The organism is Rhizobium sp. Leaf262, assembly GCF_001422245.1.
In the GTDB taxonomy this organism is placed as follows: domain Bacteria; phylum Pseudomonadota; class Alphaproteobacteria; order Rhizobiales; family Rhizobiaceae; genus Agrobacterium.
In genome coordinates, this window is the sequence record NZ_LMMM01000001.1 from 170133 (window position 1) to 285475 (window position 115343).

Annotated in this window: 100 protein-coding genes and 1 pseudogene (2 of these 101 cut by a window edge); 35 read left to right on the forward strand and 66 right to left on the reverse strand. The window is 58.0% G+C overall.

Features of this window, described 5'->3' with window-relative positions; translation table 11 throughout:
• Positions 1-105: the final stretch of an SGNH/GDSL hydrolase family protein gene (locus tag ASF29_RS00835; protein ID WP_062447570.1), read on the forward strand. It extends 525 nt beyond the left edge of the window; the window shows 105 of its 630 coding nt (coding positions 526-630); its start codon lies beyond the left edge, outside the window; it ends in the stop codon at positions 103-105.
• A gap of 75 nt (positions 106-180) precedes the next feature.
• Positions 181-1779 (forward strand): ABC transporter substrate-binding protein, encoded by a 1599-nt coding sequence (locus ASF29_RS00840; protein ID WP_062447572.1) that lies wholly within the window; start codon positions 181-183, stop codon positions 1777-1779.
• Between the two features lie 86 nt (positions 1780-1865).
• Here the strand turns inward: ASF29_RS00840 and ASF29_RS00845 are convergent, their stop codons facing one another.
• From ASF29_RS00845 to ASF29_RS00865, 5 genes are all read right to left on the reverse strand, one after another.
• Positions 1866-2693: a sugar phosphate isomerase/epimerase family protein gene (locus ASF29_RS00845; protein ID WP_062447575.1), complete on the reverse strand. Its 828-nt coding sequence runs from the start codon at positions 2691-2693 to the stop codon at positions 1866-1868.
• Positions 2683-4119, reverse strand: coding sequence for a hypothetical protein (locus tag ASF29_RS00850; RefSeq protein WP_062447578.1), 1437 nt, complete (start codon positions 4117-4119; stop codon positions 2683-2685). Before ASF29_RS00850 ends, ASF29_RS00845 begins: the two co-directional genes overlap by 11 nt.
• A 1-nt stretch (position 4120) precedes the next feature.
• On the reverse strand, positions 4121-5284 hold the full coding sequence (locus tag ASF29_RS00855) for a dihydrodipicolinate synthase family protein (RefSeq protein ID WP_062447580.1): 1164 nt from the start codon (positions 5282-5284) through the stop codon (positions 4121-4123).
• Positions 5285-5296: 12 nt separating this feature from the next.
• Positions 5297-6439 (reverse strand): Gfo/Idh/MocA family oxidoreductase, encoded by a 1143-nt coding sequence (locus tag ASF29_RS00860; protein ID WP_062447583.1) that lies wholly within the window; start codon positions 6437-6439, stop codon positions 5297-5299.
• Positions 6440-6682: 243 nt separating this feature from the next.
• Complete coding sequence (locus tag ASF29_RS00865) at positions 6683-7387, reverse strand: TetR/AcrR family transcriptional regulator (RefSeq protein WP_062447586.1); 705 nt, start codon at positions 7385-7387, stop codon at positions 6683-6685.
• A gap of 121 nt (positions 7388-7508) precedes the next feature.
• On the opposite strand from ASF29_RS00865, the gene ASF29_RS00870 reads away from it, so the two are divergent.
• From ASF29_RS00870 to ugpC, 6 genes are read left to right on the forward strand one after another with little or no spacing between them, the layout of a single operon-like run.
• Positions 7509-8798, forward strand: a complete 1290-nt coding sequence (locus ASF29_RS00870; RefSeq protein ID WP_062447588.1) for an ABC transporter substrate-binding protein — start codon at positions 7509-7511, stop codon at positions 8796-8798.
• Positions 8799-8804: 6 nt separating this feature from the next.
• Positions 8805-9758: a sugar ABC transporter permease gene (locus ASF29_RS00875; RefSeq protein WP_062447591.1), complete on the forward strand. Its 954-nt coding sequence runs from the start codon at positions 8805-8807 to the stop codon at positions 9756-9758.
• Positions 9751-10626, forward strand: a complete 876-nt coding sequence (locus ASF29_RS00880; RefSeq protein WP_062447594.1) for a carbohydrate ABC transporter permease — start codon at positions 9751-9753, stop codon at positions 10624-10626. The genes ASF29_RS00875 and ASF29_RS00880 overlap by 8 nt, the downstream gene beginning before the upstream one ends.
• A 17-nt stretch (positions 10627-10643) precedes the next feature.
• A complete protein-coding gene (locus ASF29_RS00885; protein ID WP_062448562.1) occupies positions 10644-11657 on the forward strand; it encodes a Gfo/Idh/MocA family oxidoreductase in 1014 nt (337 codons plus the stop codon).
• Positions 11650-12717, forward strand: a complete 1068-nt coding sequence (locus ASF29_RS00890; protein ID WP_062447597.1) for a Gfo/Idh/MocA family oxidoreductase — start codon at positions 11650-11652, stop codon at positions 12715-12717. Before ASF29_RS00885 ends, ASF29_RS00890 begins: the two co-directional genes overlap by 8 nt.
• 19 nt (positions 12718-12736) lie before the next feature.
• Complete coding sequence (gene ugpC, locus ASF29_RS00895) at positions 12737-13813, forward strand: sn-glycerol-3-phosphate ABC transporter ATP-binding protein UgpC (RefSeq protein ID WP_062447598.1); 1077 nt, start codon at positions 12737-12739, stop codon at positions 13811-13813.
• Between the two features lie 93 nt (positions 13814-13906).
• Here ugpC and ASF29_RS00900 read toward each other — a convergent pair whose 3' ends face one another.
• Entirely contained in the window at positions 13907-15037 is a 1131-nt protein-coding gene (locus ASF29_RS00900) for a PLP-dependent cysteine synthase family protein (protein WP_062448564.1), read from the reverse strand.
• 162 nt (positions 15038-15199) lie between these two features.
• Positions 15200-15460 (reverse strand): hypothetical protein, encoded by a 261-nt coding sequence (locus ASF29_RS00905; RefSeq protein WP_062447601.1) that lies wholly within the window; start codon positions 15458-15460, stop codon positions 15200-15202.
• 255 nt (positions 15461-15715) lie between these two features.
• Between ASF29_RS00905 and ASF29_RS00915 the strand changes: the two genes are divergently transcribed.
• Positions 15716-16333, forward strand: a complete 618-nt coding sequence (locus tag ASF29_RS00915) for a pyridoxamine 5'-phosphate oxidase family protein (protein ID WP_062447606.1) — start codon at positions 15716-15718, stop codon at positions 16331-16333.
• Positions 16334-16367: 34 nt separating this feature from the next.
• On the opposite strand, the gene denD is transcribed toward ASF29_RS00915, so the two are convergent.
• Positions 16368-17351: a D-erythronate dehydrogenase gene (denD, locus tag ASF29_RS00920; RefSeq protein WP_062447610.1), complete on the reverse strand. Its 984-nt coding sequence runs from the start codon at positions 17349-17351 to the stop codon at positions 16368-16370.
• A 204-nt stretch (positions 17352-17555) separates the two neighbouring features.
• Between denD and ASF29_RS00925 the strand changes: the two genes are divergently transcribed.
• A complete protein-coding gene (locus ASF29_RS00925; protein ID WP_244473453.1) occupies positions 17556-18989 on the forward strand; it encodes an FAD-binding oxidoreductase in 1434 nt (477 codons plus the stop codon).
• A gap of 33 nt (positions 18990-19022) precedes the next feature.
• On the forward strand, positions 19023-19739 hold the full coding sequence (locus ASF29_RS00930) for a FadR/GntR family transcriptional regulator (protein WP_062447616.1): 717 nt from the start codon (positions 19023-19025) through the stop codon (positions 19737-19739).
• Between the two features lie 101 nt (positions 19740-19840).
• On the opposite strand, the gene ASF29_RS00935 is transcribed toward ASF29_RS00930, so the two are convergent.
• The 6 genes from ASF29_RS00935 to ASF29_RS00960 all read right to left on the reverse strand — a co-directional run bounded on the left by ASF29_RS00935 (position 19841) and on the right by ASF29_RS00960 (position 31676).
• The gene (locus tag ASF29_RS00935; RefSeq protein WP_062447618.1) at positions 19841-21751 is read right to left on the reverse strand and encodes an SWIM zinc finger family protein; all 1911 of its coding nucleotides are present in this window, start codon (positions 21749-21751) and stop codon (positions 19841-19843) included.
• A 2-nt stretch (positions 21752-21753) separates the two neighbouring features.
• The gene (locus ASF29_RS00940) at positions 21754-22893 is read right to left on the reverse strand and encodes a VWA domain-containing protein (protein ID WP_062447621.1); all 1140 of its coding nucleotides are present in this window, start codon (positions 22891-22893) and stop codon (positions 21754-21756) included.
• Positions 22890-26783 (reverse strand): DUF4132 domain-containing protein, encoded by a 3894-nt coding sequence (locus tag ASF29_RS00945; RefSeq protein ID WP_062447623.1) that lies wholly within the window; start codon positions 26781-26783, stop codon positions 22890-22892. Before ASF29_RS00945 ends, ASF29_RS00940 begins: the two co-directional genes overlap by 4 nt.
• 16 nt (positions 26784-26799) lie before the next feature.
• A complete protein-coding gene (locus ASF29_RS00950; protein ID WP_244473454.1) occupies positions 26800-29082 on the reverse strand; it encodes a DUF5682 family protein in 2283 nt (760 codons plus the stop codon).
• Positions 29083-29101: 19 nt separating this feature from the next.
• Positions 29102-30193, reverse strand: a complete 1092-nt coding sequence (locus ASF29_RS00955; RefSeq protein WP_062447628.1) for an AAA family ATPase — start codon at positions 30191-30193, stop codon at positions 29102-29104.
• Positions 30194-30629: 436 nt separating this feature from the next.
• The gene (locus ASF29_RS00960; RefSeq protein WP_062447631.1) at positions 30630-31676 is read right to left on the reverse strand and encodes a substrate-binding domain-containing protein; all 1047 of its coding nucleotides are present in this window, start codon (positions 31674-31676) and stop codon (positions 30630-30632) included.
• A gap of 329 nt (positions 31677-32005) precedes the next feature.
• Here ASF29_RS00960 and ASF29_RS00965 point away from each other — a divergent pair, with 329 nt between their 5' ends.
• The 5 genes from ASF29_RS00965 (at position 32006) to ASF29_RS00985 (ending at position 38294) form a co-directional block, all read left to right on the forward strand.
• Entirely contained in the window at positions 32006-33487 is a 1482-nt protein-coding gene (locus ASF29_RS00965; RefSeq protein ID WP_062447634.1) for a sugar ABC transporter ATP-binding protein, read from the forward strand.
• A complete protein-coding gene (locus ASF29_RS00970; RefSeq protein WP_062447638.1) occupies positions 33487-34521 on the forward strand; it encodes an ABC transporter permease in 1035 nt (344 codons plus the stop codon). Before ASF29_RS00965 ends, ASF29_RS00970 begins: the two co-directional genes overlap by 1 nt.
• Before the next feature lie 33 nt (positions 34522-34554).
• Positions 34555-35598 carry a substrate-binding domain-containing protein gene (locus ASF29_RS00975; RefSeq protein ID WP_062448565.1) on the forward strand — a complete coding sequence of 348 codons (1044 nt, stop codon included), beginning with the start codon at positions 34555-34557 and terminating at the stop codon, positions 35596-35598.
• Between the two features lie 67 nt (positions 35599-35665).
• Positions 35666-36919, forward strand: coding sequence for a hypothetical protein (locus ASF29_RS00980; protein WP_062447641.1), 1254 nt, complete (start codon positions 35666-35668; stop codon positions 36917-36919).
• 4 nt (positions 36920-36923) lie between these two features.
• The gene (locus ASF29_RS00985; protein ID WP_062448567.1) at positions 36924-38294 is read left to right on the forward strand and encodes an LLM class flavin-dependent oxidoreductase; all 1371 of its coding nucleotides are present in this window, start codon (positions 36924-36926) and stop codon (positions 38292-38294) included.
• Between the two features lie 41 nt (positions 38295-38335).
• Here ASF29_RS00985 and mgrA read toward each other — a convergent pair whose 3' ends face one another.
• Genes mgrA through ASF29_RS01000 form a run of 3 tightly spaced genes read right to left on the reverse strand, consistent with a single transcriptional unit; the run spans position 38336 to position 41946 of the window.
• Positions 38336-39379 (reverse strand): L-glyceraldehyde 3-phosphate reductase, encoded by a 1044-nt coding sequence (mgrA, locus tag ASF29_RS00990; protein ID WP_062447643.1) that lies wholly within the window; start codon positions 39377-39379, stop codon positions 38336-38338.
• Positions 39380-39403: 24 nt separating this feature from the next.
• Entirely contained in the window at positions 39404-40666 is a 1263-nt protein-coding gene (locus tag ASF29_RS00995; RefSeq protein ID WP_062447646.1) for an SfnB family sulfur acquisition oxidoreductase, read from the reverse strand.
• A gap of 11 nt (positions 40667-40677) precedes the next feature.
• On the reverse strand, positions 40678-41946 hold the full coding sequence (locus ASF29_RS01000) for an SfnB family sulfur acquisition oxidoreductase (RefSeq protein ID WP_062447648.1): 1269 nt from the start codon (positions 41944-41946) through the stop codon (positions 40678-40680).
• A gap of 196 nt (positions 41947-42142) precedes the next feature.
• On the opposite strand from ASF29_RS01000, the gene ASF29_RS01005 reads away from it, so the two are divergent.
• Entirely contained in the window at positions 42143-43561 is a 1419-nt protein-coding gene (locus ASF29_RS01005; RefSeq protein ID WP_062447651.1) for an LLM class flavin-dependent oxidoreductase, read from the forward strand.
• A gap of 76 nt (positions 43562-43637) precedes the next feature.
• Here the strand turns inward: ASF29_RS01005 and ssuD are convergent, their stop codons facing one another.
• From ssuD to ASF29_RS25010, 12 genes are all read right to left on the reverse strand, one after another.
• Positions 43638-44807, reverse strand: a complete 1170-nt coding sequence (ssuD, locus tag ASF29_RS01010; RefSeq protein ID WP_062447654.1) for an FMNH2-dependent alkanesulfonate monooxygenase — start codon at positions 44805-44807, stop codon at positions 43638-43640.
• 28 nt (positions 44808-44835) lie between these two features.
• Entirely contained in the window at positions 44836-46299 is a 1464-nt protein-coding gene (locus ASF29_RS01015) for an FAD/NAD(P)-binding protein (RefSeq protein WP_062448569.1), read from the reverse strand.
• Between the two features lie 51 nt (positions 46300-46350).
• Positions 46351-47106 (reverse strand): ABC transporter ATP-binding protein, encoded by a 756-nt coding sequence (locus ASF29_RS01020; protein WP_062447656.1) that lies wholly within the window; start codon positions 47104-47106, stop codon positions 46351-46353.
• Positions 47106-47948 (reverse strand): ABC transporter permease, encoded by an 843-nt coding sequence (locus tag ASF29_RS01025; RefSeq protein WP_062447659.1) that lies wholly within the window; start codon positions 47946-47948, stop codon positions 47106-47108. The genes ASF29_RS01020 and ASF29_RS01025 overlap by 1 nt, the downstream gene beginning before the upstream one ends.
• 6 nt (positions 47949-47954) lie before the next feature.
• Positions 47955-48920, reverse strand: a complete 966-nt coding sequence (locus ASF29_RS01030) for an aliphatic sulfonate ABC transporter substrate-binding protein (RefSeq protein WP_082453323.1) — start codon at positions 48918-48920, stop codon at positions 47955-47957.
• Between the two features lie 310 nt (positions 48921-49230).
• Positions 49231-52620 (reverse strand): molybdopterin-dependent oxidoreductase, encoded by a 3390-nt coding sequence (locus tag ASF29_RS01035; RefSeq protein WP_062447661.1) that lies wholly within the window; start codon positions 52618-52620, stop codon positions 49231-49233.
• Between the two features lie 85 nt (positions 52621-52705).
• On the reverse strand, positions 52706-53632 hold the full coding sequence (locus tag ASF29_RS01040; RefSeq protein WP_062447663.1) for a dihydrodipicolinate synthase family protein: 927 nt from the start codon (positions 53630-53632) through the stop codon (positions 52706-52708).
• Positions 53633-53740: 108 nt separating this feature from the next.
• Positions 53741-54910 (reverse strand): M14-type cytosolic carboxypeptidase, encoded by a 1170-nt coding sequence (locus ASF29_RS01045; RefSeq protein ID WP_062447667.1) that lies wholly within the window; start codon positions 54908-54910, stop codon positions 53741-53743.
• Positions 54911-55065: 155 nt separating this feature from the next.
• Complete coding sequence (locus ASF29_RS01050; protein ID WP_062447672.1) at positions 55066-56562, reverse strand: ABC transporter substrate-binding protein; 1497 nt, start codon at positions 56560-56562, stop codon at positions 55066-55068.
• 52 nt (positions 56563-56614) lie between these two features.
• Complete coding sequence (locus ASF29_RS01055) at positions 56615-57091, reverse strand: VOC family protein (RefSeq protein ID WP_062447674.1); 477 nt, start codon at positions 57089-57091, stop codon at positions 56615-56617.
• A 12-nt stretch (positions 57092-57103) separates the two neighbouring features.
• Positions 57104-57499: a RidA family protein gene (locus tag ASF29_RS01060; protein ID WP_062447677.1), complete on the reverse strand. Its 396-nt coding sequence runs from the start codon at positions 57497-57499 to the stop codon at positions 57104-57106.
• Positions 57500-57529: 30 nt separating this feature from the next.
• Positions 57530-57655, reverse strand: a complete 126-nt coding sequence (locus tag ASF29_RS25010; RefSeq protein WP_280136413.1) for a hypothetical protein — start codon at positions 57653-57655, stop codon at positions 57530-57532.
• A gap of 380 nt (positions 57656-58035) precedes the next feature.
• Between ASF29_RS25010 and ASF29_RS01065 the strand changes: the two genes are divergently transcribed.
• The 4 genes from ASF29_RS01065 to ASF29_RS01080 are packed head-to-tail and all read left to right on the forward strand — an operon-like array spanning position 58036 to position 61447.
• Positions 58036-58557, forward strand: coding sequence for an XRE family transcriptional regulator (locus tag ASF29_RS01065; RefSeq protein WP_200925497.1), 522 nt, complete (start codon positions 58036-58038; stop codon positions 58555-58557).
• A complete protein-coding gene (locus ASF29_RS01070) occupies positions 58557-59723 on the forward strand; it encodes an FAD-binding oxidoreductase (RefSeq protein WP_062447683.1) in 1167 nt (388 codons plus the stop codon). The genes ASF29_RS01065 and ASF29_RS01070 overlap by 1 nt, the downstream gene beginning before the upstream one ends.
• Positions 59716-60009: a (2Fe-2S)-binding protein gene (locus tag ASF29_RS01075; protein ID WP_062447685.1), complete on the forward strand. Its 294-nt coding sequence runs from the start codon at positions 59716-59718 to the stop codon at positions 60007-60009. The genes ASF29_RS01070 and ASF29_RS01075 overlap by 8 nt, the downstream gene beginning before the upstream one ends.
• Complete coding sequence (locus ASF29_RS01080; protein WP_062447687.1) at positions 60002-61447, forward strand: NAD(P)/FAD-dependent oxidoreductase; 1446 nt, start codon at positions 60002-60004, stop codon at positions 61445-61447. The genes ASF29_RS01075 and ASF29_RS01080 overlap by 8 nt, the downstream gene beginning before the upstream one ends.
• A 4-nt stretch (positions 61448-61451) precedes the next feature.
• Here ASF29_RS01080 and ASF29_RS01085 read toward each other — a convergent pair whose 3' ends face one another.
• Positions 61452-61958 (reverse strand): MarR family transcriptional regulator, encoded by a 507-nt coding sequence (locus ASF29_RS01085; protein ID WP_244473455.1) that lies wholly within the window; start codon positions 61956-61958, stop codon positions 61452-61454.
• A 345-nt stretch (positions 61959-62303) separates the two neighbouring features.
• Here ASF29_RS01085 and ASF29_RS01090 point away from each other — a divergent pair, with 345 nt between their 5' ends.
• Both ASF29_RS01090 and ASF29_RS01095 read left to right on the forward strand, forming a co-directional pair.
• The gene (locus ASF29_RS01090; protein WP_062447689.1) at positions 62304-63089 is read left to right on the forward strand and encodes a cyclase family protein; all 786 of its coding nucleotides are present in this window, start codon (positions 62304-62306) and stop codon (positions 63087-63089) included.
• 138 nt (positions 63090-63227) lie between these two features.
• Positions 63228-63734, forward strand: a complete 507-nt coding sequence (locus ASF29_RS01095; protein WP_062447692.1) for a MarR family transcriptional regulator — start codon at positions 63228-63230, stop codon at positions 63732-63734.
• A 37-nt stretch (positions 63735-63771) separates the two neighbouring features.
• On the opposite strand, the gene ASF29_RS01100 is transcribed toward ASF29_RS01095, so the two are convergent.
• The 15 genes from ASF29_RS01100 to ASF29_RS01170 all read right to left on the reverse strand — a co-directional run bounded on the left by ASF29_RS01100 (position 63772) and on the right by ASF29_RS01170 (position 79669).
• The gene (locus tag ASF29_RS01100; protein ID WP_062447695.1) at positions 63772-64554 is read right to left on the reverse strand and encodes a glucose 1-dehydrogenase; all 783 of its coding nucleotides are present in this window, start codon (positions 64552-64554) and stop codon (positions 63772-63774) included.
• Positions 64555-64556: 2 nt separating this feature from the next.
• Positions 64557-65405: a fumarylacetoacetate hydrolase family protein gene (locus ASF29_RS01105; protein WP_062447698.1), complete on the reverse strand. Its 849-nt coding sequence runs from the start codon at positions 65403-65405 to the stop codon at positions 64557-64559.
• On the reverse strand, positions 65402-65830 hold the full coding sequence (locus ASF29_RS01110; RefSeq protein WP_062447700.1) for a cupin domain-containing protein: 429 nt from the start codon (positions 65828-65830) through the stop codon (positions 65402-65404). The genes ASF29_RS01105 and ASF29_RS01110 overlap by 4 nt, the downstream gene beginning before the upstream one ends.
• Before the next feature lie 27 nt (positions 65831-65857).
• On the reverse strand, positions 65858-66253 hold the full coding sequence (locus tag ASF29_RS01115; RefSeq protein ID WP_062448574.1) for a RidA family protein: 396 nt from the start codon (positions 66251-66253) through the stop codon (positions 65858-65860).
• Positions 66246-66665 (reverse strand): thioesterase family protein, encoded by a 420-nt coding sequence (locus tag ASF29_RS01120; RefSeq protein WP_062447703.1) that lies wholly within the window; start codon positions 66663-66665, stop codon positions 66246-66248. The genes ASF29_RS01115 and ASF29_RS01120 overlap by 8 nt, the downstream gene beginning before the upstream one ends.
• A gap of 24 nt (positions 66666-66689) precedes the next feature.
• Positions 66690-67475 carry an SDR family NAD(P)-dependent oxidoreductase gene (locus tag ASF29_RS01125; RefSeq protein ID WP_062447705.1) on the reverse strand — a complete coding sequence of 262 codons (786 nt, stop codon included), beginning with the start codon at positions 67473-67475 and terminating at the stop codon, positions 66690-66692.
• A 7-nt stretch (positions 67476-67482) separates the two neighbouring features.
• Positions 67483-69795: a bifunctional salicylyl-CoA 5-hydroxylase/oxidoreductase gene (locus tag ASF29_RS01130; RefSeq protein ID WP_062447707.1), complete on the reverse strand. Its 2313-nt coding sequence runs from the start codon at positions 69793-69795 to the stop codon at positions 67483-67485.
• A gap of 172 nt (positions 69796-69967) precedes the next feature.
• Positions 69968-71173: a pyridoxal phosphate-dependent aminotransferase gene (locus tag ASF29_RS01135; RefSeq protein WP_062447709.1), complete on the reverse strand. Its 1206-nt coding sequence runs from the start codon at positions 71171-71173 to the stop codon at positions 69968-69970.
• Positions 71174-71220: 47 nt separating this feature from the next.
• Positions 71221-72615: a M20 family metallopeptidase gene (locus ASF29_RS01140; RefSeq protein WP_062447720.1), complete on the reverse strand. Its 1395-nt coding sequence runs from the start codon at positions 72613-72615 to the stop codon at positions 71221-71223.
• Between the two features lie 21 nt (positions 72616-72636).
• Entirely contained in the window at positions 72637-73794 is a 1158-nt protein-coding gene (argE, locus tag ASF29_RS01145) for an acetylornithine deacetylase (RefSeq protein ID WP_062447723.1), read from the reverse strand.
• 257 nt (positions 73795-74051) lie between these two features.
• Positions 74052-75074 carry an ABC transporter ATP-binding protein gene (locus ASF29_RS01150; protein WP_082453327.1) on the reverse strand — a complete coding sequence of 341 codons (1023 nt, stop codon included), beginning with the start codon at positions 75072-75074 and terminating at the stop codon, positions 74052-74054.
• Positions 75075-75076: 2 nt separating this feature from the next.
• Entirely contained in the window at positions 75077-76051 is a 975-nt protein-coding gene (locus ASF29_RS01155; RefSeq protein ID WP_062448576.1) for an ABC transporter ATP-binding protein, read from the reverse strand.
• A gap of 17 nt (positions 76052-76068) precedes the next feature.
• Positions 76069-76992 (reverse strand): ABC transporter permease, encoded by a 924-nt coding sequence (locus ASF29_RS01160; RefSeq protein WP_082453328.1) that lies wholly within the window; start codon positions 76990-76992, stop codon positions 76069-76071.
• A gap of 3 nt (positions 76993-76995) precedes the next feature.
• Positions 76996-77973 carry an ABC transporter permease gene (locus ASF29_RS01165; RefSeq protein ID WP_062447728.1) on the reverse strand — a complete coding sequence of 326 codons (978 nt, stop codon included), beginning with the start codon at positions 77971-77973 and terminating at the stop codon, positions 76996-76998.
• A gap of 100 nt (positions 77974-78073) precedes the next feature.
• Entirely contained in the window at positions 78074-79669 is a 1596-nt protein-coding gene (locus ASF29_RS01170; protein WP_082453329.1) for an ABC transporter substrate-binding protein, read from the reverse strand.
• A 116-nt stretch (positions 79670-79785) separates the two neighbouring features.
• Between ASF29_RS01170 and ASF29_RS01175 the strand changes: the two genes are divergently transcribed.
• Positions 79786-80553 carry an IclR family transcriptional regulator gene (locus ASF29_RS01175; RefSeq protein ID WP_062447731.1) on the forward strand — a complete coding sequence of 256 codons (768 nt, stop codon included), beginning with the start codon at positions 79786-79788 and terminating at the stop codon, positions 80551-80553.
• 9 nt (positions 80554-80562) lie between these two features.
• Here ASF29_RS01175 and ASF29_RS01180 read toward each other — a convergent pair whose 3' ends face one another.
• On the reverse strand, positions 80563-81237 hold the full coding sequence (locus tag ASF29_RS01180; protein ID WP_062448582.1) for an amino acid ABC transporter permease: 675 nt from the start codon (positions 81235-81237) through the stop codon (positions 80563-80565).
• Positions 81238-81403: 166 nt separating this feature from the next.
• Entirely contained in the window at positions 81404-82207 is an 804-nt protein-coding gene (locus ASF29_RS01185; RefSeq protein ID WP_062447735.1) for an ABC transporter substrate-binding protein, read from the reverse strand.
• A gap of 308 nt (positions 82208-82515) precedes the next feature.
• Between ASF29_RS01185 and ASF29_RS01190 the strand changes: the two genes are divergently transcribed.
• Positions 82516-83229, forward strand: coding sequence for a hypothetical protein (locus ASF29_RS01190; RefSeq protein ID WP_062447737.1), 714 nt, complete (start codon positions 82516-82518; stop codon positions 83227-83229).
• Here the strand turns inward: ASF29_RS01190 and ASF29_RS01195 are convergent.
• Complete coding sequence (locus ASF29_RS01195) at positions 83226-83981, reverse strand: aldolase/citrate lyase family protein (protein WP_062447739.1); 756 nt, start codon at positions 83979-83981, stop codon at positions 83226-83228. The genes ASF29_RS01190 and ASF29_RS01195 overlap by 4 nt on opposite strands.
• Before the next feature lie 180 nt (positions 83982-84161).
• Here ASF29_RS01195 and ASF29_RS01200 point away from each other — a divergent pair, with 180 nt between their 5' ends.
• The 9 genes from ASF29_RS01200 to ASF29_RS01240 all read left to right on the forward strand — a co-directional run bounded on the left by ASF29_RS01200 (position 84162) and on the right by ASF29_RS01240 (position 95630).
• Positions 84162-84869, forward strand: a complete 708-nt coding sequence (locus ASF29_RS01200; RefSeq protein ID WP_062447742.1) for a GntR family transcriptional regulator — start codon at positions 84162-84164, stop codon at positions 84867-84869.
• A complete protein-coding gene (locus ASF29_RS01205) occupies positions 84866-85960 on the forward strand; it encodes an LLM class flavin-dependent oxidoreductase (RefSeq protein WP_062447745.1) in 1095 nt (364 codons plus the stop codon). The genes ASF29_RS01200 and ASF29_RS01205 overlap by 4 nt, the downstream gene beginning before the upstream one ends.
• The gene (locus ASF29_RS01210) at positions 85957-86463 is read left to right on the forward strand and encodes a flavin reductase (protein ID WP_062447746.1); all 507 of its coding nucleotides are present in this window, start codon (positions 85957-85959) and stop codon (positions 86461-86463) included. The genes ASF29_RS01205 and ASF29_RS01210 overlap by 4 nt, the downstream gene beginning before the upstream one ends.
• A 186-nt stretch (positions 86464-86649) precedes the next feature.
• Positions 86650-88803 (forward strand): indolepyruvate ferredoxin oxidoreductase subunit alpha, encoded by a 2154-nt coding sequence (locus ASF29_RS01215; protein WP_062447749.1) that lies wholly within the window; start codon positions 86650-86652, stop codon positions 88801-88803.
• Between the two features lie 10 nt (positions 88804-88813).
• Complete coding sequence (locus ASF29_RS01220; RefSeq protein WP_062447752.1) at positions 88814-90361, forward strand: indolepyruvate oxidoreductase subunit beta family protein; 1548 nt, start codon at positions 88814-88816, stop codon at positions 90359-90361.
• Positions 90362-90484: 123 nt separating this feature from the next.
• The gene (locus ASF29_RS01225) at positions 90485-91804 is read left to right on the forward strand and encodes an MFS transporter (RefSeq protein WP_062448585.1); all 1320 of its coding nucleotides are present in this window, start codon (positions 90485-90487) and stop codon (positions 91802-91804) included.
• Between the two features lie 108 nt (positions 91805-91912).
• The gene (locus tag ASF29_RS01230) at positions 91913-92863 is read left to right on the forward strand and encodes an ABC transporter permease (protein WP_062447754.1); all 951 of its coding nucleotides are present in this window, start codon (positions 91913-91915) and stop codon (positions 92861-92863) included.
• On the forward strand, positions 92860-93729 hold the full coding sequence (locus ASF29_RS01235) for an ABC transporter permease (RefSeq protein ID WP_062447757.1): 870 nt from the start codon (positions 92860-92862) through the stop codon (positions 93727-93729). The genes ASF29_RS01230 and ASF29_RS01235 overlap by 4 nt, the downstream gene beginning before the upstream one ends.
• A 5-nt stretch (positions 93730-93734) precedes the next feature.
• A complete protein-coding gene (locus ASF29_RS01240) occupies positions 93735-95630 on the forward strand; it encodes an ABC transporter ATP-binding protein (RefSeq protein ID WP_244473456.1) in 1896 nt (631 codons plus the stop codon).
• Between the two features lie 59 nt (positions 95631-95689).
• On the opposite strand, the gene ASF29_RS01245 is transcribed toward ASF29_RS01240, so the two are convergent.
• The gene (locus ASF29_RS01245) at positions 95690-96520 is read right to left on the reverse strand and encodes an alpha/beta hydrolase (RefSeq protein WP_062447759.1); all 831 of its coding nucleotides are present in this window, start codon (positions 96518-96520) and stop codon (positions 95690-95692) included.
• Positions 96521-96626: 106 nt separating this feature from the next.
• Here ASF29_RS01245 and ASF29_RS01250 point away from each other — a divergent pair, with 106 nt between their 5' ends.
• Positions 96627-97472, forward strand: coding sequence for a DMT family transporter (locus tag ASF29_RS01250; RefSeq protein ID WP_062447761.1), 846 nt, complete (start codon positions 96627-96629; stop codon positions 97470-97472).
• Positions 97473-97474: 2 nt separating this feature from the next.
• Here the strand turns inward: ASF29_RS01250 and ASF29_RS01255 are convergent, their stop codons facing one another.
• The 17 genes and pseudogenes from ASF29_RS01255 to ASF29_RS01330 all read right to left on the reverse strand — a co-directional run.
• Positions 97475-98311, reverse strand: a complete 837-nt coding sequence (locus ASF29_RS01255; protein WP_162237873.1) for an alpha/beta hydrolase — start codon at positions 98309-98311, stop codon at positions 97475-97477.
• Positions 98312-98373: 62 nt separating this feature from the next.
• Positions 98374-99297, reverse strand: a complete 924-nt coding sequence (locus ASF29_RS01260; protein WP_200925499.1) for a LysR family transcriptional regulator — start codon at positions 99295-99297, stop codon at positions 98374-98376.
• Between the two features lie 148 nt (positions 99298-99445).
• Positions 99446-100222: an ATP-binding cassette domain-containing protein gene (locus ASF29_RS01265; RefSeq protein ID WP_062447764.1), complete on the reverse strand. Its 777-nt coding sequence runs from the start codon at positions 100220-100222 to the stop codon at positions 99446-99448.
• Positions 100219-101160: an iron chelate uptake ABC transporter family permease subunit gene (locus ASF29_RS01270; RefSeq protein ID WP_062447767.1), complete on the reverse strand. Its 942-nt coding sequence runs from the start codon at positions 101158-101160 to the stop codon at positions 100219-100221. The genes ASF29_RS01265 and ASF29_RS01270 overlap by 4 nt, the downstream gene beginning before the upstream one ends.
• Entirely contained in the window at positions 101153-102127 is a 975-nt protein-coding gene (locus ASF29_RS01275; RefSeq protein WP_062448590.1) for an iron chelate uptake ABC transporter family permease subunit, read from the reverse strand. The genes ASF29_RS01270 and ASF29_RS01275 overlap by 8 nt, the downstream gene beginning before the upstream one ends.
• The gene (locus ASF29_RS01280) at positions 102127-103020 is read right to left on the reverse strand and encodes a siderophore ABC transporter substrate-binding protein (protein ID WP_062447774.1); all 894 of its coding nucleotides are present in this window, start codon (positions 103018-103020) and stop codon (positions 102127-102129) included. The genes ASF29_RS01275 and ASF29_RS01280 overlap by 1 nt, the downstream gene beginning before the upstream one ends.
• Before the next feature lie 5 nt (positions 103021-103025).
• Complete coding sequence (locus tag ASF29_RS01285) at positions 103026-103349, reverse strand: DUF2218 domain-containing protein (protein ID WP_062447777.1); 324 nt, start codon at positions 103347-103349, stop codon at positions 103026-103028.
• Between the two features lie 62 nt (positions 103350-103411).
• Entirely contained in the window at positions 103412-105691 is a 2280-nt protein-coding gene (locus ASF29_RS01290; protein WP_244473457.1) for a TonB-dependent receptor, read from the reverse strand.
• 118 nt (positions 105692-105809) lie between these two features.
• Entirely contained in the window at positions 105810-106790 is a 981-nt protein-coding gene (locus ASF29_RS01295) for a FecR family protein (RefSeq protein ID WP_062447779.1), read from the reverse strand.
• Between the two features lie 98 nt (positions 106791-106888).
• Positions 106889-107428 (reverse strand): RNA polymerase sigma factor, encoded by a 540-nt coding sequence (locus ASF29_RS01300; protein WP_244473458.1) that lies wholly within the window; start codon positions 107426-107428, stop codon positions 106889-106891.
• Positions 107429-107526: 98 nt separating this feature from the next.
• A complete protein-coding gene (locus ASF29_RS01305) occupies positions 107527-108408 on the reverse strand; it encodes a sugar phosphate isomerase/epimerase (RefSeq protein ID WP_156462488.1) in 882 nt (293 codons plus the stop codon).
• Positions 108405-109715 carry a DUF6005 family protein gene (locus tag ASF29_RS01310; protein WP_062447780.1) on the reverse strand — a complete coding sequence of 437 codons (1311 nt, stop codon included), beginning with the start codon at positions 109713-109715 and terminating at the stop codon, positions 108405-108407. Before ASF29_RS01310 ends, ASF29_RS01305 begins: the two co-directional genes overlap by 4 nt.
• A complete protein-coding gene (locus ASF29_RS01315; RefSeq protein WP_062447782.1) occupies positions 109712-110986 on the reverse strand; it encodes an AMP-binding protein in 1275 nt (424 codons plus the stop codon). Before ASF29_RS01315 ends, ASF29_RS01310 begins: the two co-directional genes overlap by 4 nt.
• Entirely contained in the window at positions 110983-112707 is a 1725-nt protein-coding gene (locus ASF29_RS01320; RefSeq protein ID WP_062447785.1) for an IucA/IucC family protein, read from the reverse strand. Before ASF29_RS01320 ends, ASF29_RS01315 begins: the two co-directional genes overlap by 4 nt.
• Positions 112691-114472, reverse strand: a complete 1782-nt coding sequence (locus tag ASF29_RS01325) for an IucA/IucC family protein (protein ID WP_062447787.1) — start codon at positions 114470-114472, stop codon at positions 112691-112693. The genes ASF29_RS01320 and ASF29_RS01325 overlap by 17 nt, the downstream gene beginning before the upstream one ends.
• A gap of 259 nt (positions 114473-114731) precedes the next feature.
• Positions 114732-114938, reverse strand: a pseudogene (locus ASF29_RS23740) (chloride channel protein); the annotation flags it as partial.
• A 12-nt stretch (positions 114939-114950) separates the two neighbouring features.
• A protein-coding gene (locus tag ASF29_RS01330; RefSeq protein ID WP_062447790.1) for an isocitrate lyase/PEP mutase family protein crosses the window boundary here: on the reverse strand, positions 114951-115343 show its 3' portion. It continues 576 nt past the right edge of the window; only the last 393 of its 969 coding nucleotides appear in the window; its start codon lies off the right edge, out of view; its stop codon occupies positions 114951-114953.

A 115343-nucleotide genomic window follows, 5' to 3' on the forward strand; every position in this document is an offset into this window, starting at 1 on the left:
ACGGTTGCCAGCGCTTCGCCCGTCGATGGCGTTCACCTGGAGGCGGAGGCAACCGCAAAGATTGGCCGGGCATTGGTTATGCCCGTCCGCAACATTCTTTTCTGACCTCCGGCGCGCAGAGGAGCGCGCTCTGGTCATGCTTTGAACGCCGTCATGGATGAGCGGCTAATGGGAGGAAACATGAAACAGTTCTTTACGACAGTCGCGCTCGGCGCAGTGCTGATCGGTGTCATACCGCTTCATGCATTTGCAGAAACACCGAAAGACCAGCTCGTTGTCGCTACGACCATGAGCAATATCCTGACACTTGATCCCGCCGCGATCACCGGTCGTGAAACGGTTCAGGTTCTTAACAATGTCTACGACACGCTGGTTGTTCTGTCCGACAAGGACCGCAGCATCCAGCCGCGTCTGGCAGAGCGTTGGGAGATATCCGACGACCGCAACTCCATTACGTTCCATTTGCGCAAGGATGCGAAATTCGCCTCCGGCAACCCTGTCACGGCAAATGACGTTGCCTGGAGCCTGAAACGTGTTCTGTCACGCAATCTGGCGCAATCGTCGTTCCTGAAGACGCGTGGATACAAGGCAGAGGAAGCCGATAAGCTGTTCGTTGCGCAGGACGAGTACACATTCGTTCTGAACCTGCCTAAGCCGGACGATCCGAACCTTGTCCTCATGATCCTTGGCCAAAATGGTCCTGGCTCCATCATCGACAGCAAGGCCGTGCTTGAGAATGAGAAGGACGGCGATCTCGGTGCCGCCTGGCTGACGCTCAACTCGGCCGGATCGGGTCCGTTCAAGCTTGGTCAGTGGAAGTCCAACGAATTCATCATTCTCACGCGCAATGACGATTACTGGGGTGAAAAGCCCGCAATGAAGCGTGTTCTCATGCGTCATCTGCCGGAATCGCAGTCGCAGCGCCTGATGCTGGAAAAGGGCGATATCGACGTTGCCTATTCCCTGCAGGCACCTGATCTGAAGTCGCTGGAGGCCGACAAGGACATCACCATCGAATCCACGCCGGGTTCGGGTTTTTACTATCTCGGCGTCTCGATGAAGGATGAGCGCTACGCCAACAAAAAAGTCCGTGAGGCTCTGCGGTATCTGATCGATTACGAGGGTCTGGACAAGGCGGTCATGCCCTACTACGGCAAGCTGCATCAACGCCCCATCAGCAGCGGCGTTCTCGGCTCTCTGCCGGACCAGGGTTTCAAGCTCGATATACCCAAGGCAAAGGCACTGCTGGCGGAGGCTGGTTATCCGAACGGCTTCAAGACGACCTTGCGGGTTCTCTCCGAAGACCCGTTCATGAAGGCGGCGACAGCTATCCAGAACACATTGGGGCAGGCTGGCATTCAGGCGGAGCTGATCAGCGGTTCTGGTGACCAGATTTATGGCGCGATGCGTGAGCGCAAGTTCGAGCTTCTCGTGGGTCGCGGCGGCGGTGGTCAGCAGCCCCATCCGGATAACAATCTCCGGTCGATGGCCTATAATCCCAACAATGCCGATGAGGCTAAACTCACCAATTACCAGGGATGGCGCACAAGCTTTTTTGACGAGAAGCTGAACAAGATGATCGAAGACGCATTGGTGGAGCGCGACAGCGCAAAGCAGGCGAAAGCCTATGAGGACATCCAGGCCTATATGGATGACGTGGTTCTATCGATCCAGCCGTTTTCCGAAGTGGTCGATACCGCAGCCTATCGCAGCGATGTCAAGGGCATGATCGTCAGCCCATGGTACTCCCGTTTCGAGGTCGTCACCAAGGAGCGGTAACCGATCAAAACAATACCGGCATATCAAAAAGGGCGCGTTCAGCGCCCTTTTTATGTCCGTAGCGTTGTAGACGTCGTCAGATCAGGTCAGGTCTGGCAGACGGTTTGGAAGCGATCAACCACGGTCGCTAGCACCTCGTCTATCGGGCGTCCGTTCCAGTCATGTGAAAATATCTCCACTTCCTGTGGGCCGAAAAAGCCTGCGGCTTCGATCATCCGGCGAAAGCCTTTCAGATCGATGACGCCGTCTCCCATCATGCCCCGATCGTTGAGCGGGTCCTTTGTCGGCACCAGCCAGTCGCAAATGTGGTGTGCCAGGATCTGGCCGTTGCGACCCGCACGCGCCACCTGTTCCTCAAGCTCCGGGTCCCACCAGACGTGGTAGACGTCTATCGCGACGCCGGTTCCGTCCCCGAGCTTGTCGCAAAGATCGAGTGACTGTTTCAACGTGTTGATGCAGGCACGATCGGCGGCGTAGAATGGATGAAGCGGTTCTATGGCGAGGGGTATGCTGGCGGCTCTGGCATAGGGCAAAAGTTTCACCATACCATCTTCCACCATCTGACGCGCGCCACGCATATCTTTCGAGCCAACCGGTAATCCACCGACGACCAACACAAGGCAATCGGCGTTCATTGCTGCGGCCTCATCCACAGCGCGTCGGTTGTCTTCGATGGCCTTTCTGCGGCCTTCCGCATCGGGTGCGGGAAAGAAGCCGCCGCGGCAGTGGCCGCTCAACCTGATGCCGTTTTGAGAGACGATCCGTGCGGCTTCGACAAGCCCGACACCGTGGACCTGATCTCTCCAGGGAGAAATCGTGGTAATGTCGTGGGCAAGGCAGGCATCAACAAGGGTGCCGAATGAGCCGCCCTGCTTGATCGTGGCGAAATTGATTGAAAGACCTTCAAGGCTCATGTCGCCTCTCCCCTTGTCCAAGTGTTTGGAATGTCGCCTTCGCAGCCTCTTCGGCAACGCCGAGGCCTCTGGCGGCGAGAACCGTTTTCAAAGAAAGTTGGCCATTTTTGATTTTGAGGCGAGCGCGTCCTTGATGATCCTCGTAAAGGTCATCATGGCTTGCAAGCCAAGCGGTGTTTTCCTGTTGTGACGCGCCGTGCATGCCATCGACATAATGGTGGCCGTTACGCTCCACATGACCCAGACCAAGGATCGCGGCGAGCGCGAGATCCTGCTGCACGGCGATACCTGCCTGCGTCGTCAGGTCTTCAGCCGACATGAAGTAACCGGCGTCGGCGTTTTCATTCCATTTTTCGACACGCATTCTGTTTAGCAGAGACCGGTAGAAGCCCTTGCATGACTTGGACGAAATACCGAGATAACCCTGCTTCCTGGCTGCCAGGAATGCATCCTGTGTGGCGTCGGACTCATCGATCTCAAGCGCTACACGCTTTGCAAGCCGGTTGACCGTTTGCGAGAGCGCAGCCGTGCGAATGATCGGCTGTTCCACGAACAGTAGCTTCTGGCGCAGTCTCGCGAGGGACGGTTCGGTGTCTATCCTGTCCATCAGCTCGATCACGGCGGCCTCGTCGGTGAACTGCTCGTTGCCGTCCAATGTCACCCTGTAGTCTGCCAGAGGCGCGAGAACGCTCGCAATCGCCATCAGACGCTGTGCATCGTCCTGAGGCTTTCCGGATACTTTCAGTTTGAAGTACCGAATACCGTAGGTCTGTATTTCTTCACTCAGGCATTCCGGCAACCCGTCATTGAGACGGGAGCCCTTGATCTCCCCGGGTGTCAAGGGATCGATATAGCCGACAGTGTGGCGCAGGTGGATCGTCGGCTGCGGCGCGAGGTTTTGCAAAAAAGCCGACACATCGAAGCCGGTGAGATCCGGTGTGGTGGAAACGTCCACGCCGGGCAGGTTCACCCGCATGGCGTCGGTCATTGTCAGCGTGTGCATCCTGCACAGGGCGTCGAGGATGGCGCGGTCGACAAGCGCGAGCCCGAAAGAGGCAATCAATCCGTTCAATCCTGCCGCGGCAGCCTGTTCATGTTGCCGGGGTTCCAGCGCAGCGTGGAGTCCAAAGGCTGTGGCAGGTCGCGCCTGCTGGGCGAGCGACACCGCAAGATGGACCGAACGCCGTAACTGCTGCTCGTTATCCGAATTGCTGAGTTCCGGGTTCTTGTCGAACCATTTCGGTACCATCAGTTCCGCCGCGTATCCTTCCGCTATCTTACCCTGACCATCCTCTATAACAAGGCGGACAAAGATTTGTGCGGCCTCGGTGACGGTCGCGGCACCGAAGCGGAACGGCATGCGCATGGACAGGCGGCGTTCGAAAATCGAGGCGTCCTTAATGTCCAGAAGCGGTGCGTCAGCCATCTCAGTTCACACCACGGACGCTGAGAAACGCCTTCATCCGCCGTGTCGCATCATCAGGGTCTGCAAGTACGTTCGCCTTGTCCGCCAGACGGAAGAGCTCCGACAGATGCAGAGTGGAGCGGGCGCTTTCCTGACCGCCAACCATGGTAAAATGGTCCTGAAGTCCGTTGAGATAAGCGAGAAACACCACGCCGGTCTTGTAGAACCGCGTTGGTGCCTTGAAGATGTGGCGCGACAATGCGACCGTTGGCTCCAACACATCGAAGAATTCCGCAGTCTTGCCGGACTTCAGGCTCGCCAACGCCTTGGACGCCGCTGGTGCGATGGCGTCGAAGATACCCAACAGCGCATCCGAATGTCCCTGCTCGTCGCCTGCGATGAGTTCTGCGTAGTTGAAATCGTCGCCAGTATACATACGAACGCCCGCAGGCAGGCGTCGTCGCATGATGATTTCTTTCTCCTTGGACAAAAGAGAAATCTTGATGCCGTCGATCTTGTCGACATTCGCTGCGATCATGTCCAGGCACGTTTCCATTGCGACCATATGGTCGCGCGCGCCCCAAAATCCCTCCAGCGCGGGGTCGAACATTTCGCCCAGCCAATGAATGATGACCTTCTGGTCAGCGTGCGCCAGAACGCGCGCGTAAGTGTCGAGATAATCGTCCGGTGACGCGGCGGCAGCCGCCAGAGCGCGACTGGCCATCAGGATCACACGCCCTCCTTCACCCTGAACGAAATCCAGCTGCTGGCGATAGGCATCAACAATCCGGTCAAGGCTGTGGTCGGTACCGGAGAGATGGTCGGTTCCGACACCACAGGCGATAAGGGCATCTTTGCGGGTGGCAGCGTCCTTCAGGGCTCGGGAGATCAGCTCTTGCGCCTGTGGCCATCCCAGGCCCATGCCGCGCTGGGCCGTATCCATCGCTTCCGCTACGCCGAGACCCAAATCCCACAGCCGGTGGCGAAACCGCAATGTAGCGTCCCAATCGATAGCCGGTGCAAGCCAGGGATCGTGTTCAACGAAAGGATCGGCCACCACATGGGCGGCAGCGAAGGCGACGCGGTTGAAATCGCCGGCTGCCCGTCTCTCCAGTGGAATCGGCGTTCCAACTAGCGTGTAGCGTTCCAGCGAGCGGTCATCTCTGGGAAGGTTGAGGTCCGTCATTTTTAATCCCCTTCAGGAAATGGCGGGAACGTCGAGCCAGCGACGCTCTTTCCATGATTGCAGTCCGAGCTCTGCCAACTGGACGCCCTTGACGCCTTCCATGAGGCCGTAAGGCCATGGCTGATCTTCGGCCAGATGCCGGATAAACATTTCCCACTGTGCCTTGAAGCCATTGTCGTAAACGACATTGTCCGGGACTTCCTGCCACGTCTTGTAAAAGTCGATTGTCTGCGGCTGGTCTGGGTTCCAGACGGGTTTGGGTGTATTCGTGCGGTGTTGCGTGAAGCATTTTGTGAGGCCTGCAACGGCGGATCCATGGGTGCCATCGACCTGAAACGTGACGAGATCATCGCGACGTACACGGACTGCCCAGGACGAGTTGATGTGAGCGATGACGCCATCGGCCAGTTCGAATGTAGCATAGGCGGCGTCGTCTGCATCGGCGACATATGGCTGGCCATTCTCGTCGAAACGCTTCGGGATGTGGGTCGTGCCTAGGCAACTGACGGCTTTCACCTCTCCGAACAGATTGTCCAGCACGTAGCGCCAGTGGCAAAGCATATCTAGAATGATACCGCCGCCGTCTTTCTGGCGGTAATTCCACGAAGGGCGCTGTGCGGCTTGCCAGTCTCCCTCGAAGACCCAGTAACCGAACTCTCCGCGCACAGACAGAATCTTTCCGAAGAAGCCGCTGTCGCGCAGCATCGCCAGCTTGCGGAGACCCGGCAGGAACAACTTGTCCTGCACCACGCCGTGTTTAACCCCGGCGCTTTCCGCCAGTCTTGCAACGGTCAAGGCCTCTTCCATGTTGTCGGAAATAGGCTTTTCACAATAGACATTCTTGCCAGCCTTGATGGCCTTGGTCAGCAGGCTGCCACGCATCTGCGTGGTTCCTGCATCAAAAAACAGCGTATCGTCAGGGTCGGCCAAGGCGCCATCTATATCGGTCGTCCAGCGAGCGACATTATGTTTCCTGGCGATTTCCTCGATCTTGGCACCGTTGCGCCCCACCAGAATGGGATCGAGCATGACCTTCTCACCATTCTTGAGCGTCACGCCGCCCTGATCGCGAATGGCGAGGACAGAGCGCACAAGGTGTTGATTATATCCCATCCGGCCAGTGATGCCGTGCATGATGACGCCGATGCGTTGCATGAAATTCCTCCCGTGAACGCCCCACTCCCGTCAGGGCGCGCTTCTTCGGTTCAAAATAGTAACCATTTGGTTATTTGTGAGTTGGAAACCGCGTTTCTGTCAAGAGATTTTTGAAATGAGAAATTACGAGGAAATTTGCCAGTCGCTCGCCCACCGTGGAGAAAAGCTCACGGGATATTCTTACGTCTTCGCACGTGCGAAGGTTCGGTCGATTGTTCTTGCTCGCGAATTTTCTGTGGCGGGTCAAAATGGCCGCAGTGCAGCAATGACCGTATTGACGATGTGCTGTCCCCATCGTTCCAACTCGGCCGGTGCCGCCAGATCCCGTTGGAAGATCGTTGAAAGCGTAAACCGGTTGGACAGATAAAAGAAACCCAATGAGGCGATCGTCAGATAAACATCCACCGGATCGAGGCCGGGTCGAAAATCGCCCGTCGACTCGCCACGCTTGAGTACGTCTTCCAACTCCGAAATGAAGTTGGAGTGCATTTCGGGAATGCTGATGGACTGCCGTAAGTATCTAGCTTGATTGATGTTTTCTGTCGCAAGAATGCTAAGGAACTCGGGATGGTCCAGGAAATAGTGCCAGGTAAACAGCGCCAGTTCACGTAGGCCATCGACAGGGGGTTTGCGGGTCAGGTCAAGCCGGTGCTCCGCCTGCCGGATGTGTCGATACGCATCTTCGAGGACCGCCAGATAGAGCGCGTCCTTATCCCCGAAATAGTGATAGATCATTCTTTTGTTCGTACCGGCCCGCCTTGCCACAACGTCGATCCGTGCACCGGCCAGACCTTTGGCAGCAACTTCGCGCCGGGCAGCTTCCAGAATCGCAGCCCGTGTCCGTTCTGGATTGCGTGATTGAACCGGTGCTTTTCGTGGGCTCGATTTGGCAGCCTTCTTCGACTCTCCATCGATTTTTTCCGTAACGGATTTGCTGCTCTTATCCATGCTGAATGGCCGCTTGACAATAATGTTGATCAGTGTTCCCATGTAACCAGATAGTTATAAAACGGCAAGCGCTGTTTACCACCATCATCCAATTTGGCAGTCAATTAGGGAGGAGTTGCCAATGTCCATGATGCTTCAGAGACGTGCTGTACTTTCAGCGGGTCTGGCCGCCTTATCTCTGGCAACAGTGGGTGGAGGACCCGCTTTTGCACAGGCCGCACGTATCCGTCTGCTGTGGTGGGGCTCGCAGGAAAGAGCGGATCGTACCAACAAGGCAATCGCCGCTTTCAAGCAGGTAAAACCTGATGTCAACATCGCTGGCGAGTTTGCGGGCTGGTCGGATTACTGGCCAAGGCTTGCCACACAGGTGGCAGGTCGCAACGCCCCTGACCTGATCCAGATGGATTATCGATACATCTTCGAATACGCCCGTCGCGGCGCTCTGGCGCCACTGGACGACTACCTTGGGAAAGCTCTCAAAATCGACGATTTCGGAAAGCCGAATATCGATTCCGGCCGTGTCGATGGCAAGCTTTACGGGATCAACCTGGGTGTCAATTCCAGTTCAGTCTTCTTCGATGCAGCCGCTTGGGAGAAAGCCGGTGTCAAGGCACCGGCTGCCGGGCATACGTGGGAAGAATTTGCCAAGAACGCCACCGAGTTCGGCAAGAACAAGCCGAAGCCCGGTTATTATGCAACCGCCGATGCCAGCGGTGTGGAGCCAAGTTTCGAGAATTGGCTGCGCCAGCAGAACAAGTCTCTCTTCAGCGATCAAGGTGGGCTTGGCTATGATGCCAAGGATGCAGGCGACTGGTTTACGATGTGGGCGGAGATGCGTAAGGCAGGTGCCTGCGTTCCCGCCGACATACAGGCGCTCGACCAGCTGAATATCGAAAGCAACGCGCTGACCACGGGCAAGGCGGCAACGGCATTCGCGCATTCCAACCAGTTCGTCGGCTATCAGGCCCTCAACAAGGCAAAGCTGGCTCTGACCTCCTATCCCAAGGTCACGAAGGACGCGCCGTCCGGTCACTATCTGAAGCCCTCGATGCTGATGAGCGTGGCGAATGGAAGCGCTGGCATAGACGCGGCGGTGGACTTCATCAATTTCCTCGTGGCGGTGCCGGAAGGCGTCGATATCCTGGGTGTGGAGCGGGGTGTTCCAGCCTCCGAAGCGATGCGTAATCAGTTGAGCCCCAAGCTCAACGACGTGAGCAAGGCGATGGTAGAGTACATCGCCCAGATCACACCTGATGTCGGCGCGCTACCACCCGCGCCACCGCCCGGTGCTGGCGAGTTTGCCTTTGTACTCAAGCGGACCTCCGAAGAGGTTGCTTTCGGTCGCTTGACGCCGGAGCAGGGCGGCAAGCAGCTCGTGACGGAAGCGGAAACCGTCATCAAGCGGAAGTAACCATCCATGGCGCCTCCATCCGACACGATTGCAAGGGAGAGCCGCGCTGCGGCTCTCCCTCAGCCGGGCAGATTGCGCAGGATGTTCGACCGCAATGTCCATGCCTACGTCTTCCTGCTGCCATGGCTGATCGGCTTTTTCGGCCTGACGCTCGGCCCGGCATTGGCATCGCTTTATCTGTCCTTCACCAACTACGATCTGCTGCAATCGCCGGATTGGGTTGGGGCGTCCAATTACGTTCGCATCGCTACGGCTGACCCGAAATTCGCCGCTGCGATGAAAGTGACCTTCACCTACGTCATTTTGTCTGTGCCGTTGAAGCTCATTTTTGCGCTCCTGGTCGCGATGGCGTTCAACCGAGGCATCAAGGGGCTAACCCTCTACCGCGCTGTTTTCTATCTACCGTCGCTGCTCGGATCGAGCGTCGCGATTGCAGTTTTGTGGCGTCAGTTGTTCGCGTCGGACGGTCTCGTCAACATGCTGTTGTGGCAGGTCTTCGGTTATGAAGGGCCCAGCTGGATCTCAAATCCGGATTATTCCATCTACACGCTGGTCATCCTGTCCGTCTGGCAATTCGGCTCACCGATGATCATCTTTCTTGCCGGATTGAGACAGATCCCGCAGGACATGTACGAGGCGGCGGAAATGGATGGTGCCAACAAGATGCGCCAGTTCTTCCGCATCACGCTGCCGTTGCTGACGCCGGTGATCTTCTTCAATGCGGTGATCCAGACCATAGATGCTTTCAAGGCGTTTACGCCTGCCTTCATCATCTCGGAAGGCTCCGGCGGCCCCATCAATTCCACGCTGTTCTATACGCTCTATCTTTACCAGGAGGCGTTCGGCTTCTTCCGAATGGGATATGCTTCAGCGCTGGCGTGGATTCTGGTCGTCATCATCTCGCTCTTTACGGCCTTTTCGTTCCTCAGCGCGCGTTACTGGGTGCACTACGATGACTGATGTTGCCTCCTCGCTTCGTCCGGACCAAACCGTTCAGCGGCCATTGTGGCGGTCTCTATTGCTGCACGCACTGTTGATCTTGGCTTCCATCGCGATGATGTATCCGATCCTGTGGATGATCTCAGGTTCCTTCCGTCCGCAGGAAGAGCTGTTCGGTTCGTCGTCACTCATTCCGTCAGCGCTCGATCTGGGTGGTTACATCCGGGGTTGGACGGGGCTTCAGGTCTCGTTCGGAAAATTCTTCTGGAACTCGTTCTTCATTGCGGTTCTGGCGACCATCGGCAATGTCATCGGGTGTTCACTGGCAGCGTTTGCCTTTGCGCGCCTTCGCTTCGGTGGTCGTAACTTCTGGTTCGCGCTGATGCTGGGTACGTTGATGCTGCCGTACCATGTCGTGCTTATTCCGCAATATATCCTGTTTCTGGAAATGGGATGGGTCAATACCTCGCTTCCGCTGATCGTCCCGAAATATCTTGCTACCGACGCATTCTTCATTTTTCTGATGGTTCAGTTCTTCCGTGGCATTCCCAGAGAACTTGATGAGGCGGCGGTGATGGACGGGTGCAGTCCATTTCGCATCTACTGGAAGATCATGCTGCCGCTCTCTTCCCCGGTCCTGGCGACTGCGGCGATCTTTTCCTTCATCTGGACCTGGGACGATTTCTTCGGGCCGCTGATCTATCTGAACGATATCAATACCTACACCGTGCAGCTCGGACTGCGATCCTTCGTCGATTCCACCGGGGCTTCGGACTGGACGGCACTGTTTGCCATGTCCAACCTGTCCCTCATTCCCGTCTTCCTCTTCTTCCTCTTCTTCCAGCGCCTTCTCATCGAAGGCATCGCCACCACCGGCATGAAACGCTGAAACATCAAGGCATGACCATGAAACCCGTGCGATTTGCGACAATCGGTATCAACCACAATCACATCTTCGGGCAGACGAACTGCCTGCTAAATGCCGGCGCAGAACTGGTCGGTTTCCACGCGGTGGAAGACGATCTTGCCAAGGAATATGCTGACACGTTTTCGGGTGTCCCCCGCGTCGATGACAAACGCAAATTATTGGATGACCCTTCCATCGACCTCATCGTCAGCGCCGCTATCCCCGACGAACGCGCACCGCTTGCCATCGACGCCATGCGTGCTGGCAAGGATGTCATGGTCGACAAGCCGGGTATGGTGACACTCGACCAACTGGCTGCCGTTAAGAAGGTGCAGGAGGAAACCGGGCGCATTTTCTCCGTGCTCTACTCCGAACACTTCGAAAACCGCGCGACGGTCAAGGCGGGCGAACTGGTTGCCGCCGGTGCCATCGGCAAGGTTGTTTCGATGGCAGGCTTCGGGCCGCACCGGCTGCGTGCCTCGACGCGGCCACAATGGTTCTTCGAGCGTGAACGTTATGGCGGGATCCTGGTCGATATCGCATCTCATCAATGCGAGCAGTTCCTGTTTTTCGGCAATGTGGACACTGCCGACATTCTGTTTGCAAGGGTCTCGAACAAGGCAAACCCGCAGTCGCCCGGTCTGCAGGACAGCGGCGATATTCATCTTGCAACGCATGATGTGGACGGATTCATTCGTGTGGACTGGTTCACTCCCGACGGTCTGCCAAGTTGGGGCGACGGTCGACTGTTCATTACCGGCAAGCAGGGTGCCATAGAAATTCGCAAGAATGTGGATGTCGCTGGTCGCGATGGTGGCAATCACCTGTTCCTCACCGACAGAAACGGGGTGAAACATATCGATTGTGCCGACGTGCCGCTTCCTTACGGTCCGCAGCTTCTGGACGACATCCGCAATAGAACGGAAACGGCGATGCCGCAGGCCCGCTGTTTTGCCGCCATGGAAATCGCGCTGAAGGCACAGCAGATCGCGGAGGAACGGCATAATGGCTAAACGTTACCGTGTCGGCGTCATCGGCTGCGGCATAGGCAGTTCGCACATCTCGGAAGGCTACGCTGCGCATCCTGACAAATATGAGGTCGTAGCCTTGTGCGATCTTGATGAGGCGCGGCTGACCAAGGTCGCGGATGAATTCAATGTCGAACGTCGCGTTCAGTCTACGGATGACCTCATGGCGATGCAGGACATCGATATCATCGATATCTGCACGCCACCTGCGATCCACACGAAACTCATTCTGGAGGCCCTCGCTGCGGGCAAGCATGTCGTCTGCGAAAAGCCACTGACCGGGTCGCTGGCCGAACTGGACGAGGTCGTGGCGGCGGAAAAGACGGCGCGGGGCCGCTTGATGCCGATCTATCAATATCGGTACGGCGATGGTGTCCAGCAGGCACGCCGCATTATCGAAAGCGGGCTTGCGGGAAAACCCTATGTGGCCAGCGCGGAAACCCTGTGGACGCGGGGCGCGGCCTATTACGACAATCCGTGGCGCGGGCGATGGGCGACGGAACTGGGCGGCGTTCTGATGACGCACGCCATCCATCTCCATGACATGCTGACCTATCTTATGGGGCCGATCGACCGGGTATTTGCGCGCACGGCAACCCGTGTGAACCCCATTGAGGTCGAGGATTGCGTCTCGGCCAGCCTTTTGATGAAAAACGGCGCGCTGGTTTCGGTTTCGACCACGCTGGGGTCGCAGGAAGAAATCAGCCGTCTGCGTTTATCCTTCGAAAACGTCACGCTGGAGAGCAATCATTCCGCCTATTCTCCCGGTGACGGACCGTGGCGCATCATCCCCGCCAATGAGGAAATCGCGGCCAGGATCGACGCGCTATTGAAAGACATGCCAACAGTCGGACGCCGGTTCAACGGCCAGATGGAAGCCTTCTATCATACGCTGGAAATGGGTGAGAAGCCTCCTGTAACGACCGATGATGCGCGCGGCTCATTGGAATTACTGGCGGCGATCTATCACTCAAACGAGATCAATGCGGATGTCGCCCTGCCGATTACCAAGGGCCATCCGAAATATGTGAGCTGGCGGCCTTGAACCTGCCGGGAGGAACGACATGGCAAGCAGCATAAATCTTGAAAAGATCGTCAAACGTTTCGGTGCCTTTCCCGTCATCCACGGCATTGACCTGCAGATCGAGCCGGGTGAATTCACCGTTTTCGTCGGACCATCGGGCTGCGGAAAATCCACCCTTTTGCGAATGATCGCCGGGTTGGAAGAGATATCTGACGGAAACCTGCTGATCGACGGCGCGCGCGTCAATGAAATGGCGGCTTCGAAGCGCGGCATTGCCATGGTGTTTCAGTCGTATGCGCTCTATCCGCATATGAGCGTTTATAAGAATCTCGCATTTGGCCTGGAGACGGCAGGTTACAAGAAGCCCGAGATAGAGGCACGGGTCGCCAAAGCCGCGGATGTGCTTCAAATCGGTCCGCTGTTGCAGCGGAAACCGAAAGCGTTGTCCGGCGGCCAGCGACAGCGCGTTGCCATTGGTCGTGCCATTGTACGTGAACCGAAGATTTTTCTGTTCGATGAACCTTTGTCCAACCTCGATGCGGAACTGCGCGTGCAGATGCGCGTAGAGATCGCCAAGTTGCACCAAACTCTGGGCAGCACGATGATCTATGTGACCCACGATCAGGTGGAAGCCATGACCATGGCCGACAAGATCGTCGTCCTGCGGGAGGGTCGCATCATGCAGGTCGGTCGTCCTCTCGACCTTTATAATCATCCCGCCAACCAGTTCGTTGCCGGGTTCATCGGTTCGCCGAAAATGAATTTCCTGGCAGCGAGGCTGTCTTCAGCCGACACGTCTCGACGGACAATCGAGATCGCAGATCAGCAGATCGTTCTAGACAGGCCGCTGGAGGCAAATGACGGTGAGGCGCTGACCTTGGGCATCCGCCCTGAGCATATTCAACCCCAGGCAACGTCTGCAAGCCTCGGGCAGGGCAGCATTCAGCTGGTCGAACATCTGGGTGGGTCGACCGTTATCTATACCAACACGGCAGATGGTCAGCCCGTGACGGTCATGCTGGAGGGTCAGAAGCAGTTGCGAATGGGCGACAGCTTGCCGCTATCGTTCGATCTTGCCAATGCACATGTCTTCGGTGCGGATGGCCGCAGGGTCTGATATTCCAGACGATCAGAAAAATGCGCCGCAGCCGCGCAAAAGCACGGCGGCGGTCTGTGCTGGGAGCCGCTTACCCGAGGTTTCAGATGCGAATTAAACTGGCACAGCGAGATCTGTAAACTCGCCTCTGTCGATAAAATCTTCCAGCATGCCACGGTAAGGCGCGATATCGATGCCGTTCTTTGCCAGCCAGTCGGGGTTGTAATAGGTGGCGGCGTAACGGTCGCCGCTGTCGCATATCAACGACACCAGAGAACCCTGCTTGCCTTCTTTCATCATGGCCGCGGCGATCCAGCACAGACCGAAGAAGTTGGTGCCGGTGGAACCGCCGACGCGCCTGAACAACCTCTCGGACAGAACGTGCATTGCGGCGATGGATGCGGCGTCCGGTATCTTGATCATATGATCGATGACGCCGGGAACGAAAGAGGGCTCGACCCGCGGTCGTCCGACACCTTCGATGCGAGACGGCGTTGCGCAGGTGACGTCGCGATCCCCTGACATATAGGACGCGTAGAAGGCTGAATGTTCCACATCCACCACGCACAGGCGTGTGGACAGGTTGCGATACCGGATGAAACGACCGATCGTGGCTGATGTGCCGCCCGTGCCCGCACTCATGACTACCCATTCGGGCTCCGGGTGCTCCTCACTTTTCATCTGGTCGAAAATGGACTCGGCGATATTATTGTTGCCTCGCCAGTCGGTGGCGCGCTCGGCGTAAGTGAACTGATCGAGATAGTGCCCGCCAGTTTCCAAGGCCAATCGTTCTGCCACGGTATAGACTTCTGAGGGCTTGTCGACAAAATGGCATTTGCCGCCGAAGCGTTCGATGGCCTCGACCTTTTGCGCACTGGTCGAGTGCGGCATGACCGCAATGAAAGGAAGATCGAGGAGATGTGCGAAGTATGCCTCGCTGACGGCGGTGGAGCCGGACGAGGCTTCGACCAGCGTCGTACCCTGGGAAATTTTGCCGTTGCAGATGCCATATAGAAAAAGCGAGCGTGCTAGTCTGTGCTTCAGGCTGCCGGTTGGGTGCGTCGACTCGTCTTTCAAGTAGATCGAGATTCCGCGCAGGCCTTTGAAAACCGGTTTGACCAGATGCGTGTCGGCAGACCGCCGCCCGTCACCCTGCAGAATGCCAATGGCCCGCCTGGCCCATTCGCGATCTTTGCACTCTGGTAAAGGCGTCAGCGGCGGGGTGGAGAGACAATCGAAGGTCACGCGCGGCTCCTTACGGATACAAGCGAAATCCAAAGAAGGCCGCTACAGCTTTGTTCATTCCCCGCCACGATTTTTTATCTCTCTCTGAGTTGATAAGTGGAATATCCTTCTATCAATCAGCAATATATTAGAAAGTATCTGTCGCCAAGATCAAATTTGGCTCTACAAGTGTTGTTGGTCGTCATGGGTCGACGCGCCGTAACGCCATTGATCATAGTAGCGCACGACAGCATCTTGAGCGGTCTGCAAAACGGCGGGATTATGCCAGACCATCAGTCCGCCGATAATCAGGATTGCTACCATTGCAATGCCAATTAGCTTGCGCAGGACAAACATCACAAGCCAGATAACGATGAACGCAACTACGCCCATCACCACCATGGAATAGACGTCTTCGGGCATGTAGGCTTCAAGTGTTTCCATATGTGCTTATAGGGAAACTGTTTTGGCCGAAGAAAGGCAGCTTCAGTATCAATTCAGGCGCGCCGGCAAACATCTGAATGTTTCACGGCGTCACCCGATGCGTCTTGGGCCCTTTGATCAGAACGGCACCTTCAACCTCCAAGATGCTATCGGTTTGAAGAGCATAGCCACCGATAAATTTGGCTTGCCAAAAGACGGCTTTTGCTCGCACCGTGAGGCAGTGGTGCGAGCCTGCGTGAACAGGGGGACTTAGACATGCCATATCATTTCCTCGAGGTTGCGGTGACGCCGAGCGTCAGGGCCGCCCAGGCTGCCATGGGCGTCGATCAGATCTGGCTGGGTGAGACCAACCGCCCTTCTGACGCGCTTACGGAAGATGAGGTGGCTTTCATCGCCATGCGTGACAGTTTCTATATGGCATCGGTGTCTGAAACAGGTTGGCCCTACGTCCAGCATCGTGGCGGCAAAGCCGGTTTCCTGAAGGTCGTGGATCAGCAAACCTTGGCCTTTGCAGACTATAGAGGCAATCGACAATATATCAGCGCTGGCAACTTGGCTGCCAACGATCGGGCCTGCTTGTTTTTGATGGACTACGTGCGACGGGCTCGATTGAAAATCTACGTGCACGTCGAGCGGGTCACGCTTGATGCTGAACCCGCTCTCACCGAATTGGTATCCGATCCGACATATAAGGGCCGGGCGGAAGCAATTTTCAGGCTTCGGCTCGAAGCGTTCGACTGGAACTGCCCTCAGCACATTACTCCGCGCTACACCGAACAGCAGGTAGAACAGGCCGTCCTCCCGCTCCGTGAGCGACTGCAGCAGCTGGAAGCCGAGAACGCAGCCCTGCGGGCTCGGCTTGAAGGACTCTGATCACGGGCAAAGCCGTCTATCTTGCCAGCCTTGCCTATAGTCGACCGCCAAGCTCATCCTCGATATGCGCTTGGATTATATCGTCAAACGATGTTTCTGCGGTGAAGCCCAATTCCTTGGCGCGTGTCGCATCGAAACCGGGCGCCCAGCCAGCAACCATCTTGATGATCATTTCGTCCGGTTCTCTGCGGATCAGCGCTACGGCCTTGTCGCCAGCCACGCGACGCAGCGCTTCGATCTGTTCGCCCACCGTGGCACTGAGGCCCGGCATTGAAAGCGCCCGGCGCGGCCCGACGGTGTCAAGATCAAGAGTTGCACCATGCAGCAGAAAGCCGACCGCAGACCGTGGAGAGGTGTGCCAATGGCGGACATCTTCGGAGACCGGCAGAACCGCCTGTTCGCCCACCAGCGGCTCGCGCAATATGTTGGAAAAGAACCCGGAAGCCGCCTTGTTTGGTTTGCCCGGGCGGATGCAGATGGTGGGCAGGCGAATCGCGATACCATCGAAAAAACCGCGACGGCTGTAGTCCGACAGCAGAAGTTCGCAGATGGCCTTTTGCGTCCCGTAACTGGTCAGCGGCGTGGTATGATAATCATCCGCGATCGGGTAGGGCAGCGGCGCACCAAAGACGGCGATGGAAGACGTAAAGACGACGCGAGGCCGGTATCCATCGACGCCATTTGCAAGACGTATGGCATCGAAAAGATAGCGCGTGCCGTCGAGATTGATGCGATAGCCCTTGTCGAAATCAAGCTCGGCCTCGCCCGATACAATTGCCGCAAGGTGAAAAATGACGTCGGGCCGGTTCGCTACAAGCGCTTCTGCCTCGCCTGGCGCGGACAAATCTGCCTCTCGGGCATCCACCGTGCCATCAAAACCATCCGGCCCTTGTGGTGCAATGACATCCACCAGGGTCATGCGCTCGATTGTCTTTCCACCCAGATGGCCGTCTCTGGAAAGCTTTTCTGCCAGTTTTCGCCCCACCATGCCAGCCGCGCCTATAATCAAAATATGCATCGTTTTCTCCTCCTGCCATGCTGCACATGGCGCTTTGCCGACAACGGCGGGATGCCTCAAAATTCCTGTTGTAAGGTTGTCTGATAACCTTATATTGCGCTGTTGAAAACAGGGATTTGGTTTGTCTCGTCAATTGTCCGTATTCTCTCATGCGGTCGGGTGCGTAGGCTGGTCCATAAGGAAGGTGCGGGGATGAATTCGCCTATGCGGAAAACGCCAGATGAACTGCGGGCATTGCTCGTTTCGGCTCTGGCCGATGATATCGTGCTTACCCGTGCCGAGGACATCCAGCGTTTCTGCACGGACTGGCATGGCGACGTCACCAGCGGCGCTGTTGCGGTGTTACGACCACGCTCGACTGCAGATGTCAGCGCTGCGGTTCGTGTCTGCCGCGAGTTCGGACTTTCTATCATTCCCCAGGGCGGCAACACCGGCCTTGTGCTCGGCGGTATTCCTGATCAGCCAGACGATCAGGTCATTCTCAGTCTTGGGCGTATGACCGCCATCCGCAATATCGATGCAGACGATTTTTCGGCGACGGTTGAAGCGGGCTGTGTTCTGGCTGAGGTCAAGGATCGGGTTGCCGAAAAGGGCATGTTCTTTCCCCTGGCGCTGGGTGCGCAAGGGTCCTGCCGTATCGGAGGCAATGTCGCCACCAATGCCGGTGGCATCAATGTGCTGCGATATGGCATGACACGGGAACTGGTTCTTGGCCTCGAGGTGGTGCTGCCTGACGGTACGGTCTTCGATGGCCTTTCCACCCTTCGAAAAGACAATCGCGGTATCGATCTCAAGCAGATATTCATCGGTTCTGAAGGCACGCTTGGAATCATCACCGCCGTGTCCGTCAAGCTGATGCCATTGCCGGATCAGATCGAAACGGCACTCTTGGGTGTGAACTCTTTGAGTGATGTCATCACGCTTTACCGCCGTGCACGACGCGAATGTTGCGACCTGATGTCTGCTTTCGAATTCATGCCGCCCATTGCGCTGACCCTGGCAAAAGAAGCCCTGCCGGACCTTCCGATGCCGATGGAGAGCAGTTACCCCGCCTATGTCCTGATGGAAATCTCCGGTTCAGGGCTGGTGGATATTGCGGATTTGCTGCAGCGGTTTCTGACCGGGGTCATGGAGGATGGGCTGGTTGTCGATGGGGTTATCGCCGCGTCGCAAACGCAGGCCCGCAACCTCTGGCTTATTCGTGAAGGCATGAATGAGGGGCAGGCCAGGCGCGGGCCGCATATGCGAACCGATATTTCCGTTCCGCTTTCGCGTCTGGCAGACTTCGTGCGGGACGCCGAGCAGGCGGTGAGAGAGGCGCTGCCGCAGTGCCTGAGCGTGTCCTATGGGCATGTCGGCGATGGCAATGTTCACCTCAACGTATTGCCACCCTCTGGTCTCTCCAGGGAAGACTCGTCGGCGATGATCTATCGGGCCAAAACGGTCGTGAACGAGGTGGTCGAGCTCTACAAGGGCAGTATCAGCGCCGAGCATGGCATCGGACGTCTGAAGCGTGAGGACTTCGAGAAGGGCCTGACACCTGCGCACCGTGCGCTTCTCACAGGCTTGAAGCAGGCCATCGACCCCTTTGGGCTCATGAATCCCGGATGCCAATTGAATTTCACCGCCGGATCGTAGAATAGTCAGGCATTATCAAGGCGGATCGAGTGCATGGTGGCGGATTTTGGCCAGTTGAAGCGAAGCGAACATCTTCCGGCGCGCATTGCTGGCCACATTGGCAAGGAGATTGCTGCAGGTCGGATCATGTCTGGGGACAGGCTACCGACGGAACATATCCTCGCCAAGACGTTTGGCGTCAGCCGCTCGGTGGTGAGGGAAGCCATCGCCCAGCTCCGCAACGAAGGTCTGGTGGAAACACGGCAAGGCATCGGCGCCTTCGTGACCGAAGCCAAGGGGCGAGGCTCCATTCGAATAGAGCAGACCGCGCTTTACGATCGCGAAAGTTTCCGCAGTCTGTTTCAATTGCGTATGCCGCTGGAAATTGAAGCCGCCGGGTTGGCCGCCGTTCACCACACCGAAGCGGACTTGTCGAAGCTCGACGATGCGTTGGCCCTGATGACTGGCGCTGAAAAATGGACTGATCAGGGTATCGTGGCCGATCTCGCCTTTCACAGGGCATTGGCAACCGCGACCCAAAACGAATATTTTCCCCTCTTTATCGGTTTCATCGCTGAAAAAATCAGCCTTGCTATCAATGCCGCACGGGCAACTGCCGTTCTTGAGGAGATCGTCGAGATCACGATCGCCGAACACGTCGCCATCCGGGATGCGGTCGCCACCCGTGATCCCCTGAAAGCACGCGCCTCCATGCGCCATCACCTGTTTGGTGCCGCCGAACGATTGGACCTGACATTGGAAGCTTACTGAGGTCTTTTAGGGGGCTGACCGTGGGAAAGGGTCAGCCGAGACAATGAAAGACGTGCTGTTCGTCGCGGTAGTCCGCAACAGCAAGCTGGTGCAGAGGTGTCTCATGCGGTTTCCGTGTCGCGGGTTTCTTGCAGTGTCAGAAGCCAGATGGCTGCCTTACAGAAATATTCGACGTTCAGTGTGGTGATGTCACTGTTGATGTTTTGCGAGGCCTGGCGATAGCCGCGTTCCAGCAGCCGGGTGGAGATGGCAGGAGCCAAGGCCTGTACCGTTCCTTGTGATCTCTGGCCCGCATGCAGCATTCCACTGAGCAAATCTTCCGCCTCGTCGAGAACGTTGCGCAGTGCAGATGCTGCGATCGCAGCCACCGTGTGATCGCTCTCGTCTACCTCGAGATCTGGCACGATAAAACGATCGGCGGAGATGGACCAAGGTTCGCAAACGACAGCGCCGCCAACCAGACGCACAGTACCAGCGACCTGTCTCACCGGTCCCCATTTCCCCTCGAACGCCACAGCAAGAATACCGGGAGCTCCCGGTGCCGCTGCATCGAATGGACGTTCAAACCATATCTTGCCGCCATCATTTGCAAGATGAGCGCCAGCCTCCCAAAGCTGACGTCCGGGTGACCAGGATTGGCCAATGACTTCATCGATGTCGAATACGTGGAGAATGTCGAAGCGGCGGTGCGGGCGCAGCAGCGAGATTTGTTGATTGCTCAACTCCGCGGCTACTCTTTCCACACTGGTCGCCGCCAGCGGTTGGGGGAAGTTGAACAGCGCATCACGCGGCATAAGCTGGCTTCGGCCACCCGACCCACGCCCAAGCGTCAATACCCCGTCGGCGCGGCGACGTGCGACACTCGTCAGGATTTGCCCCCGCCCCAAACCACCCACGGGCATGCCGACCGACATTTGCCGTGTTGAAAGCGAGGCTGCAAATCCGCGAGCATCCTCACTGGGTAGAGGCGAAAACGGCTTTTCCATCACCATGGTCGCGCCCGTATCACTATCCGCAAGCAAGATGGATGCACGTATGTCGGCCCCTTCCTGATGTAACCGAGCCCCCAGAGACACCAGACGCGTTTTGCCCATCGGCGTCTCGAATGGCTCCCCGAGACCCAGCGCGGAGACGCTATCCTTAGCCCGCGTGCGTGCGAAAAGTCCTGCAACAAGCTGCAGAACAATGTGTTCGTCATGTCGGGCACTGCGACTGTCGTAGTCTACGATTTGCTCCTCCAGCGCTTCCAGAACCAGCAAAAGCTGAACCGCGTTCGCCTGCTGCGCGCTCCGGCGCGCGGCCTCAATCGTCTGAGCATGCGCCGCAGGACCCGCTACTGTGCCAGCTCCGAGTAGTCGTTCTATAACCGCATCACAGGTCACGCGAAGCGACGTGACATCGATGCCTGCCTCGCCCTCTGACACACCTCCGATGACGGCCTGAGACCCGCCTTCTGCTGTCTGAAATGCTTTGACAGCCATGCCAACATGCGCACAGTGCGTGCCAAGTTCACAGTCACAACGCGCATAGGAAAGATCGCTTGGAACCAGGAAGCGCACGGTGGCTATCGGGAGATAAGCGGTTGGTGTCTTTCCATATTCAAGGCGCACGGGATGACGCGACCGAAGAAGCCGGGATAGCTCCGCCTTTGCGGATGCGGAGAGGCTATCGGCGACCTGCTCGGCATCAAACGAGGCGGGGTTCCAGTCCGGCGCCGATGCATCGCCTGCATCCGTTGCCGCATGGCGCGCACGATAGGCGACCGCCAGCATGACACGGTGTCTGCACATGCCAGAGGAAGGACAACTGCAAGCGGCGTCGGCCAAGGCTTGTCCCGAAGACAGACGTGTCGAGGTACCATCGGCAAAGCGTGCAATGATCGCGTCGTTCGCCTCCTCCAGCTCGGGAAGCGCTCCCATTTCCAGCTCGCGCAATGCCCGTTTCACAAGTCCTGCATTGGAAAGCTGGATCAATCCCTGGTCTGTCAAGGCAACGAGGTCGGGTCTCAGCATGGCTAACGCCCGATCTTTTCGGCAAGCCAGCCCGCAAGCTCGCCTGGCGTCATTGCCCCGACTTCCGCACCTGCCGCAACCAGCTTCTGCGCCATATTGCCGTCGTAAACGGGTGTGGCGGCGGAATCCAGGGCAGCAAGCCCAAGAACAAGTGTGCGTTGGGCAACGAGGGCCGCGACCCGCTCCACAAGCATGGCCGGGCTGGTGCCTTCGAAGAAATCAGAGATGAGAACGACAATCGCCCGGTCCGGATGTTCGATAAGACCCGCCGCATAGGACACAGCCCCTTGAATATCTGTGCCGCCACCGAGTTGTACTTTCATGAGCAACTCACAAGGGTCGTCCACATCCTTGGTCAGATCGACGACATTCGTATCGAAAGCGACGAGATGGGTCCGAACGCCGGGGAGCCCCCAGAGGCAAGCCGCAGTCACGGCTGAATGAATGACCGAGTCCAGCATCGACCCGCTCTGATCGACAAGGAGAATGATCTGCCAGGTCTTCATGTGCCGCCGGTTGCGGGCGAAGAAATGCAGTTTCTCAACGGTCATCTTGCCGGTATCGGGATCGTAATGCTTGAGATTGTCTTTCAGCACACGGCGAAAATCGAGGTCGCTGGCGATCCGAAACCGGCTGTGACGTCTGCGGTCCATCACGCCGGAGAAGGCCAGAGACATGTCGCGTGCCAGTTTTTCCATCAGTTGCCGCACGACGTCCTGCACCAGTTTTCGCGCAAGCAGCAGGATATCCGGGGACATGAGATGCTTCGTACGCAGGACTGCTTTCAGCAATGTTTCATTCGGCACCGCGCGTTGCAGAACCTCCGGGTTGGTCACCACGTCGTCAATGGCGTAGCGTTCTATGGCATCACGCTCCAGGCGCTCGATTGTTTCCTTGGGAAAAAGCCGATGGATATCATTTATCCATTCCGGGGTGGTCAGGACCGATCCTTCGCGCCCACCCCGGCGTGCGATGTTGCGTGAGGCACCTTCCTCGTCACGGCCATAGAGCCATTCAAGGGCGACATCCATGGCCGCAGCCTCGCCGGACAGTCCGCACCCGGCAGCGGCACAGGGACCCTGTGCTGCTTCACCGAGAACGAGACGCCAACGTGTCAGGGCATCGAGAGCTTCGAGGCTCATTTTACCGCCGTGGCGGCAAGCAGGCTCAATCCGCGAAGCATCTCGCTGGCGGTCACCGGATCAAGTTCGCCAAAGGTACGCGTATCGCTTCCCGGCTGACCGTAGGGTCGATAAAGCGTGATGCTCTGCAGTTTCTGAAACTTTTCCTCCCAATCGGCACCGCCGGTGAAGAGCCCGGGATCAAAGCCGCACATGGCAGTATTGACCTTTCCATCAGAAAAGCGCACTGGCCGCTCCAGCCACGAGATACATCCTCCGTCCTCGACCGAGCCGAGGTTCCAGCCGCGTGTCGACATGCCTCGCAATCGTGTCGCCTCCACCTCGATATCGGCGAACCGGGTGATCGTGGACGCCTGCTTCTCGTCTTGTGTCAGTTCGTAAGTTTCTCTTCCGAGCTGAGGGAAAGGCTGCGAGATCTCGTAATCCCCAAAAAGAGCGCCCCAGGCATCGAGTCCGCCCTTAGGCAGATGCAATGGATGAACCAGTCCAATCAAGCCCGTTGCAGCGGCGGAAAGATCGAGCGTGATCGGCTCGTCTTCCGCGTCCGTGAAGGAAAGATCGTCGGCGACCCGGAACAGCGTTGTCGGTGCAGTTTGGGGGGCGATATCGTCATAGACGCCCCAGACGAGACGCTGGGAAAGATGTCGGATCAACGGATGGCTTGCGAAGAAGAGCCAGAACACTTCAGGCGATACCCGGCGGGATGTCGACAACATGTTTTCGAGGCGCGTGATCTGGATGCTTGAGACTGCTCGCGCATCCTTTTTCACCGCGGCCCAAGTCTTGACCGATGCCGCGGATAGCGCCGCATCGTCGGCCTTGTTCGGTTTCGGCAAGTCCTTGAGACGCTTGCCTGTTTCATCCTTCACCCATGGTTTCAGGAACTCGTCGAAACCTACGCGAAAACGGCGTGGCCCGAAATCGAGATCGAGACCGCCGCGTTCATCGAGATCAAGATCAGGGGCGAGACGATCGGCAAGTTCTTCCGGCGTCAGGTCGCGCGCCTCGGCAATTGCGGCGATCTTCTCCCGCGCCTTCTCCTGAAGTCCCTTGAATTTCAGCTTCTCCGCAATGCCATTGAGGTTCATCAGCGCCACATCCGTACCGATGTCGGCAAGAACATCGAGACCAGTGACAGCGCGTTGATGGGCGGATTCGCCGGGCCACTTGCGCACAAGGCGCGTCAGTTGGCGGGCGCATTCATCATCGCCAAGCCAGCCCAAGCCGCGCAAGGCCCACCCTTCCTTGTTCGGAGCACCTTCGGCAAGCCACGCACCAAAAAGGTCCCAGGAAAACTGCGCAAGGCTCTCCGGCGTCGTGATCTCCTTGACTGCATCCAGACCGGCATAGATGGCCTCGGGCGTTGAGAAGGACAGCATTTCCGCGATCGCGGCCAGCGCCTCATCCGGCAGAGCACTCCCGTCTTTCAGGACAGGACGAGTCAACGTACCGGGGTTGAACCAGGCTGGCAGCTTGGCGATGCGCGCAGGGAATCTGGCATAGGGATCACGATCAAGAACCTCCCAGATCGCCTTCATCACATCGGGCGATTGCGGTTCGTACAATTTCGCGACCTCCAGAATTTCGTCCCGCGCCTCGGCGCGATCCGCCACCATCCAGCGAAGTGTGTGCTCGGCCGCATCGCGGGCCGGGCCGGGCTTGCCGGTGGCGTCGGGGAGGAGCCTCGTTATTGCGGTACGCCGGTAAAGTCGTAGCCATTGCATGGCCGGAATACGTGCCTTCTTCAGCTTCAAGAGCGCGCGCGCGGCAAGGGGGGCAATGCCTGCGAAATCAACGTCCTTGACATGTTCCAGCATGCCGATCGGGTCGCTCTCCAAATTTCGGATCAGACCGGGTAATGCTCTTTCGCCAAAACGATCGATCATACGTGGGCAAATGTCGCCCATATAGTAGGATGGTAGAACTTTGGGCTGCCCCCATAAGGTCAACGAGAAGGAATCGAATTGCTTCTCGATGCCTCCTATCAGCTTATCCCAATCATAATATCCGGCCGCGTAATAGTCCTGGAACTCTGACACACGCCTTGAGACGAAAGCCAATACGTCTTCCAACTCATCCCCCTTCTGCGGAATCGCCATCGAGCGGGGCACTTTTTTCCAATCGGCAACGTCTTTGCTCTCGAATTCCCTGATGGCATCGATCAGTTCCTCGGTTGTCGAGACGATGCGAGCGTTCCGGATGCGCCAATGGTACTCCTCCGGCGGCGGCCCTTCGCGCAGGTAGCGGAAGGGGGTCTCCAACGGCAAGAGTTCTAGAACGGTGTCGTCAACCGCCTTCTTTTTCTTGCGCCATGGCGGATCATGCAACACCACGGGCAGAGCTTCGAGCGGTGCAAGCACAACATCATGGACATCAAGCAGCTTCTGCAACTGGGTTTTCCACCTGGGTTCCGCCGCCCAGCCTTCAAGCGCCTCTTTCGGATATTGCTTGACGAAATCCATTGCGCGCGCGCGAATGACAGGCTCGTTGCTGCCTGATGAAAGCGTTGCCAAATATTGACCGAACATGAAGGCCGGGTCTTCTTCTGACGCCTGATCGACCGCGGGACGTATCCATTTTTCGTGAATGAATGGCAAAAGCTTGGCCAACGCACCACTTTCACCCGTCGCAAGGATGACGCGTGCGATCTCTGTTCTCTGACCTTCATAACCATAATGGAGCAGCCATTCGAGCGTGGGCAGTGCGGACTCATTGTAGTGCCGCGCCGTCTTTATGGCGGTTGCGAGAATGTCGTCGAGCATCAGGTCGTAATACATGAAGAAAATGAAATAGGTACGCTTCGTGCGCCAGCGTGCCGCAGCAGATGGCCGGGCGTCCAGCACGAGCGGCACCATGGAAAGTGTCGCACCAACATCCTCCCCCGCTTCCTGCGCTGCGGTAAGAAAAGCGAGTGGTGTCAGTTCATGCTGAACATCCCGGTCATCGCCCAGAATGAACGCGAAGGCTGCTTTTCTGCGCCAGTCGCTTTCCGTTCTAGAGGCTTCGATCAGCATTGCAATGATCGCCTCGTAATCCTGATCGGGTGCGGCAGTGATGTAATCGCGGAGAGCAAGTTCGCGCGGCGAACTCAATGATGAGGCTTCATAACCCCGTCGATTGCTGGGATCGATTCCGACAAGCGGCAGCATCGCTTCCACCACAAAAGGCATGCCGCGCTTTGCGGACAGGAACTCGAAAAAGTAATCCAGGCATACAAGACTGGCAGACGTCTTTTTCTGGCGTTCACCTAAATAGACGGTGAGATATTTGCTCGCCTGCTCGATCTTTTCTGTCCATTCGCGAACTTCCGCGGCGGTAGAAACACCTATGGACTCTCCTGCTTCACCGGCTTCCTGAACCTTTGCGTCCAGCCAATTCCACGCTTCGAGCTGTTCGTCCTGGGCGTTGTCCTTGATGAGGGCAACGTAACTGCGCAGCTTTGCCCAGACTTTTACCGGGTCGGTAACAGCAAACCGTCTAGAACGTGTTGGGAGAGCCGAGCCTATCAGCCGGCTCAGAATTTCCTCACGATCAGCATCGACCACAGGTTTTGCAACGGGTTGAGCCAAGACAGGCGGCTGTGTCGTAGCTTCGCTTGCTGCAGGCGATGGCGTCGTGAGGTTCTCATCCTTGGATGCCTCTGGCGAAGCGGCGGCGGGTGCCGAAGGTGCGGGCATTTCACCGTCGGCCACCCGCAGATAACCCTTGCCGGTCTTTTCTTTTACCAGCTTCTTCTTTTCCTTTTCGGCGTCTTCCGCAGTCGAGAAGTCCTTGTCCTTGGACTGGCCCTGGGTGCCGATGCGGCCATAGCGGATTTTAAGTGAAACACCTGAGACGAAGACTTCCCAGAACTTTGACGATGTACCTTCAACGAGTTCGTAGCGTTCCATTTTTACCTTCCTCACATCACATCAATCCGGCTTCGGCAAGACGCCGAGCCACAGTTGCTTCAAGCGCGATAGCGCTCGCCTGATCTGTCATCGGAGTCGATTGGCGCATCCACGCCATGGCCTGAACTTCCGCCTGCGCCTCGTTACCGCCGTGGGAACGGACAATGGCGCCTGCCAACCTTTCCCGTTCACGCGGCGGAAAGAATGAGAAGGCCCGTCTGAGCGATGGCAATGCCCGCAAAAACGCCTCGTCGTTCCAGCCTTCAACTATTCCCCTGACTGATCCGATGACCGGCTCACTCCTGGAAATGCCCTCGCGAGCCAGCGCAAAGAGGCCGGACAGGAAGTCACCGAGCCTGTCGGGTCCGCTGAAACGCTGCATGCGTCCGCAGACGTCTTCGGGGAATGTTTGCCCACATGCGATCAGCGTTCCAAAAGCGGCACCGGCGAGCGCTGCTGGCGACTCCTGGTTCGAAACACAGCGTTCCAGGCCGGATATGAAGGAGGGAATGTCCATGTCGGGTGTCGGGCAATCTCGCATCATGTCCCTGCAAGCAAGCAGCGCGCGGATCGCTTTGATACCTTCATCCTCGTTGCGAATGGCTTCCATGATCCACATCACACGGGAAAACACCGCCTCACAGAGCCGTCCCAAAGCCTTGTGCCCAGCATCTCCGAATACCTCTCCAAAGCGGTAAAGCCTCACGATTTCCAGCCCTGACACGCCGATTGCACGGATATCGTGAGACGATGCAAGACCTGCAGCGATCCGCTCCGTCAATTCGTTCTCAAGCGCCAACAGGCCGGAAAACAGCGCATCGGCGAGGCAGGCGGAGAGACTTTCAAGATCGTCTCCCGCCTGTTCGGCACGATCCGAAAGAACTGCTGCTGTAGCCATGGCCACTGTGCCACCCCAGCGCGAAGCCTCGATCTGCGCGCCGTCGGCATCGCGATGAAGAACGAGCCGGAACGTCTCCTTCGGAGCAACCGTGCCCAAAGCCATCGGTTCGCCGCCACGTTCGAACCCGGGAATGCCGAGGATGCAAAGCGCGTGCAGCACATGCGCCCGCTCCCGATCGAGAGGCACGTTCCAGTCCAAAACCACGTCGCGTGGTCGAGGCTCCGGTATCAATCCGAGGTCATCAAGCCTTGCGCGTATATCGGCCATCAAAGGTGGTTGGCGGGTGCCGGGAGCAAGTTTGCCGCAACGCTCTCCCGTCAGGGCGCGAAGCATGGCAACGAGCGCGGGGTGCGTTCCTGATCGCAGCGCGCCGTCCCGGGTCCAGGCGGCAGGCATATCCAGCGCGTCCTTGACCAAGGTTGCCAAGGCTGCGTCGAGGAGATCGGCACGCAGCACGGAACGGTGCCCACGCGCCATCGACAGCGCTTTTGCATGGGCGTGCCATGCAACACGATCCGCTGTGGAAACGACCTGTCCGGCAGCGCGCAGAGTTGCCGCAATCGCATTCTGGGCATTGTCGGCCGCCTGATCCAGCCCATGGGTAAAGACATCTTCATAATAGGCAGGGGCTGGCATACCCGATGCGTAACCGGCAAACCGGTCAAGCCTTCGATAGTCATAGGGCACCACATAGCTTCCCGCACGCTCTCCTTCGTTGAGTTGCGGGATCGCTGGCAGGTCTCCACTCGCTTGGCGCGACAGCAACCGCACAGCCTGTGCGTGCCAGCCACCGCAAATGAGAACAACCTTTCGGTCCTTCGCCTCTCCCAAGGCCCAGGCGGCATGCGCAGCCATGTAGCGTTCACGCGCAAATTCCCTCGGGTCCTCCGCCCCATCAGGGCGTAGTAGGTCGAAATAAGATGCGAGGCGCTCCTCCAGCTCTTGCGGCGGAGATTGCTCGGCAATCGCATCCCAAAATGCGTCGCGTCCTTCCTCACCCAGCGCATTCGCCGCAGCTTGCTCGACTGCCGCTGCCCTCTTTCCATGTGGATCGGCGTAGCGGTTGGTTCGGTCCCCGAAATCCGGGTGCCAGGCGGGCAGATCGCAAAAGAGCGGTGTGGCACCTGTGGACCACGCCGTCTGTAAAGCCACCCATTCCGGTGAATAGCTGCAAAAGGGAGAGTAAGACGCAAGCGTGCGACGATGCGTGGCGTGGAAACTGAATATGGCCAGCGGCAGTTGATGTGCGAGCCTCAAATCTTCTATGTGCGGATTGAAATCAGCCGGGCCTTCGATCAGCACGAATGCAGGCGCGTGATCCTCTATGGTGCGCCGGACAAGCTTTGCACAAGCAGGTGAATGATGCCGCACACCGATGACGATGAGGCGATCGTTCAAATTGTATTGGTCTTTGGAATCAGGATGTGAGGAGATGCCGGGCTGCATAAAATGCTTTCCATCCCTCGCCTGACCTTTTGGATGCCTTCTGCTCGAGATAGCGGCGCAACCGCGTCAAATCCTCCGCATTGTCCTTTGCGGCAGTGCCGGCAAGGCACTCGACAATATCTTCGGGGCGGCCACTGTCACCGCGAAGGTAATGGCCACGAATACCGATAGCGTGAGCCACGCTGACCGCCTCGGCGGTGCTCATGACCGAGCTTAACCGCTCCATGCCCCCTTCGACCGAAAGACCCTCTCTCAGCTCTCTGAAGCAGGTCACCAGTACCTCCAGAGTATCGTCGTCGGGCGGGGCCGGAACGCCAGATCGCGCAAGCAATTTTCCCGCCTCCCGCTTCACCAGCGCGAGTTCCTCATCGGCGTCGCGAATGGGAAAAACCGTCTCGAAGTTGAAGCGCCGCTTCAAGGCGGCAGACATTTCGTTTACGCCGCGGTCGCGGGTATTGGCGGTGGCGATGATGTTGAAGCCTTCCCTAGCGAAAACCATACCGTCGTCGCCCGACAGTTCCGGCACAGCCATCACCCGGTCCGACAGAACCGACAACAGGCTATCCTGAACCTCGAGCGGGCAACGCGTGATTTCCTCGAAACGCACAACTTTGCCCTCCGACATGCCGCGATGGAGCGGCGCAGGCACAAGCGCCCGCCGCGTAGGTCCCTCGCTCACCAGAAGAGCATAATTCCAGCCGTAACGGATCTGATCCTCGCTCAGGGATGCGCCGCCCTGGATGGTCAGAGTCGAATCCCCACTGATCGCTGCGGCAAGCAGTTCCGATAAAAAACTCTTGGCCGTTCCAGGTTCACCAATCAGCAGCAGTGCCCGCGAGGTTGCAAGGGTCACCATGGCGCGCTCGATCAAGGATGGCGATGCGACGAGTTTGGCTGTTGCGCCGTTGCCGCCGAGGATGAAGGATTTGACACTTTTTAAAGATAGTGCCCATCCAGGGGGCTTGGGGCCGTTATCGCTTTTACGCAATGCTGCAAGTTCGTCCGAAAATGAGATTTCAACCCGCGGTCGCTGCACGATATTCAAGGCTACGTTCTCATTCATATATCATCACCTTGCAGTGTAGATTCGTGGGAGTCCGTGGTTGAGAAGAAGGGCTCGCACTCATTCGTTGCAAAAATAAGGCAGGAATTGTGCGCGTTTTGCGTCCACTTAAATTCGAACAGCAGATTGGTCTACAAAATAGGACGGGAAGGGCGAGTTCTTAGGTTCTCAAATGGCGAGATAAATGGCACTCGAGCTGCCTGGTCGCAAACGTGAGACGGCGACACTTTGGGTTCTGCGTGTGAATGAGACGGGCCTAGCCCTGAACCTTTGCCGGGGCGGCAAATGAGTGTCGGTAGTCGTCACACCAGCCTGTGAGACCTTGGTGCTGCGTTGTTACACGCGCCACGTCATTGTGGCGCGTGTAACAACGCACATTTTCGCAAAGGAACCAACCTGCTCCGGATGGAGGCCGGATCATGTCATTGATAGCTGACTAAAATGCCGCTGCCGGTATCCAGCTCGCCGTTGCGACGCCACTGGTTGAAAAGGCGGGAATTTTCTTGGCCAAATCCTCAATTGTATTCACGTCAGCGTCGCGCAATTGTTTTTGCGTTACGAGAACCGGGTCAACGACCACCTTCGCTGGCACTTGCTGCCCGGCAATCTGAAGGGCGGCGGCGCGAACCGAGACAGCACCCACCACGGCAGGATTGGTCGCGGCTGTCGCCACCCATGGGCTGCCAGGCTCGACGATTTCCTGAATGTCGGCTGTGGAAATATCCGCCGAGTAAATCTTGACCTTGTCCGATATGCCGAGGTCGGCTGCGGCGAGTTTCACGCCACGCGCAAATTCGTCATAAGGGGCAAACACAACGGAGATATCCGGATTGGCACGAAATATTGCCTTGGCCTGATCAGCCGTTGCTGTCGCAGTTGTGTCGCTGACGGTTCCGAAACGGGCCTTTTCGACCAGGCCCTTGTTCTCGCCCTTCACCTTCTCCCAGATTTCATTGCGACGGTCGAGCGGGGCAAAACCGGCCACATAGGCATAACCGGCATTGAAGCTGGTGCCATTGTCTTTCAAAGCCTGCTCAAGCGCCAGTTCCGCCAGCCGGTGATCGGACTGCTCGATCTGTGGGATTTTCGGATTGTTGAGATTGACATCGAAGGCCACGACCTTGATGCCCTTGTCCAGTGCCTGCTGCACGACATCGGCCAGCGATTCTGGCTGTCCGTGATCGACGATGATAGCCTGAACACCCAGATTGATGGCCTGAAGAATTTGCTCACGCTGCTGCGCGGCATCCTGGCGGCCCTGAAAGACCCGTAGATCGACGCCGAGCGCTTTTGCCTGTGCGACAGCACCTGCCTGATAGGCCTGAAAGAAATCGCCCGCTGAGATGTAGCCCACCAAAGCGATTTTTACGCCGCCCTTATCAAAAGGCGCAGGCGCACCGGAAAGTCCTTGCGCGTTCGCACTTGCAAGCGGTGAAAGCAAAGACAATAGCGCAGACGCAACGAAAACCCGGCTGACAGACATGGCATTCCCTATCGACATAAGAGTGAAATTTTCTGATCAAATATGACCATAAAATCTATGATATTTATGTACTATATTTGCCAAAATCTGTTTCGCGATTGGTTTTCTTTGTTCTGCGAGAAGCCTTAGGCGAAACGTTTTACTCGACGCGCTGGACATCGATCCTCCAAACCATCATTGCGTTTCGCCAAGCCTAGAGGAATTCGCAAAGCGGAACCTCAGCGCGTTGGAAATTTATTCCATAGTTTTAATCCACTATAGAAACGCCATTCTTGTTTGTCCCAACAGGAGGCTTACCACACTGGGTCGTCATCCACAGGCGTTCCACCATGCCAATCCTCGACGTCCAAAACATCTCCCTTGCCTTCGGTTCGACCAAGGCACTCGTCAACGCCAACCTCACCATGAAGGCAGGCGAAGTGGTTGCGTTGATGGGCGCAAATGGTGCGGGCAAATCGACGCTTGTGAAAGTCCTCTCAGGCCTTTACCGCCCCGATGCAGGCAACGTTCTGTGGCAGGGCAAAAGCTTTGCACCGAAAACCCCCGCCGAAGCTGCAGCGCGCGGCATCGTGACCGTCCATCAATCGACAGATGTTGTTGGTGTGCCCGGCCTTACGGTTGCCGACGCCCTTCTCCTCAACCATTTCGTCAACGGCAGACATCCGTTTTTCCTGTCACGCCGATCCATCCGCAAAGCCGCGTCGCAGATTCTTTCGGATGCCGGGTTCGATCTGCCGCTGGATCGGGATTTCGCAGACCTCAGCGCGGCAGACCGGCAGTTGCTGGCCATTGCCCGTGCCCTTGCCAACAAAGCGCGTCTGCTGATTTTGGACGAACCTACGGCCAGTCTGTCATCACGCGAGTCCTTGCGGCTTTACGATCTGGTTCGCGGACTGAAAGAACGCGGGATCAGCGTTCTCTATATCTCCCATCGCACGGCTGATCTGGCTGCCTTGGCGGACCGCGTGGAAATCTTACGGGGCGGGCGCAATGTCGGTTCTTTTGCGCAGCCTATCGATTTCGATGCCGCCATCGAAACGATGATCGGGCGTTCCCTCAGTTCCGCACGACCGGATCGCCGCGAGACATTTGGCAGGACCGTACTCGACCTTCAAAACGTGAGACTTCTGCCCGGTGCCGAGCCGTTTTCGCTTTCGGTGCGGCGGGGAGAAGTCGTTGCCATCACCGGCGTTCTGGGTGCTGGCAAAAGCCGGTTGCTGTCGTCACTCTTCGGGCTCGGTGCCTTTGCTGAAGGAGCGGTGTCACTTGATGGCAAGCCCTACGCCCCGCGCAGCCCGGCAGATGCGATCTCTTCAGGCGTTGTCATGGCTGCGGAAGATCGGCACCGCTCGTCCTTCATCCATGCGGACTGGCCGGGCGAAAGCATTGCTGCAACCATCAGCCTGCCACATCTGAAGACATGGTATCCATCGGGATTTCTGTTTTCCAACCGCGAACTGAAGGAAGGCGAAGACGCGATCAAACGGCTGGCGATCAAGGCATCTTCTGCCTCCGCCTCCGTGTGGTCCCTGTCCGGCGGCAACCAGCAAAAGACGGTGATTGCCCGTTGGGAAGCCGAGCCCAGCCGCCTGATGTTGCTGGATGAGCCGTTTCAAGGAGTAGATGTCGGTGCGCGGCAAGATATTATCGCAACCATTCGCCGCCATGCGGACCGCGCGACATTGATTGCCACGTCAGACCCGGAAGAGGCCTTCGAAGTAGCCGACCGGGTCTTGGTCATGGACCACCACACCCTTCTTGAAAGCCCGCTTCATGCGGACGCAACGCAGCCTGACAAGGAACTTGCCTGATGGTCGATGGCACGCAACAGACCGCTGAAAAACCAACCCGTCCTGCAACAGCGGAAAGTTTTAGAAACGGCATACGGCGAGGCGCGGTTTTTCTGCTGCTCGCAGCGCTGGTCATCGGCTTTTCGCTGGCGCAGCCCGCCTTTATCAACATCAACAACCTCATGAGCATTTTGCAGGCGGTGTCGGTCGTCGCCATCATCGGCGCGGGCGTCAGCGTTACGCTTGCCATCAACGGCTTCGACCTGTCGGTAGGCGCGGTTGCAGCCTCCAGCGTCATGGCGGCCAGTTACCTGATGATCGTTTTGGGATTGAATGCCTATCAGACGGTGCCGCTGGTGCTGGCTTTCGGAGCACTTGTCGGCCTCGTCAACGCGTTTCTGATCGTCAAACTGAAAGTGCCGGATTTGCTGGCAACGCTTGCCACCATGTTCTTGCTCACCGGTTTGCAGCTCATCCCGACAGCGGGCCGCTCCATCTCGGTCGGTCTCATTCTGCCGGATGGATCGACCGCGACAGGTAGATACGACCCAGCCTTTCTCACCATCGGTCGTTCCAGCCTGTTCGGCCTCATTCCGCTGCCGGTCATCCTCATGGTCATCGTCGCCGTCATCCTCTTCATCCTGACGGAGCGGACGCGGCTTGGACGGCTGATCTATGCGACGGGTGGCAATGAGACGGCGGCACGTTTGGCGGGCGCGAATGTCGATCGCATCAAGACCTTGGCCTATGTGCTGTCTGGCACGCTCGCCGCACTGGGCGGCATCATCGTCGCTGCCCGCGTCGGGCGTGGAGATGTATCGTCGGGCGCATCGCTGCTGATGGATTCCGTTGCTGCCGCACTTATCGGCTTTGCCGTTCTGGCGCTACGACGTCCCAATGTTCTCGGCACGGTCGTCGGAGCTGTCTTCGTCGGCGTGCTGCTCAACGGTCTCACCATGTTGAACGCGCCATATTACACGCAGGACTTCATCAAAGGCGCAGTTCTCGTCGGTGCCTTGGCGCTCACCTACGGCGTTGCGCGCGCGAAAAACTGACCCTTTCAACCCTTACTCAACGAAGTGGACATCATGTTCAAAACCCTCAAAATATTTGCGGTCGCCGCCGTCTCCAGCGCCATCGTGGCCACAAGCGCCTTGTCCGCAGGCATTGCAGGCGCGCCCGCACCATTCGACAAGAAAACGGTGAACGTTGCCGTCATCAGCTTCCTCGGCAGCGGCGATTGGCTTCAAGCCTTCGAGGCGGGCGTGAAACGTCAGGCCGATGCGCTCGGCATCAACCTTACCGTCTCTCAAGCCCGTAACGACAATGACGCGCAGCGCAATCTGGTTGAGCAGGCGATCAATCTCGGCGTGGATGGCATCGTCATCAACAATGGCCGCCCGGAAGTGCTGAAAGACGTGGCCCAGAAAGCGCTCGACAAGGGCATCAAGGTCGTCGCCTATGACGTCAACCTCGACAATCCGCAGATACCGCAGATCGAACAGAGCGATAAGGATATGGCCAAGCTCGTTCTCGATCAGGCTATCAAGGACAATGGCGATGGTTTCGTTGCCGGTGCCGTTTATGTTGCTGGCTTCGCACCGCTCGACCGTCGTTATGCAGTCTGGAAGGACTTCGTAGAAAAGCACAAGCTGACAGAGAAGGCCGTGTGGGGCGTCGTCAACGATACGGTGCCTGCGTCAGTGGCCGACCAGACCAAGGCCATTTTGCGCGCCAACCCGGATATCAAGGTCATCTTCACACCGTGGGACGAGTTCGCCAAGGGCGTGAAACTTGCCGTGGATGAACTCGGCCTTTCGACGCAGGTGAAGATTTACGGCGTCGATATTTCGACCGCCGATATCCAGCTCATCACCGAACCCGATAGCGCTTGGGTGGCGACAGCAGCAACCAACGCCGCCGTAGTGGGTGAAGTCTCGGTGCGCGCCGTCTCGCTCGATATCGCTGGCCAGTCGCCCGGAAAATCGGTGCTTCTCCAGCCAACGCTTATCACCCGCGACGATCTGGTGAAAAACAAAATCGGCACCATCGAGGAACTTCAGCAGAAATTCCCGGCCTTCCTGAAAAGCGATGCGGCCACCGCAAGCTGGATACCATCCGCCACGCATTGAGGCCTGTGACCTATCCGGCACCGCGTCCTGCGCGGTGCCTTTCCCGTTTCCAGTACAAGAGACAGACATGACCAGCCCACACCTGCCGAAGCCAGATTTCGCCCATAACATGAAGCTCATCGGTCACAGCGACATCGGCGGCAGGGGAGACGGGCTGCAACTGATGGTGCATCGCGGCTACGCCTATGTCGCCCATCCGTGGTCGCAAGGGTTTTCGATTGTCGATGTGCGTGACGCCAAACATCCCAAGACCGTCAATTATGTGCAAGCTCCGCCTAACACGTGGAACATACATCTCCAGACGCATGACGATCTCTTGCTCGTTATCAACGCGCTTGATCTCTTCGCTGATGTGGAAAGCTTCACCGACGAAAAGGCCTATTACACCAAATCCGTCGGTGAAACCGTGGCTGCGGAAAAGCGGCAGCGCAGCTGGACGGCGGGGATGACCGTGTTCGATATCTCCATGCCGGACCGCCCGAAAAAGATCGGCCAGCTGGACGTGGATGGTGTCGGCCTGCATCGCATCTGGTACATCGGCGGCCGATATGCCTATGCGTCGGCACTGCTGGATGGCTTTTCTGACTACATTTTCGTTACCATCGATCTTGTCGACCCGACAAATCCACAGCTTGTGGGGCAATGGTGGCTGCCAGGCATGAACCTTGCCAAAGGCGAGGTTCCCGACTGGGGTGAGGGAAAGCGCTATGCCCTGCATCATGCCCTTGTCCATGGCACAACGGCCTATGCCTGCTGGCGCGATGGTGGTCTGACGCTGTTGGACATCTCCGATCATTCGGCGCCCAAGCTCATCAAGCACCACAACTGGTCGCCACCCTATGGCGGCGGCACGCACTCTCCCCTGCCGCTGCCCGGCCGCGATCTTCTGGTCGTTGCCGATGAGGCGGTGTTGGACAATGAAGAGGATGGGCGAAAGCACACATGGGTGTTCGATATTCGCGTGCCGGACAATCCGATCAGCATATCCACTTTCCCCATTCCCAACGAGATCGACTACACCAAAAAAGGTGGCCATTTCGGCCCGCATAACCTGCACGAAAACCGGCCCGGCTCGTTTGTCTCGGAGACCCTGATTTTCGCGACATGGCAGAATGCAGGCATTCGCGCCTTCGATATTTCTGACCCGTACCATCCCGTCGAGACCGGCGCTTTGGTCCCAGCGGGGCCAACCGCGATGACGGACCGCAGGCCCGGTCGCCCTAAGGTCATTCAGTCGGCGGATGTTTTTGTGGATGCGGCTGGCCTGATCTACGCAACCGATTACAATGCCGGGCTTGAGATCATCGAGTATGGCGGTTGATGGAATGCCCAAAAAGGAAATTCGCCTGAACGCTTTCAGCATGAATTGCGTCGGCCATATCAACCACGGTCTTTGGACCCATCCTCGGGATCGCTCAACGGAATACAAAGCAATCGGCTACTGGACGAACCTTGCGCAAACACTTGAGCGAGGGCTCTTCGATTCCATTTTCCTGGCCGATATCCTCGGCGTCTACGATGTCTATGGCGGCTCCGTCGAATTGCCGCTTCGGGAATCGGTGCAACTGCCCGTCAATGATCCGATGATGCTGGTCTCGGCCATGGCGGCAACGACCCGGCATCTGGGCTTTGGTATCACGGTCAACGCCAACGCCGAGCCGCCCTATCTTTTCGCCCGCCGCATGTCGACGCTCGATCATCTTACCAGCGGGCGCATGGGCTGGAACATCGTGACGGGCTATCTGGATAGCGCCGCCCGTGCCATCGGCCAAAGCGCGATGAGCGGACACGACGACCGCTACGATCAGGCAGATGAGGCACTGGAGTTGCTCTACAAGCTTTGGGAAGGCAGCTGGGCGGACGATGCCGTGCTCGCAGACAAGCAGCGTCGCATCTATGCCGATCCCGTCCGCGTCCGGGCCATCGATCATAAGGGCACATTCTACCAGTCGCGCGGTTACCATCTCAGCGAGCCATCTCCGCAGCGCACTCCGGTGCTGTTTCAGGCGGGCAGTTCCGAACGCGGCAGAGCTTTTGCAGCGCGCCATGCGGAATGTATTTTCATTTCCGCCACAGATCGCGCCGCTGCGCAAAGAACATCACGCCTGTTGCGGGCCGAAGCCGTGAAAGCAACGCGTGCGCCTGACGACATCAAAATCTTCGTCGGCATCAGCGTCATTCCGGGTTTGACAGATGGTGAGGCACGGGAAAAACATGCCGATTATTGCCGCTACGCCAGCCCGGAAGCGGGACTTGCGCATTTTTCGGCAGGCTCCGGCATCGATCTCGAAAGCCTTGGCCTTGACGACCCGATCATCAAGGACAGTGGCAAGGGCAACGCCATTCAATCCGGCGTTCAGACCGCGCGAGAACGCGGCTGGACGAAGCGTCATCTGCTGGAAAGCTTGACGCTCGGTGGCCGCTATCCGACATTTGTCGGCACGGCAGCTGCTATCGCGGATGAGCTGGAAGCATGGATCGATGAGGGAGAGATCGACGGCTTCAATCTAACGCGGACGGTCGTGCCGGAATGCTACGAGGATTTTATCGATCTCGTGATCCCCGAGCTTCAATCACGCGGTCGCTACAAGACAGGTTATCAAGAAGGAACCCTGCGCAGCCGCCTGTTCGGCAAGGGGGATCGATTGGCAGCGCCACATGTGGCGGCGCAATGGCGCTTTCCCTCCGATGTTTGACGGTTATGTGCCCGGACACAAATCCGGGCATGTGTTGGGGATCAGACCGCTTCGTCGTGCGACGGTTTTTCCCACAGGTTGATACCGCCTTCCACCGCATAACGGTCGATCTCGGCAAGCTCATCTGGCGTGAAATACGGATTTTTCAGTGCCGCGACATTTTCCTCGACCTGCTTTGCCGAGCTTGCACCGATCAGAGCCGAAGTTACGCGCTTGTCGCGCAGAACCCAGGCGATGGCAAACTGCGCCAGTGATTGCCCGCGTCTTTGCGCGATCTCGTTCAGCGCCTGTGCCCGCTTGATATTCTCTTCCTTTAAATGCTCCGGCCGCAGGAAATCCCCACCGGGACGGTTGACGCGTGCATCTTGCGGAATGCCGTTCAGATATTTGTTGGTCAGCAAGCCCTGAGCCAGTGGCGTGAAGGCAATCACGCCCGCTCCAACTTCATCCGTCGCATCCAACAGGTCTTTCTCTACCCAGCGATTGAACAGATTGTAAGCGGGCTGGTTGATGAGCAGCGGCGTGCCACGCTCATTCAAAAGCGCTGCAATCTCGCGCGTCTTGGCACCGGAATAGGATGACACGCCGACATAGAGCGCCTTGCCCTGCCGCACGGCCTGCGCTAGCGCATCCGCAGTTTCCTCCAAAGGTGTCTCGGCATCGAAACGGTGGGAATAGAAAATATCGACATACTCCACGCCCAACCGTTTCAAACTTTGGTCGAGGCTGGAGAGCAGGGCTTTCTTCGACCCGCCTCCCCGGCCATACGGTCCCGGCCACATATCCCAGCCCGCCTTGGTGGAGATGATCAACTCGTCACGATAGGCGGCGAGATCCTGTTTGAGGACATTGCCGAAGTTGATCTCGGCGCTTCCTGCTGGTGGGCCGTAGTTGTTGGCGAGATCGAAATGGGTGATCCCCAGATCGAAGGCTTTGAACAGGATCGAACGCTGTGTTTCGAGCAGTGTCGTATCGCCGAAATTGTGCCAGAGACCCAGAGAAATGGGCGGCAGCTTCAGCCCGCTGCGGCCTGTGAGGCGAAACGGTGCTTCTTCGTAGCGATCGGGGTTGGGAAGGTATGTCATGCTGTCTGTCCTGAGAGTGATAAATCAGATCGCGCCGTGGCGCGGCGGCGGGGTGCCGTTGAGATAGAAATTGCCAATGTGATGATATTTCCAGCGGACCGGATCGTGCAGCGAATGCGTCCGGGCATTGCGCCAGAAGCGATCAAGGCCATAGCTTTCCAGCGTCGAGCGCGCGCCGCCGAGTTCGATGAGCTTGGTCGATGCCAGTTGCGCCACTTCCGTTCCCAATGCCTTCACCTCGGCCACAGCGATGGAGGCCGCTGCAACGGTTTTCTCATTGGGTGAAGCGGTGGCCTCATCGAGAATGCGCCCCGCCCTTGCCAGCAGCGCATCGGCTGCGTGAACCCGGATCGCGACATCGCCCACAGAGTGGATGGTGTGCGGATCCTCATATCCATGCTCGATCTCAAGTTCGAAGAACGGGCGGGCATGGGCGCGAACGTAAGAGACCGTTTCGGCGAGAGCACCACGGGCGATACCCACCTGCACGGCGGCATGAATGATCTGGGCAAACGGCCCCATGGTGGTCGGCCGTTCGAACAGACTGTCCTGATCGACCACCTGAAACGGCGTAATCCCCACATCATCGAAGGTCACACTGCCGCTGCCGGTGGTGCGCTGGCCGAACGAGGTCCAGTCGTCGATGAGGTTGAGACCTGCGGTCGAGCGGTCGATGAAAACGATGTTCACGCGCTCATCCGGTCCCTTGGCTACAGCGACGATGATGTGGGCGAAAAGCGAGCCGGTGGAATAAAATTTCTGTCCACTGAGTTTGAGCGTTCCATCTCGCTCCACGAAGCGCGTCTTGTAATCGACGGGCGTCTTCGTGCCGATTTCGGTGAAGGCATTGCCCAGCCGGTCACCATCCAGAACGCGCTGGAAATAATGCTTTTTCTGCTCTTCGCTGCGAGCAAGCCGTAGCGCTTCTACCATGTAGAAATGGTTTTGCGGTATCTGCCCGATGCTGCCATCGGCAGCGGATATGATGGCGGTCACCTCTGCCAGCGTGACTGCAGACACCTCCGCACCGCCATATTGCTTCGGCACGGTGATTGCCCACAAGCCGCTCTGCGAGAAGCGCTCGATCTCCGCCAGCGGTAAACGTCGCTCCCGGTCGCGCTCTGCCGCACCTGCGGCAAAGTCGCGGGTTAACTCCTTGGCGATTGCTATAGCCTCGTCATCACTCTTGATGATATGCGCTAGATTTTGACGCGGTGGCACATGCGGCGCTGGCCTGCCTGCCGTCAGCGCAGCCTGCCGGTGCAGCGTTCTATCCGTTGTCGTCATGTCACTGAACCTCAGTTCCAGGCGTGGCGCGGGGGATGCGCGCCGTTGAGGTAATAATTGCCGACATGGTAGAACTTCCACCGAACGGGATCATGAAGCGTGTGAACGCGGGCATTGCGCCAGTGGCGATCCAGCCCATGTTCGGCGAGTGTCGAGCGCGTTCCCGCCAGTTCGAACAGTTTATTGGTCGACAGGATCGCGATTTCCGTGGTCAGAACCTTGGATTCTCCCGTCTTGATCGTCGCTTCCGACACGGTTTCCAGCGTGGAATTGGCGCGTGCGCTATCGATGCTGCGGCCTGCGATTTCCAGCAGTGCCTCGGCGGCATGCAGCTTGATCTTCAGGTCGCCAATCGCAGCAATCGTGAACAAATCCTCGTTTGCCTTCTGCTTGCCGCTGTCGATCCACGGACGGCTGTAGGTGTTGATGAAGGTGATCGTGTCGTCAATCGTGCCGCGTGCAATACCGGCATCGATGGCCGATTGAATGATCTGCGACACGGGGCCGCCAACGGTTGGGTGATCGAAAGACGTCACCTTCAAAGCCCGCGCCGTGGGCACGCGGACGTTTTCGATCTTCACCGATCCGGATGCGGTCGTGCGCTGGCCGAAGCTTGACCAGTTGTTGGTCACGGTAAGGCCCGGCGCTTCCCGGTCGGCGAATACGAGATAGCCCTGACCTGTCTCATCGACACCCACGATGGGAACGATGTGCGCCAGCAGGGCGCCTGTCGTGTAAAATTTTTCGCCGTTGACGATGACATCATCGCCATCGTGAACCACCCTGGTTTCGAAGTCTGCCACCGTCTTGCTTTTCAGTTCGGAGAAGGCGTTGCCGTAGCGAAGCCCCTGAAGCGCCCAGCCGAAGAAGAGTTTCTTCTGCTCTTCCGTCCCGTCCAGATCGACCGTGGCGATGATGGCAAGATGGTTCTGGGTCGTCTGCGCAATGGCAGGGTCGGCAGCGGCTATGATGGCGATGACCTTGGCCAGCGTGGCATAGGATACTTCCGGTCCACCATAGGCCTTGGGCACATTGAGGCTCCATAGACCGCTTTGCGAGTAATCATCCAGTTCGCTGACGGGCAAAAGGCCCTCCCGGTCGCGCAGCGCAGCGCCAGCCTTGAATTTTTCCGCAAGACGCTCCGCAATCTCGATCGCTTCAGCGTCATCGCGAACTACACGTGCGGGAACAGAGGGCCGAGGCCGGAGAGTCACCGGATCTGTCGAATTGACGCGAGGGTGGATTGTGTAGTCGATTTTGGTCTCGGAAATCGTGCCCATTTATGTGCCTCCCAACGGGTTTAAAGCGGCTGGGCAGAGCATCGCACAGGTCTGCGTCCTTAAAAGTCATTCTATGTTTTTTATGTAATAATATGTGGAAGGTTTTTCTCATGCCGTCGTGATAGTCAGCATGGGCGCTCTTCCGCATCATTGTCGACAGCCCGTATCGTCGCCCAGAGAAATTCTGGAGTTCGCCATGGGCAAGACCATTCGTTTCAATGCATTCGATATGAACTGCGTTGGCCACCAATCGCCCGGTCTGTGGGCGCATCCGCGTGACAAATCGTGGAAATACAAGGATCTGGACTACTGGCAGGATCTTGCCCGCACATTGGAGCGCGGCATCTTTGACGGCATCTTCATTGCCGATGTGATCGGATATTACGATGTCTACAAGGGCTCTAACTACCATGCCATTCATCAGGCAGCCCAGATTCCTGTCAACGATCCGTTGCAACTCGCGGCCCCGATTGCGCTTGCGACGGAGCATCTCGGCATCGGCATCACCGCCTCTACCTCATTCGAGCATCCCTATACGTTTGCGCGTCGGCTCTCGACCGCCGATCACCACACGAAAGGCCGCATAGGCTGGAATATCGTCACATCCTATCTGGAGAGCGGCGCCAAAAATATCGGAGAGGGTGGCCTGCGTCGGCATGACAATCGTTATGAGGTGGCCGCGGAATATATCGAGGTTCTCTACAAGCTTTTCGAAGGCAGCTGGGAAGAAGGTGCGGTGTTGCGCGACCGCGAGAAGCGCATTTTCACGGACCCTTCGAAGGTTCACGAGATCGGCCATAAGGGCAAATATTTCGATGTTCCCGGCTATCATTTGAGTGAGCCGTCGCCGCAGCGCACGCCCGTTCTCTATCAGGCCGGTGCGTCCGGGCCTGGCAAAGCTTTCGCGGCGGAACACGCCGAGTGTATCTTCGTTGCGGCTCCGACAAAATCTGTTTTGAAAGCCCATGTCGCAGACATGCGTCGCCGTATTGCGGAAGCCGGTCGTGATCCCACGAAGGTGTATATCTATACGCTCATCACCATCATCACCGATGAGACCAATGAGAAAGCCCAGAAGAAATTCGAAGAGTACCGCGACTTCGTCTCTTATGACGGGTCACTGGTTTTCATGTCCGGCTGGAGCGGCATCGATTTTGGGCAATATGCGCCATCGGATACCGTGAAGAAAATCGAGACCAACGCCATTCATTCCTTTGTCGAACATGTCGCGGGCGGCGATAAGTCCTGGACCATCGACGAACTGGCGAAATTTGGCGGCATTGGCGGTCTTGGCCCGGTCTTTGTTGGCTCCCCGTCGCATATCGCCGATATTCTTCAGGAATGGGTGGACGATACGGATGTCGATGGTTTTAACATCGCCTATGCGGTTACGCCCGATAGTTTCGAGGATATCGTCGGATATATCGTGCCGGAACTTCAAAAACGCGGCGTTTATCCAACGGCTTATAAACCTGGCACATTGCGTGAAAAACTGTTCGGAGACGGCGATTATCTGGCCGCTAATCACCCAGCAGACAGTTACCGCGATATAGAGGCGGTCAAACGCGAAGACGCTTTGCGGAATGCCACTCAGCCGAAAGCGGCCTTGTCTTGATCGTTCCGCAATACGCACAAGCATGAATTCATGTGGCGGAAGCGGCATGGCTGTCGGACCATGCCGCCTGTTGCCATCAGGAGCCGGAAGCAACCTTCACGTTACCGCCATGTCCGCCGCCGCCGAAGACCTGCGGCTTGCCGAAGGAGGACCGGATCTGATTGCGCGGGCCTCCGAGACCGATTTCCGGGAACAGCAGTTCGGAGACGCGATAGGCTTCTTCCAGATGTGGATAGCCAGACGCAATGACCGTATCGATGCCAATGTCCTGATATTCTTTCAGCCGGGCGGCAATGGTTTTCGGAGAGCCGACCAGCGCCGTACCGGCACCGGAGCGAACGAGGCCGATACCGGCCCAGAGATTTGGCGACACTTCAAGCTTGTCGCGGCGTCCACCGTGAAGTGCGACCATACGCGCCTGTCCGACGGAATCGGAGTTTTTGGCAAAGACCTCTTGTGCGGCGGCGATGGTTTCATCTGAAAGTTTCGAAATCAGCCGGTCTGCGGCCTCCCATGCCTCATCATCGGTTTCGCGTACGATGAAATGCAGGCGGATGCCGAAGCTGACGTCGCGACCGACTGCGGCAGCCGCCTTGCGGACCTTGGCGATCTTTTCGGCCACCTGTGCCGGCGGTTCGCCCCAGGTGAGATATTTGTCGATGATGCCAGCCGAAAAATCGATGGCTGCATCGGAAGAGCCACCGAAATAGATCGGCGGGCGCGGTTCCTGCACCGGGGGAAGGCCCAGTTCGGCATTGTGCGCCTGAATATATTTGCCTTCCAGATGCGCGCTTCCCGTTGCGATCAGCTTGTTGAACACCTGGAAGAACTCGTCGGCATGGGCGTACCGCTCGTCATGCGGCAGGAAAATTCCGTCGCCTGCCAGTTCCTGCGCACTGCCGCCAACGACGATGTTGAGCAGCAGGCGGCCGTTCGAAACGCGGTCCAGCGTCGCAGCAAGGCGCGCATAATAGGCAGGTGACGCCACACCGGGGCGGATGGCCACGAGGAATTTCAGATTTTCCGTATGGGCTGCCAGATTGGCGGCAAGAATGAAGGATTCTTCGCAGGCTACGCCCGTTGGGATCAGCACGCCCGAATATCCGAGACGATCCACCGCCTGAGCAATCTCACGGAAATACGACGGATCGGAGGGGCGGTTGAGATCGTCCGATCCGAGATAGGAGCCGTCTCCAGACGATGGAATAAACCAAAGAAAATCTAGGGGCTGTTGGGTCTTGGCCATAATGGGAATCCTTAAACCTTATTGTCGATCAAACCGCAAAACGGCGGGGATGGGGTTCAAAAGCGTGATGAAGAACTGCCGATGCTTTGATAGGGCCGTTGGTGCTGACGGCATTTGCCACCTGTTGCGCCACGAACACCGCGTGTTCCGTGACCTGCGGCAGGCCCATCAACTCTCCAAACGTGCCGCGAGCAAGTGGACCCGCGATAAACAGATTGCCGATTGGCAGGCCATCCTTGCCCAGTGCGTGTGACTGAAGATCGCACGCGATCCCGAGGCCCGTTTCGCACGCCTGCAGATGGCCTGCATCAGCAAGACCGGCGAGGAAGGGTTGAGACTGCAAAATGTGCTGATGTGCCGGTCCGGTCGTCACCACGATGGCATCGAAAACATGTTCCTCTGTGCCGGACGCTCCTCGCGGTGAAAGTGTCACGTGAAAACCGTTTTCCTGCGATGTCACCTGTGCCAGTCTTGCTGCGCGAAGGGTCAGGCGGTCGGCAGCGATAGCGCGGTCAAGCGCATCTTCCACCTGCGGCGCAATGCGAAAACGATGTGCATCCCAGAATGGCCGGGCCAGCCGCACGATGCGTCGCCGTTCCTTCACGGGCAGCGCCCGCCATATGGAAAAGGCCTGACCGCGTACGGCATCCAGAACAGCATGCCAGCTCAAACCTTGAGCCTCAGCTTCTCTGACAGCGCGACGAATGGCGTGCAGCAGGTCGGATGCGCGCGACGATGAATGGGAGGAAAAATCGCCGAATGGTTCCTGCGTAATGCGCGCATGCCCCCGCGAACGAAGACCGCGTCGCGAAATGGATGTAATCACGCCTTTATGCCCGCGCCGTTCCAGCGTCGCAACCACATCTGCGGCAGTGAGCCCATTTCCGAGGATCAGCACCCGGTCATCTTGGGCGACAGGATCGAGAGCGTCCGAAATGGTAACATCGGCAATGAGTTTCGGGTGACCCTTGAACGGCAATAGCTGCTTGGGTAGCGCCGGTGCAGGATGGCTGGTTGCCAGCACCAGAAAATGTGCCTCGCTCTGCCCACCCAAGCTGTCTTCAATACGCCATCCCTGCTCAGATTGCGTGACGGAAACGACCTCGGCTTTGCGGTGTTCGACTACGCCGGATGCCAGCAGAGGTGCGATTTCGGCAGCGACATAATCACCAAATACAGCCCGGCGAGGGTAAGGCAGCCCATCGCGTCCGATCAGTCCTGCATCCTTTTTGTCTTCATCCGTCGTGGCGAGATAACGCAAAAAACTTTCGGGGTCGGCGGGGTCTGCCGACATTCTTCCTGCGGGCACATTGATACGATGTGCGGCCTCGTTCGAACTGTAGGCAAGGCCAGCGCCCACGCGGTCGCGTGGTTCATAGATCACGATCTGCACCTTGCCGGAGCTGAGTGTGTTCAAGTGCAGCGCGAAAGCAGCGCCACTAAAACCACCGCCGATAACGGCGACAACTGGCAGCTCGGATGCTTGCGGCATGTCATGCTCCAAAATCAGGCCACTTTCCGACATCGCGTTTAAGAACAGGGCTCATGCACTTGCGCTGTGCTTGGTGCTAGACATGGACAAGGCCAGAAGCGCTGAGAGATGCTTGCGCAAAGCTGCGAAATCCGGCGATGTCCGGTCCCGCCTGCGCAGCAAATCGACAGAAACCTCCTGCAGAATCCTGCCGGGAAAAGGCTGCATGACAACGATGCGATCTGCCATGATGATGGCCTCCTCGATATCATGTGTGACGAGCAACATGGTCGAACCTGCTTCGTTCCAGAGATCGACGAGATGGTCTTGCAGGTCGGCGCGTGTCATCGCATCCAGTGCTGAAAAGGGCTCATCGAGCAAAAGCACCGATGGCTTCGTCACCAGTGCCCGCGCCAGTGCAACACGCTGCGCTTGACCACCCGAGAGCTCCTTGATCCACCGTTTTTCGTAGCCCAGAAGCCCGATCTTCTCGAGGACTTGTCGCACACGGTCCTGACGCTCCCCGGCATCGAGTGTCGACAGACCGAAACCGATATTATCGGCAACCGTCAGCCAGGGAAAAAGTCGAGGCTCCTGAAAGACGATGTTGACCAGCGGGTCCGGCTCAACAAGGCGCTTGTTATCGAGACGTATTTCGCCGCTGCTCGGCGTTTCCAGCCCGGAAAGCAACCGCAGAAGTGTACTCTTGCCACAACCGGAACCACCGATGACGGCAACGACTTCGCCTTCGCGGACAGTCAACGAGAAGCCCTCTAAAGCATGTATGCCGTTGGAGTAGATCTTCGAAAGATTTCTGATATCCAGCATCAATGCGGCCCGCCATGTGTGTCCTGCCAGCGCAGAAAGGGAGTGCTTAGCAAGATGACAATGGTGTCGGTTGCCTTGCCGACGATGGCGAAAATCAGAATAGCGGCAAGGATCTGGTCTGGTTTGCCAAGTTGCTGGCCATCGACAAGCAGATATCCGAGTCCTTCTGATGCACCCATGAATTCGGCGGCAACAACGAACATCCAGCCGAGCCCAAGGCCCGATCTGAGTGCAAGCACATAGCCCGGCAGGATCGACGGCAAAAGAATTCGCCGCACGAGTTCGAAGCCCGAGAGACGATAGATTCGGCCCACCTCAACGATACGCCGGTCGACGCCGACCACAGCTCCATAGACCCCTAGATAGACCGGAAAGAATACGCCGACGCCGATAAGGGCAATCTTGGAGGCTTCGAAAATTCCAAACCAGAGGATGAAGAGCGGCACCCAAGCGATGGAGGGGATGGCGCGAAGCGCTTGTAAGGTAGGATCGAAGATGCGCGCTGCTCTCGGCAAAAAGCCAGTCAGTGCGCCTAAAACGGTTCCGGTCACAGCACCCAGGACGAAGCCGAAAAGCACGCGTTTCAGCGTTACCCAGATATGGGTGAGAAGATCACCCGATATTGCAAGCTCCTGAACAGCTGCCAGTATTCGTGAAGGCGGAGGCATCAATCGTCCGCCAACGATTCCCGCACGCACCAGAAGCTCCCAGCCGAGAATGACGGCAATAGGAAACACGATGCCGATCAACGGGTGATCAAGCAGTGAGAACCGGCGTCGCCGGTTCTCCTTTCTGTCGATCTCTGCTTGCCGCTTCAGCAGCACCGTGTCCAGCAGGGCCATGAGAACTCACTGACCCGGTGCAGGGGCGTAACTCGTATCGATCAAGCTCGATACGCTTGCTTTGACGTCAACATCGGGCTTCACCACCCCCGCTTTCTGCAGTGCCAGACCTGCCGCCTCGATTGTCTGCGCCTGCTCATTTCCGATTTTCGACTGGCTGAGATCGGTGCGTTCCAGCTGACGCTCGATCACCGCATCTGGCAGTTTCGTGGCAGCCACAAGGGCGGCCTTCAGTTTGGCCGGGTCCTTGCGAGCTTCATCGCGGGCGCGCTCATAAGCTGCCAGTACCCGCTTGACGATTTCGGGATGCTCCTTGGCAAACTCTTCGCGCACATTCAGCACTCCCCAGGTGTTGTTGGCAGCATTGCGGTGAAACAGGATGTCGCCATCTTCAATTTCAGCGGAGGCCATAATCGGATCGAGACCGGCCCAGGCGGCCACATCGCCGCGCTTCAGCGCCAGCCGGCCATCGGCATGCTGTAGCAGCACAAGTGTCACGTCTTTTTCAGTAAGGCCAGCATCTGCAAGCGCACGTACGAGGAAGATATGCGGGTCTGTGCCACGCGTCACAGCAATCGCCTTGCCCTTCAACTCCTCGACCTTGGTAATGCCGGTATCCTTGCGGGTGACCAGAGCCGTCCATTCAGGCTTCGAGTAGACATAGACCGACTTGATAGGATTGCCGTTGATACGGCCAATGAGAGCCGCGGCACCTGCTGTCGAGCCAAAATCCAGAGAACTGGCATTGAGGAATTCGAGCGCCTTGTTGGAACCGGCCGATTGCACCCAGGTGATCTTGATGCCGTCCTTTTCGAACTCTTTTTCCAGCAATCCATCATTCTTGAGGACGAGGCTGACTGGATTGTATGTGGCCCAATCGATGCGGATTTCAGAAATGTCCGCAGCCTGTGCATGCCCCAACGCCACCAAACCTGCCAACGCACCGAACGCCGACGCAATCCATGATCTCATATCTCGATCTCCAAATTAGATTGCTTAGCTTCTGGCAATTCCAACCAATTTGTAATCCGCGCGCATTCTAAGTTTTTGTCGTTAAGAGGAATATCGCCGCTGTCTCCATGAATTCGTGTAGCGGAATTTTCTGAGCGGCGTTTCGAGCTTTTGAATATCGTGAGATGGGTGCTTTGGGTTTTGACCTCGGCAATGCGTCTTCTAAAAGCGGGCAATGCTTTGAAATGTTGAGTTACTGACGCGTCGCTCTGTCCCGAACGACGCAACCGCCTTTCGCTTTTGGCCCCAACCAAACGTTTGGGTCCCGCTTTTAAAAATCGATTGTCATGTCGCTGAGCGGAATGGACTGGCAGGTCAGACAGCGATCGGGTTCGAGTTCGGTTGCGACAGGACAGAGAAACTGTCCCGCAATCACCTTGACCACGCAGCTTTCGCATTGCCCGACCTGACAGCCGCTTGGAAGTGAAATGCCAGCGGCCAATGCTGACGCCAATAGCGACCCGGAATCCTTGGTCCACTCGAAGCTTGAGCCGCTTCGGGCAAGGGTAATGCGCGCCGGTGCGATCTCCTTGGGCAATGCGATTTCACTTTTGAAGGCTTCGGCAATGATATCGGCGGTGGGGAGCCCCCGTGCAACGAGTGCACGTCGGATACCGTCCATCAGGGCCGCTGGGCCGCAAAGATAGACCAATGGGCGGCTGGCGAGCAGTGTGTCGTCGATCGTCGCGACGATCTGGCAGACATCACCACCCATTCGAATATGCGCCTTTTCGGGAGCATCGCCGCGCCGAAGCCAGAGGTTGAAGGATAGCCGTTCGGTTTTTTCGGCCAGGCTTGTGAGCTCGTTTTCGAAAACGGCGGTCTCGAGTGTTCCGGCTACGTAATGGAGGGTCACGAGTGCCGAATTGCCGCGCTCTGCGGCGGCTCTTGATGCGGAGAGAAACGGTGTCACGCCAATGCCGCCTGCGATGCAGACAATTGGTCTGTCGATCTTGGGCGAGATGACGAAACTGCCTGATGGCGGCGTCACCATCAAGCTGGCGCCCAGTTCCAGATGATCATGGAAATGGTGCGACATGGAGAAGGAAACGAGCGGATTGGCACTCGGACTGCGCCTTACCGCAATCTCGAACTGATCGGATTGCGATCCCTTCGAAATCAGGGAGTAAAAACGCCGCTCCTGCGCACCCGGCAATCTGATCCCGATGTGTTGTCCCGGTAGAAAAGCGGGCAGCATCGCGCCGTCGGTCGGCTTCAGGACAAGCCGAAGGACAGTTCCTGCGAGCGTTTCGCGTTCTGCAACGATAAAGGCGCGCTCACCCGACCAGTTGCCAGCCGAGGCGGCGGTATCTCGACGGACTGAGCAAGACATGTGGCGCAACGGCGGCGCGCCGCTGACGGGATCACGGGTGGTGTCGCGAATGATCGCATTGATGTTGCTGCTGTTTCTACCAAAAGACGGCAGCTCCCCCCGCCCCAGCGCGTCATTGCCCTGCCACCAGCCAAATTCTGCAATGGCGACATCGTCGGCGAGGTCGTTGTTGATGTGTGCCCGCAGACGAACGCTTCCATGTGGCGTCGTGACACGTGCCCAATCATTCTCGACCAAGCCTTCGCGCGATGCGAGTGCAGACGAAATTTCGATGGCCGGATCGGCAGAACGCCGCCTCAGCGACGTGATGTTGCGCAGCGATGAATGCGTGTAATAACCCGATTTTGCCGTCGTCAGGATGATGGGAAAGTCAGGGTCCAGAGGCGGCGGGGGAGTGGCAGAGGCGATGGCTGGATATCCATGATCATGCAACTGTGCCGAATGAATTTCGATACGCCGTGACGCTGTGCGGAAACCTGTCGGCCGTCCGTTCGCATCCGGTTTTGCATAGGCGCGCTCAGTGTCTGGTTGCTCCAGCGTGATCCCTTCAGGCGATGCCCGCAACCGCTCCACGCTCAAGCCCGCGGGTTCTAAAACTATGTCGAGAGCCCTGACGAAAGGTCCGTGCCAGACATCGCCTGGTAACCCCAGACGCGCGCCAAGGCCACGCGCGATGGCATAGTCCGGTATCGCCTTGCCAGGCGGTGGCAAAAGGGCGGGTCTGAACTGAATATGTGCTGCCGCCTTCTGTGAAATTTCGAACCCGATGCGCAAGGCGTCATGCTCCCATGGTGCCGTAACGGGCAGAAGAATATCGGCCGTCTGTGCCATTGGGGTCATGAAGAGGTCGCAATGAACCTGGAATTCCAGTTGCTCCAGAGCTCGTTGGGTGCGCGGTGCGTCGGGATGAGTCAACGGCATGTTGGCTCCGAAACCGATGAGCGCGCGAACGCGGTTGTCGGCGTTGCCCTCGATGGACGCGCATAAATCCCGTGCCGTTACAAACCCGTGGCACGGCGGGCCGAGTGGCAATTCCGCACGGCCAAGTGCCTTTTCCAACTGTGCGGCAGGCAGACTTTGGAAGTCGGCGATCTTTCCGGTCGCAGGCCCGGCAAACCAGCGATTGCCACCGGCCCTGTCAACATCGTCACGCAGAGCAAACAGGCTGGATATGGCGCGGGTGGTCTGCGTTGCGTCCAGCGCCTGCGCAACTCCTGTCCAGTGATAATAGGAAATGCGTGGCGATGAGGCCATGAGGTCGAAAAACTCGACCAGTTGTGTCTCGGGGATGCCCGTTGTTGCAGCGACCGTTGCAAGGTCCCACGCCGCACTTGCCTCGCGCAGCAGAGCAAGCGCTGTGGCGCAGCGGTATTCCCGCCCCTGCCGATCCATGATGCTTCCATCGAAAAGCAGATCGGTGTCTGGGCTCAGACCGTAATGGAGCGCAGGATTGACGACCTCTGTCGAGCCATCCGCTTTTACGGTAACGTATCCACCATCCGCGCCGAAATCTGATCCGGAAAGCTTACCGCCCGTCTGGCGATCAACCAGAAAAGCGGCGTCAGTCCAGTCGCGAACGAAATCTTCTGCGAAACGCTTTTGCTCGATCAGAAAACGGATCGCCCCCATGGCCAGTGCGGCGTCTGCACCGGGTCGGATACGCAGCCAAAGATCGGATTGTTCTCCACTGCCGGAGCGCTTGGGATCGATGACGACAAGACGAGCGCCGCGCTGTCTTGCCTCCGCGATACGTTGTGCTTCCGCCAGCCAGGTTCGTGCCGGGTTGTGACCCCACAGAATGATGACATCGGCATTGGCAAAGTCCGACACGCCCAAAGGCTGGCCGAATGTGAATGCCTGCGTGTAGTCTTTCTGGAAGTTGCAGACCTCCACTGATGCCACAAAATTCGGCGTGCCGAATTGCCATGCCAGACGCAAAATCCAGTCGATGCTGTCAGAAATTGCGGTTCCGCTTGGGGTCGTGGATGCCATCGCCACCGCTTCGGCACCGTAGTGATCTCGGATATGTGCCATCCGGGCTGCAATTTCATCCAGCGCTTCGTCGTAACCAATCTCCTTCCAGCCTGGATCGGCGCTTCCTTTCGGATTGGTGCGCTTTAGAGGGACGGTCAGACGATCTGGGTGATGGGCAATTTCCGGTGCTGCGCGGCCTTTGGCACACAAGGAGCCGCCGGTCGGATGATCGCGGTCGGGTTCGACAGCCACCATCCGCCCGTTTTCGACGGTGTAGATTGCGCCGCATCTGGATTTGCACAGCGTGCAGTAAGCACGCGTCTTGAAAGAGCCGGAAGGCGAGGCGTGCTGCATGATCGCGTCCTTGTGTTCGTGCCGCTTTTACCCGCCGCTGTAAACCGTGCGTTGACGGTCAACGAGACAGCCTAACGCAACGTCGTCAGATCATGCCCAACTCTTTTAGCGTTGTCGCGATCTGTTCACGGTGGAGATCGGTGACGTCACGCAGAGGAGGCCTGACCCTTCCACCCGGCAGCCCGCGTGCGTTGAGTGCGGCTTTGAGGATGGCAGGGCCGGAGCCGAAGCGGCCGATCAGGTCTGGTGTGTACCATTCCCTCATCAACACCCGGTCCTTCAGGCCGCAGGCACGCGCTGCTTCGAGATCACCCGCCCAGAGATTGTCGTAGAAACCGGTCTGCGCACGGCCCAGAACACCGCCCGCGCCCATCGTGCCATCGCCATCATGCACGGATAGCATGGTGAGACCGAGTTCGTTCATGGGAAAACCGAAAACACGGACCTTGTCCTTGAGGGCAAAAAAGGTTTCGGCAAAGCGTGAGAAATCGGGTGTCGACTGCTTGATCGCCACCACGGCATCAATGTCGGCTAGACGCTCCAGCAGCGACAAGGGCATATCGATACCCGTGCCGGGCGGCCAGTTATAGACGCAGATGGGCAGTTCGGTTGCAGCACCGACAGTGGTGTAGAAATCGACGATTTCATCGGCGTTGGGACGGACGTATGGCGGCGGTGTGAGCAATATTCCATCGAAACCGGCACTTTTGGCAACGGCTGAAAATTCGATGCTTTCCTGTGCGGTGAAGCTGGAGCAGCCTGCGATCAGCGGCAGTTTGCCGCGCATCTGTTCGCCCGTCTTCTCAAAGAGACGTGCCCGCTCCATCTTGGACATGCTGGTCCACTCGCCGGTTGTTCCAGCCAGAACGAGACCGTGCATGCCCTCACCATGCAGCCATTCCAGGAGAAGGCCGAGCCTGGCTTCATCAAGAGAAAGGTCGTCTTTGAAAGGTGTCGTGATGGCTGGTAGGTAGCCACGCCAGTTCACGCGCGATCTCTTATTCTGGGTCATGTCATTCTCCGGATATGGTCATGCGTCGGCTGTGTCTCGTGTAAGAGACGACGCATCTGTACTGATGTGGAAAGACACGCCCTCGAGGCACGGGCGTGCCGTCTATGTTCAGGAGCTTGCCTTGAGGTTTCCGACAACGGCCCGCAACGCTTCCGGGAAGGAGCGACCAAAGCCATAGGCGCGTTCCGGCGACCAGCCGGTTTCCGGCATGGGAAACTGGGTCACGTCCTTGTACGGCTGCTCAAGCAAAACGGAGAGCGCATGGGGGAAGCGATTGCCGATCCAGTTCCAACCCATGCCCAGGTCCGGCTCTGTGGGGCAACCACCGGGGTAAGGATGGCCCAGCTCATACTCCGGCGAAGCTGCCGCCCAGGCATTTTCGAATTGCGTGAAAATATCGCGGCGCTCTGGCGCCCATGTGGGTACGTTTTCCGATGGCCAGATGAAGTTGCAGCGCAATTCCTTGTCGGCATGGCAATCGAGGCAAAAATCGACGCCGATCTCCTCCATCTTGTTACGTAGGTGGAAAATCTCAGGCGATTTCTCCAGCGACGGAGCAGTCCATTCCCGGTTGAGATTGGCGCCTACGGCGTTGCTGCGTGTCAGGCCCAAGGCCGAACCATCCGGGTTGCAATTGTGCACGACGTAGAAGACGGCGGATGACAGAAGCGCGCGCGCTGTGGGATCGGTCTCGTCAAGCAGTCGGTCGACAAGGCCTTCGACAAAATACCCACCCTGTGTCTCGCAGGAGTGCTGGCGCGAAATGATCCAGCAGGATGGCTTGCCCGGTCCCGGTGTGCCGATGGTTAGCATATCGATGGGACGTCCTTGCACGCTTTCACCTATCGTCGTCAGTGTGACGAGATCGGACGTCTGCGCTTCGGACAGGAAGGTCATTTCGCGGCCGGGGTCGTAGGGTGCCCAAAAGGCGTAATAGCATATATCGTGTTCAGGCCTGTGCTCGAAGCTGTAGATCTCGCCGTCGTATTCGCCACGCAATCGAAACCAGGTCGAGCCGTCGTAGCTGGCGACCGGACCGGTGTTTTGCCACATATTCTCGTAGTCTTCCCGGTTGGCCAGACGCCAACTCAGCGTGTCGTTGGCATTTTCGAAACTGAAGCGGCAGTCTTTGGCCTTCGCACCGCTGACACGAAAATGGTACCAGCCAAGAAAGACGTCGCCGGGGTCTTTCTTCAGACGCAGGCGTATATCGCGGTGATCGGTTGCAGAGACGATCTCCCCACTGCCCGACGGTATCTTCGATGTGACTGTAACCATTATCATTTTCCTGTCTGTCGATGGTTTGGTCGCTGAGCCGGATTTATTGGTGCAGCGAGCAACTTGTCGTTCTGCTGCCGTGCCGCCATGGCATCAGCGGTGCGAGGGCCGGATAGAGCGGCCTTGATGGCCGCTCCTTATTCGTCCGGTGTCGATTATCCCTCGATCTTGGCTCCGCGCAGGATCGGGAAGCCGTCACCTGTCAGGGTCACACCCTTCAAGCTGGCCTTCAGCGCGAAGATCGGTGCCTGGTGATAGAGGTAGATGACCGGCAAATCCTTGGCGACGATGGCCTGCGCCTGTTTGAACAGGGCAATACGCTCCTGCGGATCGACAGCCGCGCGGGTGGCATCCAGAATGCGGTCCATTTCCGGGTTGTTGTATTTGCCGACATTTCGTCCACCCTTGCTCGACAGCACCGGTACCGCCAATGTGTCGAGATCGTTGGCCGATTGCTGGCCGATGGGACCCCAGGATTCGAAATCGCCGTCAGCGGTCAGTTTCAGCGTGGTCGCGAAGTCGACGACGTTCAGTTTCGTGTCAAAACCGGCTTCGACAGTCATGGCCTGGATAAGTTCACCAACGCGCACTGAAAGCGGCCTGTTCGGAACGAGGATGGTGAAAGGAACGGGCTGCTTGACGCCTGCCTCATCGAGAAGTTTCTTGGCCGCCGCCACATCGCGAGCGGGAATGGGGAAATCCGTATTATAGAACGGGGAATCCGGGCTGGCGAACTGGTTGGCCGCCTTGTAGTAGCCGGAAAACACGGCATCGACGATGGCCTGCTTGTCGAGAGCAAGTTCGAATGCATGTCGCACACGGACATCCTGCATCGGACCTTTGCGCTGGAGGTTGAACATGAGCGCCTGGGAATTGGCGGCAAAGTTCTGGATCATTGCCAGGCTCGAATCGCTCTTGACGGTATCTGCCAGCGCAGGATCCAGTTTTTCGATCATATCGACATCGCCGGACTGGAGATTGGCCAAACGGACGCTATCGGCAGGAATGATACGGAAAATCACGCGATCGAAGGCATAGTCCTTGGCGAAGCGATAGTTCGGATCTTTCTCAAGCGTGATCCGATCCTGCGCAACGCGGCTGACGAACTTGTAAGGGCCGACACAGACAGGCGCACGGCCGACATTGGCACCTTCGCGTTCCAGTGCTTTGGGTGAGAAATACATGCCATTGCGTTCGGCAAGCGTGCCCAGAAGCTGTGCGGCAGGCTGTGCGACGCGAATGATCACGGTCTGCGGATCGGGCGTTTCGATGGAGGAAATGCTGGTAAGATCGGAATAGCGTTGTGTGCCGGGTTTGTGGGCACGGTCGAGATTGATCTTCACGGCAGTGGAATCGAACGGCGTTCCGTCCTGAAACTTTACATCCTTGGCCAGATGGAGCGTCAGCGCCAGCGCGTCGGGCGACCATTCCCAGCGCTCGGCAAGACCGGGCAGAATATTGAGTTTCGCATCCGTGTAGAGGAGGCGTTCGCACATAGTCGACAAAACCGAAATGCCCGTGGAGGCGGCGTTGGATACCGGGTCCAGCGCATCGGGATCGTCGGCAAGCGCAATGCGCAGGTCGGCGGCGTTTGCGGAACCAGCCATCAGACTTCCGGCCAAAATCAGGGCGGTCATAATATTGCGTGACATGAATTCGTTCCCTTTATTATTTTTGAGAATTGCTTGTGTCGTCGCTATCAGGTCAACCCGTCACGGACGTCAAAATCAGATCGCTCGACGGATCGGTGATCTGCTGGAGTTCGACGAAATTGCCGTCCGGGTCGCGGCAATAGCACACCCGCATCGGGCCAACGTCGATCGGTTCGGAGTTGAAGGCCACACCGGCAGCCGAAAGGCGGGCGTGGTCAGCAATGACGTCGTCGCTGTCGAAGCAGATGTGGGAATAGCCGCGTTGGGATAAGCCGCGATCATCCAGCCGCTCCGATTCTGGAAGGGTGTATTCGAAGATTTCCAGAAATGCATTTCCCGCCTTCAAGACGGCGGCGCGTGCGGTGGAATCGGGAATGGTGGTGATCTGACCGGCGAAAGCGGCCATATCTGTTCCGGCCTCCCAGCCGAAGGAAAAGACTTCCGTAAAGCCGAGCTTGTCCTTGTAAAAAGACAGCGCCCGATCGAGATCACCTGTCGTGATGGATGGATGGTGGATGCCACGTAGCATGGGTTATCTCCTTCACGCGTAAGCGGTTGCTTCGATTTCGACAAGAAGATCGGGCGAAAACAGCCGCGAGACCTGAACGAGTGTGCTGGCTGGTTTATGGCCGAGGGCGTTGAACGGTCCGACGACTTCACCCCAGTTGGCAAGCGTCGCATCGATGTCCGTCGTGTAGACCCGAATGCCGGCGACATTGGTGTAAGTCATGCCCGCGTCGGCCAGGACCTTGCCCAGATTTTCGAGAACGACTTTCAACTGGCCCTTCATATCGCCTGCATGCTGCGGCGCTCCATCAGGACCCGTCGCACATTGGCCCGACAGCGTCAGCACCCGCGACATGCCGCTGACTTCGGTTGCGTGGGCAAAGCCGAAGCCTTCCTGCCAGTTCCAGGGATTGATCGATTTGGTTTCCATAGCTGTTCCTTTTTATGGTTCTGTGCTGCGTCAATGGAATGCACGTGCGCGACGCTCGCCAAGGCGTTCGTCTGTTTTGAAGTAAGACATGACAAGTTCGATCTGGCGGATGCGCAGGCGCACAGCTTCGCAGCCACAAAGCGTGGCTTCAGACACCGTCGTTCCCCTGTCATGTGACATATTGGCCAAACTGTCGCTTTTGACGCTGCGGTGCCCGGCTCTTGTTCTATGTCCAGAAAACGGCAAGCTCACCGTTCGTTCAATGACGCTTATTGTCAGATTGCGTTGCGTTTTACGCAACGCAATCTGACTTACCTGCGGGGTAAATCCCTTCAGGACTGAGCCGCTAAATAGCTGCGCGCAAAGCAAATTTCAGGCATTTGTGCAGTTGAAATTTACATGATTTGAGGTTCTGTTTCTCTGAAAAGTTTCATGTTTCATCTCGGCTTGGATGTCACGAGCGACGATTTATCTTGAATTTGTACAGTGCAAGTGCACACTAATTTCGAAAGGTGAGGGGCGTGCTGGGAAAACGATTGAATGAACTTCGGCTGGCAAAGAATATGTCACTGCGGTCGCTGGCGCAGGAGACAGGATTATCTGCGACGTTGCTCAGCCAGGTCGAGCGTGGCGTGACGGAACCGAGCCTCACCACCCTTCGGAAATTGAGTGCAGTTTTTGGAGAATCCGTTTCTGCCCTGTTCGCCACCAAGGCGGATGATGCGATCTGGATCAGTCGTCCGGGCGAGCGCACGACGATTATCGGGCCGCGCGGAGGCGTGAGTTATGAGCGGGTTTCCCGCGGCAATGGCCAGATGGAAGTGTTGCGCGCAGTGTTCCAGCCAGGTCAGTTTTCAACCGAACTGCCCATTCGTCACCCATCCATGGAATGCGTCTATGTGATACGCGGCGCACTGACGGCTGAGATCGGCGGACAGCAACAGATCATTCAGGCGGGCGAATGCCTGTCCTTCGATGCCAATATCGCGCATCGGTATGTAAATGGGGGCGATAAGGACGTGGAGATCATCATGTCTGTCACGCCGCCGGTGCCGTGATGCTTGATTGTCTGATCATCGGCGGGGGTCTGTTGGGCTCTGCCACCGCATTCAATCTCGCCAGCGAAGGCCTTTCTGTTCTGCTGGTGGAGAAGGGGCAGATCAACGGCGTCGCCTCCAGCCAGAATGCCGGCAGCCTGCATTTCCAGCTGGAATACAGAATGATCGAAAATGGGGCGGATGCAGCGCGCAAGGCTGCAGAAGCCATGCCGTTGCACCTCGACGCTATGGCCCGCTGGGGCAATGTCGAAGCAGACCTCGGCACGCCAATCGGCGTCAAGCGGACTGGCGGACTGATGGTTGCCGAGACGCCGGAGCAGGTGGCCGTGTTGGAACAGAAAGCAGCTTTGGAGCGTGCTTCAGGTCTCGACGTCGAATTGCTGGATCGGGCTGCGCTGGATGGGATTGCGCCTTATCTCGGCCCCGCGGTGATTGCCGCCGCCCACTGCAAGGGAGAAGGCAAGGCCGATCCCAAACAGACGACGCTTGCCTTTGCAAGGGCAGCCCTGAAAGCGGGTGCGCAGATCGAAACCGACTGTGAAGTGCTGGAGCTTTCGCGGCACGGGGTGGGATGGCGCGCAAAGTTGCAGGACGGTCGGTTCGTTGAGGCCAAAGCCGTCGCAATCACCGCCGGTGGATGGTCCGGGCGCGTTGCTGCCATGGCAGGCATGCAGATGCCCGTCAGCCCGGTGGGGCTGACTATGACGGTGACCATGCGCACCAAGCCCCTCATCCCGCATCTGGTTCAGCATGCCGGGCGAAGGCTATCGTTAAAGCAGACGCCTGAAGGGCAGGTTTTGATCGGCGGTGGCTGGCCTGCGCAACTGCGCCATGTCAATGGCATCATCGATCTGGACGCGCGGCCCGCGCTGCAACTGACATCGCTGGCAGGCAATACGGCCGCAGCCGCCTCGGTCGTGCCGAAGCTGGAAACATTGCAAGTGATGCGCGTCTGGACCGGCATGACCTCGCTGATTGCCGACCAGTTGCCGCTTCTGGGCGAAATACCCAAGGCGCCTGGACTTTTCATCGCCACGGGCGGCTCTGCCTTCACGCTGGGTCTCACCTATGCGCGGCTGTTGGCTGACGCCATCTGCGGCAAGCCAGCCATTCTGGATGTTCGCCGGTTCAGTCCCGGCCGTTTCGGGAGCCTCACCCTTGTCTGACTCACGACGTCTTGCCGAAAGCAAGGATTTGCATCGCCCGCATGCGGTCTCGATTACCGTCAATGGTCAGCGTACGCCTGCCCATCCGGGAGAAAGCCTCGCGGCGGCCCTGCTGGCAAGCGGGCATGGCGGCTTTCGCCGAACGCAAAGCGGCAAGCTGCGTGCGCCTTACTGCAATATGGGTGTGTGCTATGAATGTCTGGTCACTGTCGATGGTCAGAGTGGACAGCGCAGTTGCCTCATCCCTGTCAGGGCCGACATGGTTGTGGAGCTGGAAAATGTCTGATTCCCGACCTGTCGATCTGGCAATCGTCGGCGCAGGCCCGGCGGGTCTGGCAGCAGCGTTGACCGGTAGCGAGCAGGGCCTGCGCGTTGTGGTCATCGATGAGCAGCCGGAGATCGGCGGCCAGATATTCCGCCAGCCGCCGCGCAATTTTCAGGCCGCTCCCAGCAGCGCCTTTCGCAGCTACCCGTTCGGAACGCAGCTTCTTCAGCAGGCACGGGCCGATGCACGGATAAGGTTTCAGTTGGGAACGACGGTCTGGGGCGTGTTCGAGCCACGGGACGGGGGGAGAGGGGTCGAGCTTGGCGTCTCGTCGCAAGAGGGTGGGTCGATCATACGCAGCAAGTCTTTGCTGATCGCCACGGGGGCCTACGACATGCCGGTCGCCTTTCCGGGCTGGACACGTCCCGGCGTCATGGCGGCTGGGGGGGTTCAGACCTTACTCAAGAGCCAGCATATTCTATCCGCCAAACGCTATGTACTGGCAGGTTCGCATCCGCTGATTTTCGTGCTTGCGGAACAGCTTTTGAAAGCCGGTGCGGACATTGCGGAAGTGGCGATCTCCCGTCCGTTTCCGGGCCTGAAGGAAATGTTGAGCGCCATTCCTGTGATGTCAGGACAAGGACGGATCGTCGCTGACTTGATGCGAAGCCTGATGGCTCTGCGCCGCCACAAAGTTCCCCTCAGTTTCTCAACGACGATCCTGCGCGCAGAAGGAGACGGTGAGGGTGTCGAACGGGTGGTTCTGCGAGGCGTGGATGGAAGCGGAAAGCTGATAGAAGACACCGAGCGGGTTGTCGAAGGCGTTGATGGCGTTGCGGTTGGCTATGGCCTGCTTGCCAGCACCGAGCTTGCGCGACAGGCCGGATGTGCCGTGTACTGGGCGCTGGATCGCGGAGGCTGGTTGGTGCGCCACGATGGCGACATGCAGACATCCCGTGCCGATATCTATGTGGCGGGAGAGCCAGCGGGTATCGGCGGTGCCAGACGTGCGTTTCTTCAGGGGCGTTTGGCGGGGCTGACGATCAGCGCCGCGACAAAAGGCAGCGATAAGGGTTCGAAGGACATAAGGGACGTGAAGGCCGCCGTTTCCCAAACGGACAGGTTCGCAGCCACGATGGCAAAAAGCTTCGCGCCCAACCTGGCGCATCTGGCAGCGCTGATGGATGATGCGGCGGTGCTGTGCCGCTGCGAAGAGGTGACGTCCAAAGATGTCGATGCATTTCTGCAGCAATCACCCTTCGCCACCTCGGTCAATGCGGTCAAGCTGGGATGCCGCACTGGTATGGGGCCATGTCAGGGGCGATATTGCCAAATGTCGGTTGCAATGAAGCTGGCAGATCGGTGCAACATGCCGATCGAAACCGTCGGGCAGTTCACCGCGCAGGCGCCGATCCGCCCCGTGCCGCTGAAACATCTGGCCAAGATGAGTATGGATTGAAGCGTTAAAGTTCCTCTTTCTCGTCTCCGGACAGGTGATTGCGTGCCGACTGTTTGACCTGACCGACATGGGTCAGCAGTCCAGAGATAACGATTGGGTCGACATCGCCCATCATGTCTTCCAGCCAGCTTCCATGAGCTTGCGCCATCGCTTCGAAAGTGGTGCGACCTTTTTCGGTCAGGCACGCGACGATGACGCGGCGGTCATCCGCTGGTCTTTCGCGCAGGACCAGTCCGTCGATTTCCAGACGCTCGACCAAACCTGTGATATTGCCGTTCGTGACCATGGTGCGCTTCGACAATTCGCCGAGGCGCAAGCCTTGCGGTTCACGATACAATTGCGACAGAAGGTCGAACTGCGGCAGCGTTGCGCCGAATTCGCGGCGCAGGCGGCGGCGAATTTCCTGGGATATCAGCTTGGTGGTGGACAGCATGCGCAGCCATAGACGAAGCTCTTGCTTCTTGCCTTCCTGCGTCTCACTCATGATAATTTCGAGATCGATTGCCGACATAACCCTGCCCCTCGCACGCCATCATACCTTAAACGTCATCCACTGCCGTCTTGCCAACATGTTTGAACATTCAAGGAACGTGTGGAATAACAGCCAAATTCGCTTTTTGCCAGCGAAAACCCGGCACCTTCAGCGTGACATGCGAGGGCGAGGAACCGCCGAAATGCGAGGCCAAGTGTTGCATCCAGGATCAGCGGTGACCCGGACCGCTCACGCAAACGGCCAAGAATTCAAAATAATTTAAGCTTCAACAAAATTCTTGCGCATTCTTTTTTTTGCTCCTAGGCTCCGTCCCATCATTCGCATCCGCCTGTTCAGACAGCGCGATAAAAAGGGGAACATGGAATGACAGATACAGCCACCATTTCTGCGCTTGCAACCGGCCTGCTCAAGGGCTCGATCAAGGTCGTTGACCTCACTGCACCACTGGGGCCGGACACGCCGGTTCTTTATCTTCCGCCGCAATTCGGCAAGAACACGCCCAATGTGAAGGTCCACACGATTTCCGCCTATGATCAGGATGGACCGTTCTGGGCATGGAACTGGCTGGAACTGGGCGAGCACACCGGCACCCATTTCGATGCGCCGAGCCACTGGATCACCGGCAAGGACAATCCATCCAACACCACGGATACCATCGCGCCACAGAACTTCGTCGCGCCCGTGAACGTGATCGACCGCTCGAAGGAATCGGCTGAAAACGCGGATTATCTTCTGACCGTTGACAGCATCAAGGAATGGGAAGCCGAGCATGGCGAGATCGAGGCTGGCACCTGGGTTGTGCTGCGCACCGACTGGTACAAGCGCAATGGCTCGACCGAGACCTTTCTGAACGCCGATGAAAATGGTCCGCATTCTCCGGGACCAACGGCGGAAGCCATCGAATATCTTCTGTCGAAGGGCATTATCGGCTGGGGTCAGGAAACGATTGGCACGGATGCCGGTTCTGCCGGTGGCATGAACCCGCCGTTCCCCGCCCACAATCTGATGCACAAGGCCAACAAATACGGTCTGGCAAGCCTGTGCCACCTCGATCAGCTGCCGCCAAAAGGTGCCATTCTGATCGCCGCACCGCTGAAACTTGTAAAAGGCACGGGCTCACCGGTCCGCGCTCTTGCCCTGATCGTCTGAGACGATACAAAGCCAATGGCCTTGTCGAGAGCGTCAAGGCCATTGGCGCAGCACGTCTGCATGGAAGCCTGCCCTTCTATGAAGACGAGAGACGCCTACGCGAAGGCTGCCTCCTGAAATGACGTAAGGACAACAAGAATGGAAAACGGATTTTCCGGCGCGGTTCTCGAAAACCCCGGTAAGCAGGAGAGCCGCATTCCAAGCCTGGGTGAGATCGGGCTGAACAATTTCGCGCCCTACATCATGAACCGCATCATGGCGCGGTGGAACGCCAATCTGTCCGAGGATTTGAAGGCCCGCGATATCACCACGGTGAAGATGCGGGCGCTGGCCGTTCTCAATGTTTCCACGTCGCTGACCATCAACGAATTGTCCATTTTCGCCGTCACCGAGCAGTCGACAATGAGCCGCACTGTCGATGCTCTGGAGGAACAGGGCCTTATTCGCCGCACGCCGCGGCCGGATGATATGCGGGTTCGGGATGTGACGATTACTGATGAGGGCCGGGCGATGTTCGAAGACGTCTGGCCGATCATGTATGACGATTTGCGCCGCATGTTCAAAGACATAGATGACGATGAATATCGCGTCTTTCTGGGGACGCTTCACAAAATTCTAAAGAATATTCGCAGACACGATATTTAAAAACCGGCGGGCAGGGGGCGCTGCTCGCCGATTCTGATCAATCTTCAAAAATATTCGTCTGCGTTGCGACGTGTCTATATGCAGCACCTGCGGTAAAGCCGCCATCGATGACGAAGTCCTCGCCGGTGATGAAGCTGGATGCGTCGGATGCGAGGAAGAGAACGAGTTCGGCAATTTCCTCCGGCTTTCCGCTGCGCTTCATCGGCGTCATCTCGATCATGGGTTTGAGATGCGGGCTGCTGGCGTTGAGACCGGTCACGACGAGGCCGGGGCAGACGGCGTTCACGCGGATGTTCTTCGAGACAAGTTCCATGGCCGCGCTGCGGGTGAGGCCGCGCAGGCCCCATTTGCTGGCGGTATAGGCCGGGTCATAGTGGCCGGAGAAGCCGCTATTGGAGGAGATGTTGATGATGGAGCCACCGCCGCTTTGCGCCATGCGGTCGGTGACGGCCTGTATGCCGAGAAAGGCACCGGTCAGATTGACCTTCAGCACCCGTTCCCAGGCTTCCAGACCTGTTGTGGCAACTGTCGAGCGGTTGATGATGCCGGCATTGTTGACGAGAATATCGATGCGGCCTTTCCATTCGACGGCGAGAGCAACCACACCTGCCCAGCTTGCCGGGTCGGTGACGTCGAGATGGATGAAGCGGGCTTCAAATCCCTCATCCTGCAGGGCCTGCGCCAAAGCGCGGCCTTCTTCGGCCAGCACATCGGCGATGATGACGGCGGCGCCCTTGGAGGCAAACAGCCGCGCTTCGGCTTCGCCCTGTCCACGTGCGCCGCCCGTGATGATGGCCAGACGGCCTTTGAGATCGGCCATGCTCAAGCCCTCGCTGCTATGGTTGTCTGGCGCTGCTCGCCAAGGCCTTCGATACCGAGTGTCATGACCTGACCTGGCTGAAGGAACACTGGAGTCGGCTTGATGCCCATGCCGACACCGGGTGGTGTGCCGGTGGCAATGACATCACCCGGCATCAACGTCATGAATTGGCTGATATAGTGGACGAGATGGGCAACACCGAAGATCATGGTGGAGGTGTTGCCGGTCTGGCGGCGCTGACCGTCGACATCGAGCCACAACGCTAGGTTCTGCGGATCGGCAACCTCGTCACGGGTGACCAGCCATGGGCCGATAGGTCCGAAGGTGTCGTGGCTCTTGCCCTTGGTCCACTGTCCGCCACGCTCCGACTGGAAGGCACGCTCGGACACGTCATTGACCACGCAGTAACCGGCGACATAAGACAGCGCATCGGCTTCGCTGACATATTTGGCGCGCTTGCCGATGACCACGCCAAGCTCGACCTCCCAGTCTGTCTTGGCGGAGGTACGGGGTATCTCGACATCGTCATTCGGGCCGACGACGGCGGTCGTTGCCTTCATGAACAGGATCGGCTCTGGCGGGGGCTCCTTGCCGGTTTCCTTGGCGTGATCGGCATAGTTCAGGCCAACGCAGATGAACTTGCCGACATGGCCGACGCAGGCGCCGATGCGGTCAGCGGAAACGACCGGCAGGCTTGCCGGGTCGACGGCGCGAATGCGGGAGAGAGCCTCATCACCCAGCGTTTCGCCTGCAATGTCAGTCACGATGCCGGAGAGATCGCGCAATGTGCCATCGTCTGCCAGAAGTGCGGGCTTTTCGGCGCCGATGGCCCCAAGTCTCAACAGTTTCATTCTGCTCTCCTGAAGCCAACGAGAACGCTGTCATCGACGTCGGGCAGATTGACGACGATGTTGTCGGGCGTGCGGGTCGTCAGCCAGACCAGCTCTTCCGTGGTGGACATGTTGACTTCGATATGCGGCCAGTTGGGTGGCACGAAGATGAAGTCGCCTTCCTCCATGTCGAGGAACTCCTGCCAGTTCTCGCCAAAATAGATTCGCGCCTTGCCTTTCAGTACATAGCCGCCGGTCTCGGCCTCACCATGGTGGTGGGGATAGGAGCGATAGCCGGGGTCGTTGGAGACCTTGCCGAACCAGATCTTGGTGGCGGGCGTGTGCTGCGGGCTGACGCCGGAGATGCGCACGCAGCCGCCGGACTGGCCGGTTCCTGTGTCTTCCTCACCCTTGCGGGTAATCACGGGCCTGACGTTGCTGGTCATCGAATTCTCCTCCTCTTTGAATGGTGATCAGTCCGGCACGACGGCCAGCGACTGGATCTCGATCTTGGCGCGGTCTTCCATCAGCGCCACGACCTGCACGGCGGCCATGGGCGGGAAGTGGCGACCGATGATCTCGCGGTAGATGGCGCCGATTTCCCGCATACGGGATTTGTAGGCCTCGCGGTCGGTAAAATACCATGTCATCTGAATGAGGTGCTCTGGCTTCGCGTTGGCGGCTTCCAGAACACTGACGATGTTCAGAAGCGTCTGGCGCACCTGATCGACAAAATCGTCGGAATGGAACTGGCAATGTTCATCCCAGCCGATCTGGCCGCCGACCTGAACGATGCGCCCACGGGCGCTGATGCCGTTGGAATAGCCGATGGGCTTTGCCCATCCGTCCGGCTGGATGATTTCATGCATCATGTCTTGGCTCCAGATAACGTGTCAGGCCTGCGCGGATATCGTCGGGCCAGGGATGGGATTTATGGTCGGTCAGGGATGTCATCACGATGCGCTGGCGCACCGTCCAGATGATGTCGCCGTTAACGGTCACGATGGTTTCCAGATCGAGAGAGGCGCGACCGATGGATCGAACATGCACGGCGAAATCCAGGACATCGCCGTAGACGGCTGGCTTCTTGAACTCGAGGTTCATGGTCACGGTCGGCAAGCCCAGCTTGCGCTCGAACATGATCTCTTTCCAGGTGACGCCAAAGGAGGCGAACATCGCCTCGTTCACGTCGACCAGCATCGACAGATAGGCCGGATGGTAGGCGATCCCGGTCAGGTCGCAATCGCCAAAACGCATCGGCTTGGAATGGGTATAGGGCATGTGTCTTCTCGCTTTTTAACTCGCTCAGCCAACCATGATTTCGCCACCGGCAATGGCGATGGCTTGGCCCGTGATCGAGCCTGCGCCTGATGAGGCCAGCCACAAGACGGTATCGGCCACCTCCTGCGGCTGGATCAGGCGGGCTTGAGGGTTGGATTTGGTGAACTCGGCAAGCGCCTCATCACGGCTGCGACCGGTCCTTTCCATTATCGTCTCCAGCGCACGCTGGATGATCGGCGTATCGGTAAAGCCGGGGCAGACGGCATTGACCGTCACGCCCTTTTTGGCCAGCTCCAGCGCCAAGGCCCGCGTCATGCCGATGACGCCATGCTTGGCGGCGCAATAGGCAGAGACATAGGCATAGCCGGTCAAACCCGCCGTGGACGCTATGTTGACGATACGGGCGCCGGCACCATGGGCTTTCAGATCGGCAAGGGTCGCCTGCGTGACGTTGAAGACGCCGGTCAGATCGACCGACAGCACATGGCTCCACATGTCGAGCGTGGTCTTCTCGAAGGACGCACTTGGTGCCTCCCCGGCATTATTCACCAGAATTGAGATAGCCCCGAACGTTTTCCGTGCTGTCTCCAAACCTTTGGCAATGGCGTCCGGCTGGGTGACATCGAAGCCATCGAGAACGAGGCAGTTGCTGCCGATTGCGGCGGCCACATCCTCCAGCGGCTGGCGGCGGCGACCGGCGAGCGTCACCTTGGCTCCGGCTTTCGCCAGCGTCATGGCAATGGCCGCACCGATGCCGCTTCCGGCTCCAGTCACCAGCGCGTGGTGGCCTTCAAGGGTCTGCGTTACCATGTCAGCCTCACTTTGCCGCCGCTGCGCGCTCGAGATTGGCTTCGTACTGGCCTTTCGCCGACATATATTGCTTCGGCCAAGTTATGGATTTCAGGCCAATTTTTGCGGCTTCATGCAGAGCCCAGGACGGATCGGCAAGATGCGGACGGGCAACGGCGCACAGATCCGCACGACCGGCCGAGATGATCGAATTGGCATGATCTGCTTCCGAGATCGCGCCAACGGCTATGGTCGGAATGCCGATTTCGTTGCGGATCTTGTCGGAGAAGGGCGTCTGGAACAGGCGGCCATAGACGGGCTTTTCTTCCTTCGACACCTGACCCGAGGAGCAGTCGATCAGATCGGCTCCCGCATCCTTGAACATCTGGGCATAGATCGCCGCATCATCGGGCGTATTGCCGCCCTCTGCCCAGTCATGGCAGGACAGGCGAACTGATATCGGCTTGTTTTCAGGCCAGGCAGCACGCACCGCTGCAAAGACTTCCAGCGGATAGCGCGCCATGTTCTCATGGCTGCCACCGTATTCGTCGTCACGACGATTGGTGAGTGGCGACAGGAAGCTCGACAGCAGATAGCCATGGGCGCAGTGCAGTTCCAGCCAGTCGGCCCCGGTCTCAGCCGCACGCCTGGTGGCGGCAACGAAGTCGGCCTTGACGCGGTCCATATCGGCCCGGTCCATCGCCTTGGGCACAACGCTGTGTTTCAGATAGGGAAGGGCGGATGCCGAGAACAGAGGCCACGCACCTGTTTCCAGCGGCTGGTCGATGCCCTCCCAAGCCAGTTTCGTCGCGCCCTTGCGTCCGGCATGGCCCAGCTGAATGCCGACCTTGGCGGCACTGTTGGCATGGGCAAAATCCACGAACCGTTTCCAGCCCGCAATCTGCTCGTCGTTCCAAAGCCCGAGGCAGCCGGGGGTGATGCGGGCGTCTGGCGATACGCAGGTCATCTCGGCAAAGACCAGACCCGCGCCACCCATGGCGCGCGCGCCCAGATGCACCATGTGGAAATCATCGAGCAAACCATCGGTCGCCGAATACATCGCCATCGGCGACACGACGATGCGGTTGGCAAGCGTGGTGCCGCGCAGCGTGTAGGGCGTAAACATCGGTGGTAGGCAGCGCTCATTGTCCTTGACCTGCAGGCCGGATTGCTGGGCAAACCAGTGCTCATAGCCCTCCAGCCATTCCTTGTCGCGCAGACGCAGGTTCTCGTGGCTGATGCGCTGCGAGCGGGTCAGCATCGAATACATGAACTGTTCGGGCGGCAGCGTATCGGCATAACGCTGCCCCACCACTTCGAACCATTCCATGGCGTTGCGTGCTGCATTCTGAATGCGGGCCACATCGACCCGGCGGATGTCCTCATAGGTTTTGAGAACGTCTGGAATGGTGTCCTTGCCGTGGCCAGCCTTGTTGAACTGGTTGGCGAGCTCGATGGCATCGTCAATCGCCAGCTTGGTGCCGGAGCCGATGGCAAAATGGGCGGTGTGAGCGGCATCGCCCATCAGCACGACATGCGAATTGCCGTTAAAATGGCTCCACTTGCCGCAGATCAGCCGGGTAAAGTTGAGCCAGGCGCTGCCCCGCATGTGGCGCGCATTGGTCATCAGTTCCGAACCCTCGAGCGTCTCGGCAAACAGATCCTGACAGAAGTCGATCGATTGCTGCTGGTCCATCTGGCCCAGCCCATGCGCCTGATAGGCCTCCTCCGTCGTCTCGATGATGAAGGTCGAGGTGTTCTCATCGAACTTGTAGATATGCGCCTGGAACCAGCCATGGTCGGTCTTGCGGAAGTCGAAGGTGAAGGCGTCGAACAGCTTGTTGGTGCCAAGCCAGATATAACGGTTGGGCCGCACCACCAGATCAGGCTCGAAAATCTCGGTATATTTGTTGCGAATCTTCGAGTTCAAACCGTCCGACACGATCAGAAGATCGGCGTCTGGATATTGCAGATCGCTCTCGACCTCTGTTTCGAACACCAGCTCCACGCCCAGCGCTTCGCAGCGCGCCTGCAAGATGTTGAGCAGCTTCTTGCGCCCAATGCCGACAAAGCCATGGCCGGTGGTGCGCTGGCGCGTGCCCTTGAACAGCACCTCGATGTCGTCCCAGTGGTTGAACGCCTGCTGGATCTCGTCGGCACTCTCCTTGTCCCAGACCTGCATCGACGCCATGGTCTGATCGGAAAACACGACGCCCCAGCCGAAGGTGTCATAGGGACGGTTGCGCTCGACCACAGTCACCTGATGCTCGGGGTGCAGCTTCTTCATCAACAGTGCAAAATACAGCCCCGCAGGACCTCCACCGATACAGACGATACGCATGTAACCCTCCGCGGTTTTCGACTTGAATGTCGAGGAAGCAATTTATTTGAAGGTTAAAGTAAATTTGCAAATCGGCGTTGTCAATCGAAAGACGCTCAATTTCGCGAAATAGTTTAGGCTTGAAATACCAAGCGGCCCAACCACGCTTGAGGTGGGCGGGCCGCCAAGATTTTCAGCGCAAAGCGTTTACCATGCGGTCCACGGCTTTCTTGAGCCGTGCCTGGTCCCGGAACACGCAGAGACGGATGAAACCGTTCGAGGCGTCGCCGAAGAGATGGCCGGGAGCGAGCCCGACGCGTGCTTTTTCGAGGATCATCGTGCAGGCTTCGCGGGCATCCGGCACGCCATCGAGGCTGAAGAAGGCATACATGCCGCCCTGTGGCTTTTCAGGCAGAATGATGGAGTTGATCTGCGACAGGCCGTCATAGACGATATCGAGACCCGTCTTCACACGGTCGCGAATATCGGCCACCAATGGCTCACCCTGTTCGATGGCAGCAACCGCGCCTGCCTGAATGATCGGCGATGTGCCGCTGTTGATATATTGCGTCATGGCCGCAACCTGATCGGCAACGCTTTTCGGATGCGTCAGCCAGCCGACGCGCCAGCCCGTCATCGCCCAGGCCTTGGAAAAGCTGTTGATGGTGATGACGCGATCTTCTTCATCGCAGATGGGTAGCATGGAGGGCGCGACATTGCCCTTGAAATAAAGCCGTCCATAGACTTCGTCCGAGATGATCCAGATGCCGGTGCGGCGGCTGAATTCCAAGAGCGCTGCCATTTCTTCTGCTGTTGCCGTCCAGCCGGTTGGGTTGGCGGGCGTGGAGAGGAAGATGGCGCGGGTGCGCGCATCGCAGGAGGCGAAGAGCTTATCCAGATCCAGATGCCAGCCATTGTCATAGTTCAGCGAGACAGGGCGGGGCTCGGCACCCAGCAGATGGATGGCGTTGTGAATATTGGGCCATTGCGGCGCGACATAGACCACATTCGTGCCGACCTCGGCAATCAGGGCCAGCGCGATGTAAAGCGCCTGCATGCCACCAGGCGCGACCGTGGTGCAGGCCAGATCGATGGGACGTCCATGCAGTTTCGACTGATATTCGCTGAGTGCGGCCTTCAGCCTGTTGGTGCCGCGCATATCCGGCACATAGAAGGTTTCGCCGTCATCCAGCGCCTTTTTCGCGGCTTCGCGGATGAAGGACGGCGTGACCATGTCACCCTCGCCATACCAGAGCGCGATGACGTCTTCGAGCTTGGCCGCACGCACGGCAAGGGCCGCGATATTTTCGGTGTGCAGATCCTTGATCTGGTCTCTGATACCGCTGAAAGCGGTCAATGCGCGGTTCTTCGCCGCAATCTGGCTGTCCATGAAAGACATGTGGTTCTCCCTTTCGTGACGTGTCCCCGTTTCATCGGGGAATGTGGTTATGGGTTTGGTTGTCCCAGATCGTGATAAAGCCCTGCCATGATCGCGAGGCCCTCCCGCACGATGCTGACGGGCAGATGTTCATTGGCGGCGTGTTGCAGGCAGCCGGGATAGGAATGCGGAATCCAGACCGTCGGCAGGCCGAGCTGGTCCGAAAAGATGTTGTTGGGCAGAGAGCCGCCAAGATTGGGCAGGATGGCGGGCGGCGAGCCCGTCGTCTTTTCGATGGAGGCCGCCACGCGGCGCACCCAAGGGTGGTCCGGGTCCAACCGGCTTGCCGGAAAAATCGCGTCGAAGGGATCGGTGACGACCACGCGGTCATAGCCAGCTTCCTTCAGCACCCGCCGGACAGCCGGGACCACGGCTGCATAATCGACATTGACCGGAAAGCGCAGCTGCATGCGGGCACGCGCCTTTGGCGGGATGGCGTAAAGCGGCGTTGCGAGATTGCCGCATTCCATTTCCATCACCTCGAAAGACGACCAGGCGAAGACCTTTTCCTCGGATGTGAGGCCCGGCTCGCCCCACCATTCCTCGATGGAAGGATCGCCAGCCGTCGGTTCGATATGGCAGCGCGTGAGGGCTGCGCGCACATTGTCTGGGATGTGACCCGGCGTCATTTCCGGCACCTTGATCTGGCCGGTGCGGCTGACCAGTTCGGTGATAGCGTGGCAAAGCTCGATGCCCGGATTGGCCAGCAGCCCGCCCCAGTTGCCGGAATGCTGGAAGTCTTCGCGGGCGTTTACTTCCATATGGAAGGACAGGCCACCACGGGCACCGAGAAAGATCGTCGGTTGTGTCAGTGCCAGTCTCGGGCCGTCCGAAGCGATCAGCACATCCGCTTCCAGCAGGTCGCGATTACGTTCGCAAACGGTATCAAGGCCGGGAGAACCTGATTCCTCGCCCATTTCGATGAGGTATTTGAGGTTGAAGCCGAGGGAGCCACGAGTGGCCAGAACGGCCTCGATAGCCGCCATATTGATCGAATGCTGGCCTTTGTTGTCGGCGGTGCCGCGCCCATACCAGTTGCCATCGCGCTCCGTCATCTCGAAGGGTGAAAGCCCTTCCGCCCATTGGCCGTCGAGACCGGCCACCACGTCGCCATGGCCATATTGCAGGATCGTGAGGAAAGCAGAATCTTCGATCCGCTGCGCCAGCAGGAACGGGCCGGGTGCCGCCTCGTCATGCAGCAGGGTCGTGGTAAACCCCATGCGCTCGAAATGCGGCTGCATTTCTTCGTTCAGATAGCGCTCAAGATCGGCCTTGCGGTCTTTGAGGCGACTTGCGGACTGGATGGCAACGCGGCGACGCATGGTGGTCTCGAAGGAGCCATCGGTGAGATGATCGAGCGCCCTAGCAATGGCATTTTCGCGCGATGACAGGGTCTGGTTCATGCTCTGGTCCTTGTTGTGAAATTACGCATGGCAGCAGCTTTCTCCGAGACGGTCGAGAAAGGCGACGCAGCGTTCCAGTTCTGAGATTTCGATGCCTTCATCCGGCTGGTGCGCATCGGCGATATCGCCCGGACCGACGACGAAGGACGGCGTGGCTGCAAGCTGGAATATGCCTGCTTCCGTGCCATAGGAGACGAAGCGTGGCGATGGCTTGCCGAGGAGATCGAGAACCTGTCGGGTCAGCGCGTCGGCTTCGGGTTTGAGGCCGGGAATGCGTGCCTGAACCTCGATGCTGATGCCGCAATCCGGGTCCACGGCTTTCATGGCGGGCTCGATGATATCAGCAGCATAGCGCTTGATACGGTCGAGAACCGCGTAGTCATCCTCACCCGGAATGATCCGCATCTCCCAGAAGAAGTCGCAGGCTTCGGCCACGATATTGCCGTGCAGCCCGCCTGTGATCTGGTTGACCTGAATGGTGGAATAGGGTGGATCGAGGCCCTCGAATTGCGGGCCGCTGCGCATGTCGGCGCGGATTGTGTTGATCTCCGCGATCAGCTCGGCAGCAGCCATGACGGCATTGACGTAAAGGTCCGGCTGCGAGGAGTGCCCGGGTTTGCCACGCACCCGCGCCCAGCCGATGAGGCCACCCTTGTGGGCGGAGACGAGATCCATGGCTGTGGCTTCACCGATGATGGCCATCTGCGGCGCAAGCCCGCTTTTGCCGACCCACTCGGCCATGGAGCCAACGCCGGTGCAGCCCACTTCCTCATCATAGGAAAAAGCGAGATGAACAGGGCGTTTCAAGGAGCGCGCGGCAATCGTAGGCAAGGCTGTGAGGCAGCACGCGAGAAAGCCTTTCATATCTGTCGCGCCGCGTCCGACGACGCGCGAACCGGTTTGGCGCAGCACCCAAGGGTCTGCGCTCCAGGCTTGTCCGGCTACCGGAACAACGTCGGTATGGCCGCTGAAAATGATTCCGCCGGGTGCATCCGGGCCAATCGAGACGAGCAAATTGGCCTTGTCGCCTTCCGCATTGGGGAAGCGGCGTAGCCTTGCGCCAAAGGGTGCAACGACCGTTTCGAGGTGATCCAGCAGGGTGAGATTGGAGACGGCGCTGACGGTTGGGAAGGCGATGAGATCGGCGAGGTGGCGGGTGACGTCAGTGGAGATGGACATCGGTTTCTCTCCCTTTGAAGACTACGCGGTCGATTATGATCGTTTCGATCTGCCGCTTACCCCCCTCTGCCCTGCCGGGTATCTCCCCCTCAAGGGGGGAGATCGGCTGGACGCTTACCAATCGCTCTATGCGCATCGCTTGAGATGGGCGAGAGGTTTCAACGAGTCGATCCCCCCACCTGTGGGGGAGATGCCCGGCAGGGCAGAGGGGGGTATCCCACGCACTGCCATTCACTGATGGCCCAAGCCGTTCCCCATCACACAGCATCCGACAACTCCTTCGCCTTGAAATCCTCAGCGAAATGGCAGGCCGCAAACCGATTGGGATCGGTCTCGCGCAACGCCGGGCTGTCGTTCGAACACATGGGTCGGGCAATCACGCAGCGGGGATGGAAGTGGCATCCCGATGGCGGATTGAGCGGAGACGGCATCTCACCTTTGATGGCGGTGAAGACCCGCTTCTTCGGCTCCAAAGTCGGAATTTCCTTCAGAAGCGCCCGTGTATAGGGATGGTGCGGGTTGGCGAACAGCGTTTCGGTTTCCGCCAGTTCAACGATGCGTCCCAGATACATCACGGCGATACGGTCGCAGAAATTCTGTATCATCCCGAGATCGTGGCTGACGAAGATATAGGTGAGATCCAGATCCCGTTTCAGCTCCACAAAGAGATTGAGGATTTGCGCCTGAATGGAAACGTCCAGTGCGGCAGTCGACTCGTCGCAGACGAGAATGCGCGGCTTGACGGCCAATGCCCTTGCAATGCCGATACGTGCACGCTGACCACCGGAAAACTGGTGCGGATAAAGATCGCGGCTGGCAGGGTCCAGACCCACGCGCTTCATGATGTCGCTGACGTAAGCCGTCATTTCGTTTGCGCGGATGATGCCGTGAAAGACTGCGGCTTCGCCGATGGTTTCCATCACCCGCTTGCGCGGATTGAGCGAGGCGGTCGCGTCCTGAAACACCATCTGCACGGAAAGGCTGGCCTTGCGGCGCTCCGCCTCCGACATGGCCGCAAAGTCACGGCCTTCGAGCAGGATCTTGCCCTGTGACGGCGCCAGAATGCCGGAGATGATGCGCGCCAGTGTGGACTTGCCGCAGCCGGATTCGCCCACAAGGCCGACGATTTCGCCGGGGCGGACATCGAGATCGATGCCATCGACCGCGCGAACGACCTGTTCTGAGTTCTTTCGGGTGACGAAGTCGACGATGCGCTGGGCAAAATCCGGTGTGCCGCGAAACTGGCGCGAAACGGCGTCGAGTTTAAGGATGGGCTGCATGTTCAAGCCTCCTGTCGCGGATGGTGGCAGCGCGCGAAGCGGCCGGAGGGATCGGTAACGACGGGAGGGAGCGTCGTCGTACAGATGTCGGTGCGGGCCGGACAGCGCGGATGGAAAGCGCAGCCCAAGGGCATGTTGCCAAGGCTGGGGGTAGAGCCCGGAATTTGCGCCAGCGGCTGGCCGCGTTTGTTGCGACTTGGCACGGATGCAATGAGGCCTGCGGTGTAATGGTGGCGCGGCGCGGTCAGCACCTCGGCCACCGTTCCGGTCTCGACGATGCGACCGGCATACATGACGGCGATACGATCGGCGAGACCGGCAACGACCGAGAGGTCATGGGTGATCCACACCAGCGCCGTGCCGTTTTCAGCCGCCAGTCGCTGTACCTCACCCAGGATCTGGGCCTGAATGGTCACATCAAGTGCAGTGGTTGGCTCGTCTGCAATCAGCACGGCCGGGCGATGCAGAAGCGCAATGGCAATCGCCACACGCTGGCGCATGCCGCCGGAAAACTGGTGCGGATAGGCCTCCAGTCGTGATTCCGGCGAAGGAATGCCGACCGCTTTCAAGGCGTCGATTGCACGCGCACGGGCCGCCGCTCTCGAGACCTTCTCATGCGCGTTGATCGCTTCGATGATCTGCGTATCGATGCGCAGCACCGGGTTCAGCGTCGAAATGGGGTCCTGAAAGATCATCGCAATGCGGTTGCCGCGCAGGCCGCGCATGGCGCCATCACCAATATCGGCAATGCTCTGGCCTTCCAGAACCACCCGTCCGGCAGAAATCTTGCCGGGCTCATCGATCAGCCCCATGGTCGCCAGACCCGTGACGGATTTGCCGGAACCGGATTCTCCGACCACGCCCAGCACTTCGCCGGGATTGACGTGGAAACTGACATCGTTGACCGCCGTGACGAGACCCTTGCGGGTGTGGAAGGTCACGCTGAGGTTCTCGACGGCAAGCGCAGGTGTGATCATTTTCGTTTGTACCTGCATCATTGGATGAACCTCGGATTGAGCACGGCCCGCAGGCGGTCACCCACCAGATTGATGGCGACGACGATGAGAACCAGGGCGATGCCGGGATAGGTCGAGACCCAGTAATTGCCCGACAGCAGGAAGTCGTAACCCGAGGCGATCAGCATGCCGAGGGACGGCTGCGTTACGGGAACGCCGACGCCGAGGAAGGAGAGTGTCGATTCCAGCGTGATGGCATGGGCGACCTGCACGGTCGAGACGACGATGAGCGGCGGAATACAGTTCGGTAGCATGTGCCGCACGAGAATGCGCCACTGCGACATCTCAAGACAGCGGGCGGCGGCGATGTAGTCCTTGTTCTTTTCGACCAGCGCCGAACCACGCACCGTTCGGGCATAATAGGCCCATTGAACGAAAACGAGGGACAGGATGACCTTGTCGAGACCGCGCCCGAAGACCGTCAAAAGGACGAGTGCAATCAGGATCGAAGGAAAGGACAGCTGCAAATCGACGATCCGCATGACCAGCGCATCGAAGCGCCCGCCAATATAGGCCGAGAGCACGCCGACCAGAGCTCCAATAACGCTGGCGATGACCACCGAAGCGATGCCGACGCCGAGCGAAACCCGCATGCCATACATGATGGCCGAGAGCATATCGCGACCCTGATCATCGGTGCCGAGCCACGCGGTCAAACCATTTCCGAGCGTGGAGCCCGGTGGCAGCATGTTATCCATGATATCGAGCTGCATGAGATCGTAAGGGTTCTGTGGCGCGATCAGTGGCGCGAAGATCGCGACGAAGGCCAGAATGAGGAGAATGGTCAGTCCGATGACGGCTTCCGTGCTGGAAACGAGATCGCGCAATTGGCGCAGCAGAAGCTTTTCGCCCTTGGATGTAGCTGCCGGGAGAGGAGGCGTGGTGGCGTCGATGTTGCTCATGGCTTACTCGCTTGTCCCGCCGAGCCGGACGCGCGGATCGAGCGCGACATACAGCAGGTCGACGATAAGATTGATGACGACGAAGATCACCGTGGTGACCATGAGGTAGGCGACGACGACAGGTCTATCCAAGCGATTGATCGATTCGATCAGCAGCTTGCCCATGCCGGGGAAGGCAAAAACCGTCTCGATGACAACGGTAAAGGCGATCATCGCGCCGAATTCCATGCCAAGGATCGTGACAACAGGGATCATCATGTTCTTCAACAGATGCAGCCTTATGATGCGGAAGCGGCTGAGGCCCTTGGCGCGGGCAAAGCGGATATATTCCTGCGTCATCACTTCACGGGTGCCTGCCTCGCATAGTCTCACGACCAGCGACGCCTTGTAGAGCGCAAGGGTGAGCGACGGCAGGATGAGGTGGCGCAGACCTTCCCAGGTGAAAATCGAAAGCTGCATTCCCAGCACGGTCGTCGTCGGACCGCGCCCGCCCGCCGGAAGCCAGCCGAGATAGACCGAAAAGAACAGGATCATCATCAGTCCGATCCAGAAATTCGGCAGGGAGAAGCCGAAGATCGATGTGGACATGATGGCGCGCGCCGCAATCGACTTTGGCCGCAAACCTGCGATGACGCCGAGTGGCACGCCGATGAGGACCGAGAAGGTGAGTGCCAGAACTGCGAGTTCCAGCGTGGCTGGCAAGCGTTCCCCGATCACCGAAAGCGCCGACTTTCCATAGACGAAGGAGGAACCCAGATCTCCATGCAGCGCGTTGCTGATGAAGCTGACGAATTGTACCGGCAAGGGCTGGTCGAGACCGAAGCGGGCGGCAAGGGCTGCGCGTTCGGCCTGATCTGCGTCCGGGCTGGCAAGCATGTCCACCGGACTGCCGAGAGCGAAAACCGCGAGGAAGACGAGAACCGCCATGGTGAAAAGCACCAGGCAGGATTGCCCCAGCCTGCGTATGAGATAGGCTACCATCTGTTCGACCACCGAAATAGCTGACGCAGGGCGCAAGCGCGCACCGCGAGATTATATTTGGGGGGCGAACCGGCTTTTGGCCGATCCGCCGTGATACAGTCTATTGTGCAGGCTCGAAGGTGAGCGCAGACGTGCGTTCATCCATGCGCGGGATGATCTTGATGCCCTTCTTGGCCGCCCAGGTCATGCCCTGGAAATAGAGCGGCACGATCGGCATGTCGTCATTGACGGTGTGGACGGCAGCCTTGAGCATATCGTTGCGCTTGGCATCGTCCATCTCGGACGTCAGAGCAACGAGCTGTTCGGTGAGCGCCGGATTGCAATAATGGCTCCAGTTCACCACGCCCCAGCCGCGCGCCTTGTCGGGACAGGCCACCATCATACGGATGCCCGAGGATGCCTCGGCCGTCTGAACGCCCCAGCCCATCATGACGGCGGAGAAGTCACCCCTATTGCCCTTGGTGTTGATGGCAGAGAAGGGGACGGCATCGACATCGGTGCGGATACCGATACGCGTCAGCATCTGCGCAATGGCCTGCGCCACGCGCTCGTCGTTGAGAAGACGGTTGTTCGGTGTGCCGAGTGTCAGACGGAAACCGTCTGGATATCCGGCATCGGCCAGAAGCTTCTTCGCGGCAGCCTGATCGAAGGGCACGTTTTCCAGAGCCGGATCGAAGCCCAGCATCTGGTCAGTCGACAGATTGTTCGTCGGATAGGCGAGGCCCATCATCAGACGGTCGCTGATCGCCTTGCGGTCGATGGCCATGTTGATGGCTTTGCGCACGCGCACATCCGTCAGCGGGTTCTTGGCAATGGCGGAACCATCCGCAGCCTTTACGCCCGGCGAGCTGTCACGACCGCTATCGAGGAAAAGGAAGATCAGGCGGTGGGTTTTCTTGGCGCTGTAGACCAGATCGGGATTGGCCTTGACCTTTTCGATATCAGGTGTGGGCACGTTTTCGATGGCGTTGACATCGCCGGACAGCAGAGCCGTCATCCGGCTACCGTCATTGGGCATGAAGCGGATGGTGACGTTGTCCCACGCCGGTTTGCCGCCCCAGTAGCCATCGAAGCGGGTCATGACGACGCGATCATCGGGCGTATATTTCACGAACTTATACGGTCCGGTGCCGATCATATGCTCAGGCGTTGCGAATTTCTCGCTGGAGATGCCTTCGCTCGCCTTCTTGCTGACGATGAAGACAGAGGTGAGATCGGCAGGCAGCAACGGGTAAGGCGTCTTGGTGATCAGGCGGATCGTGTGTGGATCGACAACCTCGGTCTTGGTGATGGCGCGGGTGTAGATCGCAAAGCTGGACGGGCTGTTTTCAATCGTATTGGGGCGCTGGAGAGACCATGCGACGTCTTCGGCTGTGAAATCGCTGCCATCCTGAAACTTGGCAGGGCGCAGTTTGAATTCCCAGGTCAGGTCGTCGATCTTCGTCCAGGATTCGGCCAGATTGGGGATGATCCGGCTGTCGGGGTCCATCTGGGTCAGGGTCTCGAACATGTTGCGCGAGACGGCAATGTTCTGGCTCGCATTGTGGAATTGCGGGTCCATGGATGTTGCGGACGAGCTGTAGGCCAGATTGAGATCGGCGGCCCACGCATTGGCTGCGGGGATGAGGGCCGACACCATGAGAGCGGCGGCAAATCGTCGAAAGGGTGAATAAGGCAGTTTTGCTGATGCTGGCATTGTCTGTTCCCTTATTGAAAGATGGAATTCTTTTATGTCTCTTGTAGTGGACATATGATCCCTATAAGATAGTTTAGGGTTATAATTTCTGCGATGTCAACGGGAGATATTTGCAAATGCATGTGAGGGCGCGGGGAACGGATCGCTTGTTGGACGTGCTGGAACTGGTGGCAGCACAACAGCAACCAGCCACACGCAATGCCATAGCGGCAATGCTCGGCGCACCCCGCTCGACGGTCTACAGCATCATCGATACCTTGATGGCGCGTGGATTTCTCGATCAAACGGAGCCAGAGGGTCTGATCGTGCCCGGCAGGCTGTGCGGGCTTTTAGGCCAGGTTTATGATCGCAGCGCGCCGCTCGCCCGTCAGGCGAAGGAGGTCATCAGAAACCTCGCGCAAACCACGCGCGAAGTCTGCGAACTCGATCTTCTCCATGACTGGAAGCAGTTGATTATGATATCGATTTCTGGGCGCGGCCATGGTTATCGTACCGCTGTCGAAGGATCGCGTTTTCCGCTGCCATCCACCGCTGCCGCGCGTTTCCTGCTGGATGGCTACAGTGCCGAAGATCTGGAGCGCTCCATCCCGGTTGAGGATTTCACCTCGCTCACCGGCGCCGTCTCGTCACCAGCCCAGCTTCATCGGGAAGTCGAGCAGGCGCGTGAACAGGGCTATTGGGTCACCCGTGCGCTGGTGGATCCCTATGTGGCCTGCGTGACGGCCCCTGTCCGTGAACGTCAGGGGCGTTGCATCGCCTCCATCTGCCTCGTCGTTGCCCTGCAGGATATCGATAAGCGTGAAGCTGAATATATTTTTGCCACGACACAGGCCGCGGCCGAGCTCAGCCGTCATTGCGCGCTTCTGGAGAACCCGACGTTCTGAAAGGAAGCGCTATCGCGCCTTTTCCCGGCTGAATTTCTTTTCCAGCATGCCGACCAGACGCACCATCGGCCACAGGAACGCGATGTAGATCAGTGCCGCGCCGATCAGCGGCGTCGGATTGGCGTAAAGCGCCTGCGCATCCAGCCCTTCCTTCATCAGTTCCGCTAGTGCCACAGTCGATGCCAGCGACGTATCCTTGAACATGGACACGCAATTGTTCGTGGCTGGCGGAATAACGACACGCACGGCCTGCGGCAAGATCACCTTGCGAAGTGTGATCAGAAACGGCAGGCCAAGGGCCGCTGCCGCTTCGAACTGCCCGGATGGAATGCCTTCGATACCGGATCGAAAAACCTCTGCCATATAGGCCGCCATCACCAGGGCGAAGGCCAGGATCGCGCAGGTCCAGGATGACAGGCGAATGCCGACGAAAGGCAGCGCAAAGTAGATCAGCATCAGCACGACCAGCATCGGCGCTGCGCGGAAGATGTCGATGTAAAATACTGCCATATATCGCACGGGCTTTGGCCCATAGAGCCGCAGAAGACCGATGATCAGCCCTGTCGGTATACCAAGGCCGATGCCTGCGAGGCCCAGCAGAAACGTGTTCAGCAGACCACGCAGCAGCGCCGGAAATGCGCTGCCGAGGATTTCGGCGTTGAAGAAAGTATCGAGGATGGTCATATCCGTGAGCCTTTGGGGCATGCCGACCGGACGCATGGGCGCGAGGTCCAGACATGGGCATGGGTGCCCAAACGACGTCAGGCTGCTTCCATGCTATGTTTGACGTAAGGATGATGCCGAGCGACGAGCGACCGGCATCAGCGATTGCGGCAGAAAGCGGCCCGTCTCACGGCTGCGGGATAGGCATCTCGACGGCAGAGGCCGAACCGGCAGCAGGCTCGCTGCCGAACCACTTCTTGTGAATGGCGGCCAGCGTGCCGTCCTTCTTCATTGCGGTAATCGCATCATTGGCCTTGCCCAGAAGCGGATGGTTCTTGGCCATCATCAGCCCATATTGCTCGCCAGTCTTGATGCGGACTTTTACGGCCAGATCCTTCATCTTGAGGAAGGCGTATTCCATGCCGGGAATGTCGCTGACGGCGGCGTCAGTGCGTCCAGCGGACATATCCATCAGCATATCCTGTTGAGCATTGTAGCTCTTGATATCGCTGATGCCGTATTTTTCCTTGTTTTCCTTCGCCCACTTATCGCCCGTGGAACCCGCCAGGACGCCGACGACAGCCCCCTTCAAGTCTTCCGGGCTGGCGATCTTGCTCTCCTTGCGGGTTGCGATGCCCATGTCGGCATCGTAATAGGGCTGCGTGAAGGACTGGCTGCCCAAACGTTCCTTGGTGATGGTGATGGATGAGATGGCGACATCGATGCGTCGCGAGGCGGTTGCGGCAAACAATGCCTGGAACCCGAAATCGGAAATCTCAAGCGTCATGTCGAGCCGCTTTGCAACTTCGGCGGCGATATCGACCTCGAAACCTTCAAAAGTTCCGCTGGCATTCTTGTATTCAAAAGGCGGATTGCTGGGATAGGCGCCAGCCACGAGTGCGGCGGCAGATGCGAGGCCTGCGCTTGCCACAGAGAAGGCGGCAGTTGCCGCAATACCCAGAAAGGCGCGGCGGAAAACGGATACGGTCATGAAGCAGTTCCCTCTGTTTTCGTAACCAGCAGCGTTTCCGGGGCCGGATCGAATATTCGTTTTTGTGGTCTTCGCTGATCGCTATGAGTGGACGTGACGACTTTTCCCAACCGCACACCCGGCAGGATCACCACGAATGGTGAGACAAAATCCATCGGGATTCAAGCGAAAAGATTTAAGCTTAAAATAGCTTGCGCATTGCCAGGTGCTTATGACATGTTTTGGTTCTGAGCCATCTCATAACCCTCGATTGCCGGCGACGTGCGGTCCGCAATCTACAGCATTTTTCCTGGACATTGGAGCCTGCGATGCGTTTCGCCTACCTCGTTTTTTTCGAGAATATGGACGACAGCCAACTCGTGGTCAGCGAGACAGATATCGAAACGGTGGAGGACATCATTGCGCTGACACCGGGGCTCACTTCTGCGAACCTCTACACGCCTGAAACGGCGCAAGACCTGTTCAATCCACAGGAAGAAGCGCCCGTTTTCGGCTTGCAGCTTCATTTCGACGAATTGTCCGCGCTGGAAGACGCAATGGCGCCGTCAGGACACTTGCACGCATTGGCCGCCCCGGGTGTCCTGTCGAGCATCCAGGGTGCCAAGGCGACGCAGCAGGCCATGTATGTCCGGCACTTTCCGGTCGATGACGCCACACTCGACATTGCGCGCAACGGTAATCCCTGTTCCTACGTCGTGCACTATCCCGGCCCGGCGCAAGACCTGAATGTGTGGATGCATTACTACATCGCGCACCACCCGCAGGTCATGCGCCAGTTTCCCGGCATTCGAGGGATTGAAATCCTGTCCCGCCTGGACTGGACCGGCTTCCTGCCTTGGGAAAGAGCCAATCACATGCAGCGTAACCGTGTGATGTTCGATAGTGGGGCGGCGCTTACCGCAGCACTCCAGTCCCCGGCGCGCATCGCCATGCGGGAAGACTTCAAGAGCTTCCCGCCCTTCGAAGGCGGCAATGCGCATTTTCCGATGGCAACGAAGATCGTCGCACCACAGAGCGCTTAAGCGTCTCGTGCGGCAGTGATGCCAACAGCAAGGCTAGCGCCCAGAAACATCGTATCGCTGGCCAGGATGTAGAAACTGATGCCAGCCTGCGACCACTTGGTCACGTCATCTGCCGAGGGACGGAAAATGCCGACCGTTTTTCCTGCTCTGGTCGCTGCCTGCGTGATCTCAAGGATGGCCGTCTCAAGCCGCGGGGCTCCGTCGGGGCCCAGCGCGTTGATGGAAACCGAGAGATCGCCGGGGCCGATGAAGATGACGTCGACACCTTCGACGGCAACGATTTCCTCGACATTGGCGAGGCCTTCGGCAGTCTCGATCTGTATGGCCAAGACGAGGCTTTCATTGGCGCTCTTGAGATAGTCGGGAATTCGATAGCCATAGCCAGCCGCGCGACCGGGCCCGACGCCACGCTCGCCGACAGGCGGATAGCGGGTGGCGGCAACGGCGGCGCGGGCGTGGGCGGCGGTGGAGACGCGTGGTACCAGAACGCCAGCGGCACCGGCATCCAGCACACCCGCAATCGATTCCGGCGCATGCCCCGGCACGCGCACCATGGCTGGAACACGGTGAACATCGGCAGCGCGGATCAGGTTTTCGATCAATTCCCGCCCGATCTGCGAATGCTCCGCATCAATGCAGATGAAATCGGGGCCAGCGGCTGAAACGACTTCGACGGCGACGGGATGCGGGATAGCGGCAAACGTGCCGATCAACCGCTGTTGGCCAAGACATGCTGTGCGAAAGTCGCTCATAGGACCTCTGGGAGACGGGGGTTTCGGTGATCGAGATACGGCTTATAAATTAGTTTAGGTGTCAATCATCGCAGCGGCAAGTGTGAAAACTGTATACGATATAAGGCCGTATTTTGCATAATAAATCTTTTATGCTTGAAATATGTTGAAATCGGTATACGATTTTTGCAGGAGTTTACGATGCAGAAGCCTAGCGAAAATATCGTTGATGCCATTTATGCGGATCTGCGCTTGCAGCTCCAACGTAGCGCGATTTCGCCAGCGGACCGGCTGGTCGATACCGCGGTTGCCGCTCGTTACGGCGTTTCGCGCGTACCAGCACGCGAAGCTCTGCTGCGTTTGGTAGCCGAGGGTTATCTTGTCGGAACGACACGCGGTTTTGCCCTGCGTGAGCTTTCGTTAGAGGATATTTCCAACCTGTTCGAACTGCGCCGCCAGCTGGAGCCACGCGCGGCAGCAAATGCCGCGCGCGATATGACGCCCGACATCGAGGTGGACCTCAACGAAGCGATGAGCCGCATCAAATCCGCACTGACAAAAAGCGATATGTCTCTTCTGCTGGATGCCAATGTCGATTTTCGCAATGCCTGGCTGAAGGCGGTTCGCAATGAACATCTGGCGGAGACCGTTGCGCGGTTCATCAACTATTTCCAGTCGGTGCGGCTGGATAGTTTTGGCGACGCAGACATGGTCAAGCACTACATAGACGGCCTTTCGCGTATTCACGCAGCCTTTGTGTCGCGCGATTCCGTGGCTGTTGCGGAATATATGACGCTTTACATGTTTGCGGCGGAAGAGGCCTTCCTCACCATTCGCCGCCGCCAGTTGGATCAGACCAAGACAGGGCGCGGGTCGCGCCGAAAAACAATCAAAAAGGGAACGTCATGATCAAGCCTCACCCCTTGAAAGGTCCGAGCAAGCTGAAGCTCGGTGTCTTCTCGCCCAACGCCGATGGCGGCCTCGCCATTACAGATGTGCCGGAACGCTGGCAGGCGCGGTGGCAGGACAATCTGAATGCCGCACAGATCGCCGATCGCGGCGGTTTGGATTTTCTGCTGCCAATCGCCCGCTGGAAGGGCTTTGGCGGCAAGAACCGGGTGCGGGAATGGTCTTACGAAACCTTCACCTGGGCCGCAGGCCTTGCCGCCGTCACGGAACGCATCGCGCTGTTCATGACGGTCCATGTTCCCCTGGTCCATCCGCTTTATGCGGCAAAGTCGCTGGCAACCGTCGATCATATCAGTGGCGGTCGTGCGGGCCTCAACATCGTTTGCGGCTGGAACCCGAAGGAATTCGGCATGTTCGGTGTGCCGCTGGTGGAAAAAGGCTATGATCAGGCTGCGGAATGGCTGGAGATTGTTGAGCGCGCCTATGGCGCTGAGGCACCTTTCGATTATGAGGGCACGTATTACAAGCTGAAAGATGTGGTCAGCCGCCCCGCCAGCCTGCAATCGCCGCGCCCCGTCACCATGAACGCCGCTTTTGGCGGGCCAGGCCGGGATTTCGCTGCAAGGAACTGCGAATATCTTTTCACCACCTTTAGCGAGATCGCTGAAGCGGGAAAGCATGTCGAGGATATCCGCGCGCGGGCAGATGCGCAGGGCCGGGACGTCGGTGCCTATACCGTATGTCATGTCGTTTGCCGCGAGACCCAGAAAGAGGCAGAAGACTATTACGAGCGTTACGCCGTCACCCTTGCCGACCATGAGGCGGTTGATGCGCATATGGCAGGCAAGAAGGAGTTCTCCCAGTCCCATGACAAGGAAAGCTATGAGCGTTACCGAAAGCGGTTTGCAGGCGGTGCGGGTGGCTATCCGCTCGTCGGAACCCCGGAAAAAATTGTCGAAGACATGATCGCAATTTCGCAGCAGGGCTATTCCGGCATCGCCCTGTCCTTCGTCAACTATACCTACGAGCTGCCATTCTTCTGCGACCGCGTCATGCCGCTCTTGAAGCAAGCCGGGCTGCGTGTCGAATGAACGCGCACGCTGCACCCCATGATGTCGAAGCTTTGCGGCTTGCCTTTCGCGAGGGCATGTCGCGATTGGCCGCCGCCGTCAACATCGTCACGACCGATGGCCCGGGTGGTAAGGCCGGGTTCACGGCATCCGCCGTTTGCAGCGTAACCGATCAGCCGCCGACTTTGCTGGTCTGTCTTAACCGGTCCAGCTCGGTGGCCAGCATGTTCGAAACGAACCGTGTGCTCTGCGTCAACACGCTTGCCAACGGCCATGAAGATTTGTCGCGGCGTTTTGGCGGCGCGACATTGCAAGAACAGCGGTTTTTGGAAGGAACGTGGTCGACAGGCGCAACGGGCTCGCCGCGATTGGACGGTGCGCTTCTGTCCTTCGATTGCGAAATCGAAACGATGGTCGAAAGCGGCACCCATCAGGTCCTGTTCTGCCGCATCATCGAACTCGTTCAAGGATCGGACGAAAACGCTCTGGTCTATTTCCGGCGACGTTACCACGCGGTTGGCTGAACCTGATCGCGGTCACGCTCAGGCTTTGAGCGTCGCGCCTTTGTTTTTTATGCAGATGCATTTTAAACCAGCAAATCCGTAATTTTTTAAGATGAAAGTCGCGCTTTCTATCGTTGTCATTTGACAATGCTATAAGCTTCAACTTATGAATATGCATATAAATGCGTGACACATAAGGGGAAGACCATGGCAGAACGGTCATTCGCGCGTGAAGTCGAGGATCTCAAGCTCGGGGAGGGTGAAATCTTCCGGGGCGAAGGCATTCTAGCCATCACCAAAGCATTGCTTCAATCCGGCGTGTCCTATGTCGGCGGCTATCAGGGTTCGCCGATCTCGCACCTGATGGACGTGTTGGCGGATGCCAAGGACGTCATGGAAGACCTTGGCATTCATTTCGAAACCTCGGCTTCCGAAGCCGCCGCTGCTGCCATGCTGTCTGCCTCCGTCATGTATCCCGTGCGCGGTGCGGTCACCTGGAAATCCACGGCTGGAACGAATGTCGCGTCCGACGCCCTATCGAACCTGTCCTCTGGCGGCGTCACCGGTGGAGCCCTCATCATTCTCGGTGAAGACTTCGGCGAAGGCTCCTCCATCATGCAGGAGCGCAGCCACGCCTTTGCGATGAAATCCCAGATGTGGCTGCTCGATCCGCGCCCCAACCTGCCGTCCATCGTGCAATCCGTTGAAGATGGTTTCCAACTATCGGAAGCTTCTAACACGCCTGTCATGTTGCAGGTCCGCATTCGTGCCTGTCACGTCCACGGCCAGTTCGTCGCCAAGGACAACAAGCGCCCGGAATATACGTTGAGGCAGGCGCTGGAAAATCCTGTCAGGGACGTCAACCGCATCGTCCTGCCACCCGCCAATTTCGCGCATGAGAAAGACAAGCTGGAGCGCCGCTGGCCAGCCGCCGTCAACTTCATCAAGGAGCGTAAACTCAACGAGTTCTTCGGCCCTGAACAGGGTGACATCGGCATCATCCTTTTGGGCGGCATGTATAATGGCGTCATGCGCGGTTTGCAGCAGCTCGGTCTCGCCGATGTCTACGGCAATTCAGCCGTTCCGCTCTACGTGATGAACGTTGCCTACCCGACCATCGATGACGAAGTCGTCGATTTCTGCGTCGGCAAGAAGGCCGTCATCATCATCGAAGAAGGCGCGCCTGAATATATCGAGCAGACGTTGAATACGCTGCTTCGCCGCCGCGATATCCAGACGAAGCTGCACGGCAAGGACATGCTGTCGCTGGGTGGAGAATATACCGCGCCGGTGATGATGAAGGGTCTGAAAGCCTTCATCGAAACCTATGACCGTCAGCTTCTCGGTAACCAGCCACCGGTGCCGGATCCATCGGATGTTCTGAACGACCCCAAGGTCAAGGCACTGGCCGAAGTCGTGCCCGCCCGTCCCGCGGGTTTCTGCACGGGCTGTCCTGAAAGGCCGATCTTTGCAGCTATGAAACTGGTCGAAAAGGAACTCGGAGAACATCACGTTTCGGCGGATATCGGCTGTCACCTCTTCTCCATCCTGCCGCCCTTCAATATTGGCGGCACGACAATGGGCTATGGTCTCGGCCCAGCCTCTGCGTCTGCCTTCAACGTCGAGTCCGACAAGCGTTCGATTGCCGTCATGGGCGATGGTGGTTTCTGGCACAATGGTCTTGCAACGTCTGTCGGCAATGCCGTCTTCAACAAGCAGGATGGCGTCATTCTCGTTGTCGACAATTTCTATTCCGCCGCAACGGGCGGGCAGGACATTCTTTCGTCGCGCGCCACCAACCCGAACCGCAAGACCAACAATTCCATCGTCAATGCCGTCAAAGGTATCGGTGCCACATGGGTGCGCCAGATCGACCGCACCTATGATGTCGCCAAAATGCGCGATACGTTGAAGGAAGCACTGACATCCAAGGAAAAAGGCCCGAAAATCATCGTCGCCTCCTCGGAATGCATGCTGAACAAGCAGCGTCGCATCAAGCCGCAATTTGCCAAGGCGGTGAAGGACGGCAAACGCATGGTGAAGGAACGCTTCGGCGTGGATGAGGATGTCTGCACGGGCGATCACGCCTGCATTCGCCTGTCCGGCTGTCCGTCGCTTTCGGTCAAGCACACGGATGATCCGTTGAAGGACGATCCGGTCGCAGCCATCGACAATTCCTGCGTCGGCTGCGGCAATTGCGGTGAGGTCTCGGAGGCAGCCGTCCTCTGTCCGTCCTTCTACCGCGCCGATATCATCCACAACCCCACCAGTTGGGACAGGTTCATGGCCAAAATCCGCGCTTCCGTCATCGGTTGGCTTCAGGCGCGCCGTGCATCCAGCCGCATCGTGTTTGCAGATTGAGGTTAGCACCATGAATGAGACGGTAAACCTCAAGACAACGCTCGCCTCCGACAAGCCCCTGACGCTCGCCATCATGGCCATGGGTGGGCAGGGTGGTGGCGTGCTGGCGGACTGGATCGTTGGTCTTGCCGAAGAACAGGGCTGGATGGCGCAATCCACATCCGTCCAGGGCGTTGCCCAGCGCACGGGCGCGACCATCTATTATATCGAGATGCTGCCCGCGCGCGACGGCGTCTCCCCCATCTTCTCGCTGATGCCGACACCGGGTGACGTCGATGTCGTTCTGGCCTCCGAACTGATGGAAGCCGGACGCTCGGTGCTGCGTGGTCTGGTGACACCCGAGAGAACGACGCTGATCGCCTCGACCCACCGTTCCTTTGCCGTTGGCGAAAAGGAAAAGCCGGGCGACGGCATCGGTGACCCGACAGTCGTGGTGGGAGCGACGGATTTTGCCGCGAAGCGCACCATTGCTTTCGACATGGATACGCTTGCGCTGAAAAACGGCAGCGTCATCTCGTCTTCCATGTTCGGCGCGCTGGCCGCAGCGGACGTTTTGCCGTTTCCCAAGGAAGCCTTCGAAGCAACCATCCGTGGCGGCGGCAAGGGTGTGGAAGCAAGCCTTCGCGCCTTCAACGCATCCTATGATCGCGCCAAGGCCAAACCGCGTGATGAGGTGAGCGCCTCACCGCACAAGCGGTTCGACACCATGCCGGAAACGGCTGGCCATCCGCAGCTCGACCGCCTCGTTCACCGAATGCGCGCCGAATTTCCCGAGGCCGCATGGCCCCTGCTTTTCGCAGGTGTGAAGAAACTTACTGAATTCCAGGACCCGGCCTATGCCGGTGAATATCTCGACCGCGTCGCCAAGCTTCACGCGCTCGACAAGGCAAATGACGGCGAGGGGAAAGACTACGCGTTTACGGTACAAGCCGCCAAATATGTCGCCATCTCCATGGCCTATGATGATATCATCCGCGTCGCGGACCTCAAAACACGTGGCACCCGCTTTGATCGCGTGCGCAAGGAGGTGGGCGTTAAGCCAGACCAGCTTCTCTACATGACGGAATACATGCATCCACGCATGGAAGAAGTCTGCGGCACCCTGCCGAAGGGGCTGGGCCTGTGGATCGAAAGCAATCCCAAGCTCTTCGCGTTCTTTGATCGCCTCATCAACAAGGGACGACGGGTACAGACAGGCACGCTATTCTGGTTCATGTCGCTTTACGTCATCTCCGCCCTGCGCCGCATGCGTCGCAGCACTTTGCGCCATTTCCGCGAAATCGAACATCGCGAAGCCTGGCTCGGCACGGCGGCCTCGCTGGTATCTCGCAATTACGATCTTGCAGTCGAAGTGCTCAACAACAGACGGCTGGTCAAGGGCTACTCCGATACCCACACCCGCGGCCTGTCGAAATTCGACCGGGTCATGTCGGCCCTGCCATCGCTGGAACATCGAGATGACGGTGCCGCATGGATGCGCAGACTGCGACAGGCAGCACTTCTGGATGAACAGGGGATCGCGTTGGATGGAGCGCTGAAGACGGTCTCAACGCTTTAGATATTGATCGGCGCTGAAGGAAGAGCGCTGATCTGTAACCGCACTGTTGAGGAAGCAGCGCGGTCACAGCGGGACATGATGAATAAAATCGCGAAGGAAAAATCCTCGCAGGGGAACGTTCTAATGGACAAAGTCACAACGACCATACCAACGGACTATGCATCGAAAGCCGAAATATCGCGCTCCAAAAGCCTGCTCGTCGTGGCGCTTTGCTGGTTTGCGATCTTTGCGGAAGGATATGATGTCGGCGTGCTTGGCGCCATACTGCCCGCTCTCTCCACCGATCCCGTCTGGCAGCTGACGCCGCTCCAGCTTGGGGCGATGGGAAGCTACACCGTCATCGGCATGCTGATCGGCGGTATTCTGGCGGGCACTGTCAGCGAAGTTTATGGTCGCAAGCCTGTCTTCATCGGTTGCCTCACTCTGTTTGCACTCTGCATGGTCGCAACGGCCTACGCGCCGACACCGACGTTTTTTGCCGTTAGCCGTTTCGTGGCGGGTTTGGGTCTGGGCGGTATCATTCCTGTCGCGGCGGCCCTGACGGTGGAATATTCGCCGAAAAACAGCAAAAGCTTCAATTACGGCCTGATGTATTCGGGCTATTCCATGGGCATTCTGGCTGCGGCGCTGTGCTCACGGGCATTTCTGGCAGAACATGGCTGGCGTACGATCGTCCTGCTCGGCGCTCTGCCCGTTCTCGTCGTGCCGTTCTTCATGATTTTCCTGCCAGAATCCGTCGAGTCTCTTATGCTGCGTGGAAAGCGCGCTGCTGCTGAAAAAACGGCAAAACGAATGGGCGTTCCCGTCGTCGTCAACACTAAGCAGACGTCGACCGACCGAAGCTGGACAGCCGTCCTACGACAGATTTTTTCGCCCGAGAAAGCTTTTGAGACCATCTGTTTCTGGGCGGCACTTTTTATGGGATTGCTGCTGGTCTACGGACTTGCGCAGTGGCTGCCGCAGATCATGCGCAAGAACGGTTATGACCTTGGCGACAGTCTGCTGTTTCTTGCGGTCTTCAGTCTCAGCTCCGCAATCGGCGGTATCGTCCTTGGCACGTGGGCCGATCGCTTCGGAACCCGCTTGGTGGTTGCCCTCTCATACATCCTTGGCGCAGCCGGAATTGCCGCCCTGGCCTTCAAGGGCTCCCTGATCGTCAACTATGTCTTCGTGGCGATTGCCGGTTTCGGCACCGTCTCGGCCTCGCTCATTCTGACAGGCTTTCTCGCGCAGCGCCTGGACGCAACGATACGCTCCGCCGGTACGGGTTTTGCGCTGAGTTTCTCCCGCATCGGTGCTCTGACGGGCCCGCTGCTGGGTGGTTTCATTGCCAGCACGAATGCAGCGCCCGAGTGGAATTTCTACATTTTCGCAGGCGTAGCCGCGCTGGCAGCGATTGCCACACTGCTCATTCCGGCCGCCAAAACGAATTCGGGACGATGAAGAATTGCTCAAACGTCAAAGGAACAGGAGAGCGGGCATGTTTATGACGAATCTTTGCCAGCCGCGACACGTTTTCTCGCATGATGCGACCAGTCAGGAGTTGGGCGGATGATCCGTTTTCTACTTCTTAGACTATCTGTCGCGATACCGACGATGTTCATCATTTCGGTCCTCGTTTTCAGCCTGCAAATGCTGCTTCCTGGTGATGCGGCTCTGGTGATTGCCGGCGGTGAAGCCTCGCCCGAAGTCGTCGCGCAAATCCGTGAGGAGCAAGGGTTGAATGATCCGCTGCCGGTGCAATATCTGCGCTGGAGTGCGGCGGCCCTGCAGGGTGATTTCGGGATATCCTATCGCACCCGCGACGAGATCGGCCCGATGCTGCTGGACAAGATCCCGGTTACCCTGACGCTTGCGACGGCGGCCCTTCTGATTTCCTTGCTGATCGGTATTCCAGCCGGGATCATGGCTGCTATCTGGCGCGGCAAGGGTTGGGACCATGCGGTAACGGTGGTTTCGCTGACGGGCATATCGATCCCGAATTTCTGGCTCGGCATCATGCTGATCCTTATCTTCGCGGTGAAGCTCGGCTGGTTGCCAGCCGGTGGTTATGTCAGCCCGTTCGAAGACCCCATCCGGGGCCTCAAATCCATCATCCTACCGGCCACCGTGCTGGGTGCCGCCCTTGCTGCGGCCATGATGCGCCATACGCGTGGTGCCATGCTGACCGTGATGCAGCATGATTACATCCGCACCGCCCGGGCTAAGGGGCTGACCGAACGCAAGGTCATCACCAAACACGGCTTCCGAAATGCGCTGGTGCCGATCATCACGCTGGCAACCCTGCAATTCGGCGCACTGATGGCCGGTGCTGTCCTGACCGAGCAGGTCTTCTCGATCCCCGGTCTCGGCAAGATGGTCGTCGATGCGGTGTTCAACCGAGAATATGCGGCGGTTCAGGCCGTCACGCTTCTGTCGGGCTTCACCTTCGTGATGCTGAACCTGCTCGCCGACATTCTTTACTTCTGGGCCAACCCCAAGCTGAGGAGCCGGTCGCTATGACGAATATTGCCACCGCAACACCGCCCCGCCGCCGTCTGATCCAATCCCGTGTGCTGCGCCGTTTCATGGCGCACAGGCTGGCCCTGATCGGTGCGATCATCGTACTCCTCTTTGCCATCATGGCGATTGCGGCTCCGCTGATTGCGCCCTATGAGCCGAATGCATCCAGCTGGTCTGCCATCCGCAAGGCGCCGACATGGCTGCATTGGTTCGGAACGGATGAGTTGGGCCGCGACGTGATGTCCCGCGTCATCTGGGGGGCGCGCGCCTCGCTGCTGGCCGGTGTTGTCTCCGTTGCAATCGCCTTTGTGATCGGCGTTCCTATCGGGATGCTGGCTGGGTACTTTGGTGGCCCGCTCGACACCGTTATCATGCGGATCATCGATGCGTTTCTCGCGATTCCCTTCCTCATCCTTGCAATCGCCATGGCCGCCTTTCTCGGGCCAAGCCTGACCAACGCGATGATCGCCATCGGCGTTTCCACCGCACCCGTCTTTGCCCGTATCGCGCGCGGGCAGACCATGGCCGTCAAGGTGGAGGAATATATCGAGGCGGCGCATGCCATAGGCACCGGCCATGTCGCCATTCTCATCCGGCATGTCTTCATCAACATCACGCCGCAACTCGTCGTTCAGTCTACGCTGGCAATCGCGACAGCCATCATCGCCGAAGCGGCACTGGCCTTTCTGGGGCTTGGCCAGCAGCCACCGGATGCCAGCTGGGGTTCGATGCTGAACTCGGCAAGTTCTTCGCTTTCGATTGCGCCCTGGATCGCCATTTGGCCGGGCCTTGCGATCTTCCTCACCGTTCTCGGCTTCAACCTGCTTGGTGATGGCTTGCAGGACGCGTTGGACGTGAAGGGATGACGACCATGGACCAGAACAGAAGTGAGACGGAGAGCGGCAACATGCATGGTGTGTCAGGTGCGAACGAACCGGTGCTTGCGGTGCGCGATCTCACCACCGCGTTTCGCACGGAAAATGGCTGGACCGAAGTCATCCGAAAGATTTCCTTCGATATCGGAGCGAAAGAAACGGTTGCGATTGTCGGTGAAAGCGGGTCGGGCAAGAGCGTCACTTCCCTGTCTATCATGCGCCTGCTCAACCCGGATAACACGCGCATTTCCGGCTCGATCAAGCTGCTTGGTCGTGAATTGACAACGCTCAGCAAGGACGAGATCAGGCGCGTGCGCGGACGCGACATTTCGATGATCTTTCAAGAACCGATGACGTCGCTCAATCCGGCGTTCACCATCGAGAACCAGCTCGCCGAAGCCCTCCTGTGTCAGGACCCGGATTTGTCACAGACGGAGATCGAGAAACGCGCGCTGGCACTGCTGGAGAAGGTTCGAATTCCCTCGGCCCGCACGCGGCTGAAACAATATCCGCATGAAATGTCGGGCGGCATGCGCCAGCGCGTGATGATCGCCATGGCGCTCGCCTCGCGACCGAAGCTGCTGATCGCCGATGAGCCTACGACCGCTCTGGACGTGACGGTACAGGGGCAGGTGCTGGACCTGATCAAGACATTGCAGGATGAAGAGGGAATGTCTGTGCTCTTCATCACCCACGATATGGGTGTCGTTGCCCAGATGGCGGATCGAACCGTGGTCATGTTGCGGGGTGATTTGGTGGAAGAAGGGGCAACGTCGCAGATTTTCAGCGAGCCGCGTCAACCCTATACCCGCGCCTTGCTTGCGGCGGTGCCGGTTCTCGGTTCGATGAAGGGGCATGACCTGCCGCAGCCCTTCCCGTTGATCGATCCCGCCAGCGGGGCAATTCTGCCCGCACCCGATATGCCCGATACGGTACAGCGCAACGCGCCGCCGCTGGTCGAGGTAAAGGGCTTGATGAAGCGATTTCCCATGCCTTCCGGCCTGTTTCGTCCCACTGCGTTTCGTGTCCATGCCGTGGAGAATGTCTCGTTTCAGATTCAGCCCGGCGAAACGCTTTCACTTGTCGGTGAATCCGGCTGCGGCAAATCGACGACGGGACGATCTGTCCTGCGATTGACGGAACCGAGCGGCGGGGATGTGCGCATCGATGGAGCCGAGGTATCGGGTCTTGGCAGATATGGGCTGCGGCGCATGCGCCGTACAGCGCAGATGATTTTTCAGGATCCTTATGCCAGCTTGAACCCACGCCTCAGTGTCGGAACCGCAGTGGCAGAGCCACTCGTGGCGCATGGTATCGGCAACGCCGCTGAACGCAGGGCGCGCGTCAGCGAACTCCTGGTTCGCGTCGGCCTGTCTCCAGAAATGGCAAGCCGTTATCCGCACGAGTTCTCCGGCGGCCAACGTCAGCGCATCTGCATTGCCAGAGCCCTGGCGCTTGAGCCGAAGCTGATTATCGCCGATGAGGCGGTGTCGGCTTTGGATGTATCAATCAAGGCACAGGTGGTGAACCTGATGCTCGATCTGCAAGCCAGCATGGGTCTCGCTTATCTGTTCATCAGCCACGACATGGCCGTTGTCGAGCGCATCAGTCACCGCGTTGCTGTCATGTATCTGGGTGAAATCGTGGAAATCGGACCACGCGCAGCCATATTCGGCGATCCACGCCATCCCTACACCCGCCGCCTGATAGACGCTGTGCCTGTCCCAGATCCGTCCCAGCGAGGCCGTCGCGGCACCGCCGTGGCAGGCGAACTTTCGACGCCCGTTCGCCCCGCAGATTTCGTGGCACCTCAGCGTATCTACGATGAAGTCTCGCCGGGCCATCTTGTCATGCGCAGCGAGGCGAGAGAAGAACTGGCGATGGCGGTCTAGGCGGCATTGGCCGTGAGAAAGCGGCAGGCTGCAAGACGTGCAGCCTGCGCTCGTGGCTGTCAAATGTCGGTCAGCGCCCGGGTCAGCGCATGATCGGGATCCAGCAATCCGTCGAGAACATCGAAGTGATGCCGGTTCGGCTCCGCATAGCACGCGGTTGCCACGCCGAGACCGGTCCATATATTGGCCAGCAATGCGTTCTGACGCAGAAACTCGTGCCTCTCCGCACCGCCCACCCAGGCACAAAGACGTGCATGGCCGGCCGGGCGCAAAAGGGCCGGACTTTCCGCAAGCGCTTCCGCTTCATCTATGCGCAGGGTCTCGTTCAGCTCGCTGCGCATCAACGGGCGAAGATCATGCAAGCCGGAAATGGGGGCGACAATCTTCACGCGGTCAAGTACCGCACCTGGAAGCGGGGTGCCTGCGCTAACCATACGCGCAGACAAATGCCCGCCTGCCGAATGGCCGGTGATGGTGATCGGCCCCGTAATCTGTTCAGCCGCGCGCGTCACGGCAGCCCCGATCTGGCGGGTGATATCCGCAATGCGGACCTCCGGGCAGAGATCATAGGAAGGGATAGCCATGGCAAATCCCCGTGCGACGCAGCCTTGCGCGAAATGCGACCAGTAGGTCCGGTCAAGGCTTTTCCAGTAACCGCCGTGGATGAAGATGACGAGGCCACGCGGTGCGCTTTCTGGAAGAAACAGATCGAGAGCATTGCGTTCGCCGGTGCCGTATTTCAACCCGATTTCGGCACGGTCCGCAGCCAACATGGATGCGCGGTATTCGGCAGCTGGTTTGACCCAATCGCTTGGCCAACGCTCGGCACGAGCGATGTGCGCGCCGTTGGAATAGGCATCCGTGTAGTCTGCAATGCGGTGATAATTCATCCTGCGGGCTCCCCTCTATGATTCAATCGAACATCAAGACATCCGATCTTTGCGTAAAGGTCAAAAAGGACGAAAACTGGAGGAAAGACACGTGAGATGGTCACGAATGAGTGGGAATGCCCGTGGCGCCATCCTCATGCTGTTCAACGCGCTGATCTATTCCATCATGGTTTTGATCATCAAATCCGCATCCTCGGATGTGCCGCTCTTCGTCATCATGTTCTTCACGGTGGCGATGCAACTTCTCTTTGTCGGAGGGCGCAGCTTCCGGCGGGTTGGACCGTTGCTCGTGGCGGGAGAGCGGCGCGCTGCGCATATACTACGGGCCACCGCCCTGATATCGAGCATGCTGGCGGGATTTTATTCCGTTACGGCTTTACCGCTTGCCATCTCGACATCCCTCAGTTTTTCCAAGGCCATGTTCGTTACGCTGTTCGAGGCTCTGATCCTTGCCGAAACGGTCGGGCCGTGGCGTTGGGTTTCCGTCCTCATCGGCTTTACCGGCGTGATTATCCTCTCGGCTCCAGGTGGAATGGAGGCAATTGCCGTTGCCGGTGTGGCTGCAGGCATCATCTCAGCGGCGGCGGCAGCACTCGGCGCAATCCTGACACGCCGTCTGGCCAGTGATCCATCTGAGGTGCTGCTGCTGAATCAGTCTCTGATAGGAACTCTGGTGCTGGCCCCTCTGGCCTTCTGGACGTGGCAAGCGATCGATCTGCCGACGTTTGGACTACTGGTCCTGACAGGGCTGCTGAGTGTCGTTGGAAACACCAGCATGATCGCGGCTCTTCGTATGGGCGAGGCCTCGGCGCTTGCGCCGGTAGATTTCTCTCGCGCAATTTTTGCTGGCATCATCGGCTATCTGGCGTTTGAAGAAACACCCGGTCCGGCCGCCTTGGTTGGCATGAGTATCATCGTCGTCGGCGCGTTGATGTCTCTGCGGCAGCGTTGACCTTATCCCGCAATTGCTCTCAATTCTTCCACGACGGCTTGGTGAAAGGCATTAGCGGCATGCCCTGCGTCCAGATGAACGGAAAAGTGGTCGGCATTCTCGAAGGGCTGTCGTCGGACGATCACTCCACGACCCTCCAGCAAAGCCGCAAAGTCCCGTCCGGACTGTTGTACCGTGTCCCGTTCAAGATTGCCCCACGCCAGTGTGAATCTCGCGGATGTCGGTCCGCTGAAATCGGCTGCGCAATCCGGTTGATCGACGGGAAGCCTGAGCGCCGGGTCGGAATGCACGTCGCCTGTGCGTTTATGATAGCTGCCGCTCATCGCCATGACCGCGGAAATCGCGCCGTCGGGAATACCGGCAGCGCGGCGACGTTGCTCATCCAGCTCCAGCCGGGCAGAGATGACAGCACCTGCCGAATGTCCGCCGATAACCAAGCGGTTCGGATTGCCGCCATAGTTCGAAATATTGTCCAGCACCCAGCGGACTGCCGCTCGTGCATCATCCATCAGTTCCTCAGACGTTACTTGCGGCAGTAGCCTGTAATTCGCGGAAATGAAAATCGCTGGAACAGAAAGCAACGGTGGCGCCATGAAACCACACCACTCTTTATGTCCATGTGTGAAACCGCCGCCGTGCCAGAACAGAAACACGGGCAGGTTGCTATGTCCCCGCAGGCCGTAATCCGGCAGATAGATGTCCATCCGTTGTGCCGGGTCAGGCCCGAAAGGAATATCCGCAAGGCGCGCAATGCCTGAAGACCGCAACAAGCTCGTTTCCGCATAGGCATCGGCGGCGTCGTTGATGGAACCTTGCAGCGGCAAATCTCTGGCAAACACGGGCTTCTCCTTGTTGGTTCGGTCAATCGCAAAAGGTTGCTGCGCGTCATTCAGCGACAGTCCTATCTGCGGACCTGTCTCGGTATCGTCTGCGCCCATTGGCGCAACAAACGTTCAAGGGCCACCAGAAAACGCGCCGGCGCACCTTCAAGCTTGCGTCCGGCACGCAGAATGAGGCTCACGCTGGTCTTTTCCATCATGTCCTCGGCAATCGGTACGCTGACCATCGTGCCGCGTTGCAGATCGGACCACACGGAAAGCTGCGGAAGAATGGTGAGTGCCACCCCGGCTCTTACCGCTTCCAGCATGACGAAGATGGAATTTGTCGTGATAGCGGGCTCAATACGCTGGCCGCTATGCGCTTCGGCCTCGCTCAATATCTGTCGCAGTCGAAAGCTGCGTTCGGAAAGGCAGAGAGGATAGTCCTGCAATTGCGCAATGGTGACGCTATCTTCGCGTGCAAAAGGGTGGTCAGGCGGAACAATCACCATCAGGGGCTGGGCAATGGCGGAGCGGACCTGGATTTTCATGTCGTGCGGTGTCTGGAAGACCAGCCCCATATGGGCTTCGTCGTCGGCGACCATGCGGGCGATTTCCTGGCTTGCACCTATATTGATGTTCAGCCGGACTTTTGGATTGTCGCGATTGAAGGCGTTGATCAGGTCGGTGAATGTTTCACCCAGAAATCCCTCGCCCGCTGAAAGCGTCACGCTACCCGTCTTGACCGATCGCAAATCCTCGAGCTTGGCGCGCAAGGCTTCGCGATCCGAGATCTGGTTACGATAATGCTCCATGACCATTTCGCCCGCGTCGGTCAGCTTGATGCCTCGGCGACCTTTGACGATCAGCGCGATACCATGCTGCTCTTCGAGTTGTGCGATCTGGCGACTGACGGAAGACGCGGCCACGTTGAGCCGATCACCCGCCGCACGCATGGAACCGGCGTTAAGGGCTTCCAAAAGGTATCTCAGTCCCGATTCAGACATGATCGCTTTCTCAGCCCGCAGGTTCAGTCACATGGAGATAGTGTGACATTTTTGGACCGTCAATGACAACCGTCAAACCATTGGCGGGCATAATGCTGAACGGTAAAATGCCGATGCGTGGCAACAAAAACTCATGGAGACAGCCTGTTCAGGCAGAGGGCGGCGAAGATTGAAAAGGCAGGGCAATCCGCTGCTGGCCGACATCAGTGACCGGTATGTGGAAACCATAGATCGTGTGTAGCACTTTCGATGACATGATATCTTTGGGAGAGCCATCAGCAACAATTTCGCCGCCACGCATTCCGATAATTCTATCGGCAAATCCGCTGGCATAATTGATGTCGTGAAGGACGATGACGATCGTCTTGGCGTCGTTGTCTGCGATTTTACGCAAAGATCGCATCAGTTCCTGGGCGAAATACATATCGAGATTGTTGAGTGGCTCGTCCAGAAGCAGATAGTCGGTATCCTGGCAAAAGGCCATGGCCACCAGAGCTCTTTGGCGCTGCCCCCCGGAAAGGGTTTCCAGAAAACGGCCTGAGAGATCGGAAAGGTCGAACAGTTTTAACGCCGTCTCGATCTTATCCATATCGTCTTTGGTTTTATGCCCACGATTGTGCGGGAAGCGCCCGAAACCCACGAGTTCCTTAACGGTCAACCGGCTTGCAACCTGATTGTCCTGACGCAAGATGGCCAGTTTCCTGGCAAGTTCGCGTGTTGGTGTCGAGGCGATCGATCGATCATCCACGCTGATCGAGCCACCCTGCAGTGGCTGAAGACGGGCTATGAGGCCGAGAAGGGATGATTTTCCAGCGCCATTTGGGCCGATGAGAGCGGTTATTCCACCCTTGGGCAGAGCGACGGAGATATCGTTCAGAATTCTCGTTTTGCCATAATGCAGCGAGACATGGTCGATCCGGATCATCTGCGGCTCCTGCGCCAGAGTAGGATGAGGAAGACGATTCCACCGGCAAATTCGGTGACCACGCCAAGCGTCGAACTGTTTCCGAGACCATGCTGGAACACAGTCTGTCCACCGATCAGGACGATGATCGCGACGAGGGATGCGGCAGGGATCAGCACGGCATGGCGGCGCGATTGAACGATTTGTTCGGCTAGCGCAACGAACAACAACCCCAGAAAGGCGACAGGCCCGACCAAAGCCGTCGAAACAGCGACGAGTGCCGAAACCATGAGAAGGCAGGCAATCTGGGTTTTGGACCAATCGATACCCAACCCGATTGCCGTATCCCGGCCAAGCGCAACGATATCGAGGCGATGTCGGGCGCGCCATGTCCAGATCAACGCTCCGACGGTCAATAAAGACGCAATAGCAAGAAGATCGGTTTCGATGTCGTTGAAATTGACGAAACTGCCACCCTGTACGATAGCGAAATCATTTGGGTCGATTAGTCTGGCGAGAAGTGCATGAAGGCTGCGAAACAGGACGCCGACCACGACTCCGCACAGCAGCATCAACCCCATGTCCCAGCGCGCCCGCAGCATCGGAAGAACCAGAGCACATGTCAGCGTCATCAGCAGGATGATTTCCCCTGCAAATTTCAGGCGTGTATCCAGCGTGGAATAGGCAAGGCCACCAAACAGAAAAACGAGCAGAATTTGTCCGAAGACATAGAGTGCATCTATGCCCATGATGGATGGCGTGAGAATTCTGTTTGCGGTGACGGTCTGGAAGACAACGGTTGAGACCGCGATGGCGACACCGACCTCTATCAATGCCGCCAGCTTTACGGCGCGCAAGCCGAGAACGAAAGCAAGGTTGCCGCGCAGGCCGATCGTCATGAAACAAATGATACAGGCTAGTGCCACCAGGGTCAGAATGATCAATGGCCGCTTAAGCATCGGAACGCCGACGAAGGAGCAGGAGCAGAAACAGGATTGCACCGACGACGCCCATCACCGTACCGACCGGAATTTCATAGGGAAACCGAATGATCCGCCCGGCAATGTCGCAGCCCAAAGTCAGAATCGCGCCGAAAACGGCGGTGACTGGAAGCGTGATGCGCAGATTGTCACCCATCAGCCGTGAAACGAGATTGGGAACCACCAGACCGACGAATGGGATTGTGCCGATGACAACGACCGTGACCGCCGAAATAATGGCGATGATACCAAGCCCAATTTGCAGCATACGCTGGTAGTCGATCCCAAGCCCCGTGCTGGTTTCGCGACCCAGCGCCATGATGGTCAGGCGATCGGCGGTCGCCCAGGCGGCAGCGACAAGCAGTGCGCCGAGCCAGAGTATTTCATACCGTCCCCGCAGCACGCCCGAGAAATCGCCATTGCTCCAGACGGAAAGATACTGCAGGAGATCGGCCTGCCAGGCGACAAAGGTTGCGGCGGCACCAATGACACCACCAAAGATCAGCCCGAACAGGGGGACGAGATAGGGCTGGGTCGGCGGCAGGCGATGCGCCGTCATGAGAAACAAGCTGGTTCCGGCGAGGGCGGCAATGCTGGCAAACACCGTCTTGATGCCAAGGGTCGCCGCAGGCCAGAGGATCGTAACAAGAAGAATGCCAAGCTCTGCGGATTGGGCGGTCCCTGCGGTGGCTGGTTCAACGAAGCGATTGCGGGTGATGGCTTGCATGATCAACCCGGCAATTGCCAGTCCCGCACCCGCAAGCACGGCTGCAAGGGTGCGCGGCAGACGGCTGATGCCCAGCAATTCCGCCTTATCGGAGGATGTCCAAAGAGCACCGAGAGAAACATCGCCTGCACCGACGCCGAGGCTGACGATACACAAAAAGGCGAGCAATAAGCCCGCCAGTCCAGATAGCCTTTTTGGATGTCGTTGTACTGAAGCCATCATTGCGTCGCGGAGAAAGCCTCTTTGATGGTGGCAAGCACTCGCTGCGTCGCCTGAATGCCGCCAGCCGCGATATAGAAATCGGCAGCGGGCAGGTAAACCACCTGACCTTTTTTCCAGGCTGTCGTGTTGGCGACCAACTCATTGTCGAGAGTGGCGCGCGCGCCCTGTTCACCAGAGCCGATTGCGGCTGCACGATCAACCACCAGCAGCCAGTCGGGATTAGCCTTGTGAATAAATTCGAAAGAGACAGCCTCTCCGTGGATAGCAGTCTGCATGGCCTCCACCGCTGGCGGCAGGGCAAGGGTGGCATGAACCCAGCCAAAGCGCGAACCGGGACCATACGCCGTGACTTTAGGTCCATTCGTCATCACGATCAGGGCTTTGCCCTTCCCGGTGACTGCCTTGCGCGTTGTCTCTATCTCTTGATCGAGTTCTCCTGCGATAGCTTTTGCTTCTGCCTGCTTGCCGAAGAGAGTTCCGTAGTCGAGAAGCCGAAGCTTTGCCTGCTCTACCAGGTCGTCGCCATCCATCGTCATGTCGATGCTGGTAGCGACACGGGCGGTCGCCGCGAGCTTCGGTGAGGATCTGCCTCCCAAAATGATGAGATCGGGTTCAAGGGCGCTCAGCGCCTCCAGGTCAGGCTCGAAGATATCGCCAACCGCTTCCGCTTCGGATTTGAGATGCTCCAGTTGCGGAAGGTAGAGCTTCTGCGGCAAGCCTGCCGGCGTGATGCCCAGCCGGTCGAGAGTGTCGAGCGCAGCCAGATCAAAGACCGCGACCCGGTGCGGTGTTTCGGCAATATCCACCGTGCCGCGTGCCGTCGTGATCTCGGCGCTGTCTGCGCTGGTCGCAATGAGGCTTGTCAGGATGAAAAGTCGAAATAGTCTCATGAATGTCAGATCTTGGCTTCAAGCGTATCCGTTTTGCCCATTGGTGAAGACGGCAACCATTGCAGTGGCTGCAACTCTTCGCGAAAGGCAAAGCGCAGAAGGTGGCTTTCGATAACGTGCTGGGTTTCCTTCAACTGGCTTTCGTCAAAAGCCGTGCAGCGAATAGTCAACACATCGGTATCCGCATCCATGATGGCGGTGCCGCACGTAAAGCGGCATTCGCCATGACCTTCAGAATGGGACGTATCGACCTTGTGGGCGAAATGCTTGCAAAGCTGCGCTATGTATTTCGCGGCCTGTTCGGTGCGCAGTGTTGCCGTGGTTTCCATGGTGACTTTCTCCTGTTGTGCGCCACCGGCAAGTATGCCGACGACGCCTGGAATTCATCGGCTCAGAACGTTGCCTTGGCTGTGATCAGCAGGCTACGGCCCGGTTCGAAAAGGGGTGTCACATTGCCGAATTCCTGTCCATATGTGGCTCGGTCGGAATAGCTCTCGTCAAAGAGGTTCTTCACCTCGGCGCGGAACGTGAAATTCTGCAACTGCTCTGGCTTCCATTCTGTGAAGACATTGACGACTTCATAGGCTTTGTATGGGGCGTTGCCCGCAGCCACGTGGTCGTACTCCGGCGCGATCTCGATATCGCCGCCGACCGTCAGGTTCCATTGATCGAATGTATGTGCAGCGGTGATGGTGATGATGTCACCCACGGGAGAAGCCAGGTAATTTCCACTGTCAGAGTCGGCTGGCGAACCGTTTACGTCCACGTCGATATGGGCGTATTTGACCTTGATGTAAGAGCTTGTCCATTCGTAACCGGCACCGACTTCAAAGCCCTTTGAAAGCAGGTTTTTATGCGCTAGGGCGCCTGTCGCGATGGGTCTATATGTTGGGATGCGGGCATTGTCGATGTCGGTGCGGAACAGGCTCACGTTGGCAGTGAAGCCATTATACTCGGCGTCCAGGCCAATCATGTAGTTATCAGCTTTGACCGGCTCCGGGCCTTCACTGCCATAACTCCAATTCGGATTCATGATGAAGTTTTCCGCCAGTGGAACTCCAGCCCAGACATGAGAAAAGCCGGCTTTGGCGGTGAAAATATCCGTCAGGTCATATTCGCCTGATATATTGGCACTGATACCGTTATTGCTGAATTCGGCATTGTTGGTTCCCGTGAACCATTGTTGATCGGCTCTTGCGCCGAAGGATAGGCGTGTCCGCTCCCAAGGTTCGAGACGGGCCTGTGCGTAAATACCCAGATTATGTGCTCTTTCACGACTGCCGTCACTCGGGTCGCTCAACGTTGCCCGGTCGTTGTAAAAATCAAAACCAGCGACAACATTGCCGATATCGAAAGAGAACTTGTTTTCAAACTTGCCGTTTAAAGTCGAGGTCTTCCCGCTGTTATCATATTGATAAACACCAGAGGAAAAGTAAGGTACGGTCACTTTCGTGGATCCGTAAGCGACCACAAACGTTGGGTCCCACCATCCCTCGGGTGTTTCATCTGTGTAGGTGAACACTAGGTTTTGCCGGTCCAGTCGGTAGTTTCGGGTCGCCGGATCAGGGATACGGGGTGGGGGTGGGATAACGACGCTTGCATTCGCACGGTATGGGCGAATTGCATCATCCAAGACACGGTCGTAGCTGATTTCGAAACGGTCGCCGCTGTCGAATTCATAACCGACTTTACCTAACCCGCTCAGGAGATTGGTTCCGGTCCCGTCAACAACGTCGCCATTGCCGCCATGGAAATCGTCACCCTTGCCGTAGGTGAAATATCCGAGATAATCCAACCCATCTTTCTCGCCATAGGCCGACAGGCCGGTCACCACCGTCTCACTGTTGAAGTTATAGGTAGAGGAGACGAAGCCGCCAAAGGTTTTGCCGTCGGTCAGCAAGTCTTTCGCGTCTTTGGTTTCGTAGTTGATCGCGCCCGCAAGGGCTCCGGGACCGGCGTCGGCGGGCGCAATACCCGAATCCACATCCACGGCCTTGAGGATCGACGGATCGATCAGATTGGTGGCGTTGTGGTGGAACACCTTGTTGTTCTGACGTGCACCATCGATGCTGACGGCGAGGTTGGTTTCTTCGACGCCGTGAACATAGACTTTTTGCGACATGGGCAAAGAGCTGCCGACCTGAACACCGGCCTCTTCGCGGAACACATCTGCAATGCTGCTGGGGTTGATCCTCTCCAGTTCCTTTAGTCCGATGACAGTCTCGCCGACGTCACCCTGACCGACGGATTGTCCTTGCACGACAATCGGCTCGAGAACGGTGCCATCGCCATTGCTGACAACGGGTGCGGATGCTGACCGACCGATGACTGCCGTGCCGTTGGAGATACTGTAGGGAATCCCAGTGCCTTCCAGCAGCTGCCCAAGAGCGGCCTGCGACGACAGCGTGCCGGAAACCGCGCGGGAGGTGATGCCCTGCGATGTGGACGCGGCAAGCGAGACTTGTAAACCGGACTGTCGCCCGAAGGCATTCAATGCAGATGCCAATGGCTGTGCCGGAATGTTGAAGCTGCGTTGGGCGGTCTGCGCCATAGCTGCCGGTGTCTGTACCAGTGCTGTGACACTCACCGCTGCCGAAGCCATCAGTCTGAGGGCCACAACGGTCCCTCGGTTCGATCTTTTCGACCGTTCCACATTTACCAGAAGCGTCATTCCGCCCCGTCTCCCCATACGCATACATTGCAAGCCCCCTGCCTGCATTCAGCTTAGAGACGACCGTGGCGTCGGTTTTTTTCACTGCACCCAGAAAAAATCGTGAAACTTTTAAATATTAGAAGAATGAAAGAACGCGAAGATAGGGCGATACTCGGTGAATCTTTGCGCCATAGGGGCTAACGAGCGCTTCCAAAGCCCGATCAGGATCGGACAAATCATAAAGCCCTGTCACACGACGCTCTCCCAGTTCGTCGCTTGCCACAGTGATCCATGATGGGTGATAGCGCTGCAGTTCCGCGACGACCGTCTTGATCGCAACATCCTGCACGAAAAGCTTCCCATCACGCCAGGCGGCGATGGAATCGATATCTGTTTGGCCGCGAGAGAGCTGCCCGTTGCTGCGATCGAGGGTAACGACATCACCGGGACGAAGCTGCATCTCCTTTCCCGATTGACTGGCAAGGAGATCGACGGTCCCTTGAGCCAGTTGAATGCTGGCGTCTTGAGGCGTGATATTGACGTCAAAAGCCGTGCCGACCACCGTGATCTTCAACTCGCCGCCCGCGTCGACGATGAAAGGTCGATTTGTGTTCGGTCGCACATCGAAAAAGGCTTCGCCGGAAAGCAGGCGAACCTGTCGTGCGGTGCCGGAAAAATTGACGGCAATGGCGCTTTCTGCGCCCATGTCCACCGTGGAACCATCCTCCAGTGTGATGCGGCGAAGTTCAGCAGTTGTCGTCATATAATCAGCTTGATAGCGGATCGCGGCAGTTGGGCCAACCACTACCGCGACGAGACAGGCAGCAAGCGCGGCGATGCCAAGACCGACAGCATGCCGCCGACCAATGCGCCTCGGTTTGGCGGAACGGTGCGTTGGCGACGATTGCCAGGCTGGAATATTGACAGGTTGCGTTTCGCCCATGATTTCCCAGGCGCGACAAGCTTTTGCCCAAGCCCGTTCGTGTTGCGGCGAACGGCTAATCCATGCGGCGAAAGAGAGATCGTCTATGTCGGAGCGTGCAGGATCGCGCAGGCGCAGGAACCAGTCCATCGCTTCTTCGAGCAGTTCTTCATCTGTGTGGTCGTGCCGCGTCACTTCATACCTGCTTGGGGTCTCGACAAGCTCTTATCCGAGTTTGCTTATCGAGAGTAGTACGATTGAAGCGGGAAGATTTTTCTTGATGATCGCGAAGATCAGGCATTTTTTCTATCGAGCGCGATGGCAATCTTCACCATGGCCGTTTTGACGTGCCGGTGAGCTGTCGCAACGGAGATACCGAGATGCTCTGCTACAGCTTCCAGCGTGCAGCCGCCATGCCGATGCATTTCGACGGCGATCTGGATATCCTTGGGCAGGGACGCGAGCACTTGCTGTGCAATACGAACTTCGTCGCAAAACAGCGTTGTCTGCTCGGGCGTTTCGGCAGCACGCGGCACGATCCAGAACGGCGGATCGTCATTTTGAGCCCGTTGCTCGATTTTGCGACGCTTGACGATGTCGAGCGAGAGATTACGGACGATGCGGTAGAGATAAGCCAATGCCTCGCGCGCCGTTTGTGCTGGCGAATTGCTGATGCCGAAACGAAGATAGGCTTCCTGAACGATGTCTTCAGCGACATCCCGTGAGCCCAGAATCCTTGCCGAATAGCTGATCAACGCCTTGCGATGCCCCATGAATAGGGCATCCGCGTCGAGGCTGACATCCAAGTGCTGCTTCGCTTGTCGTTCCTGCACGCTGTCTTCCGATAGGCGGTCGATTGACGGAATAGTCGCTCACGCCCATGGAGGCGCTTAGGCGCAACTCCCTAACAGCAAAAACATGATCAATAAAGTCATATTTGAATGTTTATGGGCAAGGCGTGTGGAGAAGCCGTGTTTTGCCTGATTTCGTGCGCGCTTTCAAAACCGAATTCCTGGCGAAGCGTTTGGCAATCCCGACTTAGGACGGCCATTGGGTCGTTGCCGAACCATTCCAGCGACACATCAGCCGCCATGATGTCTGGGATCCGCACGATCACCGCAGCATAATCGACAGCACCCTCGAAAAGGGGTGTCATGCCTTTGCGATCACCTGCTGCCGAATAGACATTGCCGGGGCTGAAAACGTGAAAGTGACGGCGGTCTGTGATATTCTTCAAATGGTAGTGCTGGACGAATTCACCTATCGATCTGTGCAGTGCCACCGGGTCGTCTCCGGCTTCCCAGACGTGCAGAACATCGAAATTGATCGCCAGTGCCGGATGGTTCACTTCTTCGATGAGCCGGATCGTGGACGCTGCCGTATCGGCCAGCGTGTTTGGATGGGTCTCCACCAGAAGATGGATGCCATAGCTTTCTACGATGGCTGCGACTTGGCGCAGGCGGGCAACGAGGTGCTGGCGATCGGTGGCGGTCGTATCGACGCTTGCCTTACCGCCGGCAAAGGTCCTGATCTTGCTGGCTTTCCAGCGGCGTGCCAGCAGGCAGAGCTCCACCGTCTTGCGGCGCAGGCTTTCTTCATCGCCTTCAAGCGGCAGGTAATCGCTGATCATCGGAACGGTCAGGCCGTAATCGCTCAGCCAGTCGGCATGCTTGTCTTTGTGTGTGCTCAGACTGCGTGCGTGCGCGCCCCAGAGTTCAATGCCATCGAAGCCGCTGGTGCGGGCAAAGCTTGCGATTTCTCCAAGCGAAATCAACTGGTGCCGGAAGCTGATGGTGCACAGAGAAATGGTCACCCGGCCAGCCTCCGCAGATTGATCTCCGTTGATGCACAATATTCGTCGCACCATTGCGCGAAAACAGTCGCGAGCTTGGTCTTTAGCTTCGTTTCGAGACGATCCGCTTCATCCAGTTGCGCAAAGACCGCCGCCGCCTGCGCCGGATCGCTTGTCTGCGAAAGCTTCATGCACGCATAGTGCAGGGTCTTCAGCGACTGAACCAGTGCTTCGATCTCCTCGCACCAGAGCTCGAATTCCGCTGCGGGCAGTTTCAGTGCACGCCAGAAAAAGGCAAAGCCGTGCTCATAGGCATATTTGCGGATGGTCAGCACGGGTAACTCGCGCACGGCGGGTTCCAGGTCCCGGAGGGACAGGCCTTGGCTGCCATCCAGATGAGCCGCAACGATGGTCCGCAGTGCATCAACGATCGGATTATGATCGAACACGAAGCAGCTTTGGAAAAAAGCCTTGAGGTCTTCGGCGTGGGGCGTTCGCGCCTGCGCAATGTCAAAGGCGTAACCGCCGCCGACTGTCGGCTGCATGATGGCGTGAATGACCTTCTCGCGTGCCATCACGCCTTCCCAGCGATAATCGGGATCATGCACGAACCATGTTTCGGGATCGCCCGTCTCCTGCAGCATCAGGTAATGCGGAAAAGGGTTCTGGTTGAACTTGTTCTCGCGCTCCGGCATGTGGAACATGTCCAGCATGACCATGACGCAATCCGTCTCTCCGCGTTTGCGCACCAGATCGGTCATAACAGCCAGGTTGTCCGCCTTGCTCAGTGCCGGGTCGTACCATTCGTGGACCTTCACGCCATAGAGACGCTCGAACCATGCGCGGTAAAACTCCTGGCTGATGTCATTGGCATGATAGCGCAGTTGGTAACGGTCGCTGACGGCAAATTTCGCATCCCAGATGCCGCAATAGAATGGCCGCTGGTCTAGCCCGCGCTTCTTCAGTCCATCGCAGACGCAACTGACGAAGCAATGAACTTTGATGTCGTAATAGGCCTCGCCATGCACACCTTCATCCGTATCCCCGCCGGTCATCGGAAAACTGGGAATTGGCAGCGTCGGTGCTTTTGGCAGATAGAGGCCGATCAGATCATCGACGGTCCGAACATGACTATTGGCGATGGCCTCCTCGGGCATGGCGAGGTTGAATTCGAGCTCAAGGTTTAGAAAAATCTGAAGGATGAGGACGGAGTCGAGATACAGATCCTCGTTCAACCGTGCATCCGGCGCAAACCCGGCCATATGTGGATGGTCCATATGGGTGGTGAGAAGGGTTTCGATGGCGGAAAAAATCTCGTCACGGGTCATGAAGCCACTCCGGTTGGAACTGGGAGAAAGGCGCCCGCGGCGTGGCGTTCTGCAACATCGCGACGGCTGATCTTGCCGTTGGCCTGGCGGGGAATGTCGCTGACCTGGATCATTTCGGACGGCAACTGGTGGGTGGCCAATTGCCTGCTCAGCCATTCCCGCAGCGCGCCTGATGACACCGGGTTTTCAGCGCTGAAGAGAAGCGCTACCCGCTCACCCGCAAATCGGTCGCCCTTGCGAAACGCAACGGCATCGGTAATGCCGGGCATCGCGGTGACGGCATCTTCGACATCCTTTGGATAGACGTTGAGACCAGCGACATTGATCATGTCGTCCATGCGCGACACGAAGACCAGCATGCCATCGGCCCTGATATATCCAAGGTCGCGGGTGTGGATCGGCTGGCCATCGGCTTTGCGGATCACGATATCCGCCGCCGTCTCAAGATCGCTGCCAGTGTCCGCAGTCACGTGGGGCAGAATGTAGCCCATATCATGCGCGGCGGTGAGGTCGGGGTTGATGGCGACACAGCCTGCTTCCGAGCAACCATATTGTTGGAAGAGATTGTCGCATTTCTCGCGAATGCGCGTGAACCATGGTTCTGGCAGCAGCGTGCCCGAGGTCATGGCGGCGTGCATCTTTTCGCCAGCGGGCAGAAGTTGTGCCAGCATGTGCAGAATGGCGGGCGAGGAATAGAGCAGGGGCCGTTCGGTCTCGCGCATGACTTTCAGAATATATTTCGGATTTTTGGTATCCACGACGACAGGCGTGACGCTGCGGTGCAGCCCCACCAGAATGCCGCAGATCAGTCCGTAGGAATGCGTTGTCGGGCAGGCTACGATGGGGGTCATCTCGGCGGGCGCTGCGAACGTCTGCACATAGCTGGCGATCTCGGTCTCGATATTCTGCCATGTGCGGGCAATCAGCTTTGGCGCGCCTGTGGTGCCAGAGCTCATTTGCAGCAATTCACCATCGCCACCGGTCGCGGTGCTGTCCGGCAAGGCTTCACCTGTAAAACTGTTATAGAACAGTCGCTCGCAACCGGCCTGCACGGCCAGCTTCCGCGCCGCCGCATAGGGCGTGCCGGGGTGGATCGGCAGAACACTGGCACCGGCTTCCCGAATTGCGAAGAAAAGCGCCAGCCATTCGACAGAATCTGCAAAGCAAACCGCATAACGCACGGAGCGCGAAAGACCTGTCAACGCGGTAAGCTCTGTCGACCGCCTCTCGAAATAGCCCTTGTCATAAAGGGTGTCGCCGATCCTGATCATCGCATTGTTCTCCGTTCGGCCGTGGCCTTCGTAAAGAAGTTCGGCACGTCGTGATGGTATTCCGGCTCGCGGGCGAGCAGTTTTCGGGTGAGAAGAGATTCCGTCTGGATGGTCGCCGCATTATAACCGAGCGCTGCCATCCGCTGGCTGGCCCCGTTGCTTGCTGCATAGGTTTCGAGCAGCGCCTCGACCCGCTGCCAGAAGCTGGCTTCGGGCAGTTGATAGACATGGTCGAGGAGATGTGCGACCTCCGCGAGATTGTAGACGAACAGGGTGTCAGCCACGAGTTCACGCAGGGAATCGAGATTGTCCATCCAATAATACTGGTTTGGCGGTGCGTCTCGATAACGCGCATCGAGCGACGGGAAATCTGGTGCTTTAGCAGGATGGCGCAGAAAGAACGGGCAGAACTCGACGCTTTCGTGAAAATCGCGAAGCACAAGGCGTACCGGCCAGCCATCACGATGCACAAGCAGCATGTTCTGCCCGTGCGCCTCCACGGCGAGACCGTGATGGACGAGAAGATGCCAGACGGGCAGGATGGAGATTTCCAGCAGGCGGTTCAGCCAGGGCATCAGGCCGAACCGTTCGATCCATGGATGGACGAACGGTTTCTCATCCGCTTCCAGCATCATCAGAGCGTTGAAGGGAATGACCTCTTCTCCGGGCAGTAAATCTTTCAGCGCGGTTTCGCGCCAGATGGCACCGATCTGGCCGGACAGATCGCCATCATGCTCGGCCAGAACCGCAGCATATTCCTGAAGGATCGTCAGCGGGTAACGGTCACGAAATGCCGCGTCCTCACCCACCATCCCGGCAATCCATCGCGACAATATCGGGGCGGTGCAGACGGAGTGCGGATCGAGAGTACGCCGCGACGAGGTGTTGACGACATCAAGCGGCAGCTTGATGCTTGCGGCCAAGGGACGATCGAGATTGTGCAAACTGCGCAGCGATTGGCTGGCGAGATAACGGTCTCCAAAGTGCCCAAGCCCATGCAGTTTGCCGCGAGCGATGAGGTCGGAACCCGCACCGTCCCTCAAACGCTGCCATTGCCATGGATGCATCGGCACCAGCGCGAAATCGTTCCAATCGAGACTTTTCGCCTGACGCGCGTCATCGATCTTGTTCCAGACGTCCTCACCGAGTTCACTCTTCCAAAAACTTGTTTCGTCGCGATCAAGCGCCTGCCTTATGGTGTCACGCGCGTGCAATGCCCAAAAAAGCTGGAACGGTTTTGCCGATTCCGGGCCGAAACGCAGGTTGTCTTCGATCGTAAAACCGTATCGTGCCTTGAAACATGGATGATAGGGGTGGCCCTCGTGCAATGCGCCGTCCAACTCCGCGAATGCCATGTCACGCCGGTCGCGAGGCGGAATATTGTCTTCGTTCCACTGGCAAAGCGTGACGGTGTGCTCGAGTTCCCGAAGGAGCTTGTCGCGGGTGATGCCGTTACCGGGCAGACCCGTGACAATTGCCAAAAGAGACGCTGGCACCCAGTTGCCATCAGATTTCATCTCGATGGAATGCGGGTGAATACGCGGACGGCCAAAGGTGCCGAGCGTGGCGCGGCAACGGTACTGGTGGCCACCAGAGGTCCAGGTCAAACGATCCAGCGGCTCGATCCGAAAAGGCACAAGACCTTCAAACAGCGTTGCCGCCACCAGTTGGCGCAAGACACGATCCTGCGGCGCAGACGAAATTTCAAGAGGCAATGGCATGTGGCCTCTCCGTTTCGGTCTCGGTGATCGTGGTCAGCCTCAACGGATTGGGCATTTTGCGGTAAAGCGCGTGGTCGCCCACCGAACTCAATTCGTCCACATCGGCCAGCCGCGTCGCAAGGTTAGCTTTGGTGCCGATATCAGCCTCATCCAGAATATGCCGGATGAAATCGCGGCCAAGTCCACGCATGGAAAGCGCAAGCTTTTCCAGATGATCACGCAGAATTCGTAAGACCGTGATTTCGTCGGCAAGCCCATCATGCGCCATGCGGCTGATGACGGAAAACACCTGATTGACGATCAGATAATAGGCGAAGCGGTCGCGAATGTCTGCTTCCGGGAAATAGAGGGAGCTTATGGTTTCCGTCTCGGGCACGGCGTTCGCTATCGCTGGCCTGTGTCGTTCCGAGAGGTAGAAACCCTGATTGTCACGGTAGTATCCGAGCCGTGGATAACCGGTACCGATATCAACGAGGCTGTTCTGCTGATGCGCTTCGAGCGCGATGCCGTGCCGCTCGTAAAGCTCGATCAATGGCACCACCGCACAATCGAGATACCGGCGAAACCAGAGCGCGGCGGTTGCTGCAATATTACCGCTTTCGCGCGCATGAACCTGTCTGATGAGCCGTTCCAGCCGGGACGGACGCCCCGGAACGGGTTCCGCCGTTAGCGCCGCCAATGTCACAACGCCTATACCAGCCTCTGCCCGGAAAGGGTTTTCTCGGAGAATCGTCTCGAATCCGCTTTCTTTGCGGCCTAGAATATCCAGCGTTATAAAGGCGGGATCCCGGATGATGCGGAACGATGGCATTTGACGTGCAAGCTCGAACCGGTCGATCAGCTTTGCCATGGCAACGCCAGCATCCAGTTCGTCACGCCCGTTGGTTCGCACAGAATTGGTGATGCGAACGGGCAGTGAAAATTTCAGCATCCAGTCGGCATCATCGCTCCAGACCGTGCGCACCGAAGATGTTGCAGTGAAGTCTGGACCCGCAGGGCCAAGGCTTCGAAGGGTGCCCTCTGCCATCATCGCGCTAATGTCTGGATCGAGCAGCAATGCCTGCGCCTGCAAGGGGTGCATCGGCAGAAGTGTCTCATTGTCGCGAATGCCGAAGTCTCTGATACCGGAACCGGCAAGTTGGGTGACGATATGGTCCGCAGGTTGATTGGTGGCCGAGGCATGCGTTACGAAGTCCGTTCTCGCGGCAAAATAATGCAATTGGAAACGACCGTGGAACTCCGGCGCATAGGTTTTCTGCTGCCAAAATGTTATGCCTTGCCGGCTTTTCGGCGTCGGGTGCAGCCAGTGCCCGAATACGAGTGATTGTTCGGCAGCGATGAAGTCGTCACCCTCGTACGGTGTGGCGAGTGCATGCTCGATATTGGTGCTGATCTGCTGGTGGCTGTCCATCACGCGCAGCAGAAGTTCCGTCTCGCAGCCCGGCTGCGTGGTGCCTTCGGGTTTGCCGTGATAGGCTTCCCGCATCAGCGCCTGCAACGCGGGCATGGGGGACCACACATGCCACGCCGTGTCTGACACGGCACGCTGCCATATGCGGCCAAAACGATATGGGCCACAAAGCGAGGCCGACATCACTTCGACCCTGATGGCCATTCTGTTGGCACGCAACATCCATTCGAGGCAGTCGATTTCTCTTGCGAACATCTTATGGCGAACAGCTGCGCCAGCATCGATCTCGCGTCTATAGCAATTGGCAAAACTTTGAAACGTGGCCGTCTCGGCTGCATTCCACGCGACGGACATTATGCGTCGCACCCTGTGGCGGACCGTGAAACACTGTCACTGAATTTCGCAAACAAGAGCACATGTATCTGTGTTTCTAAGAAACGTTCTGCCGTCATCATGCGGTTCCTCGTCGAACTTCTGGATGTGCCACGAAGGAGAGACGAACGAACCGTCAGATTTTTTCATGCGAGAAAAGTTTTTCTGGGTTGTTTGCGAATTGTCGGCGCTCACTGCATACCTACTGGTGCAATGGAGATTTGGCAGGTCGGAGATCAGGCTAGCGTTCCGTTTCACTCGTTCTAAAGCACTGAGCAAACAGCGAGCCGATCGCTCCACCTGTCACAATGATCGGACCTTCGGCCCCAAAAGAACCTCCGGTTCCGATCGATATTGCTGAAGAAATCGGCTTCAGGACGGCGATCTTTGGCGACATGCGGCTGCCGCTTATCAAAATCGCCTCGATGGCTTCCGAAATGCCGTGACCGCAGATTCCAACTCATCCTCTCGGGTCGTATTCTCCAAGCGACCCTGCATATTTCGCGAGACTTTCTTCCGGCAGAAAGCGCTTCTCGATATCAAGCACGGCCGGGAAGCCGGTGAGGTCAAGATAAGAGAAGGTGCCCAGCTTCGATGATTTCTGGGTCTCCATGAAATCGTTGAAAGCGTCAGCGTTTCGTTCGTGGCAATCGCGCAGAAAAGCTTCCATCATCAACTGGGAAACCTTTGAGATGGAGATATTGTAAACGGCCGCACCGCTTGCCTCATATTCCGCCGCAGAAAGCGCCGGTTTGACCGAGCTTGCATTGATATAGATATCAGCCTCCGGGAAGGCTTCCAGCACGCGCTGCATTTCTTCGCGGCTCTGAAGCGCCATAACCATCAGCATATC

What these genes read in the sequence shown, in the direction of transcription:
- ASF29_RS00840 (WP_062447572.1), top strand. Translation starts at nt 181, where the DNA reads ATGAAACAGTTCTTTACGACAGTCGCGCTCGGCGCAGTGCTGATCGGT.
- ASF29_RS00845 (WP_062447575.1), bottom strand. Translation starts at nt 2,693, where the DNA reads ATGAGCCTTGAAGGTCTTTCAATCAATTTCGCCACGATCAAGCAGGGC.
- ASF29_RS00850 (WP_062447578.1), bottom strand. Translation starts at nt 4,119, where the DNA reads ATGGCTGACGCACCGCTTCTGGACATTAAGGACGCCTCGATTTTCGAA.
- ASF29_RS00855 (WP_062447580.1), bottom strand. Translation starts at nt 5,284, where the DNA reads ATGACGGACCTCAACCTTCCCAGAGATGACCGCTCGCTGGAACGCTAC.
- ASF29_RS00860 (WP_062447583.1), bottom strand. Translation starts at nt 6,439, where the DNA reads ATGCAACGCATCGGCGTCATCATGCACGGCATCACTGGCCGGATGGGA.
- ASF29_RS00865 (WP_062447586.1), bottom strand. Translation starts at nt 7,387, where the DNA reads ATGGATAAGAGCAGCAAATCCGTTACGGAAAAAATCGATGGAGAGTCG.
- ASF29_RS00870 (WP_062447588.1), top strand. Translation starts at nt 7,509, where the DNA reads ATGTCCATGATGCTTCAGAGACGTGCTGTACTTTCAGCGGGTCTGGCC.
- ASF29_RS00875 (WP_062447591.1), top strand. Translation starts at nt 8,805, where the DNA reads ATGGCGCCTCCATCCGACACGATTGCAAGGGAGAGCCGCGCTGCGGCT.
- ASF29_RS00880 (WP_062447594.1), top strand. Translation starts at nt 9,751, where the DNA reads ATGACTGATGTTGCCTCCTCGCTTCGTCCGGACCAAACCGTTCAGCGG.
- ASF29_RS00885 (WP_062448562.1), top strand. Translation starts at nt 10,644, where the DNA reads ATGAAACCCGTGCGATTTGCGACAATCGGTATCAACCACAATCACATC.
- ASF29_RS00890 (WP_062447597.1), top strand. Translation starts at nt 11,650, where the DNA reads ATGGCTAAACGTTACCGTGTCGGCGTCATCGGCTGCGGCATAGGCAGT.
- ugpC (WP_062447598.1), top strand. Translation starts at nt 12,737, where the DNA reads ATGGCAAGCAGCATAAATCTTGAAAAGATCGTCAAACGTTTCGGTGCC.
- ASF29_RS00905 (WP_062447601.1), bottom strand. Translation starts at nt 15,460, where the DNA reads ATGGAAACACTTGAAGCCTACATGCCCGAAGACGTCTATTCCATGGTG.
- ASF29_RS00915 (WP_062447606.1), top strand. Translation starts at nt 15,716, where the DNA reads ATGCCATATCATTTCCTCGAGGTTGCGGTGACGCCGAGCGTCAGGGCC.
- denD (WP_062447610.1), bottom strand. Translation starts at nt 17,351, where the DNA reads ATGCATATTTTGATTATAGGCGCGGCTGGCATGGTGGGGCGAAAACTG.
- ASF29_RS00925 (WP_244473453.1), top strand. Translation starts at nt 17,556, where the DNA reads ATGCGGAAAACGCCAGATGAACTGCGGGCATTGCTCGTTTCGGCTCTG.
- ASF29_RS00930 (WP_062447616.1), top strand. Translation starts at nt 19,023, where the DNA reads ATGGTGGCGGATTTTGGCCAGTTGAAGCGAAGCGAACATCTTCCGGCG.
- ASF29_RS00935 (WP_062447618.1), bottom strand. Translation starts at nt 21,751, where the DNA reads ATGCTGAGACCCGACCTCGTTGCCTTGACAGACCAGGGATTGATCCAG.
- ASF29_RS00940 (WP_062447621.1), bottom strand. Translation starts at nt 22,893, where the DNA reads ATGAGCCTCGAAGCTCTCGATGCCCTGACACGTTGGCGTCTCGTTCTC.
- ASF29_RS00945 (WP_062447623.1), bottom strand. Translation starts at nt 26,783, where the DNA reads ATGGAACGCTACGAACTCGTTGAAGGTACATCGTCAAAGTTCTGGGAA.
- ASF29_RS00955 (WP_062447628.1), bottom strand. Translation starts at nt 30,193, where the DNA reads ATGAATGAGAACGTAGCCTTGAATATCGTGCAGCGACCGCGGGTTGAA.
- ASF29_RS00960 (WP_062447631.1), bottom strand. Translation starts at nt 31,676, where the DNA reads ATGTCTGTCAGCCGGGTTTTCGTTGCGTCTGCGCTATTGTCTTTGCTT.
- ASF29_RS00965 (WP_062447634.1), top strand. Translation starts at nt 32,006, where the DNA reads ATGCCAATCCTCGACGTCCAAAACATCTCCCTTGCCTTCGGTTCGACC.
- ASF29_RS00970 (WP_062447638.1), top strand. Translation starts at nt 33,487, where the DNA reads ATGGTCGATGGCACGCAACAGACCGCTGAAAAACCAACCCGTCCTGCA.
- ASF29_RS00975 (WP_062448565.1), top strand. Translation starts at nt 34,555, where the DNA reads ATGTTCAAAACCCTCAAAATATTTGCGGTCGCCGCCGTCTCCAGCGCC.
- ASF29_RS00980 (WP_062447641.1), top strand. Translation starts at nt 35,666, where the DNA reads ATGACCAGCCCACACCTGCCGAAGCCAGATTTCGCCCATAACATGAAG.
- ASF29_RS00985 (WP_062448567.1), top strand. Translation starts at nt 36,924, where the DNA reads ATGCCCAAAAAGGAAATTCGCCTGAACGCTTTCAGCATGAATTGCGTC.
- mgrA (WP_062447643.1), bottom strand. Translation starts at nt 39,379, where the DNA reads ATGACATACCTTCCCAACCCCGATCGCTACGAAGAAGCACCGTTTCGC.
- ASF29_RS00995 (WP_062447646.1), bottom strand. Translation starts at nt 40,666, where the DNA reads ATGACGACAACGGATAGAACGCTGCACCGGCAGGCTGCGCTGACGGCA.
- ASF29_RS01000 (WP_062447648.1), bottom strand. Translation starts at nt 41,946, where the DNA reads ATGGGCACGATTTCCGAGACCAAAATCGACTACACAATCCACCCTCGC.
- ASF29_RS01005 (WP_062447651.1), top strand. Translation starts at nt 42,143, where the DNA reads ATGGGCAAGACCATTCGTTTCAATGCATTCGATATGAACTGCGTTGGC.
- ssuD (WP_062447654.1), bottom strand. Translation starts at nt 44,807, where the DNA reads ATGGCCAAGACCCAACAGCCCCTAGATTTTCTTTGGTTTATTCCATCG.
- ASF29_RS01015 (WP_062448569.1), bottom strand. Translation starts at nt 46,299, where the DNA reads ATGCCGCAAGCATCCGAGCTGCCAGTTGTCGCCGTTATCGGCGGTGGT.
- ASF29_RS01020 (WP_062447656.1), bottom strand. Translation starts at nt 47,106, where the DNA reads ATGCTGGATATCAGAAATCTTTCGAAGATCTACTCCAACGGCATACAT.
- ASF29_RS01025 (WP_062447659.1), bottom strand. Translation starts at nt 47,948, where the DNA reads ATGGCCCTGCTGGACACGGTGCTGCTGAAGCGGCAAGCAGAGATCGAC.
- ASF29_RS01030 (WP_082453323.1), bottom strand. Translation starts at nt 48,920, where the DNA reads ATGAGATCATGGATTGCGTCGGCGTTCGGTGCGTTGGCAGGTTTGGTG.
- ASF29_RS01035 (WP_062447661.1), bottom strand. Translation starts at nt 52,620, where the DNA reads ATGCAGCACGCCTCGCCTTCCGGCTCTTTCAAGACGCGTGCTTACTGC.
- ASF29_RS01040 (WP_062447663.1), bottom strand. Translation starts at nt 53,632, where the DNA reads ATGACCCAGAATAAGAGATCGCGCGTGAACTGGCGTGGCTACCTACCA.
- ASF29_RS01045 (WP_062447667.1), bottom strand. Translation starts at nt 54,910, where the DNA reads ATGGTTACAGTCACATCGAAGATACCGTCGGGCAGTGGGGAGATCGTC.
- ASF29_RS01050 (WP_062447672.1), bottom strand. Translation starts at nt 56,562, where the DNA reads ATGTCACGCAATATTATGACCGCCCTGATTTTGGCCGGAAGTCTGATG.
- ASF29_RS01055 (WP_062447674.1), bottom strand. Translation starts at nt 57,091, where the DNA reads ATGCTACGTGGCATCCACCATCCATCCATCACGACAGGTGATCTCGAT.
- ASF29_RS01060 (WP_062447677.1), bottom strand. Translation starts at nt 57,499, where the DNA reads ATGGAAACCAAATCGATCAATCCCTGGAACTGGCAGGAAGGCTTCGGC.
- ASF29_RS01070 (WP_062447683.1), top strand. Translation starts at nt 58,557, where the DNA reads ATGCTTGATTGTCTGATCATCGGCGGGGGTCTGTTGGGCTCTGCCACC.
- ASF29_RS01080 (WP_062447687.1), top strand. Translation starts at nt 60,002, where the DNA reads ATGTCTGATTCCCGACCTGTCGATCTGGCAATCGTCGGCGCAGGCCCG.
- ASF29_RS01085 (WP_244473455.1), bottom strand. Translation starts at nt 61,958, where the DNA reads ATGTCGGCAATCGATCTCGAAATTATCATGAGTGAGACGCAGGAAGGC.
- ASF29_RS01090 (WP_062447689.1), top strand. Translation starts at nt 62,304, where the DNA reads ATGACAGATACAGCCACCATTTCTGCGCTTGCAACCGGCCTGCTCAAG.
- ASF29_RS01095 (WP_062447692.1), top strand. Translation starts at nt 63,228, where the DNA reads ATGGAAAACGGATTTTCCGGCGCGGTTCTCGAAAACCCCGGTAAGCAG.
- ASF29_RS01100 (WP_062447695.1), bottom strand. Translation starts at nt 64,554, where the DNA reads ATGGCCGATCTCAAAGGCCGTCTGGCCATCATCACGGGCGGCGCACGT.
- ASF29_RS01105 (WP_062447698.1), bottom strand. Translation starts at nt 65,405, where the DNA reads ATGAAACTGTTGAGACTTGGGGCCATCGGCGCCGAAAAGCCCGCACTT.
- ASF29_RS01110 (WP_062447700.1), bottom strand. Translation starts at nt 65,830, where the DNA reads ATGACCAGCAACGTCAGGCCCGTGATTACCCGCAAGGGTGAGGAAGAC.
- ASF29_RS01115 (WP_062448574.1), bottom strand. Translation starts at nt 66,253, where the DNA reads ATGCATGAAATCATCCAGCCGGACGGATGGGCAAAGCCCATCGGCTAT.
- ASF29_RS01120 (WP_062447703.1), bottom strand. Translation starts at nt 66,665, where the DNA reads ATGCCCTATACCCATTCCAAGCCGATGCGTTTTGGCGATTGCGACCTG.
- ASF29_RS01125 (WP_062447705.1), bottom strand. Translation starts at nt 67,475, where the DNA reads ATGGTAACGCAGACCCTTGAAGGCCACCACGCGCTGGTGACTGGAGCC.
- ASF29_RS01130 (WP_062447707.1), bottom strand. Translation starts at nt 69,795, where the DNA reads ATGCGTATCGTCTGTATCGGTGGAGGTCCTGCGGGGCTGTATTTTGCA.
- ASF29_RS01135 (WP_062447709.1), bottom strand. Translation starts at nt 71,173, where the DNA reads ATGTCTTTCATGGACAGCCAGATTGCGGCGAAGAACCGCGCATTGACC.
- ASF29_RS01140 (WP_062447720.1), bottom strand. Translation starts at nt 72,615, where the DNA reads ATGAACCAGACCCTGTCATCGCGCGAAAATGCCATTGCTAGGGCGCTC.
- argE (WP_062447723.1), bottom strand. Translation starts at nt 73,794, where the DNA reads ATGTCCATCTCCACTGACGTCACCCGCCACCTCGCCGATCTCATCGCC.
- ASF29_RS01150 (WP_082453327.1), bottom strand. Translation starts at nt 75,074, where the DNA reads ATGCAGCCCATCCTTAAACTCGACGCCGTTTCGCGCCAGTTTCGCGGC.
- ASF29_RS01155 (WP_062448576.1), bottom strand. Translation starts at nt 76,051, where the DNA reads ATGATCACACCTGCGCTTGCCGTCGAGAACCTCAGCGTGACCTTCCAC.
- ASF29_RS01160 (WP_082453328.1), bottom strand. Translation starts at nt 76,992, where the DNA reads ATGAGCAACATCGACGCCACCACGCCTCCTCTCCCGGCAGCTACATCC.
- ASF29_RS01165 (WP_062447728.1), bottom strand. Translation starts at nt 77,973, where the DNA reads ATGGTAGCCTATCTCATACGCAGGCTGGGGCAATCCTGCCTGGTGCTT.
- ASF29_RS01170 (WP_082453329.1), bottom strand. Translation starts at nt 79,669, where the DNA reads ATGCCAGCATCAGCAAAACTGCCTTATTCACCCTTTCGACGATTTGCC.
- ASF29_RS01175 (WP_062447731.1), top strand. Translation starts at nt 79,786, where the DNA reads ATGCATGTGAGGGCGCGGGGAACGGATCGCTTGTTGGACGTGCTGGAA.
- ASF29_RS01180 (WP_062448582.1), bottom strand. Translation starts at nt 81,237, where the DNA reads ATGACCATCCTCGATACTTTCTTCAACGCCGAAATCCTCGGCAGCGCA.
- ASF29_RS01185 (WP_062447735.1), bottom strand. Translation starts at nt 82,207, where the DNA reads ATGACCGTATCCGTTTTCCGCCGCGCCTTTCTGGGTATTGCGGCAACT.
- ASF29_RS01190 (WP_062447737.1), top strand. Translation starts at nt 82,516, where the DNA reads ATGCGTTTCGCCTACCTCGTTTTTTTCGAGAATATGGACGACAGCCAA.
- ASF29_RS01195 (WP_062447739.1), bottom strand. Translation starts at nt 83,981, where the DNA reads ATGAGCGACTTTCGCACAGCATGTCTTGGCCAACAGCGGTTGATCGGC.
- ASF29_RS01200 (WP_062447742.1), top strand. Translation starts at nt 84,162, where the DNA reads ATGCAGAAGCCTAGCGAAAATATCGTTGATGCCATTTATGCGGATCTG.
- ASF29_RS01205 (WP_062447745.1), top strand. Translation starts at nt 84,866, where the DNA reads ATGATCAAGCCTCACCCCTTGAAAGGTCCGAGCAAGCTGAAGCTCGGT.
- ASF29_RS01210 (WP_062447746.1), top strand. Translation starts at nt 85,957, where the DNA reads ATGAACGCGCACGCTGCACCCCATGATGTCGAAGCTTTGCGGCTTGCC.
- ASF29_RS01215 (WP_062447749.1), top strand. Translation starts at nt 86,650, where the DNA reads ATGGCAGAACGGTCATTCGCGCGTGAAGTCGAGGATCTCAAGCTCGGG.
- ASF29_RS01220 (WP_062447752.1), top strand. Translation starts at nt 88,814, where the DNA reads ATGAATGAGACGGTAAACCTCAAGACAACGCTCGCCTCCGACAAGCCC.
- ASF29_RS01225 (WP_062448585.1), top strand. Translation starts at nt 90,485, where the DNA reads ATGGACAAAGTCACAACGACCATACCAACGGACTATGCATCGAAAGCC.
- ASF29_RS01230 (WP_062447754.1), top strand. Translation starts at nt 91,913, where the DNA reads ATGATCCGTTTTCTACTTCTTAGACTATCTGTCGCGATACCGACGATG.
- ASF29_RS01235 (WP_062447757.1), top strand. Translation starts at nt 92,860, where the DNA reads ATGACGAATATTGCCACCGCAACACCGCCCCGCCGCCGTCTGATCCAA.
- ASF29_RS01240 (WP_244473456.1), top strand. Translation starts at nt 93,735, where the DNA reads ATGGACCAGAACAGAAGTGAGACGGAGAGCGGCAACATGCATGGTGTG.
- ASF29_RS01245 (WP_062447759.1), bottom strand. Translation starts at nt 96,520, where the DNA reads ATGAATTATCACCGCATTGCAGACTACACGGATGCCTATTCCAACGGC.
- ASF29_RS01250 (WP_062447761.1), top strand. Translation starts at nt 96,627, where the DNA reads ATGAGTGGGAATGCCCGTGGCGCCATCCTCATGCTGTTCAACGCGCTG.
- ASF29_RS01260 (WP_200925499.1), bottom strand. Translation starts at nt 99,297, where the DNA reads ATGTCTGAATCGGGACTGAGATACCTTTTGGAAGCCCTTAACGCCGGT.
- ASF29_RS01265 (WP_062447764.1), bottom strand. Translation starts at nt 100,222, where the DNA reads ATGATCCGGATCGACCATGTCTCGCTGCATTATGGCAAAACGAGAATT.
- ASF29_RS01270 (WP_062447767.1), bottom strand. Translation starts at nt 101,160, where the DNA reads ATGCTTAAGCGGCCATTGATCATTCTGACCCTGGTGGCACTAGCCTGT.
- ASF29_RS01275 (WP_062448590.1), bottom strand. Translation starts at nt 102,127, where the DNA reads ATGGCTTCAGTACAACGACATCCAAAAAGGCTATCTGGACTGGCGGGC.
- ASF29_RS01280 (WP_062447774.1), bottom strand. Translation starts at nt 103,020, where the DNA reads ATGAGACTATTTCGACTTTTCATCCTGACAAGCCTCATTGCGACCAGC.
- ASF29_RS01285 (WP_062447777.1), bottom strand. Translation starts at nt 103,349, where the DNA reads ATGGAAACCACGGCAACACTGCGCACCGAACAGGCCGCGAAATACATA.
- ASF29_RS01290 (WP_244473457.1), bottom strand. Translation starts at nt 105,691, where the DNA reads ATGACGCTTCTGGTAAATGTGGAACGGTCGAAAAGATCGAACCGAGGG.
- ASF29_RS01310 (WP_062447780.1), bottom strand. Translation starts at nt 109,715, where the DNA reads ATGACCCGTGACGAGATTTTTTCCGCCATCGAAACCCTTCTCACCACC.
- ASF29_RS01315 (WP_062447782.1), bottom strand. Translation starts at nt 110,986, where the DNA reads ATGATCAGGATCGGCGACACCCTTTATGACAAGGGCTATTTCGAGAGG.
- ASF29_RS01320 (WP_062447785.1), bottom strand. Translation starts at nt 112,707, where the DNA reads ATGCCATTGCCTCTTGAAATTTCGTCTGCGCCGCAGGATCGTGTCTTG.
- ASF29_RS01325 (WP_062447787.1), bottom strand. Translation starts at nt 114,472, where the DNA reads ATGTCCGTCGCGTGGAATGCAGCCGAGACGGCCACGTTTCAAAGTTTT.